General features: G+C 60.3%; 104 protein-coding genes, 5 tRNA genes and 1 pseudogene (2 of these 110 only partly in view). 54 read left to right on the top strand and 56 right to left on the bottom strand.

All coding sequences use genetic code 11. The features are described 5' to 3' along the window. Together oqxA and oqxB are read left to right on the top strand one after the other, a co-directional pair. On the top strand, positions 1-786 hold the 3' portion of the coding sequence (gene oqxA / locus ACLEXF_RS18135; RefSeq protein ID WP_049115824.1) for a multidrug efflux RND transporter periplasmic adaptor subunit OqxA. The gene continues 390 nt to the left of window position 1, outside the view; only the last 786 of its 1,176 coding nucleotides appear in the window; its start codon lies off the left edge, out of view; its stop codon occupies positions 784-786. A 23-nt stretch (positions 787-809) separates the two neighbouring features. Further along, positions 810-3,962, top strand: a complete 3,153-nt coding sequence (oqxB, locus tag ACLEXF_RS18130) for a multidrug efflux RND transporter permease subunit OqxB (RefSeq protein WP_023318951.1) — start codon at positions 810-812, stop codon at positions 3,960-3,962. Between the two features lie 68 nt (positions 3,963-4,030). On the opposite strand, the gene ACLEXF_RS18125 is transcribed toward oqxB, so the two are convergent. The 4 genes from ACLEXF_RS18125 to ACLEXF_RS18110 all read right to left on the bottom strand — a co-directional run bounded on the left by ACLEXF_RS18125 (position 4,031) and on the right by ACLEXF_RS18110 (position 6,996). Further along, on the bottom strand, positions 4,031-4,510 hold the full coding sequence (locus ACLEXF_RS18125; protein ID WP_004205761.1) for an RrF2 family transcriptional regulator: 480 nt from the start codon (positions 4,508-4,510) through the stop codon (positions 4,031-4,033). 274 nt (positions 4,511-4,784) lie between these two features. Continuing rightward, positions 4,785-5,177 carry a C-glycoside deglycosidase beta subunit domain-containing protein gene (locus tag ACLEXF_RS18120; RefSeq protein ID WP_048325404.1) on the bottom strand — a complete coding sequence of 131 codons (393 nt, stop codon included), beginning with the start codon at positions 5,175-5,177 and terminating at the stop codon, positions 4,785-4,787. 11 nt (positions 5,178-5,188) lie between these two features. Then, a complete protein-coding gene (locus tag ACLEXF_RS18115) occupies positions 5,189-6,202 on the bottom strand; it encodes a sugar phosphate isomerase/epimerase family protein (protein WP_023290705.1) in 1,014 nt (337 codons plus the stop codon). 20 nt (positions 6,203-6,222) lie between these two features. Continuing rightward, positions 6,223-6,996, bottom strand: a complete 774-nt coding sequence (locus ACLEXF_RS18110; RefSeq protein ID WP_064150726.1) for a TIM barrel protein — start codon at positions 6,994-6,996, stop codon at positions 6,223-6,225. Between the two features lie 220 nt (positions 6,997-7,216). On the opposite strand from ACLEXF_RS18110, the gene ACLEXF_RS18105 reads away from it, so the two are divergent. The 3 genes from ACLEXF_RS18105 to ACLEXF_RS18095 all read left to right on the top strand — a co-directional run bounded on the left by ACLEXF_RS18105 (position 7,217) and on the right by ACLEXF_RS18095 (position 11,818). Continuing rightward, on the top strand, positions 7,217-8,674 hold the full coding sequence (locus tag ACLEXF_RS18105; RefSeq protein ID WP_407259625.1) for an MFS transporter: 1,458 nt from the start codon (positions 7,217-7,219) through the stop codon (positions 8,672-8,674). Between the two features lie 127 nt (positions 8,675-8,801). Then, positions 8,802-10,301, top strand: a complete 1,500-nt coding sequence (locus ACLEXF_RS18100) for a GMC oxidoreductase (protein WP_407259624.1) — start codon at positions 8,802-8,804, stop codon at positions 10,299-10,301. 269 nt (positions 10,302-10,570) lie between these two features. Further along, positions 10,571-11,818 carry an MFS transporter gene (locus tag ACLEXF_RS18095; protein ID WP_043521380.1) on the top strand — a complete coding sequence of 416 codons (1,248 nt, stop codon included), beginning with the start codon at positions 10,571-10,573 and terminating at the stop codon, positions 11,816-11,818. Positions 11,819-11,829: 11 nt separating this feature from the next. Here ACLEXF_RS18095 and ACLEXF_RS18090 read toward each other — a convergent pair whose 3' ends face one another. Beyond that, the gene (locus ACLEXF_RS18090; RefSeq protein ID WP_048325409.1) at positions 11,830-12,474 is read right to left on the bottom strand and encodes a TetR/AcrR family transcriptional regulator; all 645 of its coding nucleotides are present in this window, start codon (positions 12,472-12,474) and stop codon (positions 11,830-11,832) included. Between the two features lie 202 nt (positions 12,475-12,676). Here ACLEXF_RS18090 and ACLEXF_RS18085 point away from each other — a divergent pair, with 202 nt between their 5' ends. From ACLEXF_RS18085 to ACLEXF_RS18075, 3 genes are read left to right on the top strand one after another with little or no spacing between them, the layout of a single operon-like run. Then, positions 12,677-13,771: an LLM class flavin-dependent oxidoreductase gene (locus tag ACLEXF_RS18085; protein ID WP_048325410.1), complete on the top strand. Its 1,095-nt coding sequence runs from the start codon at positions 12,677-12,679 to the stop codon at positions 13,769-13,771. A gap of 20 nt (positions 13,772-13,791) precedes the next feature. Continuing rightward, complete coding sequence (locus ACLEXF_RS18080) at positions 13,792-14,415, top strand: NADPH-dependent FMN reductase (protein WP_064178276.1); 624 nt, start codon at positions 13,792-13,794, stop codon at positions 14,413-14,415. Continuing rightward, positions 14,390-16,834 (top strand): glycoside hydrolase family 3 C-terminal domain-containing protein, encoded by a 2,445-nt coding sequence (locus tag ACLEXF_RS18075; RefSeq protein WP_423265800.1) that lies wholly within the window; start codon positions 14,390-14,392, stop codon positions 16,832-16,834. Before ACLEXF_RS18080 ends, ACLEXF_RS18075 begins: the two co-directional genes overlap by 26 nt. A gap of 135 nt (positions 16,835-16,969) precedes the next feature. Here the strand turns inward: ACLEXF_RS18075 and ACLEXF_RS18070 are convergent, their stop codons facing one another. The 8 genes from ACLEXF_RS18070 to ACLEXF_RS18035 form a co-directional block, all read right to left on the bottom strand. Then, on the bottom strand, positions 16,970-18,280 hold the full coding sequence (locus ACLEXF_RS18070; RefSeq protein ID WP_043521376.1) for a carbohydrate porin: 1,311 nt from the start codon (positions 18,278-18,280) through the stop codon (positions 16,970-16,972). 197 nt (positions 18,281-18,477) lie between these two features. Continuing rightward, the gene (locus ACLEXF_RS18065; RefSeq protein WP_407259622.1) at positions 18,478-19,680 is read right to left on the bottom strand and encodes an MFS transporter; all 1,203 of its coding nucleotides are present in this window, start codon (positions 19,678-19,680) and stop codon (positions 18,478-18,480) included. A 228-nt stretch (positions 19,681-19,908) separates the two neighbouring features. Beyond that, a complete protein-coding gene (locus ACLEXF_RS18060) occupies positions 19,909-20,700 on the bottom strand; it encodes a cyclase family protein (RefSeq protein ID WP_043521374.1) in 792 nt (263 codons plus the stop codon). Between the two features lie 3 nt (positions 20,701-20,703). After that, the gene (locus ACLEXF_RS18055) at positions 20,704-21,687 is read right to left on the bottom strand and encodes a fumarylacetoacetate hydrolase family protein (protein ID WP_048325418.1); all 984 of its coding nucleotides are present in this window, start codon (positions 21,685-21,687) and stop codon (positions 20,704-20,706) included. Further along, on the bottom strand, positions 21,665-22,024 hold the full coding sequence (locus ACLEXF_RS18050; RefSeq protein WP_407259621.1) for a Rieske (2Fe-2S) protein: 360 nt from the start codon (positions 22,022-22,024) through the stop codon (positions 21,665-21,667). The genes ACLEXF_RS18055 and ACLEXF_RS18050 overlap by 23 nt, the downstream gene beginning before the upstream one ends. Continuing rightward, complete coding sequence (locus ACLEXF_RS18045) at positions 22,024-22,944, bottom strand: VOC family protein (RefSeq protein WP_043521370.1); 921 nt, start codon at positions 22,942-22,944, stop codon at positions 22,024-22,026. Before ACLEXF_RS18045 ends, ACLEXF_RS18050 begins: the two co-directional genes overlap by 1 nt. Before the next feature lie 22 nt (positions 22,945-22,966). Further along, a complete protein-coding gene (locus tag ACLEXF_RS18040; protein ID WP_048295393.1) occupies positions 22,967-24,124 on the bottom strand; it encodes an alpha/beta hydrolase family protein in 1,158 nt (385 codons plus the stop codon). Positions 24,125-24,244: 120 nt separating this feature from the next. Continuing rightward, complete coding sequence (locus ACLEXF_RS18035) at positions 24,245-25,144, bottom strand: LysR family transcriptional regulator (RefSeq protein ID WP_423265796.1); 900 nt, start codon at positions 25,142-25,144, stop codon at positions 24,245-24,247. 185 nt (positions 25,145-25,329) lie between these two features. Here ACLEXF_RS18035 and ACLEXF_RS18030 point away from each other — a divergent pair, with 185 nt between their 5' ends. Next, entirely contained in the window at positions 25,330-26,451 is a 1,122-nt protein-coding gene (locus tag ACLEXF_RS18030; protein WP_203559160.1) for an FAD-dependent oxidoreductase, read from the top strand. Positions 26,452-26,772: 321 nt separating this feature from the next. Here the strand turns inward: ACLEXF_RS18030 and ACLEXF_RS18025 are convergent, their stop codons facing one another. After that, positions 26,773-27,684, bottom strand: a complete 912-nt coding sequence (locus ACLEXF_RS18025) for a LysR family transcriptional regulator (RefSeq protein ID WP_004205760.1) — start codon at positions 27,682-27,684, stop codon at positions 26,773-26,775. A gap of 115 nt (positions 27,685-27,799) precedes the next feature. On the opposite strand from ACLEXF_RS18025, the gene speB reads away from it, so the two are divergent. The 9 genes from speB (at position 27,800) to ACLEXF_RS17980 (ending at position 36,361) form a co-directional block, all read left to right on the top strand. After that, on the top strand, positions 27,800-28,750 hold the full coding sequence (gene speB / locus ACLEXF_RS18020) for an agmatinase (protein ID WP_053810043.1): 951 nt from the start codon (positions 27,800-27,802) through the stop codon (positions 28,748-28,750). Between the two features lie 10 nt (positions 28,751-28,760). After that, positions 28,761-29,624, top strand: a complete 864-nt coding sequence (locus tag ACLEXF_RS18015; protein ID WP_407259619.1) for a sugar phosphate isomerase/epimerase family protein — start codon at positions 28,761-28,763, stop codon at positions 29,622-29,624. Further along, positions 29,621-30,709 carry an isopenicillin N synthase family dioxygenase gene (locus ACLEXF_RS18010; protein ID WP_407259618.1) on the top strand — a complete coding sequence of 363 codons (1,089 nt, stop codon included), beginning with the start codon at positions 29,621-29,623 and terminating at the stop codon, positions 30,707-30,709. The genes ACLEXF_RS18015 and ACLEXF_RS18010 overlap by 4 nt, the downstream gene beginning before the upstream one ends. Then, positions 30,709-31,512: an ABC transporter substrate-binding protein gene (locus ACLEXF_RS18005; protein ID WP_186921289.1), complete on the top strand. Its 804-nt coding sequence runs from the start codon at positions 30,709-30,711 to the stop codon at positions 31,510-31,512. Before ACLEXF_RS18010 ends, ACLEXF_RS18005 begins: the two co-directional genes overlap by 1 nt. Positions 31,513-31,542: 30 nt before the next feature. After that, positions 31,543-33,063, top strand: coding sequence for an amino acid ABC transporter permease/ATP-binding protein (locus tag ACLEXF_RS18000; RefSeq protein WP_023318955.1), 1,521 nt, complete (start codon positions 31,543-31,545; stop codon positions 33,061-33,063). Further along, a complete protein-coding gene (locus tag ACLEXF_RS17995; RefSeq protein ID WP_004899997.1) occupies positions 33,064-33,792 on the top strand; it encodes a class II aldolase/adducin family protein in 729 nt (242 codons plus the stop codon). A 5-nt stretch (positions 33,793-33,797) separates the two neighbouring features. After that, on the top strand, positions 33,798-34,730 hold the full coding sequence (locus ACLEXF_RS17990) for a 2-hydroxyacid dehydrogenase (protein ID WP_064795142.1): 933 nt from the start codon (positions 33,798-33,800) through the stop codon (positions 34,728-34,730). A 60-nt stretch (positions 34,731-34,790) separates the two neighbouring features. Further along, positions 34,791-35,585, top strand: a complete 795-nt coding sequence (locus ACLEXF_RS17985) for an SDR family NAD(P)-dependent oxidoreductase (protein WP_043521343.1) — start codon at positions 34,791-34,793, stop codon at positions 35,583-35,585. A 155-nt stretch (positions 35,586-35,740) separates the two neighbouring features. Then, entirely contained in the window at positions 35,741-36,361 is a 621-nt protein-coding gene (locus ACLEXF_RS17980; protein ID WP_004205741.1) for a hypothetical protein, read from the top strand. A 54-nt stretch (positions 36,362-36,415) separates the two neighbouring features. Here the strand turns inward: ACLEXF_RS17980 and ACLEXF_RS17975 are convergent, their stop codons facing one another. Continuing rightward, positions 36,416-37,177 carry a transporter substrate-binding domain-containing protein gene (locus tag ACLEXF_RS17975; protein WP_048295410.1) on the bottom strand — a complete coding sequence of 254 codons (762 nt, stop codon included), beginning with the start codon at positions 37,175-37,177 and terminating at the stop codon, positions 36,416-36,418. 551 nt (positions 37,178-37,728) lie between these two features. Here ACLEXF_RS17975 and ACLEXF_RS17970 point away from each other — a divergent pair. Together ACLEXF_RS17970 and ACLEXF_RS17965 are read left to right on the top strand one after the other, a co-directional pair. Then, entirely contained in the window at positions 37,729-38,280 is a 552-nt protein-coding gene (locus ACLEXF_RS17970) for a fimbrial protein (protein ID WP_017900630.1), read from the top strand. A 42-nt stretch (positions 38,281-38,322) separates the two neighbouring features. After that, the gene (locus ACLEXF_RS17965) at positions 38,323-39,012 is read left to right on the top strand and encodes a fimbrial biogenesis chaperone (RefSeq protein ID WP_180242164.1); all 690 of its coding nucleotides are present in this window, start codon (positions 38,323-38,325) and stop codon (positions 39,010-39,012) included. Here the strand turns inward: ACLEXF_RS17965 and ACLEXF_RS17960 are convergent. The 5 genes from ACLEXF_RS17960 to exaC form a co-directional block, all read right to left on the bottom strand. Beyond that, positions 39,009-40,103 (bottom strand): fimbrial protein, encoded by a 1,095-nt coding sequence (locus ACLEXF_RS17960; RefSeq protein ID WP_048325436.1) that lies wholly within the window; start codon positions 40,101-40,103, stop codon positions 39,009-39,011. The two genes, ACLEXF_RS17965 and ACLEXF_RS17960, sit on opposite strands and share 4 nt — an antisense overlap. A 7-nt stretch (positions 40,104-40,110) precedes the next feature. Further along, on the bottom strand, positions 40,111-42,666 hold the full coding sequence (locus ACLEXF_RS17955; protein ID WP_407259617.1) for a fimbria/pilus outer membrane usher protein: 2,556 nt from the start codon (positions 42,664-42,666) through the stop codon (positions 40,111-40,113). 36 nt (positions 42,667-42,702) lie between these two features. Beyond that, positions 42,703-43,365, bottom strand: a complete 663-nt coding sequence (locus ACLEXF_RS17950) for a fimbrial biogenesis chaperone (RefSeq protein ID WP_032426129.1) — start codon at positions 43,363-43,365, stop codon at positions 42,703-42,705. 194 nt (positions 43,366-43,559) lie between these two features. Beyond that, entirely contained in the window at positions 43,560-44,141 is a 582-nt protein-coding gene (locus ACLEXF_RS17945; RefSeq protein ID WP_064150752.1) for a fimbrial protein, read from the bottom strand. Positions 44,142-44,840: 699 nt separating this feature from the next. Beyond that, positions 44,841-46,361 (bottom strand): acetaldehyde dehydrogenase ExaC, encoded by a 1,521-nt coding sequence (gene exaC, locus ACLEXF_RS17940; RefSeq protein ID WP_004205728.1) that lies wholly within the window; start codon positions 46,359-46,361, stop codon positions 44,841-44,843. Between the two features lie 264 nt (positions 46,362-46,625). Here exaC and ACLEXF_RS17935 point away from each other — a divergent pair, with 264 nt between their 5' ends. After that, positions 46,626-48,413 (top strand): sigma-54-dependent Fis family transcriptional regulator, encoded by a 1,788-nt coding sequence (locus ACLEXF_RS17935; protein ID WP_004205727.1) that lies wholly within the window; start codon positions 46,626-46,628, stop codon positions 48,411-48,413. A gap of 2 nt (positions 48,414-48,415) precedes the next feature. Here ACLEXF_RS17935 and ACLEXF_RS17930 read toward each other — a convergent pair whose 3' ends face one another. Together ACLEXF_RS17930 and ACLEXF_RS17925 are read right to left on the bottom strand one after the other, a co-directional pair. After that, positions 48,416-49,012, bottom strand: a complete 597-nt coding sequence (locus ACLEXF_RS17930) for an undecaprenyl-diphosphatase (protein WP_004205726.1) — start codon at positions 49,010-49,012, stop codon at positions 48,416-48,418. 59 nt (positions 49,013-49,071) lie between these two features. Next, complete coding sequence (locus tag ACLEXF_RS17925) at positions 49,072-49,989, bottom strand: LysR family transcriptional regulator (RefSeq protein ID WP_032456493.1); 918 nt, start codon at positions 49,987-49,989, stop codon at positions 49,072-49,074. A 103-nt stretch (positions 49,990-50,092) separates the two neighbouring features. Here ACLEXF_RS17925 and ACLEXF_RS17920 point away from each other — a divergent pair, with 103 nt between their 5' ends. The 3 genes and pseudogenes from ACLEXF_RS17920 (at position 50,093) to ACLEXF_RS17910 (ending at position 51,626) form a co-directional block, all read left to right on the top strand. Next, positions 50,093-50,698, top strand: coding sequence for an FMN-dependent NADH-azoreductase (locus ACLEXF_RS17920; protein ID WP_004205724.1), 606 nt, complete (start codon positions 50,093-50,095; stop codon positions 50,696-50,698). Positions 50,699-50,772: 74 nt separating this feature from the next. Beyond that, positions 50,773-51,072, top strand: coding sequence for an ArsR/SmtB family transcription factor (locus ACLEXF_RS17915; RefSeq protein ID WP_048295417.1), 300 nt, complete (start codon positions 50,773-50,775; stop codon positions 51,070-51,072). A gap of 7 nt (positions 51,073-51,079) precedes the next feature. After that, a pseudogene (locus tag ACLEXF_RS17910) lies at positions 51,080-51,626 on the top strand (rhodanese family protein). Here ACLEXF_RS17910 and lpxO read toward each other — a convergent pair. Next, positions 51,607-52,509 carry a lipid A hydroxylase LpxO gene (lpxO, locus tag ACLEXF_RS17905; RefSeq protein ID WP_004205722.1) on the bottom strand — a complete coding sequence of 301 codons (903 nt, stop codon included), beginning with the start codon at positions 52,507-52,509 and terminating at the stop codon, positions 51,607-51,609. The pseudogene ACLEXF_RS17910 and the gene lpxO overlap by 20 nt on opposite strands. 205 nt (positions 52,510-52,714) lie before the next feature. Here lpxO and ACLEXF_RS17900 point away from each other — a divergent pair, with 205 nt between their 5' ends. Further along, a complete protein-coding gene (locus tag ACLEXF_RS17900; protein ID WP_004205721.1) occupies positions 52,715-52,894 on the top strand; it encodes a hypothetical protein in 180 nt (59 codons plus the stop codon). 77 nt (positions 52,895-52,971) lie between these two features. On the opposite strand, the gene stpA is transcribed toward ACLEXF_RS17900, so the two are convergent. Continuing rightward, the gene (gene stpA / locus ACLEXF_RS17895) at positions 52,972-53,373 is read right to left on the bottom strand and encodes a DNA-binding protein StpA (protein ID WP_004205720.1); all 402 of its coding nucleotides are present in this window, start codon (positions 53,371-53,373) and stop codon (positions 52,972-52,974) included. 728 nt (positions 53,374-54,101) lie between these two features. Between stpA and alaE the strand changes: the two genes are divergently transcribed. Continuing rightward, the gene (gene alaE / locus ACLEXF_RS17890) at positions 54,102-54,551 is read left to right on the top strand and encodes an L-alanine exporter AlaE (RefSeq protein ID WP_004205719.1); all 450 of its coding nucleotides are present in this window, start codon (positions 54,102-54,104) and stop codon (positions 54,549-54,551) included. Positions 54,552-54,629: 78 nt separating this feature from the next. On the opposite strand, the gene ACLEXF_RS17885 is transcribed toward alaE, so the two are convergent. Further along, the gene (locus tag ACLEXF_RS17885; RefSeq protein WP_004205718.1) at positions 54,630-54,992 is read right to left on the bottom strand and encodes a DUF2002 family protein; all 363 of its coding nucleotides are present in this window, start codon (positions 54,990-54,992) and stop codon (positions 54,630-54,632) included. Between the two features lie 149 nt (positions 54,993-55,141). Here ACLEXF_RS17885 and ACLEXF_RS17880 point away from each other — a divergent pair, with 149 nt between their 5' ends. Continuing rightward, entirely contained in the window at positions 55,142-55,489 is a 348-nt protein-coding gene (locus ACLEXF_RS17880) for a DUF883 family protein (protein WP_004205716.1), read from the top strand. Positions 55,490-55,608: 119 nt separating this feature from the next. Here ACLEXF_RS17880 and ACLEXF_RS17875 read toward each other — a convergent pair whose 3' ends face one another. Next, entirely contained in the window at positions 55,609-56,985 is a 1,377-nt protein-coding gene (locus ACLEXF_RS17875) for a PLP-dependent aminotransferase family protein (RefSeq protein WP_407259616.1), read from the bottom strand. A gap of 88 nt (positions 56,986-57,073) precedes the next feature. Here ACLEXF_RS17875 and ACLEXF_RS17870 point away from each other — a divergent pair, with 88 nt between their 5' ends. The 14 genes from ACLEXF_RS17870 (at position 57,074) to leuA (ending at position 71,664) form a co-directional block, all read left to right on the top strand. Next, positions 57,074-57,505: a carboxymuconolactone decarboxylase family protein gene (locus ACLEXF_RS17870; protein ID WP_004205714.1), complete on the top strand. Its 432-nt coding sequence runs from the start codon at positions 57,074-57,076 to the stop codon at positions 57,503-57,505. A gap of 183 nt (positions 57,506-57,688) precedes the next feature. After that, positions 57,689-57,934, top strand: a complete 246-nt coding sequence (gene nrdH / locus ACLEXF_RS17865) for a glutaredoxin-like protein NrdH (protein ID WP_004205709.1) — start codon at positions 57,689-57,691, stop codon at positions 57,932-57,934. Continuing rightward, positions 57,931-58,341 carry a class Ib ribonucleoside-diphosphate reductase assembly flavoprotein NrdI gene (gene nrdI / locus ACLEXF_RS17860; protein ID WP_004205706.1) on the top strand — a complete coding sequence of 137 codons (411 nt, stop codon included), beginning with the start codon at positions 57,931-57,933 and terminating at the stop codon, positions 58,339-58,341. The genes nrdH and nrdI overlap by 4 nt, the downstream gene beginning before the upstream one ends. Beyond that, the gene (gene nrdE, locus ACLEXF_RS17855) at positions 58,314-60,455 is read left to right on the top strand and encodes a class 1b ribonucleoside-diphosphate reductase subunit alpha (protein WP_048295421.1); all 2,142 of its coding nucleotides are present in this window, start codon (positions 58,314-58,316) and stop codon (positions 60,453-60,455) included. The genes nrdI and nrdE overlap by 28 nt, the downstream gene beginning before the upstream one ends. A 10-nt stretch (positions 60,456-60,465) precedes the next feature. Then, complete coding sequence (gene nrdF, locus ACLEXF_RS17850) at positions 60,466-61,428, top strand: class 1b ribonucleoside-diphosphate reductase subunit beta (RefSeq protein ID WP_004205704.1); 963 nt, start codon at positions 60,466-60,468, stop codon at positions 61,426-61,428. A gap of 357 nt (positions 61,429-61,785) precedes the next feature. Continuing rightward, entirely contained in the window at positions 61,786-62,988 is a 1,203-nt protein-coding gene (gene proV, locus ACLEXF_RS17845; RefSeq protein WP_002914328.1) for a glycine betaine/L-proline ABC transporter ATP-binding protein ProV, read from the top strand. Beyond that, positions 62,981-64,048 carry a glycine betaine/L-proline ABC transporter permease ProW gene (proW, locus tag ACLEXF_RS17840; RefSeq protein WP_048295423.1) on the top strand — a complete coding sequence of 356 codons (1,068 nt, stop codon included), beginning with the start codon at positions 62,981-62,983 and terminating at the stop codon, positions 64,046-64,048. Before proV ends, proW begins: the two co-directional genes overlap by 8 nt. Before the next feature lie 78 nt (positions 64,049-64,126). Further along, entirely contained in the window at positions 64,127-65,125 is a 999-nt protein-coding gene (gene proX, locus ACLEXF_RS17835; protein WP_017900617.1) for a glycine betaine/L-proline ABC transporter substrate-binding protein ProX, read from the top strand. A gap of 181 nt (positions 65,126-65,306) precedes the next feature. After that, on the top strand, positions 65,307-66,053 hold the full coding sequence (locus ACLEXF_RS17830) for an AzlC family ABC transporter permease (RefSeq protein ID WP_004205700.1): 747 nt from the start codon (positions 65,307-65,309) through the stop codon (positions 66,051-66,053). Further along, a complete protein-coding gene (ygaH, locus tag ACLEXF_RS17825; protein ID WP_004205699.1) occupies positions 66,043-66,378 on the top strand; it encodes an L-valine transporter subunit YgaH in 336 nt (111 codons plus the stop codon). Before ACLEXF_RS17830 ends, ygaH begins: the two co-directional genes overlap by 11 nt. Before the next feature lie 90 nt (positions 66,379-66,468). Further along, complete coding sequence (gene mprA, locus ACLEXF_RS17820; RefSeq protein WP_002914337.1) at positions 66,469-66,999, top strand: transcriptional repressor MprA; 531 nt, start codon at positions 66,469-66,471, stop codon at positions 66,997-66,999. Positions 67,000-67,124: 125 nt separating this feature from the next. Further along, positions 67,125-68,297 carry a multidrug efflux MFS transporter periplasmic adaptor subunit EmrA gene (gene emrA, locus ACLEXF_RS17815; RefSeq protein WP_004205697.1) on the top strand — a complete coding sequence of 391 codons (1,173 nt, stop codon included), beginning with the start codon at positions 67,125-67,127 and terminating at the stop codon, positions 68,295-68,297. 15 nt (positions 68,298-68,312) lie between these two features. Continuing rightward, a complete protein-coding gene (gene emrB, locus ACLEXF_RS17810; protein ID WP_002914342.1) occupies positions 68,313-69,851 on the top strand; it encodes a multidrug efflux MFS transporter permease subunit EmrB in 1,539 nt (512 codons plus the stop codon). Between the two features lie 136 nt (positions 69,852-69,987). Next, positions 69,988-71,664 (top strand): 2-isopropylmalate synthase, encoded by a 1,677-nt coding sequence (gene leuA / locus ACLEXF_RS17805; RefSeq protein WP_017901451.1) that lies wholly within the window; start codon positions 69,988-69,990, stop codon positions 71,662-71,664. Here leuA and ACLEXF_RS17800 read toward each other — a convergent pair. From ACLEXF_RS17800 to mltB, 20 genes are all read right to left on the bottom strand, one after another. Next, positions 71,643-72,410, bottom strand: coding sequence for an AraC family transcriptional regulator (locus ACLEXF_RS17800; protein ID WP_032456498.1), 768 nt, complete (start codon positions 72,408-72,410; stop codon positions 71,643-71,645). The two genes, leuA and ACLEXF_RS17800, sit on opposite strands and share 22 nt — an antisense overlap. A 52-nt stretch (positions 72,411-72,462) precedes the next feature. Further along, positions 72,463-72,978 carry an S-ribosylhomocysteine lyase gene (luxS, locus tag ACLEXF_RS17795; protein WP_004205694.1) on the bottom strand — a complete coding sequence of 172 codons (516 nt, stop codon included), beginning with the start codon at positions 72,976-72,978 and terminating at the stop codon, positions 72,463-72,465. A gap of 165 nt (positions 72,979-73,143) precedes the next feature. Continuing rightward, positions 73,144-74,700 (bottom strand): glutamate--cysteine ligase, encoded by a 1,557-nt coding sequence (gene gshA / locus ACLEXF_RS17790; RefSeq protein ID WP_004205693.1) that lies wholly within the window; start codon positions 74,698-74,700, stop codon positions 73,144-73,146. Between the two features lie 66 nt (positions 74,701-74,766). Next, complete coding sequence (locus ACLEXF_RS17785; RefSeq protein WP_004205691.1) at positions 74,767-75,195, bottom strand: YqaA family protein; 429 nt, start codon at positions 75,193-75,195, stop codon at positions 74,767-74,769. Further along, a complete protein-coding gene (gene yqaB / locus ACLEXF_RS17780) occupies positions 75,192-75,758 on the bottom strand; it encodes a fructose-1-phosphate/6-phosphogluconate phosphatase (RefSeq protein WP_004205690.1) in 567 nt (188 codons plus the stop codon). The genes ACLEXF_RS17785 and yqaB overlap by 4 nt, the downstream gene beginning before the upstream one ends. 125 nt (positions 75,759-75,883) lie before the next feature. Continuing rightward, the gene (locus ACLEXF_RS17775; RefSeq protein WP_004205689.1) at positions 75,884-76,198 is read right to left on the bottom strand and encodes a BON domain-containing protein; all 315 of its coding nucleotides are present in this window, start codon (positions 76,196-76,198) and stop codon (positions 75,884-75,886) included. Positions 76,199-76,553: 355 nt separating this feature from the next. Next, a tRNA-Arg gene (locus ACLEXF_RS17770) sits at positions 76,554-76,630 on the bottom strand. Between the two features lie 96 nt (positions 76,631-76,726). Next, positions 76,727-76,803: transfer RNA gene (locus tag ACLEXF_RS17765), tRNA-Arg, on the bottom strand. Between the two features lie 61 nt (positions 76,804-76,864). Next, a tRNA-Arg gene (locus tag ACLEXF_RS17760) sits at positions 76,865-76,941 on the bottom strand. Between the two features lie 150 nt (positions 76,942-77,091). Then, positions 77,092-77,168, bottom strand: a tRNA-Arg gene (locus tag ACLEXF_RS17755). Between the two features lie 4 nt (positions 77,169-77,172). Then, a tRNA-Ser gene (locus ACLEXF_RS17750) sits at positions 77,173-77,265 on the bottom strand. Between the two features lie 322 nt (positions 77,266-77,587). Further along, positions 77,588-77,773, bottom strand: coding sequence for a carbon storage regulator CsrA (gene csrA, locus ACLEXF_RS17745; RefSeq protein WP_000906486.1), 186 nt, complete (start codon positions 77,771-77,773; stop codon positions 77,588-77,590). A gap of 363 nt (positions 77,774-78,136) precedes the next feature. Further along, positions 78,137-80,764, bottom strand: coding sequence for an alanine--tRNA ligase (gene alaS / locus ACLEXF_RS17740; RefSeq protein ID WP_048295425.1), 2,628 nt, complete (start codon positions 80,762-80,764; stop codon positions 78,137-78,139). A gap of 250 nt (positions 80,765-81,014) precedes the next feature. Then, positions 81,015-81,515, bottom strand: a complete 501-nt coding sequence (gene recX / locus ACLEXF_RS17735) for a recombination regulator RecX (protein ID WP_004205687.1) — start codon at positions 81,513-81,515, stop codon at positions 81,015-81,017. 70 nt (positions 81,516-81,585) lie between these two features. Further along, positions 81,586-82,644: a recombinase RecA gene (gene recA, locus ACLEXF_RS17730; protein ID WP_004205686.1), complete on the bottom strand. Its 1,059-nt coding sequence runs from the start codon at positions 82,642-82,644 to the stop codon at positions 81,586-81,588. 90 nt (positions 82,645-82,734) lie between these two features. After that, on the bottom strand, positions 82,735-83,232 hold the full coding sequence (gene pncC, locus ACLEXF_RS17725; RefSeq protein WP_004205685.1) for a nicotinamide-nucleotide amidase: 498 nt from the start codon (positions 83,230-83,232) through the stop codon (positions 82,735-82,737). A 138-nt stretch (positions 83,233-83,370) separates the two neighbouring features. Further along, a complete protein-coding gene (locus tag ACLEXF_RS17720) occupies positions 83,371-84,249 on the bottom strand; it encodes a metal ABC transporter substrate-binding protein (protein WP_004205683.1) in 879 nt (292 codons plus the stop codon). 7 nt (positions 84,250-84,256) lie between these two features. Further along, on the bottom strand, positions 84,257-85,120 hold the full coding sequence (locus tag ACLEXF_RS17715) for a metal ABC transporter permease (protein ID WP_004205682.1): 864 nt from the start codon (positions 85,118-85,120) through the stop codon (positions 84,257-84,259). Beyond that, on the bottom strand, positions 85,117-85,827 hold the full coding sequence (locus ACLEXF_RS17710) for a metal ABC transporter ATP-binding protein (RefSeq protein ID WP_072140381.1): 711 nt from the start codon (positions 85,825-85,827) through the stop codon (positions 85,117-85,119). Before ACLEXF_RS17710 ends, ACLEXF_RS17715 begins: the two co-directional genes overlap by 4 nt. 339 nt (positions 85,828-86,166) lie before the next feature. After that, positions 86,167-87,246 carry a lytic murein transglycosylase B gene (gene mltB, locus ACLEXF_RS17705; RefSeq protein WP_043521292.1) on the bottom strand — a complete coding sequence of 360 codons (1,080 nt, stop codon included), beginning with the start codon at positions 87,244-87,246 and terminating at the stop codon, positions 86,167-86,169. Between the two features lie 277 nt (positions 87,247-87,523). Here mltB and srlA point away from each other — a divergent pair, with 277 nt between their 5' ends. From srlA to gutQ, 7 genes are all read left to right on the top strand, one after another. Continuing rightward, entirely contained in the window at positions 87,524-88,087 is a 564-nt protein-coding gene (gene srlA, locus ACLEXF_RS17700) for a PTS glucitol/sorbitol transporter subunit IIC (protein ID WP_004205677.1), read from the top strand. After that, complete coding sequence (gene srlE / locus ACLEXF_RS17695; protein ID WP_004205675.1) at positions 88,084-89,064, top strand: PTS glucitol/sorbitol transporter subunit IIB; 981 nt, start codon at positions 88,084-88,086, stop codon at positions 89,062-89,064. The genes srlA and srlE overlap by 4 nt, the downstream gene beginning before the upstream one ends. 13 nt (positions 89,065-89,077) lie before the next feature. Then, positions 89,078-89,440: a PTS glucitol/sorbitol transporter subunit IIA gene (srlB, locus tag ACLEXF_RS17690; protein ID WP_004205674.1), complete on the top strand. Its 363-nt coding sequence runs from the start codon at positions 89,078-89,080 to the stop codon at positions 89,438-89,440. Between the two features lie 12 nt (positions 89,441-89,452). Beyond that, positions 89,453-90,232, top strand: a complete 780-nt coding sequence (gene srlD / locus ACLEXF_RS17685) for a sorbitol-6-phosphate dehydrogenase (protein ID WP_002914815.1) — start codon at positions 89,453-89,455, stop codon at positions 90,230-90,232. A 154-nt stretch (positions 90,233-90,386) separates the two neighbouring features. Further along, positions 90,387-90,746 (top strand): transcriptional regulator GutM, encoded by a 360-nt coding sequence (gene gutM / locus ACLEXF_RS17680; protein ID WP_049004300.1) that lies wholly within the window; start codon positions 90,387-90,389, stop codon positions 90,744-90,746. Between the two features lie 66 nt (positions 90,747-90,812). Further along, complete coding sequence (srlR, locus tag ACLEXF_RS17675; RefSeq protein ID WP_004205671.1) at positions 90,813-91,586, top strand: glucitol operon DNA-binding transcriptional repressor SrlR; 774 nt, start codon at positions 90,813-90,815, stop codon at positions 91,584-91,586. Next, positions 91,579-92,544, top strand: a complete 966-nt coding sequence (gene gutQ / locus ACLEXF_RS17670) for an arabinose-5-phosphate isomerase GutQ (protein ID WP_004205670.1) — start codon at positions 91,579-91,581, stop codon at positions 92,542-92,544. The genes srlR and gutQ overlap by 8 nt, the downstream gene beginning before the upstream one ends. Here the strand turns inward: gutQ and norR are convergent. Continuing rightward, positions 92,507-94,057: a nitric oxide reductase transcriptional regulator NorR gene (gene norR, locus ACLEXF_RS17665; protein WP_043521289.1), complete on the bottom strand. Its 1,551-nt coding sequence runs from the start codon at positions 94,055-94,057 to the stop codon at positions 92,507-92,509. The two genes, gutQ and norR, sit on opposite strands and share 38 nt — an antisense overlap. Before the next feature lie 187 nt (positions 94,058-94,244). Here norR and norV point away from each other — a divergent pair, with 187 nt between their 5' ends. Next, positions 94,245-95,693 carry an anaerobic nitric oxide reductase flavorubredoxin gene (gene norV / locus ACLEXF_RS17660; RefSeq protein WP_017901376.1) on the top strand — a complete coding sequence of 483 codons (1,449 nt, stop codon included), beginning with the start codon at positions 94,245-94,247 and terminating at the stop codon, positions 95,691-95,693. After that, a complete protein-coding gene (gene norW, locus ACLEXF_RS17655; protein WP_064189546.1) occupies positions 95,690-96,823 on the top strand; it encodes an NADH:flavorubredoxin reductase NorW in 1,134 nt (377 codons plus the stop codon). Before norV ends, norW begins: the two co-directional genes overlap by 4 nt. A gap of 842 nt (positions 96,824-97,665) precedes the next feature. Here norW and ACLEXF_RS17650 read toward each other — a convergent pair. Further along, the gene (locus tag ACLEXF_RS17650; protein WP_004205666.1) at positions 97,666-98,613 is read right to left on the bottom strand and encodes a hydroxyacid dehydrogenase; all 948 of its coding nucleotides are present in this window, start codon (positions 98,611-98,613) and stop codon (positions 97,666-97,668) included. Further along, on the bottom strand, positions 98,610-99,305 hold the full coding sequence (locus tag ACLEXF_RS17645; RefSeq protein WP_004205665.1) for a hypothetical protein: 696 nt from the start codon (positions 99,303-99,305) through the stop codon (positions 98,610-98,612). Before ACLEXF_RS17645 ends, ACLEXF_RS17650 begins: the two co-directional genes overlap by 4 nt. A 166-nt stretch (positions 99,306-99,471) precedes the next feature. Between ACLEXF_RS17645 and ACLEXF_RS17640 the strand changes: the two genes are divergently transcribed. Beyond that, complete coding sequence (locus ACLEXF_RS17640) at positions 99,472-100,188, top strand: IclR family transcriptional regulator (protein ID WP_048325482.1); 717 nt, start codon at positions 99,472-99,474, stop codon at positions 100,186-100,188. 38 nt (positions 100,189-100,226) lie between these two features. Here the strand turns inward: ACLEXF_RS17640 and ACLEXF_RS17635 are convergent, their stop codons facing one another. The 7 genes from ACLEXF_RS17635 to ACLEXF_RS17605 all read right to left on the bottom strand — a co-directional run bounded on the left by ACLEXF_RS17635 (position 100,227) and on the right by ACLEXF_RS17605 (position 109,181). Next, positions 100,227-101,561 carry an MFS transporter gene (locus tag ACLEXF_RS17635; RefSeq protein ID WP_064187473.1) on the bottom strand — a complete coding sequence of 445 codons (1,335 nt, stop codon included), beginning with the start codon at positions 101,559-101,561 and terminating at the stop codon, positions 100,227-100,229. A 58-nt stretch (positions 101,562-101,619) separates the two neighbouring features. After that, complete coding sequence (locus tag ACLEXF_RS17630; RefSeq protein ID WP_407259615.1) at positions 101,620-102,888, bottom strand: MFS transporter; 1,269 nt, start codon at positions 102,886-102,888, stop codon at positions 101,620-101,622. Next, positions 102,878-103,933, bottom strand: coding sequence for an amidohydrolase family protein (locus ACLEXF_RS17625; protein WP_053810030.1), 1,056 nt, complete (start codon positions 103,931-103,933; stop codon positions 102,878-102,880). The genes ACLEXF_RS17630 and ACLEXF_RS17625 overlap by 11 nt, the downstream gene beginning before the upstream one ends. A gap of 318 nt (positions 103,934-104,251) precedes the next feature. Beyond that, positions 104,252-105,265 (bottom strand): HoxN/HupN/NixA family nickel/cobalt transporter, encoded by a 1,014-nt coding sequence (locus ACLEXF_RS17620; RefSeq protein ID WP_017899641.1) that lies wholly within the window; start codon positions 105,263-105,265, stop codon positions 104,252-104,254. After that, positions 105,262-107,496, bottom strand: a complete 2,235-nt coding sequence (gene hypF / locus ACLEXF_RS17615) for a carbamoyltransferase HypF (RefSeq protein WP_101865468.1) — start codon at positions 107,494-107,496, stop codon at positions 105,262-105,264. Before hypF ends, ACLEXF_RS17620 begins: the two co-directional genes overlap by 4 nt. 8 nt (positions 107,497-107,504) lie before the next feature. Beyond that, a complete protein-coding gene (gene hydN / locus ACLEXF_RS17610) occupies positions 107,505-108,032 on the bottom strand; it encodes an electron transport protein HydN (RefSeq protein WP_043520696.1) in 528 nt (175 codons plus the stop codon). A 135-nt stretch (positions 108,033-108,167) separates the two neighbouring features. Further along, complete coding sequence (locus ACLEXF_RS17605) at positions 108,168-109,181, bottom strand: LacI family DNA-binding transcriptional regulator (protein WP_017899639.1); 1,014 nt, start codon at positions 109,179-109,181, stop codon at positions 108,168-108,170. Between the two features lie 248 nt (positions 109,182-109,429). Here ACLEXF_RS17605 and ascF point away from each other — a divergent pair, with 248 nt between their 5' ends. The 3 genes from ascF to ACLEXF_RS17590 all read left to right on the top strand — a co-directional run. Beyond that, a complete protein-coding gene (gene ascF / locus ACLEXF_RS17600) occupies positions 109,430-110,872 on the top strand; it encodes a PTS cellobiose/arbutin/salicin transporter subunit IIBC (protein WP_048295440.1) in 1,443 nt (480 codons plus the stop codon). Positions 110,873-110,898: 26 nt separating this feature from the next. Next, positions 110,899-112,323 (top strand): 6-phospho-beta-glucosidase, encoded by a 1,425-nt coding sequence (locus ACLEXF_RS17595; protein ID WP_023318986.1) that lies wholly within the window; start codon positions 110,899-110,901, stop codon positions 112,321-112,323. Between the two features lie 188 nt (positions 112,324-112,511). Then, positions 112,512-112,690: the 5' portion of a SymE family type I addiction module toxin gene (locus tag ACLEXF_RS17590; protein WP_043520702.1), read on the top strand. The gene runs 115 nt beyond the window's last position; only the first 179 of its 294 coding nucleotides appear in the window; the start codon lies at positions 112,512-112,514; the stop codon falls past the right edge of the window.

The raw sequence follows: 112,690 nt of genomic DNA, 5'->3' as shown, positions 1-112,690 counted from the left end.
ACCGATAAATTAGTGCATACCAACCTCGTCTCCCGTGAAGAGTGGGAGCAGCGCCGGTCAGCCGCGGTTCAGGCGCAGGCCGATATTCGCGCCGCGCAGGCGGCGGTGGATGCCGCGCAGCTTAACCTCGACTTCACCAAAGTGACTGCCCCTATCGACGGCCGCGCCAGCCGCGCGCTGATCACCAGCGGCAACCTTGTCACGGCGGGCGACACCGCCAGCGTGCTCACCACCCTGGTCTCGCAGAAGACGGTGTACGTCTACTTTGACGTCGACGAGTCAACCTACCTGCACTATCAGAATCTCGCCCGCCGCGGGCAAGGCGCCTCCAGCGATAATCAGGCGCTTCCGGTGGAGATTGGTCTGGTTGGCGAGGAGGGCTACCCCCATCAGGGCAAAGTGGATTTTCTCGATAATCAGTTAACGCCGAGCACCGGCACCATCCGCATGCGCGCCCTGCTGGATAACTCGCAGCGGCTGTTCACGCCGGGGCTGTTTGCCCGTGTGCGTCTGCCGGGCAGCGCGGCGTTCCAGGCTACGCTTATCGACGACAAAGCGGTGCTCACCGATCAGGACCGCAAATATGTCTATATCGTTGATAAAGATGGCAAAGCGCAGCGACGTGATATCACGCCGGGGCGGCTGGTCGACGGTTTACGCATCGTGAAGCAGGGTCTGAAGCCTGGGGATAGCGTCATCGTCGACGGCTTACAAAAAGTGTTTATGCCGGGTATGCCGGTTAACGCCAAAACCGTTGCCATGACCCCCAGCGCCGCCCTCAACTGATCCCTTATCAGAGAATCCAAGACATGGACTTTTCCCGCTTTTTTATCGACAGGCCCATTTTCGCCGCGGTGCTGTCGATTTTAATTTTTATCACCGGGTTAATCGCCATCCCGCTGCTGCCGGTGAGCGAATATCCTGACGTCGTGCCGCCCAGCGTGCAGGTGCGTGCGGAGTATCCCGGCGCCAACCCGAAAGTGATCGCCGAGACCGTGGCGACGCCGCTGGAGGAAGCGATCAACGGCGTTGAAAACATGATGTACATGAAATCGGTCGCCGGCTCCGACGGCGTTCTGGTGACCACCGTGACCTTCCGCCCGGGTACCGACCCGGATCAGGCGCAGGTTCAGGTGCAGAACCGGGTCGCGCAGGCTGAGGCGCGTCTGCCGGAGGACGTACGCCGTCTGGGGATCACCACCCAGAAACAGTCCCCGACGCTGACCCTGGTGGTGCATCTGTTTTCGCCAAACGGTAAGTACGACTCGCTGTATATGCGCAACTACGCCACGCTGAAGGTGAAGGATGAGCTGGCGCGCCTGCCCGGCGTCGGCCAGATCCAGATATTTGGCTCCGGCGAATACGCGATGCGCGTCTGGCTGGATCCCAACAAGGTGGCCGCCCGCGGTCTGACGGCCTCGGATGTGGTGACGGCGATGCAGGAGCAGAACGTCCAGGTCTCCGCCGGTCAGCTTGGCGCCGAGCCGCTGCCGCAGGAGAGCGACTTCCTGATCTCGATTAACGCCCAGGGCCGTCTGCATACCGAAGAAGAGTTTGGCAATATCATTTTGAAAACGGCGCAGGACGGCTCGCTGGTCCGCCTGCGCGACGTGGCGCGCATCGAGATGGGTTCCGGTAGCTATGCGCTGCGCTCCCAGCTCAACAATAAGGATGCGGTCGGGATCGGTATCTTCCAGTCCCCGGGGGCTAACGCCATCGATTTGTCGAACGCCGTGCGTGCCAAAATGGCCGAGCTGGCCACCCGCTTCCCGGAAGATATGAAATGGGCGGCGCCGTACGACCCGACGGTTTTCGTCCGCGACTCCATCCGCGCGGTGGTGCAGACGCTGCTGGAGGCGGTCGTGCTGGTGGTGCTGGTGGTGATCCTGTTCCTGCAGACCTGGCGCGCATCGATTATCCCGCTGATCGCGGTGCCGGTATCGGTGGTCGGTACCTTCAGCATTCTCTATCTGCTGGGTTTCTCGCTGAATACCCTGAGCCTGTTCGGGCTGGTACTGGCGATTGGTATCGTGGTGGATGACGCCATCGTGGTGGTGGAAAACGTCGAGCGCAATATCGAAGAGGGGCTTGCGCCGCTTGCCGCGGCGCATCAGGCGATGCGAGAGGTCTCCGGGCCGATTATCGCTATTGCGCTGGTACTGTGCGCGGTGTTCGTGCCAATGGCTTTTCTCTCAGGCGTTACCGGTCAGTTCTACAAGCAGTTTGCGGTGACCATCGCCATCTCCACGGTGATCTCGGCCATCAACTCGCTGACGCTCTCCCCGGCATTGGCGGCCCTGCTGTTAAAGCCGCACGGCGCGAAAAAAGATCTCCCTACCCGGCTGATCGATCGCCTGTTTGGCTGGATTTTCCGTCCGTTTAACCGCTTTTTCCTGCGCAGCTCAAACGGCTATCAGGGGCTGGTGAGCAAAACCCTCGGCCGCCGTGGCGCGGTGTTTGTGGTGTACCTGCTGCTGCTCTGCGCCGCAGGGGTGATGTTTAAAGTCGTCCCCGGCGGATTTATTCCCACCCAGGACAAACTGTACCTGATTGGCGGCGTGAAGATGCCGGAAGGTTCGTCGCTGGCGCGCACCGATGCGGTGATCCGCAAAATGAGCGAGATCGGGATGAATACCGAAGGGGTCGATTATGCGGTCGCCTTCCCCGGTCTTAACGCGCTGCAGTTCACCAACACGCCGAATACCGGGACGGTCTTTTTTGGCCTGAAACCGTTCGACCAGCGCAAACACTCGGCGGCGGAAATCAATGCGGAAATCAACGCTAAAATCGCGCAAATCCAGCAGGGCTTTGGCTTCTCCATCCTGCCGCCGCCGATTTTAGGACTGGGTCAGGGCTCTGGCTATTCCCTTTATATCCAGGATCGCGGTGGGCTGGGCTATGGCGCGCTGCAAAGCGCGGTGAATGCGATGTCCGGGACGATTATGCAGACGCCGGGGATGCACTTCCCGATCTCGACCTACCAGGCTAACGTGCCGCAGCTGGACGTGCAGGTCGATCGCGATAAGGCGAAAGCGCAGGGGGTATCGCTGACCGATCTGTTCGGCACGCTGCAGACCTATCTCGGCTCGTCTTATGTCAATGACTTTAACCAGTTCGGGCGTACCTGGCGCGTGATGGCCCAGGCTGACGGACCATACCGCGAGAGCGTGGAAGATATCGCCAATCTGCGCACCCGCAATAATCAGGGCGAAATGGTGCCGATCGGCAGTATGGTGAATATCAGTACCACCTACGGGCCGGATCCGGTGATCCGCTACAACGGTTATCCGGCGGCGGACCTGATTGGCGATGCCGATCCGCGCGTTCTCTCCTCCTCGCAGGCGATGACGCTGCTGGACGCCATGTCTAAACAGGTGCTGCCGAATGGGATGAATATTGAATGGACGGATCTCAGCTTCCAGCAGGCCACCCAGGGCAACACGGCGCTGATCGTCTTCCCGGTGGCGGTGCTGCTGGCGTTCCTCGTGCTGGCGGCGCTGTATGAAAGCTGGACCCTGCCGCTGGCGGTGATCCTTATCGTGCCGATGACGATGCTCTCCGCGCTATTTGGCGTCTGGTTGACCGGGGGCGATAACAACGTCTTCGTGCAGGTGGGGCTGGTGGTCCTGATGGGCCTGGCCTGTAAAAACGCCATTCTGATCGTCGAGTTTGCCCGTGAGCTGGAGATGCAGGGCAAAGGCATCATGGAGGCCGCGCTGGAGGCGTGCCGCCTGCGTCTGCGCCCGATTGTGATGACCTCCATCGCCTTTATCGCCGGAACCATTCCGCTGATCCTCGGCCACGGCGCAGGAGCGGAAGTTCGCGGCGTCACCGGGATCACGGTGTTCTCCGGGATGCTGGGGGTGACGCTGTTCGGTCTGTTCCTGACACCGGTGTTTTACGTGACGCTACGGAAACTGGTGACCCGCAGTAAGCCGGTCCAGGAGGATCTGCCCGCCTAGCCTGCAGCAGATAACAAAAAACCGCCTTCACAATTTGAAGGCGGTTTTTTTTCGTCACCAGAAAATGATTAATGCGCTTTTTTAAAGCGGGCGATCATTTCCGGTACCGGGTCGCAGCCGCTGGTATCGGCGTTTTTGAGCGCCTCCAGCGCGCTGGCCACGGTATGGCGAGCGAGGACGTTCAGCGAAGCCTGCTCCGCTTCGTCAGCGACCGATTTGAAGTACCAGCAGGCGTTGGCGCTGACCACGCAGCGGGCCGGGACCTCAGGACGCGACGCCCACAGTTTTTTATCTTCGATAACGGAAAGGTAGATATCACGCAGAGTGATTTTGTCCGCCGGGCGGCCAAGATGAATAGAGCCGTTGCGGCCAAGCGTGGAGACAATGATGCCGTCACGGGTGAGCGGAACCATTAATTTGCGGATAAAGCTCGGGTTGGCTTCCAGGCCGTAGGCCAGAATCGCACTCGTTGAACGTTCACCCATCTGCTCCGCCATTGCTACGCTGAGAACCATCTGCAAAGCTGTCGGGAAGCGGTAATCTAACATGGTTTTGTCCTGGGTTGCGGTGAATCTTGTTCTTTTTGGCACCGCAGAGGTGAGTAATCAATGAACAACAATATAACAAATACGGGAATTTTTTTGAAGCAATCTGCGGTTAGCCTGCGAAGTAAATTTTCTGATTTCGTCCGCAAAGACGGGCTGAGAAACCGCGCTCTTCCGTACCGGTTTTACTGAACGGCAATCTCCTCGCCGTTTCCCAGTGACTGCCCCCTGCGTTAAAGAAATCCGCTGCCAGAACGGCAGCGGATCCTGCAGGGTGTTATGCCGTTAATTCCAGCTCGGTTTCAAAGGTGGTCACCGGCACAAACGGCAGATAGGAGATCCGCAGCCTCTCGGCCACCTTCAGGCGATGCCAGCCGGCCGGCAGGCCACCGGGTTTGAGCACCGTGATGGTCGCCTTTTCACCGAAGTTCCACCGGTCGTCGTAGACGCTCTCCAGCTCGTCGAGCGTCCACTCCCGGCCGCGCAGCGCCAGGCGGATCGCCTGCCGCGGGATGGCTTCGCCGTTGAGGGTCACGGCGATATCTTCCACCATCGACAGACCCAGACCGCGGTAGTAAGGCAGACGGGCCAAAAAGCGCACGCCGATAACTTCTCCGTCGCGGGTGACGTTACTGAAACCTTCGCGGCAGATAATATGCTGATCAAACATGATAATGCTCCTTACTGGCCCAGCAGCGCCGGGGGTGGGGTTTCATCTAACAGGCGACAGAACATCAGTTGCTGGCGGCGGACCTGCTCCAGGCTGTCCACCTCCTGCGCGTCTTCCACCCAGCGGTTGCCTTCATACTCGGAGCACACATACCCCTCATAGCCGCCCTTCTGCAGCACGCGGAAGATCTCATCGTAGGGAATCGACCACTCGCTTATCTCATCGGTCATCTCATAGAATTTGGCATGAATGTTGTGGATCCGCGGCATAAAATCGAGCATCCGCTTCGGCTCGAACGCCGCGTTGTGGCGCAGCGTTTCCGCCATCGCCAGCTGCGGGCCTGGTCCCCATTTTTGCATCACATCCAGGATCACGTATTCGCTGAGCGTCCGCTCCTCATAGGCTTTCTCGATAAAATCCGCTGCCGCCTGTGGGCAACCGTTACGAATAAAGCGCTCTTTCCACACCCGCGGGAAGCGGGCTAAAAACATTCCCATATCCGGCAGGAAGCCCAGCGCCCGGGTATTGGCTTTTTCATAGGCTTCGGCATGACGAATAATCCACGGATGATCGAAATGCAGCGGGGCGTGCACTTCCAGCAGAATGGTGATCCCTTTGTCTTCCGCATACGGCGCCGCCGCCACCAGCACCTCCGGCGCCACGGAAACCAGAGAGCGGATAAAGCGCATGCCCAGCCGGGCGGCAAAATCGATGTCGTTTTGCACGCTGCGCACCTGCTCGTCAAACGGCATCGGCCGGTCTTTATAACGCTTATAGTCGAGCATAAAGTCATGGCACACCGGCACCGTGTCATGGCGCTGCATCAGACGGTGCCAGTCGGCGATCGCCGCCTCCGGCATGCCGCACTCCGGCCAGCCGGCGAAGGTCTGTTCGCCGACGACTTCAATGCCGCGGGCGCCGAACGCCGCGCAGTGACCGATCGCCTGATCGAGGGACATCTTGCCGAGATAGGTCTCATTCTGAAAACTGTACAGACTGACGCCGCGTTTTATTTTCTGAGTCATAAAAGTACCAGGTAAGTTGGTTAACAGGATAAGCCGGTCGCTTCGCGTGCGCGGGCCACCGAGGCCGCTGCGGGCAGCGACGGTTTATACTCCAGGCCAATGGCCCCGTTGTAGCCCAGGCGTTGCAGCCGGGCGATCACGTCGGGCCACTCGCCGCTGCGCGGATCCGGTTCGTTACGATCCGGCGCCTGCGCTATCTGCACGTGCCCCACCCGATGCATTCTGCCGCCGAGCACCTCCTCCATCTCCTCTTCCATCACCATCGAGTGATAGACGTCAAACAGCAGCTGCAGCCGCGGGCTGTCGACCGCCTCGATAATGTCCAGCGCCAGCCGGGTGTTGTTTAAGAACATCCCCGGATGATCGATGCGGGTGTTGAGCGGCTCCAGCAGCAGAGTGACCCCGGCGGCTTCCGCCAGCGTCGCCGCCTGGCGCAGGATGTGGATCGCCTGCGCCTGCTGTTCGGCGATAGCCACCCCTTCGCGGCTGAAGCCGGAGGCCACCACCAGCGGCGGCGACCCCAGCTGGCGCGAGACCGCCAGGCTGTCGCTCACTGCCGCCAGAAACTGCTCATGCTCCGCCGGATCCACCAGGCTGCGCCGGGGCTCCACCACGAAGCTCGACAGCCTCACGCCGGTCTCCTCCAGCGCCTGCGCCAGCGCCGCCAGCGGTTTATCACGCCAGAGATGAAACTCAACATGGCTGAATCCCTGCGCTTTCGCTGCCCGGACCCGATCGCTGAAATCGGGATACTCTTCACGAAACAGCCATTCAATACATGCGGACAAATACATCCGACCCCCTTCTCTACTTGCCAGAACAAAACAAACAAAATTAGAATAAGAATTCTTATTCTGTTTCGGAGCGGCAGTGTGACGCCTTCCCTTCTGGCTTCGCGGTCAACAGCAGGATCTGACGCGGCATAACCAGAATGAGTGCTCTAATTCTAATCTCTGGTTGCTATAAATTGTCAACATCATTTAACAAGTTTTTAACCAAATCTGAAGGTACATCATGCTCAATAACGCTTCGGCGGCCACGGTTCAGGCGCCTCCCTATACCAGCGAGCGGCAGCGCACGCTGGCCACGCTGGTGGTTTCGATAGCGCTGGTGCTGGAGATCATCGACGTCTCGATCATTAATGTCGCCATCCCGGTGGTACAGCGGGATCTGCTCGCCAGCCCGCGGCAAATTGAATGGGTGGTCACCGGCTACCTGTTCTTTTTCTCCATTCTGCTGCTCACCGGCGGTCGGCTCGGCGATCTGTATGGCTACCGGCGGCTGTTTATCAGCGGCCTGCTGGCGTTTGGTGCCGCATCGGCCGGCTGCGGACTGGCCGCCAGCCCGGAGATGCTGGTGGCGATGCGTATTGCGCAGGGGGCCAGCGGGGCAATGATGGGCCCGCAAATTCTCTCCCTGATGCAGGTGCTGTATCGCCCGCACGAGCGTTTCCGGGTGATGAGTATTTTCGGCCTGCTCGGCGGCGCCGCCGGGATCCTCGGCCCGGTGCTCGGCGGGATCATCATCGAAAGCAATCTGTTCGGCCTCAGCTGGCGGCCGATCTTTTTGATCAACGTGCCGGTGATCGTTATCGCCGTCGCTCTCGCCTGGCGGGCGCTGCCGGCGGTGCGCAGCCCGGAGGCCAAAGGTATCGATCCGCTGGGAACCCTGCTGGCGGTGGTGGGCGGCGGCGCGCTGCTGCTCACCCTGATCGAAGGCCCCGCCCTGCGCTGGCCGCTATGGATGGCGCTGCCGCCGCTGCTGTCGCTCATCACGGTGTCACTCCTCTGGCGTCATCTGCTGGGCCGTGAACGCCGGGGCGGCACGCTGCTGTTTCCCCCCGCGGTGCTTCGCGACCGCTTCTTTCGCGCCGGGATCGTCATCACCCTGCTCTATCAGCTGACCACCGCCTCGCTGCTGCTGGCCACCGCGCTGGTGCTGCAGAGCGGACTGGGCTTCAGCCCGTTCCATACCGCCCTGCTGCACATCCCCTTCGCCCTTGGGGCGATGTTTTCCATCGCCATCGCCGGCCGCCGGCTATCGCCTCGTCTTGGGCGTAACGTGACGCTGGTCGGGGTGGCCGTGCAGATGAGCGGCCTGCTGCTGATGGGCTACGGGATCGCCACGGTGCCGGGGACGCTGGCGCTGACCGCGCTGGGTCTAGGGTTCGGCCTGTGCGGCTGTGGGATGGGGCTTATCTCCGCCCCGCTGCCGGCCTTTGCCATGGCGGCGATCCCGGTGGCCCACGCCGGCGCGGCGTCGGGATTATTTCGCACCGGCCAGCAGTTTGGCGCCGCCCTCGGCATGGCGACCCTCGGCGGCTTCTATCTGGCGCAAAGCGCCTCCGCGCCGGACGCCTGCCGCGGGGCCTTTATCACTCTGCTGACCCTTGGCGCCCTGATCCTGCTGGCGATTGCCGCCCTCAGCCGCCTGCTGCCCGTCTCGGTGCTTCCCCCGGCGGGTAAGGCATGACCTATCGCGTCCGGCAATGGCTGCTATCATGAGGAACCATTTATCAGGACGCACAAAGCTGTAGTACCTATTTTCTGTACACCTGCAACGGGCATGCGCCCGGAGAACAACAAAGGCATGGACTGATATGGATGAAAACATCGATGTACTGATTATTGGCAGCGGCCCGGTGGGCGCCACTTTCGCGCGGCGGATTGCCGATCGCCGCGCCGCGCGGATCCTGGTGGTGGAAGCCGGCGAAGCGCTGACGTCCGCGACCGGGGTTAATATCCGCAACCTGGCGCCAGCGCAGCGGGAAACGGCCTACGACCGCGTCCGGGCGTTTCCGCTGGCCGCCCTGCCGGAGAACCTGCCGGCAGACGCCCTGCAGGCACGGCCCGGCACCCACCTTCTCGACCCGGCGGCGCCCCACAGCGGCATGCCGGCCGCCGCGCTCTCCACTAACCTCGGCGGCATGGGCGTCCACTGGACCTGCGCCTGTCCGCGACCGGGCGGCAGCGAAGTCATTCCCTTCCTCGAGCCGCGGGAGATGGCCGACGCCTGGGAGTCGGCTGAGCATTATCTGCAGGTGACCCGCGAAGGATTTCCGGCCACCGCCATCGGCCGGCAAATCGTCGATGCCCTTAATCAGCACTTCGCCAGCGACCGTCCGCCGGCGCGGCTGGCGCAGCCTATGCCGCTGGCCTGCGCCGCGACGCCGGAGGGCAAGCCGCGCTGGTCCGGCGTCGACGTGGTGCTTGGCGAGCTGGCGGAGGAAGAGACCCGCCGCCAGCGCGGGGTGGAGATCCGTACCGCCACCCTGTGCACCCGGATCCTCAGTGAAGACGGCGTCGCCTGCGGGGCAGAGCTGCGCGATCTGCGTACCGGCGAGCAGTACGTGGTGACGGCCAAAGCGGTAGTGGTCGCCGCCGATGCGCTGCGTACCCCTCAGCTGCTGTACGCCTCGGGCATCCGCCCGCGGGCGCTGGGGCGCTGGCTCAACGACCAGCCGCAGGTGATCGCCCTGATTGAAGTGGACGCCCCGCCGGCCGCCGCCACGCCGACCTCCCCGCTGCGCGACGGACGGGACAATGTCTCCGGCGTCACCTGGCTGCCGTTCCATGAGCCTGATTTCCCGTTCCACGGTCAGCTGATGCAGATGGATACTTCGCCGATCGCCTTTACCCAGCCGCCGGGGACTGCGACGAAGCCGGTGGTGGGCTTGGGGCTGTTTCTCGCCAAGGAGCTGCGCGAGGAGGATCGAATCGTCTTCAGTGATGACACCGACGCCGTAGGGCTGCCGAAAATGCAGCTTAACTATCAGTTAACCGACGGCGATCGCCGGCGTTTACAGCAGGCGGTGGCGGTGACCGAACGCGTCGGCGCCGCGCTGGGCCGCGTCGCGCCTGGCGGTGAGGCCATTATCCTGCCGGCGGGCACCTCGCTGCATTACCAGGGAACTTGTCGCCTGGGAGAAGCGAACGACGGCACCAGCGTGGCCGACCGCCGCTCGCGGGTGTGGGGTTTTCACAATCTGTACGTCGGCGGCAACGGCGTGATCCCCACCTCAACCGCCTGCAACCCGACGCTGACCAGCGTCGCGCTGGCGATCCTCGCCGCTGACGATATCGTGGCGCGCCTGCTGTAGCGCCTCTGGCTTACCGGGGCAAAAGCGGCCCCGGCTCCTCGCGAAAGGCGACATCGGTCGCCTTTTTATTGCCGCAAAATCCACATAAAACCCATGGTATTTTTGTTTGTGATGGATCACATACGTAATCACAATTTTTCCCCGCGCCGTTCCTGCTCCTACTCTTAAATCCGCGGCTATTCCCGCCGCCACCTGTATCCCTGACCTGCATACTAAAAAACCGCGCCGCCGCCAACGACAGGCGACCCGCGCGATAAAAGGAGAACGTCGTGAGCCATAGCCTGAATCCGCCCCACGCGCCACAAGCCGGCGCGATCCAGGGCATCATCATCGCCCTGACCGCCTTTCTGCCCATCCTGGCGATCGTTTCCCTGGCGCCGGCGGTCCCGACGCTGATCCAGCACTTTGCCGGGGTGCCTTATGTCGAAACCCTGGTGCCGCTGATGCTGACCGCGCCCGGACTGGTGATCGCCATCGCCGGGCCGTGCACCGGCTGGCTGGCGGATAAATTTGGCCGCCGTAAACTGCTGCTCAGCGCCACGCTGTTGTATGGCATCTGCGGCACTATGCCGCTGTACATCACCTCCCTGACCGGCATCTTTTGCAGCCGCCTCGGCGTCGGGCTGGCGGAGGCGGTGGTGTTGACCATCGCTAACACCATGCTGATCGATTACTTCGACGACAAACAGCGCCGCTTCTGGCTGACGGTGCAGGGGGTGATTGGCCCGGCGCTGGCGGTGCTGGTGCTGGCCAGCTCCGGCTATCTGACCGCCCTGCGCTGGAACGGCGCCTTTATGATCTACTTTGTCGCCATCCTGCTGTTCCTGGCGATGTACTTCTGGATGTTCGAACCGGCTCAGGCGGCCCGTCCGCAGCACGCCGCCCAGGCGGCGCAGCATAATCCGTTTCCGTGGCCGCGAGTGATCGCCCTCAGCGTGCTGACCTTTGTCTGCGCCATCATTTATTACGTGTACACCATCAATGGCGCCAACGCCTTTCATACCCTGCAAAACGCCAGTCCGCAGCGTATTGGCCTGATTATGTCGCTGGTCAGCCTCGCCGTGCCGGTCGGTTCGCTGCTGTTCGGTCTGGTCTCCCGCCGCTATACGCCGGAGCGCGTGCTCGCCATCATGCTCTGCCTGATGGGGATCGGGATGCTGGTGGTGGGTGAATCACGGACGGCGATCGCCATGGGGATCGGCTCCGCCATCCAGCAGCTGGGAGCCGGCATGGCGATTAACGCAATGATTTACTGGGTAGGGTCGCTGATTCCGCCCGCCTACTGCGGCCGGGCGATGGGCGCCTGGTCCGGGGCCTTCTTCGCGGGCATGTTTGTCAGCCCGATCATCGTTGGCGCGATCCGCCTGCGGGCCGGGAACGATGTGCTGAGCGCCTTCCTGACGCTCGGCATCGCGGCGCTGGTGCTGGCCGCCGCGATATTTCTTTATACTTTCTCCCGCCATAGCCAGCGCCTGCGTCAGCACAAGCAGGCCAGCGCCTGGCAGTTAGCGAAGTAAAATCCCGCGGCTTAGCCGGCCTCGACGGGGGTAATCAGATAGCTCAGACACATCATGCCCAGATGGCGTTTGAGCTGTTCCCAGTCGCCCTCACCGGCGGCTTCCGCCGCCGATCCCAGGCCGAGGAAGCGCGCCAGCGCGGCATACGAAACCGTAAAGCAGAAGCGGGCGGCCTGCTCTGGCTCCGGGTGGCGGATCTCCGCCGCGGCATCGAGCAGCTGGTCGATAAAGGTCTGCTCGTTTTTCTGGTAAGCGGCTTTCCCAATTCCCGCCACGCGCTCATCATCCGCCCGCGCCATAAACGGCCGCAGGATCCCGGCATGGCGACGCAAATACTCCGCCTGGACATCCATCAGCGCCGGAAGCCGCTGGCGCAGCGGCAGATTGCGCGCGTGCAGCTGCTGGATCAGCTGCTGCCATTCGGCGTCCAGCTCCTGCATCACCTCCATCATGACGGCGATAAACAGATCTTCTTTGCCGCCGAAGCGGGCATAGATCGAGCCGACAGAAACGCCCGAGCGTTTACTGATTTCAGCAATGGTCAGCAGCTCAAAGGTGCCTTCATGCAGGATTTCACGGCTGGCGGCCATCAGCCGCTCCAGCGCCACCCGGCTCCGGTCCTGTTTCGGCTGGCGCATCGCGGGAAGATCGGTCATCGCAGTTCTCACCTCTTTATACATAGAAAACCCCCGCAGTGTATTGCAGTTAGCGACCGCGCTGCAAATTGCCCACCCGACTCCCCCGTCGGCGAGGTGACAAAAGTGTGATGGCGGTCATTTTCATTCTTTGATAAACAACTAGAATCATAATTCTAGTTCTATTTAATAATAACAACCACCACACAACCCAGGAGTTGCTATGCGTTTCTCTGTTTTCCTCGTCGGCCGTTCCACCGCCCCCGAGCAGGATCGTTTTGTCATGCAGTCGCTGATCGAACATGCGCGCCAGGCTGAAGATCGCGGCTTCGATGCGGTCTTTATGCCAGACCATCACTTCACCGGCTATGCGCCGATGTCCAGCGATCCGTTTGTCTTCGCCGCCTACCTGGCCGGCCAGCTGAAAAAGATCCATTTCGGCATGTCGGTGACTACCGTCCCGCTGCACCACCCGGTGCGCTTCGCCGAGCGCGTTAACCTGCTGGATCAACTCACCGAAGGCCGCCTGCTGGTGGGCATCGGCAGCGGCACCACGCCGGAAGAGATGATCGGCTTTGGCGTGAACTACAAGGACGCCTCCAGCCTGCTGCAGGAGAACCTCGATCTGGTCCAGCGGCTGTGGGAGAAAAATATTGAAGACGATCCGATCATCTTCGAAACCGGCCACTATAAGGGCGCGGTGGTCCAGCGCATCGTTCCTGCCCCCTGGCAAAAACCCTTCAACCGCATTATGCCGGTGGCGCTGCGTGAAACCAGCATGCAGCGCGCCGCCGACAACGGCTGGCCGGCCTTTATTCCCGCGTTTACGCCGCCGATCCCGGCCAGCAACGATCCGTTTGGCCAGCTGACCCACTATTTCACCCGCTACCGCGATGCCCTGCTCAACGCCGGCCATAGCGACGAGGTGGTGAACCACTGCCTCTCGTGGACCACCCACACCTGGCAGTGCGTCCATATCGCCCCCACCGACGAGCAGGCCCGCGAGGAGATGCTGCAGATCATGGGCTGGTACCAGCAGGCCATCGACCGGGAATATGAGTACAACAAGCGGGCGGAAGAGTTTAGCGGCGTTACGCTGCACCGCCATCCGGACTGTTTCAGCGAAGAGTGGATCAAAACCTGGTGCCTGTACGGCAGCCCGGAGACCGTCGCCGAGGAACTGGAACGCCATCAGCGGCTGGGCATCGGCAACGTGCTGCTCGGCTTCACCAACGGCCCGCTGACCGAGGAGCGCCTGCGCCTGAGCCAGCAGTCGATCTCGTTGTTCGCGGACCAGATCCTGCCGCGCTTTCGCTAATCCAACCGGGAGATCCTGCTATGAATAAGCCTGCTTTCTCACGCCCGCCGCTGCTGATCGGCATCGGCGGCACCACCCGCCCGGGCTCCAGCACCGAGCGCGCCCTCGCCGCCGCGCTGGCCCACGCCCGCACGCTCGGCGCGCAGACCCAGCTGTTCGGCGGCGCTGAACTGGCGGCCCTGCCGCCGTTTAATCCGGAAGTGACCACCCGCACGCCGCAGGAGACGGCATTTGTGGAAGCCGTGCGCCAGGCCGACGGCATTCTGCTGGCCTCGCCGGGCTACCACGGCGGGGTGTCTGGCCTGGTGAAGAACGCCATCGACCTGCTGGAAGATTTGCGCGGCGACAGCCGGGTCTATCTTGATGGCCGGGCGGTGGGCTGCATCGTCACCGCCGCCGGCTGGCAGGGTTGCAACACCACCCTCGGCGCCATGCGCGGGATCGTTCATGCCCTGCGCGGCTGGCCGACCCCGCTGGGGGTCACTCTCAACACCGCCGGCGTGTCGCTGTTCGACAGTGAGGGCCGCTGCACTGACGACACGGTCCAGCGCGCGCTGGCCACCGTAGCCGAACAGGCGCTGGCCTTCGCCCCCGCCGCCCCCTTACGGAGACAAGCCGATGCCTGCGCTCAGTCTGTCGCTTAGCGTTGCCGAAAAAGCGCGGCTCACCGCCGGGATGGGGATGTGGTCCACCCACCCTATCCCCCGCTCCACGCTGGGTTCAGTCACCCTGTCCGATGGCCCGATGGGGATCACCGGCGGCCGGGTGGACGAGCGAGATATTGCCCTGCTCAGCCCCTGCGGACTGGCGCTTGGCGCCAGCTGGGACCGCCAGCTGGTCAGCCGGGTTGGCGGCGTCATCGGCGAGGAGGCGCTGCGCACCGGAACGCAGGCGCTGCTGGCGCCTAACCTGAACCTGTTGCGCAGCCCCCTTGCCGGCCGCGCGTTTGAGCTTTTCGGCGAAGACCCGCGGCATATCGCCGAGCTGGGCGCAGCGTGGATCGACGGCGTCCAGCGCCAGGGGGTGGGTTGCATCGTCAAACATATGGTCTGTAACGATTCAGAAACCGATCGGCGGACCATGAACGTGGTCGTCGATGAAGCCACCCTGCGCGAAGTCTATTTCTGGCCGTTCGAAGTGGCGGCCAGCCGCGGCGTCTGGGGCATGCTGACCGCCTATAACCGGGTGAACGGGATCTATTGCGCCGAGCAGCATCAGGCCATCAGCCAGTGGCTGAAGCGCGATCTCGGCTGGGACGGGCTGGTGATGTCCGACTGGTTCGGCACCCAGAACGGCCCGGCCAGCTTCCGCGCCGGGCTGGATCTGGAGATGCCGGGCCCGGCCCGCCATATGGGCGAGCGCCTGCTGCCCGCGCTGATGGATACCGACAGCGACGCCCGGCGTCTTGACGATGCCGCCGCCCGGCTGGCGCGGCTGGCCGAACGGGTCAGCCATCCTCTGCCCTGGGATGGCTCTGCCGCCGCCCAGGCGCAGCGGCGTCACACCCTCGAAGAGGCGGCGGCGGCAGGCTTTGTCCTGCTGCACAATCGCCAGCGGCTGCTGCCCCTCGCCGCGCAGTCGGGACAGCGGCTGGCGGTGATTGGCCCCAACGCCACGACGCCCTGCTTCCAGGGCGGGACCTTTGCCAGAGTGGCGCTGATGCCGGGTCTGATCTCTCCTCTGGAGGCCATTCGCCAGCGCTTTTCCGCCGCTGGGGTCGAAATAAGCTATGCCCAGGGGGTGGAGAGCGATTACCGCATCCCACCTCTGCATCATTTGCCGCTGCGCACCGCCGCCGGCGAGCGCGGTCTGGACGTTGCCTACGCCACCGCTGACGGGGGCGTGGTTCATCAGGAGGTGCGCGACGCCTCCTCGCTGATCTGGTTCCGCGATATGCCGGGCGTCGGCGACATGCTGCGCCTGACCGAACGCGCCACCGTGACGGTAAGCTGCCAGTTCACCGCGCCGGTGAGCGGCCGCTACGGCTTCTGGATCGGCGGCACCGGGGAGATCGCCCTCCAATTGAACGGCGAGCGCGTGGCGACCTTCAACGGCGAGGCGCTGGAGGGGGATATCATGGGCAAGCTGATGCAAGCCCCGCATACCCGTCTTGAATTTCCGCTGCAGGCGGGGGAAAACCTGACCTTCCGGGCCGAGATGGCGCTGGGCAGCAGTATCGCCCACGGCATCTGGTTCGGCTGCCAGCCCCCTCAAACCATCGACCTGCTGCAGCAGGCGGTCGACCATGCCCGGGCGGCCGACAGCGTGGTGCTGGTGATAGGCGAAACGGCCGATGCCGGTCTGGAGAGCATCGACCGGGACGCTACCGCGCTGCCGGCGCATCAGGTTGCCCTGATCCGCGCCGTCTGCGCGGCGAACCCACGGACGGTGGTGGTACTGAATGTCGCCCATCCGGTGGATACCGGGTGTCTGGCTGACGCGGCGGCGGTGATGGTCGTCTGGTATCCTGGCCAGGAGTTTGGCCCGGCGCTGGCCTCGGTGCTGGCCGGGGATCGTGAGCCTGGCGGTCGCCTGCCGGTCACCTTCGCCCAGCGCCTGGACGACTATCCGGTACGCAGTCTGACGCCGGACGCCGCGGGGGATCTCTGGTATCACGAGCGCCAGCAGGTAGGCTATCGCTGGTTTAACGCCCGCGAACGCCCCGCCGCCTGGGCCTTCGGCCACGGTCTGGGGTATGCTGATATCACCCTGATCGCCGCTGCACTGACAGGCGACGAGGTGGACGCTCTGCAGCTGCGCTGCCGGTTGGAAAACCGCGCCGCCCGCGCCGGGAAAGCAGTGGTCCAGCTCTACCTGCGGGGGCCGGAGACGGCCTGGTCGGCGCTGGCGGAGTTTGCGGCAGTCAGCGTCCCGGCGCACGACGAGGCCGCCCTGACCCTTGTCCTGCCGCCTCACGCGCTGCAGCGCTGGCAGGTGCCTGCCCAGGAATGGCACCTGGCCAGCGGCCCCTGGCAGCTGGCGGTGGGTTTCGCCAGCGACGATATCCGGGCAACCTTCGATTTCGTGCTGACTCCCGACGGGAAAATCAGCCACCGGGGCTAAGCCCGGATCGATGGCAAAGAGGGTCGGCAACGTGCCGGCCCTCTTTTTTTATTCCTGCGCCAGCCGATTCGCGAAAAAAAACCGCCCGGCGGCAGCGTACCGGCGGGCGGGGTTAAAAGCCTGAGGCGATCGGTGTCAGAAGTTCCAGTACATCGAGGACTGCCAGAGGACCGCCGACTCATGCTTCGGCACCAGCGTCGGGTTATCCTGCCAGGTGATACCGTTGATCCAGTAAATCCCTTTCGTCACGCGCAGGGCGTGCGACAGGGAGATGGCGTTGATGCTCTGTGGCGCCTCCATTCCCGCCTCGCCGACATAATCGCGGAACTTCTTACTGATAAAGGAGCGGGTGTAGCCCAGCGAGGTCATATCCTGCTCGCGGCCGGGAAACAGGCCGATGTCAAAGAAGGTCACCTGGAAGTCGCTGGTGTAAGCATTGCGATCGTCCGGCGCGTAGTCCGCTTTCACATCGAGATACAGCCCCAGCGGAAGCCCTTTTTTCGGCTGGGTCAGCTGCATGGTGTTGGCGACGTAGAACGCATAGTTACTACTGCTGTCGCCGGGCTGGTCAAAATACTGGTAGTGCGAGGTGTTATAGATAGCCCCGGCGCGGAACCACAGCGATCGCTGCGACTCGCCCGCCGCCTGCTTAAAGCCAAACTCATTCACCAGGATCGGGTTGGCGCCATCGACGTGCCATTTCAGCCCCGAGGGGTTCTGCTCCACGTCGTCGAGGTGTCCGGCAGGCGACATACTGCGGCTGACGGCAAAGTTGTTATAGAATTTCTTATCGCTGTCGCGGACGATGGCGGTGAAGGTCGGCGTCGGCGCATTGAGGCTGATCCCCACCTGCACCGGTATCACGCTGGTCGGCCCCAGCGCGGCTGAGGAGGAGTTGCCCCCCAGCACCATGCCGTAAAACTGACGAATTAACGGATAAAAACCATACTGCAGCTCCAGCTGGCCGTTTAATAAGGGCTGGTTCACCGCCAGCACCGCAATATTATGCAGTTCCGGATAGCTGTCATGATAATTCGAGGTCGCCCACTGGGGAGAAAAAGTAAATTGCGCGTCTTTGCTAAAACCAATTCGACTTAAATCATAGGTGACGTTCAGCGACATATTTTGTGACCAGGTAAAATTCTGCCCGGCATATTGTTGCGGGTCGGCGGACTGGCCTTTCAGATCGTACATCACCATCGGGTTCCAGCTTAACTGGACACCCCAGCCACGGTCGGCCAGCGCGCTGCGAAAGCCGCCAATATCGCCGATGAGCGATTCGCAGGTCGACGGAGGGCTGACGACCTGCGCTGAGCGGGTATTCAGTTTATCCAGTTGCTCACAGGTCCAGGTATCGGCCAGCGCGGTGCTGGAGAATATCGCCAGCGTCAGCGCCGAAAGTGGAAAAACTATTTTCTTACTTACGTCGGTACAGCAGAGACTCATAATAAACCCTCATTTTTATTTTTTGCAGGTAAGATGCGCCATATCGTGAAAAATAAATTGGTCACAATATGTTTATTAACAGGGATTAATTAGGCTGAAAGTTAACGCTAAATAAGGTGTACACTTTTTCTAAATAATGGCCTCCCCTTCCCGCCGGAAGACCGGCGGGCGTGTGGTAATGATGTCGTCAGGTGAAATTAACGAGCCAGCGCGCGGCGGCCCCCCATCCGGGCGCTGGCGATACCCGTCGCGCCGGCGATAGCCAGCGTCAGCAGCGCAAACAGCAGCAGGCTGTCCTGCATGCTGCCGGTCATGCCGTTCAGCAAGGTCATCAGAACCGGGCTGATGAACATGCCGAGGAAAAAGAAGGTGTGCCAGATGCCGATCCCCGTCGCCCGGTGCGGCGCCGGCAAGGCTTTCATCATCCAGGCCAGCATCAGAGGGATCAGCATTCCGTTACCGACCTGCGCGACGAACGCTGCCGCCACGCCGGCCAGCGGATTGTGGGCCACGGCGATAAACAGCAGCCCGAGGCCAAAAATGGCGTAAAAAAGGAAAAACTGCCTGTCGACGCGCTGCCTGGCGTTGCGGCCATACAGCCAGGCGCCCAGCGGCACGCCAATGCCGGCAACGGCGGTAGCGATGCCAATCTGGCTGCTGGAGGTCAGCCCGAGCTGACTGAACACCTGGCTTATCTGCAGCGGTTCGAGAAAATAGAGGATCGCGCTGGCGAGGGTAATCAGGCCGATCGCCGCCATTTTGCGCCGTGGAAAAGCGACAGCCTCCTCGCCAGCGACACTGTCCACGCGACGGCGCGTCGCTGGCTCTGCGGTGAACAGACACAGGCCGATAAAGACCGGGATCGCCAGAGCATACAGGTAGATCGGACCATACCAGCCCAGGGTTCCCAGCAGGCCAGCCCCCAGCACGATCAGCGTCGACAGTATCGACCCTATGCCGCTCTGCACCGCCAGCCATTTGCTACGCGCCTCACCGGTAAAGTAGTCGCCAATCAGCGCATTGGCGGTGGTAAGAATAAAGGCGTCGGCAATACCCATCACCAGCCGCGCCAGCAAAATGGCATACAGATCGTCGAGCATCACCGGCAGCAGGCCAAACCCTGCGTACAGAGCGGTGGCAGCAATCAGCAGGCGGCGACGGCTCAGGCGATCGCCTACCATCCCCGCCAGCGGAGCCAGCAGCGCCATGCTCGCCGCCGGTATGGTGATGATCATCGGCACCAGCAGCTGGGCGTGCGGCTGCGCGGCAAAATGACTGAACAGGAGCGGCATCACCGGCAGCATGGTCAAGGTCCCCATGATCGGCAACAGTGCCGCCAACATCAGTAACATCGTCTGTACGGCCCCCGCCTCGCGCGGGGTTGCTGAAACTTTGTGCATCACCATCTTCCGCTCTCCGTCACTGCTCTTTATTTAGAATATGAATTACAGTTCTATTTTTTATCGGTAAAGAAAGGCGTTTTACGCCCCGGCTTAATGGCTGTAAACGCATCAGCGAACTCAGCACATATACCGTTCTACCCTACCGGATGCAGGTGGCATGGACTGCGATTGCTATCACAATTAATACAATGCATTCACATTAAATTAACATAATCATCGACGCCTTCAGGCGTCGACAATCGCCACCGCGCGAATAAACCCGGCCGAGCCGCGGCGGATCTTGTAGGGAAAACAGCTCACCCAGAAGCCGTGGTCGGGAAGCTGCTCCAGGTTACTCAGCTTCTCCATTTGCCCATAGGCGATCTCCCTGCCGGCTTTATGCCCCTCCCAGATCAGCCCGGCGTCGCCGCTGGCCTGAAAGCGTTCGCGGGTAAAGTGGAAGGGTGCATCCCAGCTCCAGGCGTCGGTGCCAACCACCCGTACCCCCTGCTCCAGCAGCCACAGCGTCGCCGCCCGGCCAATGCCGCAGCCGCGCTGCAGGTAATCCGGCTGGCCGTAGCGGGCGCCGGCCGCGGTATTGATCAACACAATATCCAGCGGCGACAGGCAATAGTCTATTCGCGCCAGCTCGCGCTGCAGATCCTCCGGCTGCAGGATCGCCCCGTCGGCGACATGGCGAAAATCCAACCGGACGCCGGGGCGCAGGCACCACTCCAGCGGCAGCTCATCGATGCCAAACGCCGGTTCGCCGCCGTTGGTGGTCGAGCTGTAGTGCCAGGGGGCATCCATATGGGTGCCATTGTGCGGCGTCACGGTCAGGCGCTCCGAGGCCCAGGCCTCCTCTCCCGGCATCTGCGCTTTTTCCAGCCCCGGGAACATCGCCGCCATTTCCGGCCATCCCTGCTGATGATCCTGATACTCAATGCTCGGCAGCAGCGGCGGCGGATCGGTCCAGGGATTGTTGTCCAGGGTGACGGAGAGGTCGACCAGCCGACGCCCCTGTAAAAGATTGATCATGGTTTACTCCGTTAACATCACAACATGTTGATCCAGTACGCCAAACAGCGGCCGGCCATCGGGGGCGTGGGCTTCCATCGTCACCCGCTCCCCCGGGGATAAAAACGGCGTGCGCGGCTCGCCGAAGGCCAGCATCTCTATGGCCCGCACCTCGGCGATACAGCTGGCGCCGCGGCTGGCGTCCGGCCCGGACACCGTGCCGGAACCCACCACCGTCCCGGCGCGCAGACGGCGGGTCTGCGCCGCATGGGCAATCAGTTCGCCAAAATGGAAATGCATCTCGCTACCCGACTGGCAGCCAAACGGCTTGCCATTGCGGGTCACCTGCAGCGTCAGCGCCGCCCGCCCGTGCTGCCAGGCCTGCCCCAGTTCATCCGGGGTAAGGGCCACCGGTGCAAAGGCCGAGGCGGGTTTGGCGTGAATAAAACCAAACCCGGTCTGCATCTCGCGCGGCGCCAGCGCCCGCAGACTGATATCGTTAAGCAAGACGATCAGGCGGATACAGCTCAGCGCCTGTTGCGGCGAGCAGCCCTGCGGCACCTCGTCGACGACTACCGCGAACTCGCCCTCAAAGTCGAGGCCATCCTCGACCCGGCGGCAGACTATCCCGGCGTGGGGGGCAAGAAAGTCGTCCCCGCTGCCCTGATACATCAGCGGCGTCTGGTCGGCGCCGGCAATCGGCGGCAGGTGAAAGGCCCGCTGCATGCGCTCGCCATGGCTCAGGAAGGCCGAACCGTCCAGCCACTGCCACGCCCGGGGCAGCGGCGCCAGCAGGCGCCGGGGATCATAGGGCTGCGCCGCCGGATAGCGGCGCGCATTGAGCGCCTGATAGCGCGCCTGCAGCGCAGGCCACACCCGCGCGGCCTGCTCCAGCGCCAGCTGAAGCGTCGGAGCGATGTCCGCCGCATCGGCCATCAGCGTCAAATCGCCCGAGACCACCACCAGGCAGCCGTCGCGTTCACCGTTATCTCGTGTTGCCAGTTTCATGACCTGCCTCCTCCAGCAGACATAGCCAGCCGTCGGCGTCCACGTCGCCAGCCAGCGGACTCAGACGTTGGCCAGTGCAGGCGCCCTGCACGCAGAGGCCGCTGTCCGGCATAAAAATCGCCCCGTGGGCGAAGCAGACCAGCCGGTCGCCCCGGGCGTTGAGAAAAGCGTCCTGCCGCCAGTTCATCGGGGTATCGAGATGCGGACAGCGGTTGCGCCACAGATAGAGCGTTCCCTGATAGCGGCAGGCAATCACCGTCGCCTGCCCGCTGCCCGTGGGGTCAAATCCCCGCGCCTGGCCCTCAGCCAGGCTGTCGGCACGGCACAGGCGAACCATCAGCGGGCGTTATCCGGACCGGGAGCCCACTTCTCGCGATACCCCAGCAGGAAATATTGCGAGTTATCGGCCCCCGGCAGCGCTTCGCGCGGCTGCCAGTGGTCATCGTGCTGATCCATATCGGCGTCGTATTCGATATGACACCCGAGCGGGCTGTTGAAGTACCAGAACCAGTTCGATCCCAGCTGATGGCGCCCCGGTCCCCAGAAGGTCTGATACCCCTTCTGCTGAAAGCGGCTGCCGGCCATCATCAACTCGGTGGGCCCGCCGAGGTGGAAGGTAAAGTGTTCAATGCCGGTCATAAACGGCGGGGCCTGGATCAGAAACAGGGTATGGTGATCCTGGGTGCCGGCGGGTCGCAGGAAGGGGCCGACGTGGGTGAAGCGATCGGTACAGACAAAGCCCAGCCGTTGATAAAAAGCTTCCGCGCGCGCGGCGTCCGGCACAAAATAGACCACATGGGAGAGCGAACGCGGCTCCGCCGCCATGTCGGCGCTGGCCCCGGTCTGATTGACCGGCCGCCCGGCGCGATCCCCCGGAGCGTTGATTTTCTCACCTTCCCGCTGCAGCGGCTGGCGCTGGCTGACGCGAAACCCGAGGGCAAAGCCGGCATCATCGACGCAGCGCAGCACGCCGTCGGCGCCAAGTTTCACCTCGCGATCGCGGCGCAGCGTCTCGGCAATAGCCTCAAGCGTGGCGCTATCCGCCACGCCATAGACGGTTTCCCGCAGCTGGCTGCCGCTGGGCAGCGCCGCGGGCAGCGACGGATCGTCACGTCCCCGCAGCAGCACCCCGGTGCCATCCAGCGCGCTAAAGAAACCGTTCTCCTGCTCGCGTAAACCGTAGTCGATAAGAAACTGTCGACAGCCCGCCAGGTCATCGACGCCAAATACCAGATAATCCGGACCAAGAATATTCATCGCGGTTGTTCCTTATGCGTGTTCAGGCCACCCGGCCGCCGAGGGCTTCCGCCACCCAGTCAGCGATGTAGTGCCCGGCGTTAATTGAGTTGTCGAAGCTGGAGTGCTGCACACCGCCCTCGCGGTCAGTGAAAATTTTCAGCTCGCGGCGCGGGCTGTTCACCAGCTGGTCGTAGGTGCGCTGCGCCCATTTCACCGGGATCTGCGAGTCCTTTTCACCATGGGTGACGAGAAAAGGCACCCGTATACGGTCAAGAATGCCGTCGAGATGGACGTTCTCCGCGATGCGCATAAAAGCGTCGATATCCTCGCCGCCCCACACCCAGCGCACGTGCTGCCAGTAGTGTGGTACCGGAAAATCCCCTTCGCGTTCGCGGCGGCGCTGCTGCACCTCTCGCCAGTCGTGATTGGCGCCCCATACCACGCCGCAGGCGAAGCGCGGCTCAAACGCCACCGCCCGCGGGCAGTAATAGCCGCCCAGCGAGACCCCTTCCATGCCGATGCGCCCGGCATCCACCTCCGGGTGCTGTTCCAGCCAGTCAACGATGCGGCTGGCCCAGTGCTCGCTGTCATAGCGGGCCTGCATGTCGTGAAGACGTAGCGCTTCGCCGGTTCCCGGCTGGTCGACCACCAGCGAGGAGACGCCGCGCCGCGCCAGCCACTGCGGCAGCCCAACCAGATATTTCATCTCTTTGGTGGAGTCGAGACCGTTGACCTGCACCAGCAGCGGCGCGCGGCCGGTCATCCCTTCGGCGCGGACATAAAGCGCCGACAGGGTTTTGCCCTCGTAGGGGATAGTCACCCGCTGACAGTTAGCATGGGTATGGTGCAGCCCGGCGGCAAAGACATCGAGAAAGCGGCGGTACAGCGCCTCGCGGTCCGGCGCGCCATGCGCCTGCAGGCGCTCGCAGGTCAGGTAATAGTTGGCCGCCCGAAGATACTTCTCGCCTGCCGACAACCGCCGTCCCCGCGCTTCATCTTCGCCCGCCAGCGCGCATAATTTATCGGCCATGCGGGACCAGGTTTCCCGGAATGCGCGGGTGCCTTCGGCGTCGGGATGCTCGGACGCGGCCAATAGCGGCGCGCACATCTCTTCGATCTCACCGATGCGGGCGCCCATCTCGATGGAGAGATCCACCGACAGGTTCCAGACATAGTTTTTAGGGAAATAGCGAAACATAGGGTCATCCTTCAACATTCAGTCGCAATCGCTGTAGCGCAGGCACTGTCACATAAAGCACCTGCGGGCGACCAATCATGTCTCAGGATGTCAGGTATCGACGGGAGCAATACCAGTGGGTTAGCGTGCGCTGGCGACGATTTTCGCTTTCAGCCAGCCGAAGATAGGATCATTATCCAGCGAGCGGTGCCAGCCGATAAATTCGCGCATCACCGGCAGCGTCATCGGGACCGGGAAAAGACGCAGCGGCAGCATCGCCGCGTACTGCTCCGCCAGCCGCCGGTGCAGCGTGGCGATCCGCGAGGTGCCGATCAGCAGCTGCGGAACGCAGTGGTAGCTGTGGGTCACCACCTCGATACGGCGGCTCAGCCCCGACCCGGCAAACAAATTGCCCTCCAGCCCCGGCTGCCGCTCGCGGCCAAAGACCACCGACACGTGCCCCAGCTGTTGCCAGGCTTCAAGGGTCAGCGCCTCGCCGGTGTGGGGATTATCCGCCCAGGCCAGGCAGACAAACTCTTCGTCAAACAGCGCTTCGGCGGGATGATCGGCGGCCATAAAACGCTCCGGCGCCACGATGATATCCAGCTCGCCGCGGTTGAGCATGCCGGTGGACTGGGCGTCCGGCGAGAAAAACTCAAAGGTCATATTCGGCGCCTGCAGGTGCACCGTTTGCAGCGCATCCTTCAGCATCACGTTGATCACGTAATCCGAGGCCATAATGCGGAAATGGCGCTTGCTGGTTGCCGGCTCATCCACCGGCCGGCGGGCAATGGAGGTCTGAATTTTCATCAGCACGTCGCGGACCGGCTCCCGCAGCTCTTCCGCCAGCGGCGTGGGCCGCATCTTTCTGCCCACCTGGGTGAGCAGATCGTCCTCAAAGTAGGTGCGTAGCCGGTTGAGCACCCCGCTGGTGGCAGACTGGGTCATATGCAACCGGCCCGCGGCGCGGGTGATGTTCTGTTCATCGAGTAACACATCCAGTGCCACCAGTAAGTTCAGATCAAGATGTTGGTAACGCATGGGTCCCCCGGCGAGAAATGGCGTGCTTATCCTGTGGCTGAATTTAACTTTTCTGCAACTTTTTGTTTTCAATTTCCACGGCGATATCGTTTTTTGCGATAGCGATCATTCTTTATCGCGATTAGTCAGCGCGCCGCTGGCCTGGTTAACGTCCTCTACTCTGTACCCTGGAGAAAACAGCTACGATGAACATCAATAACGTATTAATCGTTGGCGGCGGCATCGGCGGTCTGTGTACCGCCATCGCCCTCCGCCAGGCCGGCGTCGCCGTCGATGTCGTAGAGATCCAGCCGCAGTGGCGGGTCTACGGCGTCGGTATCATTCAGCAGAACAATGTCGTGCGCGAAATGCAGCGGCTTGGGGTGCTGGAACGCTATCTGGACGCCGCCTGGCCGTTTGACAGCGTCTCGGTGCACACCCTGAGCGGCCAGCAGCTAGCCAGCTTTCCCGGCCAGCGGCTGGCCGGTGAACAGTTCCCGGCCAACGTCGGCATCTCCCGCCTGGCCCTGCACAACGTACTCTGTTCCACCGCCCGGGAGTTAGGGGTCCGACTGACCACCGGCGAGAGCATTGACGCCTTCCGTCAGGTTGACGATGCGGTTGAGGTGAGCTTCAGCCGTGGCGGTCAGGGGCGCTACGATCTGCTGGTGGGCGCCGATGGGATCTACTCCCGGGTGCGCGGCATGCTGTACGGCGAGCGCTATCGCCCCCGCTTTACCGGTCAGGGCGTATGGCGCTACAACTTTCCGCGACCGCCGGAGGTGGACCATCTGATGTGCTTTATGGGCGAGAGCTGCAACTGCGGGCTGGTGCCGCTGGCGGACGATCTGATGTATCTGTTTATCACCTCCCACGAAGCGGATAACCCCCGCTACGCCCGCGATCAGCTGGCGGCGGAGATGCGCCGCCGTCTGCCGCCCGGCGCGGGGTTGCCGGGCAGCCTGCACGAGCATATCGTTAACAACGACGAGGTCGTCTATAAGCCGCTGGAAGAGCTGTTCGTCGACGATCCCTGGTATCAGGGACGCATCGTGCTGGTGGGCGACGCGGTTCACGCTACCACTCCGCATCTCGGTCAGGGGGCGGGCATGGCGATTGAGGATGCCATCGTGCTGCGCGAAGCGCTGCAGCAGACCGACAGCGTCGCGGCCGCGCTGGCGCACTTTGACGCCCGCCGCCGGCCGCGCTGTCAGCAGATCTGGGCCGCCTCGCTGCAGGTGGGCGAGAGCGAGATCCACCGCGATCGCCATTTTGACCGCCAGCGGGCGATCGGCGATATGATGACCCTGACGGCGAAGCCGATATAAGCCCTGCCCGGCGCCCTCCGCCGGCCACGCTGGCGGATTATTCCCCGGTTCATTGGCCGGCACGATCGCCATCGCATCCCCCTTTCACCAGGCGCTGATCTGCCTGCACAAACTCTCCACCATCACGATTGCGGAAAAAACCATTAAAGCGAATCGCTAACGACCGCGCCGCCCGGCGAGCTGTCCACACCTGCGGCGCCTAACCCTGTGGATAACCTGGAGGCAGTTGTCCGGCAGCCCCAGCACAAGCGGGCTACAGGCTGCCGTTCGTTTTTTGAACAGGAAAACCGCCGCCACGGCGGAGGGAAGCGCCCGCCCCGCTTAATAATTCCACTTCGGCCGCGCCACCGTGTTCTTCTTCAGCAGATCGCGGAACGCTTTCAGATAGGGTTCATTGCTGCGCCCGCGCTTACAGATAGCCGAGAACGGCGACTGAAAGCCAAACTCGTTGGGCAGCAGCACCCGCAGGCGGTTCTCTTTGATCCACGGCCAGGCGTAATGCTCCGGCAGATAGCCAATATATTTTCCCGAGAGGATCAGCAGCAGCTGGGCGTCGACGGTCTCAACGGTGGCGCTGCCTTTGCTGAAGCCCCGGCGACGGAGATCGCTGGTGTTCCAGTAGCTGCGGGTCACCAGCGGGCACTGGCTGATCTGCTCTTTATCGAGCTGGCGGCTGAAGAACATCGGGTGCAGATCGCTGCAGTAGAGCCAGTGCTGCTCGCGGTACAGCGGCTCGCTGATGATGTTATGCACCTGCGAGTTGTAGCTGCCGATGGCCAGGTCGATATGGTTGTTCAGCACCCCGTTCAGTTGCTCCGCCGGGGTGCGAATAATCAGTTTGATATGCACATGGGGAAATTTGTCGCTGAAGCTGCGCAGAACCACCGGCAGCGAGAGCGCCGTTTCGGTCTCGATGGAGTCGAGCGTCGAGATGCACAGGGTGCCGCTGTGCTCCCCTTTAAGCAGGGCCGACTGCCGCTCCAGCTCATTGAGTTCGCTCAGCACGCGGATCGCCTGCTGTAAAAACTGCTGACCTTTCTCGGTCAGGGAAAAGCCGCCGCGCCCGCGCTGACAGAGGGTGAAGCCGAGCTGTCCCTCCAGTTGCGACATCGCATTGCTGATGGCGGAGACCGAAATGCCCAGCTCCTGCTGGGCCCGGCTGTAGCTCTCCAGGCGGGCCACCGCCTCGAAAACCTGCAGCTGGCGAATATTGAGGCTGGCGTCATTATGCATCGTATTTAGTTCACCAATAAATGAACTGAGTATTTACGCCAGACGATGTAAAGTCCAGCGCGGGTTGCGCACTATCTCTCCTGTTACGTTTCATCCGTCAGATTCAGGAGCAGACATGGATAACCTCTTTCACCAACCGCAGGGTGGCAATGAGATGCCACGCTTCGCCGGCCGCGCCACGATGATGCGCCTGCCGTTTATCGAAGATTTACAGGGACTTGATGCGGCGTTTGTCGGCATTCCGCTGGATATCGGCACCTCGCAGCGCTCAGGTACGCGCTACGGACCACGCTATATTCGCGCCGAATCGGTGATGATCCGTCCGTACAATATGGCGACCGGCGCCGCGCCGTTCGACTCGCTGTCGGTGGCCGATATCGGCGATGTGCCGATCAATACCTACAGTTTGCTCAAATCGGTGCAAATTATCGAAGATTACTACACCGGTTTGAATAGTTATCCGCTGATCCCCCTCACCCTCGGCGGGGACCATACCATTACCCTGCCGATCCTGCGGGCGCTGACCAAAAAACATGGGCCGGTGGGGCTCATCCATGTCGACGCCCATACCGACACCAATGATGAGATGTTCGGTGAGAAAATCGCCCACGGCACCACCTTCCGCCGCGCCGTTGAGGAGGGACTGCTCGACCTCAAACGGGTGGTGCAGATTGGCCAGCGCGCCCAGGGCTACGCCGCCGGCGACTTCCAGTGGGGCGTTGACCAGGGCTTTCGCCTGGTGCAGGCGGAGCAGTGCTGGCATACCTCGCTGACGCCGCTGATGGCCGAAGTCCGCCAGCAGATGGGCGACGGGCCGGTGTATCTCAGCTTTGATATCGACAGCCTCGATCCTATCTGGGCTCCGGGAACCGGGACGCCGGAAGTTGGCGGTCTGACCTCCATTCAGGCGCTGGAGATCGTCCGCGGCTGCCGCGGCCTGAACCTGATCGGCGCCGATCTGGTGGAGGTCTCGCCCCCCTACGACGTGAGCGGTAATACCTCCCAGCTGGCGGCCAACCTGCTGTACGAGATGCTCTGCGTCCTGCCCGGCGTGAAGTACGCCTGAGGAAGCCGCCATGGAGCTGAAATGCTTTCGCACCCTCTGGGGAGTGACGACCCCCTGGCCGCAAACGCTGGATGAACTGCAGCGCGTCGGCTGCTGCGGTATCGAAGCCCGCGTCCCGTTGACGGCGGAGGAGCGGCGGCAGCTCGCCGACCGCCTGCAGGCGTCGGGGCTGGAGTATATCGCCATCCTCTTCAGCGGCGGTGGGGTGCTCCCCGCCCAGCATGAAACGCCGGAGCAGCATCTGGCGCGCCTGCAGACCCGCTTCGCCGAGGCCAGCAGCCTCAACCCGCGCTTTGTCAATCTGCTGGCGGGCAACGATCGCTGGCCGCTGGCGCAGCAGGTCGATTTTCTCGGCAAGGCGCACGAGCTGGCCGCCGGGTTTGGGTTGACCTGCAGCTTTGAAACCCATCGCGCCACCTCGCTGTACAGCCCGTGGCTCACCCTGGAGATCGTTCAGCAACTCCCCCAGTTGCGCATTACCGCCGACATCAGCCACTGGGTGGTGGTCAGCGAGCGCTTGCTGGATGACCCCTGCGATGACTTCAGCGCCTTTATCGACCGCGTGCATCACGTGCAGGCCCGGGTGGGCTACGACCAGGGGCCGCAGGTGCCGCACCCGGCGGCGCCGGAGTATCAGCCGGCGCTGGCCTTTGCCGAGCGCTTCTGGGAGCAAATCTGGCATTCACAGCGCCGGCGCGGCTATCAGCAAACTACCCTGACGCCGGAGTTTGGCGCCGACGGCTATCTGCACCACCTGCCGTTCACCAACGTTCCGGTGGCCGATCTCTGGTCGCTCAACGCCTGGATGGCCGCGCGCCAGCAGGCCCACTTTCAGCAGTTTTTAACGCTCACTGAACAGGAACCGCAGCCATGACCGCCGTGAAGCACGCTTTTACTGAACTCCCGACCATCGATATCCGCGATCTGGCCGGCGACGATCTCGCCAGGCGCCAGGCGGTGGCCGACGCCATCGGCCGCGCGGCGCGCGAGGTGGGCTTTTTCTACATCACCGGCCACGGCATCGACCCGGCGCTGATCACCGGCGTCCGCGCGGCGGCGAAGCAGATCTTCGCCCTGCCGATGGAGGAGAAGATGAACTACTACATCGGCCGCTCCAAAAGCCATAAGGGCTACGTCCCGGAAGGAGAAGAGATCTACGGCGCCGGCAAGCCGGACCATAAAGAGGCGTTCGATATCGGCTTCCAGGCGGCGGACGACCATCCGCTGGTGCTCGCCGGTACGCCGCTGATCGGCGCCAACGAGTGGCCCGATCTGCCGGATTTCCGCGCGCGGGTGCTGGCCTACTACGATGCAGTCTTCGCCCTCGGCCACCGCCTGTTCGACGCTTTCGCCCTCGCGCTCGGCCTGCCGGAAGGGTATTTCAAACCGATGGTGACCTGCCCGCCGGCTAAGCTGCGGCTAATCCATTACCCGTTCGACGCCAGCGTCGAAGATGTTCCCGGAATTGGTGCACACACCGACTATGAGTGCTTCACCCTGCTGCTCGCCGACCAGCCCGGGCTTGAAGTCCTCAATGAAGAAAGCGTGTGGATCGACGCGCCTCCCGTCACGAACGCCGCCGGAGAAGAGGCGTTCGTGATCAATATCGGCGACATGCTGGAAGTGCTCAGCGCTGGCACATTTGTTGCTACAGCCCACCGGGTGCGCAAAGTGCCGCAGGAGCGGTACTCCTTCCCGCTGTTTTTCGCCTGCGATTACCACACGCTGATCCGCCCGCTACCGACCTTTCTGGCCGCCGGCGAAGCCAGCGAATATCAGGAGCTGAGCATCGGAGAGCATATGTGGAGCCAGGCGCTGCAAACCTATCGCTATCTGCGCGAGAAGGTCAATCGCGGCGAGCTCCAGCTGCCGGAGCGCGCGCGCGGCACCAATACCTTTGGCCATTTGAAAAAACAGGCACAGCAAAAAAACCCCCTAACCCCCCGTGAGGAACCATGATGACTAGCACCCTGAAAAAAATCTCGCGCCGCGTCGCGCTTACCCTCGCCGTCAGCGCCTGTTTCTCCTCTGTCACCCAGGCGGCGGAACTGCTGACCGAGGGCGTCTTTAAGGTGGGGATGGAGGTTACCTACCCGCCGTTTGAGTCCTATGACAGCAATAACAACATCGTCGGTCTCGACCCGGAGTTCGCGACGCTGATCGCCGAGCATCTGCAGGCCAAACCGCAGCTGATCGACACCAAGTTCACCAGCCTGATCCTCGGCATCGGCAAGAAATATGACGCGGTGATCTCCGGGATGTACGTGACGCCGGAACGCCAGAAGCAGGCCGACGCCATCCCTTACGCCCTCTCCGGCGCGTCGATCATCGCCCTGAAGGGCGGCGCGGTGCAGCCGAAAACCGAAGATGAGCTGTGCGGCGTGAAGGTCGGTCTGCAGGCAGGCACCACCTGGGTGACCAGCCTGAAAAAACACTCCGATGAGTGGTGCCTGAAAAACGGTAAACCGGCCATCACCATTCAGGAGTTCCCGACGGCGCCGGAAGCCTCCCAGGCGCTGCTGTCGAAGAATATCGACGCCCAGCTCGAGATTGCCCCGGCGGCGCAGATTATCGTCGATAAGAGCCGCGGTCGCCTGGCGATAAGCTCGACGCGCCTGGTCTACCCGCTGCCGCTGGGGATCTACGTCGCCAAAGGCAACACGGAGCTGGCGGAGGCGATTAAGGCCACCCTCGCCACGCTGAAAGCCAACGGCCAATATGCCGCGCTGATCAAAAAATACAACTTAGAAAGCATCGATTAAGACAATAAGCACTGCGCAACAGGAGTCGGTATGGCGTTCGATTGGGGATACTTTTTTTCATTGTTTAGCATTGGGGCATTCTGGCAGGCGTGCGTGACCGTGATCGTGGTCAGCACCTTGTCCTGGGGGATCGGCCTGGTGGTCGGTTTTCTGCTAGCCTGCGCGAAGCTCTCGGCGCCGCGCTGGATCAAGATCCCCGTCGAACTCTATATTTGGTTTTTCCGCAGCGTGCCGCTGATGGTGCTGCTGGTGTTTGTCTACAACCTGCCGCAGCTGTTTCCGGTGACCCAGCCGCTGCTCGGGGTGCCGTTTATCGCCGGGCTGGTGTCGATGACCGTCACCGAAGCGGCCTATATGGCGGAGATCCACCGCGGCGGGCTGTTGTCGGTGGCCAAAGGGCAAAGCGAGGCGGGCCATGCGCTGAGCTTCAGCTTTATCGGCATCCAGCGGCTAATTATTATTCCTCAGGCGTTTCGCATCTCGCTGCCGACGCTGATCAATGAATACATCACCATCATTAAGCTGAGCTCGATTCTGTCGGTGGTCTCCTTACCCGAGCTGCTGCTCACCGGCCAGCGCTTGTACGCGCAAAATTTCCTCGTGATGGAGACGCTGCTGGCGGTGGCGGTGTACTACGTCATGGTGGTTACCGTCTTCACCTGGCTGTTCCGGGGGCTGGAGAATAGCCTCGATATTCAGCGCAAGCGTCCGCAAACCCTCAGCGAGGCGGAATGCCAGGCGCTGCGCCAGAGCCTGCCGGCGCTGACGGAGGAGATCAAAACTCCGGCCGTCAACGGCGCGCCGCCGGCGCTGGATCTGCGGGGCATCCGCAAATCCTGGGGTCAGCATGAGGTGCTGAAAGGCATCGATCTGCAGGTGGAGAACGGGGAGGTGATCAGCATCATCGGCCCGTCCGGCTCAGGCAAAACGACCCTGATCCGCACCATCAACGCCCTCGAAAGTATTGATGGCGGGGAGATCATTCTCTACGGCGAGGACTACCTGAAAGGCGGAGCCATCGTCGATAAACGCCAGATGCGCGCCGGGGTGCGGCGTATCGGCATGGTCTTCCAGAGCTTCAACCTGTTCCCCCACCGCACGGTGCTCGACAACGTGATGCTGGCTCCGCGCTACCACCAGCTGCTGGATCAGCCGGTCGCCCGCGAGCAGGCCCTGGCGCTGCTCGACCGCGTCGGTCTGCTGGCCCACGCCCACAAATACCCCGGCCAGCTCTCCGGCGGCCAGCAGCAGCGCGTGGCGATCGCCCGGGCGCTGGCGCTGAAGCCGGACATCATGCTGTTTGACGAACCGACCTCAGCGCTGGATCCCGAGCTGGTGGGCGAGGTGCTGAAGGTCATTCAGTCGCTGGCCCGCGAAGGCATGACCATGCTGATTGTCACCCACGAGATGGATTTTGCCCTGTCGATTTCCGACCGCGTGGTGCTGATGGAGAACGGCGTGGTGCAGGCCGACATCGCCCCGCAGGTGATCCGCAGCCCGCTGGAGGCCCCTTCTCTGCAACGAATCCGTGAATTTATGGGAGTACGCTAAATGGCAACTGAGCAACACCTGCGCCAGCAGTTGGCCGCCGCCTACCGGCTGGCGGCGCTGTTCGGCTGGGAGGATACCCTCTACACCCACTTCTCCGTGCGCCTGCCCGGCGATGGCGAGCCGCGTTTTTTAATTAACCCCTTCGGCATGATGTTTGACGAAGTCACCGCCAGCAACCTGATCGTGGTGGATATGCAGGGCAAGGTCGTCGAGGGCGACGCGCCAGCTAACTCGGCGGGCTTTACCATCCACAGCGCGGTGCATATGGCCCGGGAAGACGCCCACTGCGTGATCCACACCCATACGCTGCCGGGAATGGCGGTGGCCGCCTGCGAGGACGGCCTGCTGCAGCTTAACCAGATCAGCACCGAGTTTTACCAGCGCGTCGGCTACCATCCCTATGAAGGGGTGGCCTTTGACCTCGACGAACGGGCGCGCATCCAGCGCTCGCTGGGGAATAATATCGCCATGATCCTGCAGAGCCACGGCCTGCTGTCGGTGGGCCGCACCGTGGCCGATGCGTTTTACATCATGTACTACCTGAACCGCGCCTGCGAGATCCAGATGGCCACCGCCCAGCTGGCGGCCCTCAGCCCGATCCACACCATCGCTCCGCACCTCAGCCAGCACGCCTGCGAGCAGCTGATGGGCGTGGAGCATGAACGTCAACAGGTCTGGCAGGCGTGGCTGCGCCGTCTTGACCGTCTCGATACCTCTTACAAAGACTAACGCCTATGTCTGATATCACTATCGTTGTGGATTGTAACGACGCGGATTTCGCCCGCGATATTTGCGCCGCCCTGCAGCAGTTTCCCGACGTCACGGCGCTTCTGCCCCATCACCAGGCGGCACGCGACGCCCAGTACGCCAGCTGCTGGTTCCCGGACCCGCAGCTGCTGAGCCGCTCGCCGGGGCTGAAGCTGATCCAGGCCGCGTCCGCCGGGGTCGATCATCTGCCGCCCGCGCTGTTCGCCAGCGAGATCCCGCTGTGCCGGGTGATCGATGAAGATTTTCGCCACGGCATGTTCGAATATGCTCTGTGGAGCGTCCTGTGGTTTCAGCGCCATTTCGACCGGGCGCTGGCCCACCAGCGGACCCAAACCTGGAAGCTCTATCCCCAGCGCGCCGCCGCCGACTTCCATATCGGCATTATGGGGCTCGGCGAAATTGGCGGCTATATCGCCGACCAGCTGGCCCGCCTTGGCTATCGGGTCTCTGGCTGGTCGCGCAGTGAAAAGCAGCTGGCTGGCGTCACCTGCTATCGCGGCGCGGAGGCGCTCGACAGCTTCCTCGGGTCGCTTGACGGACTGATTAACCTCCTGCCGCTCACCGCTCAGACCCGGGGTATCCTCGCCGCGCCGCTGTTCAGCCGGCTTCCCGCCGGAGCGGTATTAATCAACTGCGGGCGCGGAGAGCATATGGTCAATGAGGATGTACTGGCGGCGCTGGAGAGCGGCCAGCTCGCCGGCGCAGTGCTCGACGTCTTCCCGCAGGAGCCACTGCCGGCTGACGATCCGCTGTGGCGCCATCCGCAGGTGGTGATCACCCCGCATATGGCCTCTGCTGCCCCTGCCGAGGTGATCGCCCGCCAGCTGCTGGAGAACATTCAGCGCCAGCGTCGCGGGCTGCCGCTCAAAAACCTGGTCAATAAGCACGCCGGTTACTGATCCCCACCGATACCGTCGCTGCTACGCTTAATGGGTGATTCACAACCAGAAGGCAGGAACATGAAGATTGATTTATCGGGGAAAGTCGCGCTGGTCACCGCCTCCACGGCGGGTATTGGCTTTGCTATCGCCAAAGGCCTGGCGGAGAGCGGCGCAGAGATCATCATTAACGGGCGCAGCGAGCAGAGCGTGAACGCCGCCATCGCTCGTCTGCAAAATGAGGTGTCGGGCGCGAAGGTGCGACCCGCCATCGCCGACCTCAGCGGCGCCGACGGCGCAGCCCAGCTGCTGCGGGCGGTGACCGGCGTCGATATCCTGGTCAATAACGCCGGGATCTATGGTCCGCAGGATTTCTACGCCACCGACGACGCGACATGGGACAACTACTGGCAGACCAACGTCATGTCCGGCGTACGCCTGTCGCGGGGGCTGCTGCCGGCGATGGTCAGCAAAGGCTGGGGACGGGTGGTGTTTATCTCCTCGGAATCGGCGCGCAATATCCCGGCGGATATGATCCACTATGGCGTCACCAAGACCGCCCAGTTGTCGCTGGCCCGCGGCCTGGCGAAATATGTCGCCGGCAGTGGAGTGACCGTTAACAGCGTTCTGCCGGGGCCGACGATTTCTGACGGCTTTGCCGAAATGCTGAAAGACGAAGTGGCGAGAACCGGCCAGTCGCTGGAGGAACTGGCGAAAGCGTTCGTCATGACCCACCGTCCGAGTTCGGTGATCCAGCGGGCGGCCTCGGTGGAAGAGGTCGCCAATATGGTGGTCTACGTCTGCTCGCCGCAGGCGTCGGCCACCTCCGGCGCCGCGCTGCGCGTCGACGGCGGCGTGGTGGATGATATTCTCTGACGCCTCTCATTCAGGGGAGTCCCCCTCCCCTGTCGCCTTTCCCGGCGCTAAAAAGCGCAAAATGTTAAAAAACAGCCGCAAAGTCGCACAAAGTGAACAGGAACATGTATTCCCAAAACTTATGATATTTGTTTTAACTATAAGTTGTGGTGTTAATGTCTCTGTTACGAAGCTTGCTTTTCTTTCTCGGCGCGGCGGTCGCAGCCGCTCTCGCGGTACTCTGCCTGTGGGTGGATATTCGGGTATTTGGCAACGACATCCCGGAGGTGTCGCTGACTGAAGTGGTGCAGGAGAGCGTGCTGGCCGTCATCGTACTGGTTCACTTCCTGCTGGCGCGCAACTACCCCCACTTACGCTACAGCAATATCCTCATCGGCGGCTTCTTCCTCGCCATGCTGATCCGTGAGCTGGATGGCCTGTTTGATTTACTTTCCCATGGCAGCTGGGTGTGGTTTGCCCTGCTGGCCACCGCGGGGTCGCTGCTGGCGCCGCTGCGCCATCTGCGTCAGACCCTGTCGCAGCTGGCGGCTTATACCCGCACGCCCTATTACGGCATGATGATCAGCGGCCTGCTGGCGATTCTGGTCTTCTCGCGGCTGTTCGGCATGCACGGCCTGTGGTACGCCGTACTGAATGAGAACTTCGCCCGGGTGGTGAAAAATACGGTGGAGGAAGGCAGCGAGTCGTTTGGCTATATGCTGTGCCTGACCGCCACCCTCGGCTACGCCTGCTACTTCCGCGGTCTGGCGCGACAGGCGCTGTCGCCGCAGGGCTGACTGCGGCCGATAACCACCGCCGGACGCGCCCGCCGGCGGTGACGCGCCGCCGCGTTAACCGCGAATTTTCCACTTCCGTTTGAGAACCTCTTTGTCCTGGCTATCCAGCCACTGGTTCACTTTCTCCAGCAGCGCCGGATTATCTTTACTCATCATATACACCTTATCGCTGGCGGTGCCGGCGAACGGCGTCTCGTTGGCGACGCAGAACACACCGGGTTCTTTGCTCTGGTAATAGTCGCCTTCGATCAGATCGGTCACCATCATATCGGCCGTTTTCTGCCGCAGCGCCTCCAGATTATCGACGTTGTTCTGTACGCGAATAATCTGCGCCTGCTTAATATGCTCATCGACAAAGCTCTGGTTTGTGCCGCCAGGGTTGACGACCACCTTCACCTCCGGACGGTCAATCTTCTCCAGCGATCCAAGCCGTGGCGCAGCCTGACAGTTGGCTAAGGCGATTTTACCGTTCGCCACCACCGGGTGGCTGAGGGCGAAGTCCTTCGCCCGCGCCGGCGTCTGCGTCACGCCGCCCATCGCAATATCGAATTTGTCCGCCTGCAGATCGGCGGCGAGCGCGGGCCAGCTGGTGTAGACGAAGCTCACCTTCAGCCGCAGCGTGCGCCCGAGATCGCGGGCCATGTCGACGTCATAGCCCTGCAGCTCGCCGGCGGCATTGCGAAACGCCAGCGGGGCGTAGTCGCCCGGCACGCCGACCTTCAGTTCACCGCTGCGCTCGATGGTTTGCATATCGCGCGCCTGGGCGCCGCAGGTCATTATCGCCAGCGTCAGCGCCAGCCCCACCGTCAGTTTCATCTCGCCATCCTTATTGTTATCGGGTTTGCGCGCCGGGGTGGCGGGCCGCTTCTCAGTCAGCACCCTCCGCCGCGCGTAACAGGGAATTCATCCTATTTTTAAATTCCGGGACATACAACCCGGCGTGGCGGTTGCCGATCGCAAATCTGACAACGAAACAGGGCTACGCCCGGTGAATGATTTCTCATCCGCCGGGCGTAGCCTTACGCCAGCGATCGTATTTTCCAGCCTGACGTGATGTCGAAATTAGGTTCAAAAACAGCAGCAGGAAAAATCTAACTCATTGTATTAAAATAAAAAAACATTTTATCTCGCGATATTCCCCCTTCCACTCTGGTCATTGTCCGTCTTATTTACTCCGCTATTTCCCCACGCTAATATCCCGGTAAAGCGATAATAAATAACACGCGCAGATTATTTCCAGACGTAAATAAATTGGTAAGTTAAATAAACTAATTAAAAACATATCCAGTGCAAATAATTCCCCCCCCTGACGCGGCAGAATTCATGCTCTGGCGATCTGTTTTATCGGCAATACAGAAGGAAAGAAAATGAAATTAATCTCGCTGTGTCTGGCGACATTGGTTGCCGGACTGGTTGCCGGCCCGGTTGGCGCGGCAGACGGCACGCTGAACTTTATCGGTAAGGTTGTGAACGGGGCATGCAAGCTTGAGGGAGCGGGCGACAACGGGGTCATCAACGTCAGCATGGGCGACATACCGCTGTCGCGGCTGAAAAACAGTCAGTCTGGCACCGGGCCGGCGGTAGGTGTCGATATTCGCGTCAAAGATTGCGAGAAAGGCACCTACTATATTGTGGTGGATGGCCCCACCCCCGCCGGCATGCCTGAACATCGCGTACTGGCCCTCGACGGCCGCGGCAAGCCGGCCGGCAACGTAGGAATTCTGCTCACCGACCGTACAGGCACTCCGCTCAGCCTCGATGAACGCATCGATCCGCAACACGATCCCCGCATTGAGATCCCGGTGGACGGCGGCTCCGGCACCTTCAGGCTCAAAGCTTTCTACTACACCTGGGATAAAGCCCACATGGATCCTGGCGACGGCAACGCGACGGCCCGGTTTACCATTATGCAGGAATAGCTTTCCGGTCAGGGATGCAACGTCGACGTAAAGGAAGCGATCATGAAAACTCAGGTGGCTGTTTTGCTCAGCGCATTGGCCTTTCAGGCCTGCGCCGGGATAACCATTAATGCCTCACGGGTGATCTATTCAGGAAAAGACAAAGTCGCCAGCCTGAATATCAATAACCGCAGCAGCACCCCCTATAAAGTGCAGATCTGGCTGGACGCCGGGCTCAATGCCTCGCGCGTCGGCCTGCCGATGGTGGCGACGCCGCCGCTGGTCTATTTATCGCCGCAGCAATCCGCCCAACTGCGCTTTATCTATCTCGGCAGCGGGCTGCCCGACGATCGGGAAAGCCTGTTCTGGGTCAATATCCAGGAGACGCCGCCGACCGCCGGCGACAATCATACGCTGCAATTTGTCGTCCGCACCCGTCTGAAGCTGTTTTATCGTCCACTCGCCATCGCCACCACCCTCGTCAAAGAGGTGCAAAAGCTGCAGTGGCAGCAGAGCGGCAATAACCTGCGCTTGACGAACTCAGGCCCTCTGCATATCACCCTGGTCAACGGGGCGCTGATCGATAATAAAGGCCACCTCTCGCCGATGAGAAACGTGATGCTCCGGCCCTACAGCAGCCATACCGTAATGACCACCGACAGCGCTCGCCTGTACCAGTTGAACTATATCGACGACTACGGCGCGGTAGTGCCGATCCCGCTGCAGGGCAGTCTGCCCCCGGGGCCAGGCTAGTTATACTCCAGGGCGAAGGTCACCATGCTGTTGGCCGTGCCCGCCGCCACGGTGGCGTCGGTTTGCACATACTGCGCGTTAAAATTGATAGCCTCGGCGGTCCCGGCGCTGGCGCCGGTTACCCTTTTCAGGATCGGAAGATTGCTGGCCTCATTGATCTTAACGCTGGTGCCGTCGGGCACCGCCGCGCCGGGGTTATTGCCGTAGGTCAACTTCACGCCGACGCCGCTGGCGCTGTTGCTGACTTGGCTCAGCGCCAGGGTATCGCTCTCCACGCTCACGCCGAAAAAGCCGATGCGCACGTCGGTCGGCGTCGGACAGAACACCGGGATCGAAAAGCGCTTCGCCTGGCCGCCGGTGCTCCCTTTACCGTGAAACTCCGCCCGGTTTACCGTGCCCAGAGAGACCTGGATCGAGGACGTCGTCACCTGACAGCTACCGCTGCTGCCGATGTCCACGTTCAGGGCAGCCATATCGATACTGACCGGCGCGCTGGCGACATAGCTGGCGCTGCCGCTGGCCTGCTGCTCAATGGTCATCTCCCCCACCTGCGGCAGCGACGGCGAGTTGGTATGCGTCCCGTCCGCCAGCTGCACCGTCCCGGTTTTATAGAAGGTCACCGCGATCCTGACCGTGGTTTGCTGCTGCGTCATCAGCGCCGGGAGCATCGCGCTGTCGCACACCACCACCGACTCGCCGCCCGCGGAGTGGCTGCCGTCGATAGCGCGCATCGGGCCGCCCGCGCACTGAAAGCTGAGCGAGTACCCGATGCCGTCGATGGCGCTGGGGTAGACGTGCTGTCCGTTAATCACCACCGGCGCGCCGCCGGTTTTCAGCTGCTTATAGACGATGCGTTTGGCGCTCGCCGTCGGCAGCTGCAGGTCGCAGGAAAAAGGGATCCCACTGCCGTTATCCGCCATCGCGCTGGTCATCTGGGTATTGATCGGCAGCGTGGGTAAATACTTGATATTGGGAATATTGACCGTGGTCTGACCGATATTCGCGCGGCAGGTTTCCGCCCGCACACCGGGAAGATAACCGCTCAGCGTCAGCAGAAAGAGGAAAGGAAGTAGACGAAAAACAGATTTCATAGCCGCCTCAGCGTGTCTGGCACAGTCCGGAGACGGTTTTCACCGTGTTCAGACTCTGCTGTGGGTTATCCGGAAGATGAAAATGCAGCCTGCAGCTCTGCGACTGGTTGTTCACGACCCAGCTCACCGCCAGGGTCCCCTCCTGCGGTACGCCGCTGAGGTACACCTGGCCGCCGTCAGCCACCATGCCGCCCGGCGCATTGCCGCTCTCCTCCGCCGTGACCAATTGCGCGCTGGCGCCAAACGGTAACGGCCCGTGGGCATTGCGGAGGGTAAACAGCACCCGGTTGCCAATGTGGGTCCGGTAGTTGGCCATCACCACCGCGCCGCCGCTGGGGATCACCGTCTGCCCCTGCTGGTCGACGTCGGTATCATCCGCCATCGACTCCGTGTCGAGGGTAATGACATTTTTCCGATAGGCGGTGAGGGACGGCACCACGGCATAGCCGCGCCAGTCGGTGTGCACATTGTTGCCGTTTTGTACCGCCACCCCGGCGGCCCCCGGCGCGCGGACGATGGCGAAGCTCTCACCCACCGTCTGGCCGAAAGTGACCCCGTGCGGATGCGCGACCACCGAGCCGGCGCCTCCCCAGGTCAGCTGGTTGCTGGCGGCGTCATGGCGATAGCCAAGCTGGGCGTTGCCGAAGCCGCCGTGGTAGTCGAGAGCAGCGCTGCTATTGCTGCCTCGTCCCTGATTGCCATAGCCCTGCTGAACCGAGTAGAACAGGTTCGGCCGCGACGGCACCGCGCCATACAGCGACACCTGCTGCGAGGTATAGCCATTGCTGTCCGAGGTGGTGTTGTAGCTCACCGCGCTGTCGGACAGCGGACCACCCAGCGGAATATTGATATTGAAAGACCAGGAGCGATCATTTTTTTGCTGACCGCTGGCGCGGGTGTAGTAATAGCCCCCCCCCCAGGAGATCCCTTTCCAGGCGCTGTAGAACCCGAGATGTACCGTCTCATCCCGGCTCTGCCGGTGCCAGTATTCCTGCGACCAGGCGGAAACCGCCAGACTCCCCAGATCGCCAAGGCTTTGCGACACCGAGATCTCTTCCCGTCGGCGCCGGTTGTCCAGCTGCCCCTGCGCGCTTTCCAGGGCGCTGGCTTCGGCAAAATCGTAATAGCCGCTGGAGGAGTAGCGATAGCTGGCGAGGCTGAATGCGGTGCCCGAGCTGACAAAATTTTTCTGATACTGAGCGCGCAGCGAATGGCCCGCATAGCGCTTACCCGACGGGGTACGGGTGACGGCCTGGGTGACGTCGCCTCCCAGCGATCCGAATTCGCCGAAGCCGCGGCCCAGGCCCAGCGCCCATGACTGATAGTCCTGGGCCAGCTGCGTGCCGCCGTAGAGGGTAAATCCCGCCGACAAACCATAGAACAGGGTGCCCTGCAGGAATTCCGGCGAGCGCACCGAATCCGCCCCGGAGTGGTAGCGGCCGGCGCTGAGGCTGAATTTGCCTCGCCCTTCGCGCAGCATATACGGCACGGCGGAATAGGGTTGGGAAAAGGTGCGCACCGAACCATTGCTCTCGGTCACCTTCACCTCCAGATCGCCGCTCTGCGAGGTGGGGTAAAGATCGCTGATGGCGAACGCCCCCGGCGACACAAAGGTTTCGTAAATCACATATCCGTGCTGGGAGACGGTCACTTTGGCATTGCTGTGCGCCACGCCGCGAATGGTGGGGGCAAAGCCACGCTGGCTGTCCGGGAGCATCTCATCGTCAGACATCAGCTGTACGCCGCGAAACGGGATACTGTCAAACACGTCGCCGGTGGTGTAAGTATCGCCGATCCGCAGCAGACTCTTCAGCGAGCGGACGTCGCGCTGCAGCCAGGTGCTCTGTGAATCCCAGTGTCGGCGCTGCTGGTCGTACTGCATTGAGGAGACGTTGCGCAGCCGCCAGGCGCCCAGGTTCACGCCGCTGCGTAAATTGAGATAGTTTGAGCGGCTGCTCTCCCCGTCATCGGCGTTCTTGATTTGCGCGCCGGAAAAGTAGTAATCGACAAACGCGGCCGGCACGCCATCGTCCCAACGCGAGGGATCGACATAGCCGCGGCTTTGCACGTTCATCGCCGCCTGGGGAATACTCAGCGTCAGGCGCTGGTTAGCGAAGGTGAAGCGGCTGCTGGCGTCGGGAATAAACTTCTCGATCCGGGTGAAGGTCTCACCCTCATGCAGCGTTTGAAAAGCCGGAAACGCGCTAACGTTAACCCCATACTCCGCCAGCTGCCCGGGCGTCAGCACCGGCTGCAGCTTCCCGCCATCGTCAACAAACGTAATATCGGCCTGGCCCAGCTCCTGGTCGTTAACCACCACGGTGACAGGGTAAGTCCCCGGCTGCTGTCCGCCGGGTTTGGCGAAGTAGTGCAGATCGGAGGTTTGCTGCTGCGGGTCGGCAAACTCCAGCGCCGCCGGGTCAAAATAGTCGTCAGCCAGCGCCCGGCTCAGCGGGCTGAGACAACAGATCATCGTCGGCAGCGTCGCCAGCGCCAGCGCCCGTCCGGCGGTGACGGGCAACGCGGCATACTCCCGCACCCTGGCTGTTGTTATTCTTTTCATGCTGGCGCCGTCCGGTAAGCTCATTACAAAGGGGAATTACTGCTGGGCGAAATCGCTGACGCCGCCGTAGTCGTTAATCGCCCGCCATTTGACGGTGCCGTGCCCGCTCACCGACCACGTTTTCTGACCGAAGGGGGCCACCATGCCAGGGTCGTCAATTGCCTGTCCGCCCACCGCGACGGAATAAAAAGAGACAAAATAGGGAGTGGGGTTTGCCACCGTCAGATGACCGCCGGACTGGCTAAACTTCAGCTGCTGCCAGGCTTTCGCCGGGTCGCCCGCCAGGCCGTTGGGGCGATAGAAGATTTTGAATTTCGACTTAATATTGACCTGCAGCTTGTTCACCTCGCCCTGGGGCGTCGGGGCGATACTTTTGACGTTCAGCCAGTAGACCGATTCACGGTCGCTGGGCAACGAGGCGCCAATAAAGTTAATGCGCAGGACGTTATTTTGCTCCGGATCGAGACGGAACAAGGGCGGTGTGACAATGAAGGGCACCCTGGCCTTATCGTTTTCCGCGTAATTTTCCACCCATGACTGCACCAGATAGGGCGTATGGGTATCGGCATTAGTGACTGAAATAGCAGCTTCACGCTTCCCTTCCTGATAAATCACACGGGTTCCACCCATGACAATACCGGCCTGCGCTGCCGTGGAGCACAGCAGAAAGGCCGCAACGGCAATTATTTTCTTCATCATGACTTACCATCAGGCAAAGGTTGAACAGACAATAAAATAAAGCAGTAAATAACAGAGCCAGTACCCGTCGGGATAATTAGCAAAAACAACTATAGCGTCACGAATATATTTCATGACTTCATGACAATTATCTCTTTAGCTATCTGCAATTAATCAGGACGCAATGAACTGACTCTGAATAACGTGCAATATGATTAGTTATAAATCATATTGAAATTAGCCGTACCGTCGGCTTTACCTGCCGTCACGGTCGCCGCGGTGGAGACATAGTCGGCGTAAAACTCGAGGTCGGCAGTGCCGGTGCCGCCGCTGGAACCCGGAGTGACCGTTTGTTTTGCGGTCGTTTTACCGAGGCTGACCGCCGTCGTCTGATCGTGCTCATACAGCTTAATGGCTACGCCTTTGGCGCCGCCGTTGATGGCCAGCAGGGAGGTATCCGTCTGTTCACGCGCGCCGTCAAACAGCACGGCGACGGTAGTCACGCTGGCCGGGCAATCTTTCACTTTGATATGGAAAGGAGTTTTCGTGGTTTCGGCGCCGGTGCCGGTAAAATAGTTGCTGGCCCATTTGCCCAGATCCACAGGCTGGCCGGAAGAATTACTATCAACGTTGCAAGAGCTGTCGGTGATCGACCCATTGAAGGTGATCTGCCCGCCGGCGCCTTGCGCACTGGTGCCCGAGTTTGGATTAATGGTATTGGCCGCAGTAGCCTGGAAGGCGACGCCAGAAAGCAGCGCCCCTATGAGGATGGTGATAAAGCGAGGTTGTTTTTTCATTATTTATCTCATCGTTAACGAATATATTTTCCATCATCGCTAATAGCTCCATAGCTATCGCGAAACGGCTCGTCAGCTCCTCCCTGTAAATGTTCATTGCGTTCCTTCCGCAGGATAGTAGGCACACGTTCTCTCCACTCTGCTTTATTTCGCCAACAGATGGCCATGAATGACAAGCAGAAGAAAAAAGAGTTATTTTGATGTGCGAAATAAATATATTACCCGAAGTATCAAAAGGCAACCTGAGTAAATGTTAATTGTAGGTTAACAACTGTATTCGCCATAAACTTAATTTTTGAAATGGCTTTTCAATGTTAATTTACATATCTATACAAAAGAAATTAAAATACCTTTAAACAACAACAGATCAATTCCATTAACAAATTTAAAGATAAGTGTTCAAAAAGTCGTCTTGTTTTATTGTGCGCTTGCCGGGCAGCACCAAAAAATTAGGAATTTTCCTGGTATTAATATTCATCATTTCTACACAAACGACGCTAAGACAGTCAGCCCCATCCGATAATTTCTTGTTCTGGAAGTGTTTTTATTTTCAAGTGAAAGTAGTTATATCAGTGATGTGAATATATCGCCGTTGCCGCCGATACTAACCCATCGTTTGCATGGGGTTATTTTGAAGTAAAAAAAATCCGCAACCCGAACGGATTGCGGACTGAGGATCACTCAGTAATGAGATGGGCTTCAGAACAGGCCCAGCGGCGCGGTGCCGTAGCTCACCAGCAGGTTTTTGGTTTGCTGGTAGGCATCCAGCGCCATCTTGTGCGTTTCCCGGCCGACGCCGGACTGTTTATAGCCGCCGAACGCCGCATGCGCCGGATAGACATGATAGCAGTTGGTCCATACGCGACCCGCTTTTATGCCGCGGCCCATGCGATAGGCGAGGTTGGTATCGCGCGTCCACACCCCAGCGCCGAGGCCAAACTGGGTCTCATTGGCGATAGCCAGCGCTTCCGCTTCGTCCTTAAAGGTGGTCACCCCGATCACCGGCCCAAAGATCTCCTCCTGGAAGGAGCGCATATCGTTGCGGCCTTTAATTAGCGTGGGCTGAATATAAAAACCATTATCCAGCGCCGGCGCGATAGCCGCCCGCTCGCCGCCGGTCAGGATTTGGCCGCCCTCTTCCCGGGCAATCTGAATATAGGAGAGGATCTTGTCGAACTGCTGGCGGGAAGCCTGGGCGCCGATCATGGTGTCGGTATCTAACGGATCGCCGCGGCGGATCTGCGCCACCTTCTCCATGACCCGCGCCATAAAGGGCTCATAGATGGATTCATGGATCAGCGCCCGCGACGGGCAGGTACAGACCTCACCCTGGTTGAAGAAGCCGAGCACCAGCCCCTCCACCGCCTTCTCAATAAACTCCTCTTCTCCCTCCATCACGTCGGCGAAGTAGATATTGGGCGATTTGCCCCCCAGCTCGACGGTGCAGGGGATAATATTCTCCGCCGCGCAGGCGAGAATATGCCGCCCGACCGGCGTGGAGCCAGTAAATGCCAGCTTGGCGATACGTTTGCTGGTGGCCAGCGCCTCGCCCGCCTCTTTGCCGAAACCCTGCACCACGTTCAGCACCCCGGCCGGGAACAGATCGCCGATCAGCTCCAGCAGCAGAGTAATACTCAGCGGCGTCTGTTCCGCCGGCTTGAGCACCACGCAGTTCCCCGCCGCCAGGGCCGGGGCCAGCTTCCACGCGGCCATCAGCAGCGGGAAGTTCCACGGGATAATCTGACCGACAACCCCCAGCGGTTCATGGAAATGGTAAGCCACCGTGGTTTCATCAATCTCGGCGGTACTCCCCTCCTGGGCGCGCAGGCAGCCGGCGAAGTAGCGAAAATGATCCACCGCCAGCGGCAGGTCGGCGTTCAGCGTTTCGCGGATCGGTTTCCCGTTGTCCCAGCTCTCCGCCACCGCCAGATATTCCAGATGCTGTTCAATACGATCGGCGACCTGCAGCAGCAGCCGGGAGCGCTGCTGCACTGAGGTTTTGCCCCACGCCGGCGCCGCACGGTGGGCGGCGTCGAGGGCGAAGTCAATGTCTCTGGCATCCGACCGGGGAAACTGCGCAATGTTGCTGCCGTCTACCGGGGAGGTATTCATAAAGAATTCACCGCTCAGCGGCTCGACAAATTTACCGTCAATAAAGTTGCCGTAAGCGGATTTAAATGAAACCAGGGCGCCGGGCTGGCCAGGGTGTGCATAACGCATCGCAAATCTCCTTCTGTAGGGTTGAGACGCAGCGGCATATTGATTTTTTAAACTTGCCGCCGAACGCTTCTCACTTTGCAGGGGTTATGCCAGTTTTTTATTTACTTTAAATCTTTTTTATTTATTAATAGGTTGCCTTCACTAACTGGGCAGATGGTCAGCCACTGTTGCACGGGTTTCCACTTATGTGTTGCAAATCGCAACACCAAATAAACCAAATAGCTACAATATTGCAACACAGCAACATCGACCCAGAGGTGCCCTGTGCCAGGCAATCCCTTTCTTCTCGCACCAGAGGTTAACGCCAATCCCCTGCTGAGCGATTCATGGTCTCGCTGCCAGCGCTACGGTCTGGATCCCGCTACCGAGGATTTTCCCCGCCTCGACGCCGGCGAGCTGGCGGATCGACTCGCCAGCCACCGCAGCCTGCAGCAGTTGGCGCAGCCGGTGGTGGAAGCCCTGTCGCGCCAGGTGGCGGACCTGCAGTCGGTGGTGATCCTCTCCGACCCCGGCGGTCTGGTGCTGCACACCGTTGGCGATACCCAGGCGATGCAAAAGGCGCAGCGCGTGGCGCTGGCGCCCGGCAATCTGTGGAGCGAAAGCGGGCGTGGGACCAACGCCATCGGCACCGCGCTGGCGATTGACGACGGCTGCGAAATCGATGGCCGTCAGCACTTTCTCACCCGCAACCAGAATCTGTACTGCGCGGCGATGCCGCTCCAGCGGCCGGACGGAAGTATCGCCGGCGTGCTGGATATCTCCGGCCCGGCGGATTTTCCCCACCAGCACACCTTTGGCTGGGTGAAAGCAGCGGCAAAGCAGATTGAGTATCTGTGGGTGAAGCAGAGCCTGCATCCTGAGCAGTGGCTGATGAGCCTGCACCGGCAGGTGGACAAGCTCGACAGCGTCGAGGAGCTGCTGCTGGTCTTTTCCGATAACGTCCTCACCGCCGGCAACCGGCTGGCGATGCGCGAGTTCGGCCTGAGCGCGGCGCAGTTTGGCCAGCTCACCTTTGCGTCGCTCTTTCCGACGCTGACGCAAACGGCGGTCAGCGTTCCCCTGCCGCTGACCACCCCGCAGGGTCGCTATCACTATCGCCTGCGCGAGCCCACCCGCCGCCGGGTGGCGGTGAGCGCCCCGCCGGCCATGCAGCTCCCCTTCACCAGCCCGCGGGAAGGCGAAAAGCTGCTCCGGCTGCTTAACGCCGGCATCGCGCTCTGTATTGAGGGGGAAACCGGCAGCGGCAAAGAGTATGTCAGCCGCACGCTGCACCAGCACAGCCGCTGGCGCAGCGGTAAATTCGTCGCCATTAACTGCGCCGCCATTCCGGAATCGCTGATCGAGTCCGAGCTTTTCGGCTACCAGCCGGGGGCGTTTACCGGCGCCAGTAAAAATGGCTATATCGGCAAAATCCGCGAAGCCGAGGGCGGGGTGCTGTTTCTTGATGAGATCGGCGATATGCCGCTGGCGCTGCAGACCCGCCTTCTGCGGGTACTGCAGGAGAAAGAGGTGGCCCCGCTGGGCGCCAGCCGCAGCGTGCCGGTGAACTTCGCCTTGATCTGCGCCACGCACCGCAACCTGACCCAGCGGGTCAGCGCCGGCGAATTCCGCGAAGATCTACTGTGGCGCCTGCGGGAGTATGCCCTGGCGCTGCCTCCGCTGCGCGAGTGGCCAGCGCTGGAAACCTTTATCGCCACCCTGTGGCGCGACCTGGGCGGCGCTTCGCGCCGGGTGACGCTGTCCACCGCGCTGCTGACCCACCTCAGCCAGCTGCCGTGGCCGGGAAACGTACGCCAGCTGCAGAGCGTCCTGAAGGTGATGCTGGCCCTCGCCGATGAGGGCGACACATTAACGCCCGATGCGCTGCCGGAGACTTATCGCACCGCGCCTGCGCCGCTGCCGCGCGGGGGATTGCAGGCCCATGACGAGCAGTTGATTGTCGATACCCTCGCCAGAGTCAACGGCAACGTCAGCCGGGCGGCGCAGATGTTGGGCATCGCCCGCAGCACGTTATACCGTCGCGCCGCCCGTGCCGGACGGCCACGCCGCTGAGACTATGGCGTAAAGCGCGCCGGCAGCCAGGAGAACATCCGCCGGCTGACGGCCTCGCACAGCAGAACCAGTCGTGGGCCGACCGCCTGCCAGACTCGCTTCGCCACGATGACCCCACCGACGGCGACCAGGGCCGCGCCCACCATATCCAGCGGAAAATGCACCCCAAGATAGATCCGCGACCAGGCCACCGGCAGCGCGGCCAGCAGCATCAGCAGGCCAAGCGCCCGCAGGCGCAGCGACAGCAGCGCAAACGCAGCACTGAACATCACCGTACCGTGATCGCTGGGAAAGCTGTTATCCGCCGGATGGCTTATCCAGGTATGGCCGAGGGGGATCATAAACGGCCGCGGATGGAACCAGAGCGTCCCGCACACCATCCCCAGCCCGAGGGAAATGATCACGGCCAGGGTCATAAACAGCGCCTGACGATGTCCCTCACGGCCACCGAGAAACCACAGGCCGAGCGCGATCGTCGGCATCATAAACACAATGCCATTGGCGCAAAAACTGGCCAGCGACAGCAGGCCATCCGCGGCGCCAGGCTGCGCGTTAAGCGCGAAAAAAACAGATTGATTCAGGGTTTCCAGGGCGTTCATGGCGATAGCTCTCAGTCGTCATCTTTCTGTCATTATCGCCCGGATGCCTTAAGATACCCTTAACCGCTGGGCGGTGTGCTTTTAGCAAGGCGCAGTCCTTCCCGCAGGGCATCGATCGCCACCCGCGTTTTTTGCGGCAGCCACGGCCCTTCCGGCCACACCGCGTGGATAGCGAAACGCACACGGCCGCTGGGCGCCAGAACCTGCTGCAGCGTCCCGTCGGCGAGCGCCTGCGCCACCAGCCAGTCCGGCAGCCAGGCGATGCCCATCCCCTGCTGCGCCGCGGCGGCGATGGCGGCAAAGTCATCCTGCACCAGCCACGCCTCCGGGGTGAAGCGCACTTCGCCCTGCTGCGGGTCGTAAAGTTGCCATTTTTGCAGCTGACCGTTATGCAGATAGCCGAGGGTGCGGTGCTCGCTCAGCCCGGCGATGGTCTGCGGCGCCGGCTGGCGGCGCAGGTACTCCGCCGCCGCGCACAGCACCATGCCATGCTCCCCCAGCGCCCGCGCCCGTAGCGACCCGGTATCGGCCAGGCTCCCGATACGCACCGCGAGATCAAACCCCTCTTCCAGCAAATTGACCTGCCGGTCGCTGTAGTGGAGCTCGAGCTTCAGCAGTGGATAGCGCTGACTCAGGCGGAACAGCAGCGGCGCCACGCAGCGCTGGCCAAACAGCACCGGCAGCGAAATCCGCAGCCGTCCCTGCACCTCGCCTTTGCCGCGCTGCAGCGCTTCTTCGGCCTCGCGAATGCGACCCAGCGCCTCCCGACACTGGTGATAAAATTGCTCTCCCTCTTCCGTCAGCAGTTGCCTGCGGGTGGTGCGCTGGAATAGCGCCACGCCGAGACGCGCCTCCAGCCGGGCAATGGTTTTCCCCACCGCCGATCGCGTGACGTGGAGGATCGTCGCCGCGCTGGCAAAGTTACCGCTCTCGACCACAGTGACAAACACCGGGATCGCGTTCAGATCGTCGCGCACAGATTGGTTCCTTACGGGATACAATAGCGGAAAATAATGTCACTCCAGAGAGAAAAAAGACAGTGTTAGTCTCTGCCTCTACCCTTTACCTGAGGCACTTATCATGGCTAACGTTCTGGTATTAAAATCCAGCATTAATGGCGAAACATCCCTGACCAATCAGCTGATTAACGAATTTCTCGCGGCGCGCCAGGCGGCGGGTCACCCCGATCGGATCCGCGAACACGATCTCAGCGCCATGGCGCTGCCGACGCTGGATGGCGCGCTGTTCGCCGCCCTGCGCGGGGCGGCGGATCCGCAGCCGGCCATCCGCGCGGCGGTTGCGCTCTCTGACCAGCTTATCGCCGAGTTAAAAGCCAGCGACCTGCTGGTGATCGGCGCCCCGATGTATAACCTCAACGTCCCGACCGACCTGAAGAAATGGTTCGACCTCGTGGCGCGGGCGCGGGAAACCTTTCGCTACACCGACAGCTGGCCGCAGGGGCTGGTCGAGGGCGTCCGGGCGGTGGTCGTCAGCAGCCGCGGCGGTATTCACCAGGGCGAAAGCACCGACGCCGTCACCCCCTATCTGCGCGCAGTGCTGGGGCTGATGGGGATCCATGAGGTGGAGTTTATCTATGCCGAAGGGCTGGATAACCGCCCGCACGGTCGCGACGCCGGGATCGCCAGCGCCCGTGCGCAGATAGCCGATCTCGCCGTTCCGGCCTGAGTCACGGGAAAATGTGCTGGCGCTGGCGGTCTTTTTATTTTAGAGTTATCTAAATTTAGAAAAAGCTAAAATACATGACTACACCTGAAGATCTGCAGGCCCGCGCCGGAGAAGCCGCCACGCTAATGAAAGCGATGAGCAATCCTCACCGATTGCTGATCCTGTGCATGCTGTGCGACGCGCCGCGGGCCAGCGCCGGTGAACTCGCCCGCGCCACCGGCCTGAGCCCTTCCGCCACCTCGCAGCATCTCGCGCGGATGCGTGACGAGGGGCTGCTCGACAGCGAACGCGACGCTCAGCGTATTCACTATTTCATCACCCATCCTGCAGTACAGCAGGTGATCAACACGCTGAAAACGCTCTATTGCCCGTGAGGAGCCTATGACCATCGCCACCTTAACCCCTGCCGAAGCCCGGGCGCAGATTGCCCAAGGCGCGAGACTGATAGATATCCGCGATGCGGATGAATACGCGCGCGAACATATTCCCGATGCCGAGCTGGTGCCACTCGCCACCCTGAACGGCGGCGCGACCCTAAACGCCCGGGCCGGCGAGCGCGTGATCTTCCACTGCCAGGCCGGCTCCCGGACGCAGAATAACGCCATTCGTCTGGCCGCCGCTGCCGCGCCGGCGCAGGTCAGCCTGCTGGCGGGTGGGATTCAGGCGTGGAAAGCCGCGGGGCTCCCGGTTGAGGAAGATAAATCGCAACCGCTGCCGCTGATGCGTCAGGTGCAAATTGCCGCTGGCGTTCTGATTTTACTGGGGGTGCTGCTGGGCTATACCGTGAACGGCGGCTTTTTCCTGCTCAGCGGCGCGGTCGGCGCCGGGCTCACTTTCGCCGGGGTGACCGGCTTTTGCGGCATGGCGCGCCTGCTGGCGATCATGCCGTGGAACCGGCGCCAGGGGAGTTAAAACGCACTCCAGATAAGCCAGGCAATGCCGCCGAAAAGCAGCCATTTGACGATGTAATAGACCGTCTTATTCCATTTTTTCAGCCGCTTGCCGACAATACGGATCTGGTAGATATAGCGAAATGCCCGGTTAATTCCGCCGGTGCGATCGCTGGCGTCGTTGGGCGCCGAGGCGGCGCTCATCAGATAGCGCCCCAGCCAGTGGTTGACCTTCTGCGCCCAGCGGTAGCGCATCGGCCGTTCAATATCGCAGAACAGAATCAGTCGATTCTCACCGCTGGTATTTTCTGCATAGTGGATATAGGTCTCGTCAAACAGCACGCCTTCCCCGTCGCGCCAGCTGTAGCGCTGACCATCCACCTCGATAAAGCAGCGGTCATCGTTCGGCGTCGCCAGGCCAAGATGAAAGCGCAGGGAACCGGCGTAGGGGTCGCGATGGCGCGGCAGACGGCTGCCGTCAGGCAGGGTGGCGAACATGGCCGCTTTTACCGACGGGATATCCCGCAGCAGCGCGGTAGTTTGCGGACAAAGCTGGCTGGCGGAAGGATGGGCATCCTCATACCATTTCAGATAAAAGCGTTTCCAGCCGGTTTTAAAAAATGAGTTAAATCCGGCGTCATTATATTTATCGGCCGCTTTAATCTGCTCCAGTTGCTGGAGGCGGATCCCTTCTTCGCGAATAACCAGCCAGTTCTGCTGCAATATCGCCAGCTCGGGAAACATCTCCGGGCGCAGATAAGGCGTATTCGGTACGCGGGAAAATAAATACATAAATCCATTCAGCGGCGCGGTAAATGTGGAATGGTCGGAGAGCTGTCGCCAGAAACGATAGCGCACCCGTCCGCGGTAATGGACATACAGTACAGCAATAACAATGATCAACAGAATGATATACTTCATGGTGTCTTTCCTGACCTGATTGGTGGTAACCCTACCCTCGCCGTCCCCCCTTCTCAGCAGCGGTATGGCGCCAGCAAAACATTAACAACTCTAATACATATACCTCCAAATTGTTTTAACAAAAAAGAGCACACCCGGTGTTCAGTGAACGGGCGTTGAGCTATGGTTTAGGTTCATACGTAGTATTAACAGTGAGGAGTGAATGATGTTTTCTGTCGGCGATCTGGTGCAACCGCGTGCGGGCGGGCCAAAACTGAAAGTGATCGAAGTGCAGGGCGAGGATCTGGTGGTGGTTCAGGCCGCTCAGGAGCAGGGAGAACGCTATACGCTGAAGTCAGACGAGGTGACGCGATATCAGGAAGAGGGAGACTTCGGCGTCTGCTGAAGCTCCCTCGCTGCAGGTCATAAGGCCAGGCCGGGCGGTGGGTCTTCCCCGCCGTCGTGGCGCTGGCCGAATCGGTTTTAAATTAAAAAGCTGTCCAGCGATTTCCCCTCGGCGACCGCCAGGGCAATCGGCTTCGGCATTCTTCCCTGGCCGGTCCAGGTTTTCTCGGCGCCGGTATGATCGGTATAACGATATTTCGCCGGGCGCGGTTTCCGCTTTTTACCGCCCGCCATCGGCGGCTGAATATCGGCCACCAGCTCGTCAGGAGAAATACCGTCGGCGCGCATCAGCTCAAGCCAGGTATTCACTTTTTCCTGATATTCCGCTTGCTGCTGTGCCGCCAGCTGCTGTTGCGTACGTATTTCTTCAGTGACGATCCTGAGCTTTTCCAGCATCTCTTCAAGCACGTCAATGGAGAATTCACGGGACAGCGCGCGCAGTGAACGGATATTATTCAGTTTGTGTAACATTGAAGACATAAAATTAAAAAATTCCAAATAGCAAATTAAAAGACACAACGCGGCAAGTGTAATAGAAACGTTTATTTATTTCCAGCCTGCGGTTGTCCAGATAAATATATTATGCAGAGAGTAAATCTCTTCCGCCTGCCCTATATCGGAAAATCCCCGATTCTTTTTCGCCAGCGCGGGCCAACGAGACCATGAATAAATAAAAGCGGCGGATAGTGAGATAGGAAAATATATTCAGCAGGCGATATTACCTTTATGGTCAGCGGCTTATCCTCTTATCGTCGGCGGATGCGCAGGCCTTCTCAGCCCAACCTAATGAATAGTTACTCGGCCATTCAGAATAAAACGCCACTCGGCATTTTAGAATTTTCCACCACAAAAACCGGCATAATGGCATAAAAACATCTAAACGAGACACTCATCACAGGCTAACGCGATTTTGCGCCACGGCGAGTGCTCAGACGCCGAATCGTGGGTCAAACATCACGGCAAAAAACAACATAACCATATGAAATAAAACACATTTAACAAAATAAGCAATAAAAGTAGCGTAACGGGCAGAAAACCAACCGTCGCAGAGTATTTTATCGACAAAAAGGCAATAAATAAAAATTTATAGCTAGTTGCCACTTTTAATGCAGAGATATACTCTACGCACATCAAAACAGGCAGCCCAAAAACGCTATACTAACGCGCATTTTTCGGCGTTTTTGACTTCATTTTCGAGGAGCACTCCGATGTTCTCTGCGCACTCCCGCTTGCGGCATGCGGTTGCAGACACCTTTGCGATGGTGGTTTACTGCACCGTCGTCAACATGATGATCGAAATTTTTCTCTCTGGTATGACGTTTGAGCAGTCGTTATCGTCGCGCCTGGTGGCGATCCCGGTCAACATTATTATTGCTGTTCCTTACGGGATTTATCGCGATTTCGCCATGCGTCAGGCCCGGCGCATCACTCCGGCCGGCTGGATGAAAAATATGGCCGACGTGCTGGCCTACGTGACCTTTCAGTCGCCGGTATATGTCGCCATTCTGTGGAGCGTGGGTGCGGACTGGCACCAGATTGTCGCTGCGGTGAGCTCGAACCTGGCGGTATCGATGATGATGGGCGCCGCTTACGGCTACTTCCTCGACTATTGCCGCCGCCTGTTCCGCGTGGCTCCCTACCAGCAGGCAAAAGCCTGACCGACCCGTTAACAGCGACTGGCTCTGCCAGTCGCTTCCTCCCGCCAGCCGACTTCGCCCGGGCCTTTATCCAGCGAATTAATTCGTCGACATGGCCGGCTTAGCTTCGCCAAATAGCCCATTCAGAAAACGCTCAAGCGCCATGCGTGAGCTAAATCCGTGCGGAATTCCATAATGCTGCTGCGCATCCCCGGCTAAATACAGCGGAAACTGTTCATAATGGTCGCAGGTTTTGATATCTGAAGCCGGTTCAGCCAGCATATTGCTGCGCTCTTTTAACGCCGGATGAATAACTAACGCTGTTCGCCCCATGCGCGCTTCGCGGTTCACATAAACATAATTATCGCCGCGGCGATAGCCGTACGCTTTTTGCGTCACAACATCCATGGTGAAGCCGGCTTTTTCAAGAACACGCGCCACCTCATCGGGTCTTAAATACATACTGATTCCTCGTTATCTTTTACCGCACATTGACCTTACCTTATTCATTAAGGGCAGTGCTTTCGGAATATTCCAGAAACCACAGCAGTAAGCATAATTCAAAATCTTGTCCTACACTTACTCACTCGATGGAATTAAGGGAGATAACGATGGCTAACCATGTGAACCGCAACAATTTTGACGATAACGCCGAAGATATTCATAACGATGTCAGCCAATTAGCGGACACGCTGGAAGAGGTGCTGAAATCGTGGGGCAGTGACGCGAAAGAGGAAGCGGAAGCGGCGCGTGCCAAAGCGCAATCGCTGTTAAAAGAGACCCGCGCTCGCATTAATGGTCACAACCGGGTGCAGCAGGCGGCGCTGGATGCGCGCCAGGCAGCATGTGATGCGCTGGGCTGCGCCGATACCTACGTGCGCAATAAACCGTGGCACAGCGTGGGCGCCGCCGCCGCCGTCGGGGTATTTATTGGCGTATTGCTCAATTTACGTCGATAATAGCTATAGCGTTTGCTGCCGCCGCGCGATAAGCGTGCGGAAGCCCGCCTGCTTCACGGAAAGCAATGAAGATAACAAATACGCGTCAGCCCCTGCGCGCCTCTGGCCGCAGGGGTTTTTTACGCACCATCGGGGGGGACGCCGCCGACGCCGATCGCCTCCCCCAGCCGCCGGGCCAGCGCGCCAGCCATTGCCGGCGAGCGAATATTGGTAAAACTCATCAGTAATCCCCCCTCGCCGGTATGGCGCATCCGCCAGTCGCTCAACGCCTGTACCGCCAGCCCGGCCGCCACCGCCCGTTGGGCCAACAGGCGATCGTCGCCGCTAACCGGCATGACCAGCTGAATCCCCCCTTGCTGCGGCGTAACCTGAAAGCCCTGCGCCTGCAGAGCAGACTCCAGCCACTGCCTGCGCTGGCTGTAGCTGGCGCGCATTTTTTTCAGATGACGCCAGAAATGGCCCTGCTGGATAAAATCCGCCAGCGTCTGCTGCCACAGGGTGGGAACCGTACAGGGCTGGCGCTCCACGGTCTGCTGAAAGCGCGCCGCCAGCGCGCTCGGCACCACCAGCCAGGCGGTGCGCAGCGCCGGAAACATCGACTTGCTGAAGGTGCCCGCGTAGATGACCCGCTGGGGCGCATCAAGGCTTTTCAGCGGCGGCAGCGGTTTGCCGCGATAGCGAAACTCGCTATCGTAATCGTCCTCAATGATCCATACGTCACGCTCCGCGGCCCATGCCAACAGCTGGCGACGCCGGGGCAGCGACAGCGCCACGCCCAGCGGACTCTGATGCGCCGGGGTGAGCAGGGCAAACCGCGCCTGCGGATGATGGCGCTGGCCCCAGGCGATATCCATCCCCTCGTCGTCCACCGGGATCGCATCCACCACCAGTTGCCCGGCCTCGACCACCGGGCGGATAAAGGGATATCCCGGATCTTCCATCCACATATGCTGCCCCGGCTGTGCCAGAGTACGCAGGATCAGGTTCATAGCGGTGGCATAGTTGCCGGCGATCAGCACCTGCTCCGGCTGACAGTCGATACTGCGCGACAGGCGCAGATAGTCGACGATCGCCTGACGCAGAAGCGGGTCGCCGCCGGGATCGCCGGGCGCCAGATCGAACCGCGACTGCGTGCGCAGCCGGCGCCCCATCACCCGCGCCCAAAGCCCGCGTGGAAAGAGATCCAGCGCCGGGAGCCCCATCTGAAACGGCAACGGCTCCGCCGGCGCAGCAGGTTGCGCTGGCATTACCGGCGCCAGCTGGCGCGGACTGAGCCGTTCGCTGACAAAGGTTCCCGCCTGCCCACGTCGCTCGAGCCAGCCCTGAGCGACCAGTTCGCCCCAGGCGTTTTCGATGGTTGCCCGGGAGACGCCCTGCTCCTGGGCAAACACCCGGCTGGCGGGCAGACGGCTGCCAGGAGCCAGTTCGCCCCGTTCAATGGCGGATTTCAGCTGGCGGGCAATACGCTGATAGAGAGGGAGGTGGCTGGCTTCCATTATGGTCTGCTTTTTTCATCACAATATGGCTATCTTTTGCAGTCCATTATAGTGCTATTTTGGCTGCCGTCTTAGAGAGGAGAACACCATGAGCCAATTACGTCAGCCATTCAGTGAACTAAGCCCGGAAGTCTATAAAGGGCTGGTGCAGGCCAGCCTCGCGCTGGAGAAAAGCGAACTGGGCAGCGCCCTGGTGGAGCTGGTCTATTTACGCGTGTCGCAGATCAACGGCTGCGCCTTCTGCCTTGAGAAGCACAGCCAGGCGCTGCGCAAGGGCGGCATGGCGCAGAGCAAACTGGATGCCCTGGCCGGCTGGCGGGTGAGCGACCATTTTACCCCTGCCGAACGCGCGGCACTGGCGTGGGCCGAGTCGGTCACCGACATCGCCGCCAGCCATGCGGAAGATGAGGTTTACCTGCCGCTGCGCGAACATTTTACCCCGCGTCAGATAAGCGATCTCACCTTCGCTATCAGCCTGATGAACGCCTTTAACCGCCTCGCCGTCGCCATGCGTCTGTAGTTTCGCGCAACCTTCCCCCTCCTCCGCCTGGCCATCCCGGAGGGGGAATCCTTTGCTAAAAACGCTATATATTGAGTGGTTGAAGTTTTAAATAACTACATCTAGTATTTCCTTATTGAATGGCCCACAACGTTCGACGCTACGTTTAGCGCCGTGCTGTTATCTTAAATGGAAATACGAATCATGCGCATTATTATTTACACTCGAAATGACTGCGTGCAGTGCCATGCCACCCGGCGAGCCATGGAGAGCCGGGGACTGGCCTTTGAAATGGTCAACGTCGACCAACAGCCGGATGCCGCCGACATCCTGCGCGAGCAGGGATTTCGCCAGCTGCCGGTGGTGATCGCCGGCGACCTGCGCTGGAGCGGCTTCCGCCCGGATATGATCAATCGCCTGCGTCCCTCCGTCGCGGCGGCCAGCGCATGAGCCTCATCGTCTACTTCTCCAGCCGTTCGGAGAACACCCATCGCTTTGTGCAGCGCCTGGGGCTGCCGGCGGTGCGCATCCCGCTGAACGAGCGTGAACATCTGCAGGTAGACGAGCCCTACATTCTCATCGTTCCCAGCTATGGCGGCGGCGGCACCGCCGGCGCCGTGCCGCGTCAGGCGATCCGCTTTTTAAACGACGTACATAACCGTCGACTGATCCGCGGGGTGATTGCCGCCGGCAATCGCAACTTTGGCGACGCCTGGGGGCGCGCCGGGGATGTCATCGCGCAGAAGTGCGCCGTGCCCTATCTCTACCGCTTCGAGCTGATGGGAACCCCCGACGATATCGATAACGTACGCAAAGGAGTCAGCGAATTTTGGCAACGACAACCTCAGAACGTATAACCGCCGCCGTGGATTTTCACGCCCTCAATGCGATGCTGAACTTATACGACAGCGAGGGCCGCATCCCGTTTGAGAAAGATCGCCAGGCGGTTGAGGCCTTTATGGCGACCCAGGTTCAGCCCAACACCCTCGCCTTTGCCAGCCAGGAGGATAAACTCAGCTGGCTCGTCCGCGAGGGCTATTACGATCCGCAGGTGCTGGCCGGCTATGACCGCGGGTTTGTGTTGGCGTTGTTCGACCATGCCCGGCGCGCCGCGTTTCGTTTCCAGACCTTCCTCGGGGCCTGGAAGTTCTACACCAGCTACGCGCTGAAGAGCTTTGATGGCAAACATTACCTCGAGGATTTCGCCGAACGCAGCGTAATGGTGGCCCTGACGCTGGCCCGGGGCGATGAACAGCAGGCGCGGCAGCTGACGGAGGAGATACTCAGCGGCCGCTTCCAGCCGGCTACCCCCACCTTCCTCAACGCCGGCAAACAGCAGCGCGGAGAGCTGATCTCCTGCTTCCTGCTGCGCATTGAGGATAATATGGAGTCCATCGGCCGGGCGGTGAACTCGGCGCTGCAGCTGTCGAAGCGCGGCGGCGGCGTGGCCTTTTTACTCTCTAACCTGCGCGAGGCCGGGGCGCCGATCAAGCGCATCGAAAACCAGTCCTCCGGCGTGGTGCCGGTGATGAAGATGCTGGAGGATGCCTTCTCCTATGCCAACCAGCTCGGTGCCCGCCAGGGGGCGGGGGCGGTCTGGCTGCACGCGCACCATCCGGATATTTTGCGCTTCCTTGATACCCGGCGTGAAAATGCCGATGAGAAAATCCGCATCAAAACCTTGTCGCTGGGGGTGGTGATCCCTGATATCACTTTCCAGCTGGCGAAAGAAGACGCGCAGATGGCGCTGTTCTCGCCGTATGATGTCGAACGGCTGTACGGCAAACCCTTCGCCGACTGCGCCATCGGCGACCTCTATCCGCAGCTGGTGGCCGACGAGCGGGTGGGCAAACGCTGGATCCGCGCCCGCGACCTGTTCCAGCGCCTGGCGGAGATCCAGTTTGAATCCGGCTACCCGTACATCATGTTTGAAGACACCGTGAACCGCGCCAGTCCAGTGGCCGGGCGGGTCACCATGAGCAATCTGTGTTCCGAGATCCTGCAGGTCAGTACGCCGTCCGCCTATAATGAAGACCTCAGCTATGCCCATATCGGGGAAGATATCTCCTGCAACCTCGGCTCGCTGAACATCGCCCATACCATGGACTCGCCGGATTTCGGCCGCACAATCGCCACCGCGGTGCGCGCCCTGACCGCCGTGTCCGACATGAGCCACATTCAGTCGGTCCCTTCTGTGGCGGCCGGCAACGCGGCCTCCCACGCCATCGGCCTGGGGCAGATGAATCTGCACGGTTACCTGGCGCGGGAAGGCATTGCCTACGGCAGCCCGGAGGGGCTGGACTTCACCAATATCTACTTTTACACCGTGACCTGGCACGCGCTGCACACCTCGATGCTGTTGGCTCGCGAGCGCGGTCAGCGCTTCGCCGGCTTCGAGCAGTCGCGCTACGCCAGCGGGGAGTACTTCGACAAATATCTGCATGAGGAGTGGCAGCCGAAAACCGCACGGGTCCGCGCGCTGTTCGCCCGCGCCGGCATCTCCCTGCCCGACCGGGAAAGCTGGCGCCAGCTGCGCGACGACGTCATGCGCTATGGCATTTACAACCGCTATCTGCAGGCGGTGCCGCCCACCGGCTCGATCTCGTACATCAACCATGCCACCTCCAGCATTCACCCGATCGTCTCGAAGATTGAGATCCGCAAAGAGGGGAAAACCGGACGGGTGTACTACCCCGCGCCGTTTATGAATAACGACAATCTGGCCCTCTATCAGGATGCCTACGAGATAGGGCCCCAGAAAATCATCGACACCTACGCCGAGGCGACGCGCCACGTCGATCAGGGGCTGTCGCTGACCCTGTTCTTCCCCGATACCGCCACCACCCGCGATATCAACAAGGCGCAGATCTACGCCTGGAAGAAAGGCATTAAGACGCTCTACTACATCCGACTGCGCCAGCTGGCGCTGGAAGGCACTGAAATTGAAGGCTGCGTGTCCTGCGCGCTGTAAGGAGATCAGGATGACCCATTTAACGCGCGTCAGCGCGATCAACTGGAACCGCATCGATGACGATAAAGATCTGGAGGTGTGGAACCGTCTCACCAGCAACTTCTGGCTGCCGGAGAAAGTGCCGCTGTCGAACGACATTCCCGCCTGGCAAACCCTCAGCGCGGCGGAGCAGCAGTTGACCATTCGCGTTTTTACCGGGCTGACCCTGCTCGACACCATTCAGAACACCATCGGCGCGCCGGCGCTGATGGCGGACGCCCTGACCCCGCATGAGGAGGCGGTGCTGTCGAACATCAGCTTTATGGAAGCGGTTCATGCTCGCTCTTACAGCTCCATCTTTTCCACGCTGTGCCACAGCAAGGAGGTGGATGCCGCCTTCGCCTGGAGCGAAAGCTGTGAGCCCCTGCAGCGCAAGGCGCAGCTGATGCTGGGCTACTATCAGGCCGACGAGCCGCTGAAGAAAAAAATCGCCAGCGTGTTCCTCGAATCCTTTCTCTTCTACTCCGGCTTCTGGCTGCCGATGTACTTCTCCAGCCGGGGAAAACTGACCAACACCGCGGATCTGATCCGCCTGATCATTCGCGATGAAGCGGTGCATGGCTATTACATCGGCTACAAATATCAGAAAGGACTGGAGATCGTCAGCCCCGGCAAGCGCGAAGAACTGAAAAATTTCGCCCTCGATCTGCTGATGGATCTTTACGACAACGAGCTGGCCTACAGCCGGGAACTGTACGGCGAGAGCGGCTGGTTCGACGACGTTAGCGCTTTCCTGTGCTACAACGCCAACAAAGCGCTGATGAACCTCGGCTACGAGGCGCTGTTCCCGGCGGAGATGGCGGCGGTTAATCCAGCGATCCTCGCGGCGCTGTCGCCCAACGCCGATGAAAACCACGACTTTTTCTCCGGTTCTGGCTCCTCCTACGTGATAGGAAAAATGGAAGAGACCGCCGACGACGACTGGGACTTTTAACCGTACTTTCACCAGGAATATCGCGACCGAATTCCTGGTGATCTATTTCGCAGAAAAGTGGGTTCATCTGTCAAATATTCTCTCCATGGCCTAACCGTCATCATCCCGTCATATTTAGCAGAAAACTGGTCTATTTCAGTCGAATTATCCAGAGATAATCAAAAAATATTACCCACAACAAATTACCGCTCAGCCCTTATATCACGGGGGCTGCGCCGCCATGTCCCTCACTCCATTTTGCCGAGAGTTTGTCATTAAGGGTTGTCACAGAATCTGAGTATGTTAGGGTGTAAAAAGATCATAATCACCATTGGGTACCGTATCGCAATAAACAAATAACAGGAACTTCTCTATTGCATGGCAATTAAATTAGAAATTAAAAATCTTTATAAGATATTTGGCGAGCACCCTCACCGTGCTTTCAAATATATTGAGAAAGGACTCAACAAAGCGCAAATACTGGAAAAAACGGGACTGTCGCTTGGCGTCAAAGACGCCAGTCTGGCCATTGAAGAAGGCGAGATATTCGTCATCATGGGGCTCTCCGGTTCGGGGAAATCCACCATGGTTCGCCTTCTCAATCGCCTGATTGAACCCACCCGCGGCCAGGTGCTGATTGACGGGGTCGATATCGCGAAAATGTCGGACGCCGAGCTGCGCGAGGTGCGTCGTAAAAAAATTGCGATGGTTTTTCAATCCTTTGCACTGATGCCGCACATGAGCGTGCTCGACAACACGGCGTTTGGCATGGCGCTTGCCGGCGTCCCGGCCGCTGAGCGAGAGCAAAAAGCGCGGGAAGCGCTGCGGCAGGTGGGGCTGGAGAATTATGCCCACGCCTGGCCGGATGAACTCTCTGGCGGGATGCGTCAGCGCGTCGGTTTAGCCCGCGCCCTGGCGATTAATCCCGATATTCTGTTAATGGATGAAGCCTTCTCCGCGCTCGATCCGCTCATTCGCACCGAAATGCAGGATGAGCTGATCAAATTACAGGCTAAGCATCAGCGTACCATTGTCTTTATTTCCCATGACCTTGATGAAGCCATGCGAATTGGCGATCGTATCGCCATTATGCAAAATGGCGAAGTGGTTCAGGTCGGCACTCCGGATGAAATATTGAATAATCCGGCCAATGATTATGTCCGCACCTTCTTCCGCGGCGTCGATATTAGCCAGGTCTTCAGCGCCAAAGATATTGCCCGTCGTAGTCCGGTCGGCCTGATTCGTAAAACGCCAGGTTTTGGCCCCCGCTCAGCGCTGAAATTATTACAGGATGAAGACCGGGAATATGGCTATGTCATCGAGCGTGGTAATCGCTTTGTCGGGATTGTGTCGATCGATTCTCTGAAAACCGCGCTCAGCGCCGGCCAGGGGATCGAGGCGGCGCTGATTGACGCCCCGCTGGCGGTGGAGGCGCAAACGCCGCTCAGCGATCTGCTCTCCCACGTCGGCCACGCCCCGTGCGCCGTCCCGGTGGTGGATGAAGAACAACAATATATTGGCATCATTTCCAAACGAATGTTGCTCCAGGCTTTAGATCGCGAGGGGGTGAATCATGGCTGATCAAACCAATCCGTGGGACAGCGCCCCGACAACCGACAGCGCCGCCCAGGCTGCAGACGCCTGGGGTGGCGCTTCTACTGCCGCGCCGACCAATGGCGGCGGCGCCGACTGGCTGCACAGCGCCCCGGCGCCGCAGCCGGAACAGTTCAATATCATGGATCCGTTCCATAAGACCCTGATCCCGCTCGACAGCTGGGTGACCCACGCCATCGACTGGATCGTGCTGCACTTCCGCCCGCTGTTCCAGGGGATCCGCGTGCCGATCGACTACATTCTCAGCGCCTTTCAGCAGCTGCTGTTGGGAATGCCGGCGCCAGTGGCGATTATCGTCTTCGCGCTGATCGCCTGGCAGATCTCCAGCCTCGGCATGGGGGTCGCCACCCTGGTATCGCTGATTGCCATTGGCGCCATCGGCGCGTGGTCGCAGGCGATGGTCACCCTGGCGCTGGTCCTCACCGCCCTGCTGTTCTGCATGATCATCGGCCTGCCGCTGGGGATCTGGCTGGCGCGCAGTCCGCGGGCGGCGAAAATTATCCGCCCACTGCTGGATGCCATGCAGACCACGCCGGCCTTCGTCTACCTGGTGCCGATCGTAATGCTGTTCGGCATCGGCAACGTGCCCGGCGTGGTGGTGACGATTATCTTCGCCCTGCCGCCCATCGTCCGTCTGACCATCCTCGGGATAAACCAGGTGCCTGCGGATCTGATCGAAGCGTCGCGCTCATTTGGCGCCAGCCCGCGCCAGCTGCTGTTTAAAGTTCAGCTGCCGCTGGCGATGCCCACCATTATGGCCGGGGTTAACCAGACGCTGATGCTGGCCCTGTCGATGGTGGTGATCGCCTCGATGATCGCCGTCGGCGGTCTTGGCCAGATGGTGCTGCGCGGCATTGGTCGCCTGGATATGGGCCTGGCCACCGTCGGCGGCGTGGGGATCGTGATCCTGGCGATTATTCTTGACCGCCTTACCCAGGCCGTCGGCCGCGACGCCCGCAGTCGCGGCAACCGCCGCTGGTACACCACCGGCCCGCTGGGGCTTCTCACTCGCCCTTTCTGTCGATAAGTCGATAACAGCGCCGCTCCCCGGCACCAGCCGATGCCGGGGGGCCGCCCTTCCCGTTAAACAATAAGAGGAACCACCATGCGACATAGCACGATGATGGCCACCGCCGCCTTTGCCACCCTGATCGCCACTAGCGCCTTCGCCGCCGACCTGCCGGGCAAAGGCATTACCGTCAAGCCGGCCCAGAGCACCATCTCCGAAGAGAGCTTCCAGACCCTGCTGGTCAGCCGCGCGCTGGAGAAGCTTGGCTACACCGTCGAGAAACCGAGCGAAGTGGACTATAACGTTGCCTATACCTCGATTGCCGCTGGGGATACCACCTTCATCGCCACCAACTGGCAGCCGCTGCACGATGACATGTACGCCGCGGCGGGCGGTGATAACAAATTTTACCGCAAGGGGGTATACGTCTCAGGCGCCGCCCAGGGCTATCTGATCGACAAAAAAACCGCCGAGCAGTACCACATCACCTCCATCGATCAGCTCAAAGATCCGCAGATCGCCAAACTGTTTGATACCAACAACGACGGCAAAGCGGACCTCACCGGCTGCACCCCTGGCTGGGGCTGCGAAGCGGTGATTAACCACCAGATTGACGCCTATGGCCTGAGCAAAACCGTCACCCATAACCAGGGCAACTACGCGGCGATGATGGCCGACACCATCGCCCGTTATAAAGAGGGTAAACCGGTGCTCTACTACACCTGGACGCCGTACTGGGTTAGCGACGTGCTGAAGCCTGGCAAAGATGTCGTCTGGCTGCAGGTGCCGTTCTCCTCCCTGCCGGGCGAGCAGAAAAACATCGATACCAAACTAGCCAATGGCGCCAACTATGGATTCCCGGTCAACACCATGCACATTGTCGCCAACAAAGCCTGGGCGGAGAAAAACCCGGCCGCCGCCACTCTGTTTAGCGTCATGAAGCTGCCGATCGCCGACATCAATGCCGAGAATGCGATGATGCACGACGGCCATGCTTCTGAAGCCGACATTAACGGTCATGTTGATGGCTGGATCAAGGCCCACCAGCCGCTGTTCGACAGCTGGGTGAAAGCCGCCCTCGCCGCGCAGCAGTAACCCGCTCCCGGATAAGGCCCGACGCCTTATCCGGGCCCCCTTCCCCGCCTTTCATCCCGTCTGGGTCAGGGAAAAGCGGATTGCGGGCATTTTCATAGTGTTAAGGCGCGTCGCGCTCTGTTAAGGTGGGGACATCGGTCAATTTGCCACCTTCACATGGATCCAGCGATAAGTTATTCATATGGAAAACCCCGCGCCCTTAACCTGTGCCTTATCTGAACGTGTCGCCACCGTCGGCGAAGGCATTAAAGACAGTCTCCCCATCGTCATCAGCTACCTTCCGGTGGCATTCGCCTTCGGACTCAATGCCACCCGGCTGGGTTTCACCCCGCTGGAAAGCCTGTTTTTCTCCTGCATCATTTACGCCGGCGCCAGCCAGTTTGTGATCACCGCCATGCTGGCCGCCGGCAGTTCGCTGTGGGTCGCCGCCCTGACGGTGATGGCGATGGACGTACGCCACGTGCTGTATGGACCCTCGCTGCGCAGCCGCATTCATACCGCGCTGAACAAAAAGAAAACCGCCCTCTGGGCCTTCGGCCTGACCGATGAGGTTTTCGCCGCCGCCACCGCCAGGCTGGTTCGCGACAACCGCCGCTGGAGCGAAAACTGGATGCTCGGTCTCGCGTTCACCTCGTGGGCATCGTGGGTGTGCGGCACGCTGGCCGGCGCCTGGTCCGGCAACGGCCTGCTGGTGGATTATCCGGCGGTGGAAGCCGCGCTCGGCTTTATGCTGCCGGCGCTGTTTATGAGCTTCCTGCTGGCCTCTTTCCAGCGCCAGCAATCCCTGTGCGTCACCGCGGCGCTGGCGGGCGCCCTGGGTGGCATTCTGTTATTTTCCATTCCGGCGGCGATCCTTGCCGGGATTGTTTGCGGGTGTCTGACGGCGCTGGTCCAGGCCATGCTGAAGGGGATGCCGGATGAACAGTGAGGTCCTTCTGCTCGGGGTGATTGTCGGCGGCGTGAACTATCTGTTTCGCTATCTTCCCCTGCGTCTGCGCGCGGGCCATGCCCGGCCTGCCCGCCGTGGCCCGGTCAGCGTGCTGCTGGATACCATCGGCATCGCCTCGATTTGCGCGCTGCTGGTGGTCTCCAGCGTGCCGGAGATCCTCGCCGATGCCCATCGTCTGGCGCCGACGCTGATCGGCTTCCTGGTGCTGGGGGGCGCCTTCTGGAAAACCCGCAGCATTATTATCCCGACCCTCCTGTCGGCGTTGGCCTACGGTCTGGCCTGGAAAATCGCCAGCGGGCTCTAAGCTTTACGTATCAATTTTGGTCAATAATTCATTTGATTTATTTGTCACAATAGTTATTATATCGGCTGTAATTAATGAGGTCATACCCAAATGGATAGTTCGTTTACTCCCATTGAGCAAATGCTCAAGTTCCGCGCCAGCCGCCATGAAGATTTCCCGTTCCAGGAGATTCTGTTAACTCGTCTTTGCATGCATATGCAAGGTAAGCTGCTGGAAAATCGCAATAAAATGCTCAAAGCGCAGGGAATTAACGAGACATTATTTATGGCGCTGATTACGCTGGAGTCGCAGGAAAACCACAGCATTCAGCCGTCCGAGCTGAGCTGTGCGCTGGGCTCGTCGCGTACCAACGCCACCCGTATCGCTGATGAACTGGAAAAACGCGGCTGGATTGAACGCCGCGAGAGCGATAACGATCGTCGCTGTCTGCATCTGCAGCTGACCGAAAAGGGCCATCAGTTTCTGCGTGAAGTCCTGCCGCCGCAGCATAACTGCCTGCATCAGCTGTGGTCTTCACTCAGCACCAGCGAAAAAGATCAGCTCGAACATATTACCCGCAAACTCCTGAGCCGCCTTGACCAGATGGAAGAAGAAGGCGTGCTGGCGGACTCTCTACGCTAAGGGCGGCGTCGCTCAGCCCATTTTTACGTTGCAAGGAAAACAGCCAGGCCAGCAGATCTCTGCTGGCCTTTCTGATAAACAGGTCGGCTCAGCCGATGTGAAATAATAAGATCGTGGAGAATAACATGAGCGCAAATGCGGAGAGCCAAACCCCGCAGCAACCAGGCAGCAAAAAAGGGAAGCGTAAAGGCGCCCTTCTGTTGCTGACATTGCTCTTCATTATTATTGCCGTGGCATATGGGATTTACTGGTTTCTGGTACTGCGTCACTACGAAGAGACCGACGATGCCTACGTGGCAGGGAACCAGGTACAAATTATGGCCCAGGTCTCGGGCAGCGTGACCAAAGTCTGGGCTGACAACACGGACTACGTGCAGAAAGGCGATCCGCTGGTCACCCTCGATCAGACCGATGCCCAACAGGCGTTTGAGAAAGCCAAGACGCAGCTGGCCGCCAGCGTGCGTCAAACCCGTCAGCAGATGATCAACAGCAAGCAGCTGCAGGCGAATATTGACGTCAAAAAGACCGCCCTCGCCCAGGCGCAGGCTGACCTGAACCGCCGCATCCCGCTGGGCGCGGCGAACCTCATCGGCCGCGAAGAGCTGCAGCACGCCCGCGACACCGTCGCCAGCGCGCAGGCCGAGCTTGACGTGGCCATCCAGCAGTACAACGCCAACCAGGCGATCGTGCTGGGTACCAAACTCGAACAGCAGCCGGCGGTGCTGCAGGCGGCGACCGAAGTGCGTAACGCCTGGCTGGCCCTGCAGCGTACGCAGATCGTCAGCCCGATTAGCGGCTACGTTTCCCGTCGCTCGGTACAGCCTGGCGCGCAGATCGGCACCACCACGCCGCTGATGGCGGTGGTTCCGGCAACTAACCTGTGGATCGACGCTAACTTTAAAGAGACCCAGCTGGCGCATATGCGCATTGGCCAGCCGGCCACGGTGATCAGCGACATCTATGGCGATGACGTGAAATACACCGGCAAGGTGGTTGGTCTGGATATGGGGACCGGGAGCGCCTTCTCCCTGCTGCCGGCGCAGAACGCCACCGGTAACTGGATCAAAGTGGTACAGCGTCTGCCGGTCCGCATCGAACTGGATGAAAAACAGCTGGCGGAACACCCGCTGCGCATCGGCCTCTCGACGTTGGTAGAAGTTAACACCACCGATCGCGATGGCGAAATGCTGGCAAGCCAGGTGCGGAGCTCCCCGGTCTACGAGAGCAACGCCCGCGAAATCGCTCTCGATCCGGTCAATAAGCTGATAGACGAGATCATTCAGGCCAACGCCGGATAATTCGGGGTGAGTGTAATGCAACAGCAAAAACCGCTGGAAGGCGCGCAGCTGGTCATCATGACCATTGCGCTGTCGCTCGCGACGTTCATGCAGGTGCTGGATTCCACTATCGCCAACGTGGCGATCCCGACCATCGCCGGTAACCTTGGCTCATCGCTGAGCCAGGGGACCTGGGTCATCACTTCGTTCGGGGTCGCTAACGCCATCTCCATTCCGATCACCGGATGGCTGGCCAAGCGCGTGGGCGAGGTGAAGCTGTTCCTGTGGTCCACCACCGCTTTCGCCATCGCCTCCTGGGCCTGCGGCGTCTCCAACAGCCTGACGATGCTGATCTTCTTCCGCGTCATTCAGGGGATTGTTGCCGGGCCGCTGATCCCGCTGTCGCAAAGTCTGTTGCTCAGCAACTATCCGCCGGCGAAACGCTCTATCGCCCTGGCGCTGTGGTCGATGACGGTGATCGTCGCTCCCATCTGCGGCCCGATCCTCGGCGGCTATATCAGCGATAACTACCACTGGGGATGGATCTTCTTTATCAACGTGCCCATTGGCGTGGCGGTGGTGCTGATGACCCTGCAGACCCTGCGCAACCGGGAAACCAAAACCGAACAGCGGCGTATCGACGGCGTCGGCCTGGCGCTGCTGATCATCGGTATCGGTAGTCTGCAGGTGATGCTGGACCGGGGCAAAGAGCTGGACTGGTTCTCCTCCAATGAAATTATCATTCTGACCATCGTGGCGGTGGTGGCGATAAGCTTCCTGATCGTCTGGGAGCTGACCGACGATAACCCGATTGTCGATCTGTCGCTGTTTAAGTCGCGCAACTTCACCATCGGCTGCCTCTGCATCAGCCTGGCCTACATGCTCTACTTCGGGGCCATCGTGCTGCTGCCGCAGCTGTTGCAGGAGGTCTACGGCTACACTGCGACCTGGGCCGGCCTGGCGTCAGCGCCGGTGGGGGTGATCCCGGTCATTCTGTCGCCGATTATCGGCCGCTTTGCGCATAAGCTCGATATGCGGCGGCTGGTTACCTTCAGCTTTATCATGTACGCCGTCTGCTTCTACTGGCGCGCCTGGACCTTCGAACCGGGGATGGACTTTGGCGCCTCGGCGTGGCCGCAGTTTATCCAGGGCTTCGCGGTGGCCTGCTTCTTCATGCCGTTGACCACCATCACCCTTTCCGGCCTGCCGCCGGAGCGGCTGGCGGCGGCGTCGAGCTTGTCGAACTTCACCCGTACCCTTGCTGGCTCCATCGGGACCTCGATCACCACCACCCTGTGGACCAACCGCGAGGCGCTGCACCATGCGCAGCTCACCGAATCGGTGACGCCGTTCAACCCCAACGCGCAGCAGATCTACGATCAGCTGCAGGGGATGGGAATGACGCAGCAACAGGCGTCCGGCTGGATAGCACAGCAGATAACCAACCAGGGGCTGATTATCTCCGCCAACGAAATCTTCTGGATCTCAGCGGCCATTTTCATCCTGCTGTTGGGACTGGTATGGTTCGCCAGACCCCCGTTCAGCGCCGGCGGCGGCGGCGGCGGCGCGCACTAAGCCTCACATTAAGGGACCTGCGGGTCCCTTTTTTACGCCTTCAGGTTGTCCAGTTCTCGCTAGTTTCTGTCTCGTTTGCGAAAGCCCGCCCGCCGGCGCTCGGGCAGGATAAAGGCAGACCATTAAGGAGAACACTATGCTGAGCCATCCTGCTGAAAAGTACCGTCCCTATCCGCCGATCGCCCTTCCCGACCGCCGCTGGCCTGACCGGCAAATCAGCCACGCCCCACGCTGGCTGTCGACTGACCTGCGCGACGGCAACCAGGCGCTGGCCGAGCCCATGGACAGCGCCCGCAAACTGCAGTTCTGGGATCTGCTGCTGGAGTGCGGCTTTAAAGAGATTGAGGTCGCCTTCCCTTCCGCTTCACAAACCGACTTCAACTTTGTCCGCCAGCTGATTGACGAACAGCGCATCCCGGAGGATGTCACTATCCAGGTGCTGACCCAGGCGCGAGACCCGCTGATCCTGCGCACCTTTGAGGCGCTGCGCGGCGCCCGCCGGGCCACCGTCCACCTCTACAATGCCACCGCGCCGCTGTTCCGCGAGCTGGTTTTCGGCATGGACAAGGCCGAGGTGATCGCCCTCGCGACCCGCGCCACCCGGCTTATCCGTCAGCAGTGCGAACAGCAGCCGGAGACCCGCTGGCAATATGAATATTCGCCTGAAACCTTCTGCTTCACCGAGCCCGAGTTTGCGCTTGAGATTTGCGAAGCGGTGGCGGATGTCTGGCAGCCCTGCGCCGAGCGACCGATGATCGTCAATCTGCCGGCGACGGTGGAAGTCAACACCCCGAATGTCTATGCCGATCAGATCGAATATTTTTGCCGCCACTTCTCCCGCCGCGGCGAAGTCTGCATCAGCGTGCATCCGCACAATGACCGCGGCACCGGCGTCGCCAGCGCCGAGCTGGCGGTGATGGCCGGTGCCGACCGGGTGGAAGGCTGCCTGTTTGGCAACGGCGAACGCACCGGCAATGTCTGTCTGGTGACGCTGGCGATGAATCTCTACAGCCAGGGCATCGACCCTGAGCTTCGCTTCGAGCAGATGAACCGGGTGGTGGAAGTGGTGGAAAACTGCAATCAGATCCCCGTTCACCCGCGCCACCCGTGGGCGGGAAGTCTGGCTTACACCGCCTTCTCCGGCTCTCATCAGGATGCGATCAAAAAAGGATTTGATGCCCGTCAGCCTGGCGACCCGTGGCGGATGCCCTATCTGCCGATTGACCCGCAGGATATTGGCTGCAGCTATGAGGCGGTGATCCGCGTCAACAGCCAGTCGGGGAAAAGCGGCAGCGCCTGGCTTATCGAACAAAATCATGGCCTGAAGCTGCCCCGCGGGCTGCAGCAGGACTTCAGCCAGCACGTTCAGCAGGTCACCGATAGCGACGGCAAAGAGATGACCCACCATGCGCTGTGGCAGCTGTTCCGCACGCGCTACGGGCTGCAGACGCAGTCTGCGCTGACGCTGGTCGATTATCAGAGCGCCAGCCAGCAGGATGGCCAGCTTTCCCTGCAGGCAACGCTGCGTCACCACGGCGAAACCCGACGCCTGCAGGGCCAGGGCAACGGCCTGCTCTCCGCCGCAGCCAGCGGCCTCAGCGCGCTGTTTCGGCAACCGTTTATGATCAAGGACTATCATGAGCATACCCTCGGCGCGCGCAGCGACAGCCGGTCGGTGGCCTATATCCGCTGCGTTTTTCCGCAAGGAGAAAGCTACTGGGGCGTGGGTATCGATAATGACGTGGCGCGCGCCTCGCTGCAGGCGCTGTGCAATGCGCTCAGCGCCGCCGATCAGGCCGGGGGACGAAAATAGTCGCTGGGGGCGACGCCCATCACCCGACGAAACATGGCGCTGAAGGCGCTGTGGCTGCCGTAGCCCAGCTCCAGCGCCACCCGCAGCACGGAGTGGCCCTGCGCCAGGCGAATCAGCGCTTCCATTAGCTTCGCCCGGCGCACCCACTCGCGCCACGTCAGGCTAGTCTGCTGCTGAAAATGGCGGTTCAGGGTTCGCTCGCTCATGCTGCACGCCTTCGCCGCCTGGCTGCTGCTCCAGACGTCGCCCGGCGCCTCGCGCACCTGCTGGCACAGCCGGCGCAGCGTTTCGCTTTGCGGCTCCGGCAGGCCAAACGGCAGGATCGCCATCCCGCGGATCTCATCGAGGATCAGCTCATAAATCCGTTCGTCGCGGCTGGCGGGGGCATAACGCTCGGCCAGCGCCAGGGAGGAGACAATCAGTTCCCGCAGCAGGGGCGTGATCTGTACGATCTGGCAGCCCGCCGGAAGATCGGCGCGCGCCAGCGGATCGATAAACAGCGTTCGCGCCGCCACGTTGCCGGTCATGCGCAGCGCGTGCGGCGTTCCCGCCGGCAGCCAGACGCCGCGTCCGGGCGGCACCACCCAGTAGCCTGCCGGCGTCGCCACCCGCACCACGCCGCTTAAAATATGCAGCAGCTGGGCGCAGTCATGCTGATGCCAGTCTTCCTGGTCACCGTGAGCATAATCATGGGCAAAGGGCACCAGCGGGCGGTGCTGAAAGGAGAAGGTGGTGGTCGTCGTCATGGCGGCGTCGGGAAAGCGGCCCGGCGACAGGCGTCGGGCCGCGGCGGAAGCACTAGATGTGCAGTTCCTGCAGTTTTTCTTTCGGCAACGCCAGTTCGTCGTTGCTGTTGATGCGCACATCGCGCTCGATGATATGACGAGCGATCTCCTGCGCCTCTTCCAGCGAGTGCATGGTGTAGGTCCCGCACTGGTAGACGTTCAGCTCCGGGATCTGGTTCTGATCTTTCACCTTCAGCACGTCGGCCATCGCCGCTTTCCAGGCGTCGGCGACGCGCTGCTCGTCCGGCGTACCAATCAGGCTCATATAGAACCCGGTGCGGCAGCCCATCGGCGAAATGTCGATAATTTCCACGCCATTCCCGTTCAGGTGATCGCGCATAAAGCCGGCGAACAGGTGCTCGAGGGTGTGGATACCGCGCTCCGGCATCACTTCCTGGTTCGGCACGCAGAAGCGCAGATCGAATACGGTGATTTCATCGCCATGCGGCGTGTTCATTTTCTTCGCGACACGCACCGCTGGGGCTTCCATTCGGGTATGGTCGACTGTGAAACTATCTAACAACGGCATTCGTCACCTCCGGGAGTGAATTTTTTTAAAATAAAATGAACTCTTTGTTCAGCCGCGAGTCTCAGTATATGAAAGACGCGCATTTATTATCATCATCATCCCTGAATCAGAGATGAAAGTTTGGCCACAGTGATGTGGCCTTTTTCTTTTCCAGCGCTTCGACCGCTACGCGTGCCGCGCCAACAGCGCCTCAAACGGCTCGCTGTCTTCCGCTTCTATTTTCTTCTGTCGCGCCACCGACGCGTCACGCTCGGCGATGAAATCTTCTTCGCTCAGGATCTCCAGCGGCTCTTCACGCAGCTGGGTCCGGTAACGATCGGCCAGCGCACGGCCGGTTCCACCAATCCCTTCTTCAATCATAGAACGCAGAATGCGGGCTGAGAAGGTTAATTCCGGATCGTCAAAACAGGCCAGCAGCTCATCGCAGACCTGTTGATAGGCCTCGCCGCCGTGAATGCTGTCCAGCGTCTGCGCTACACGGCGTAAATCGCGGAACAGATCTTTACCCACCTGCGCCAGCGGGAACTGCGCGCTTTCGCAGCCGATGCCCAACGTTAAGCCCGGCTTACGCCCTTCCAGAATCACCCGATTCCAGTTGGTGCGGGTGCACAGCAGCTCATCGCTGCTCATCTCCGGCGCGTCGGCCAGCGCGCACCAAACCATAAACAGGTCGAGGAAACGCACCTGCTGGGCGTCAACGCCGATCGGCGAGAACGGATTGATATCCAGCGAACGCACTTCGATATACTCAATACCACCGCGCAACAGCGCATCGGACGGGGTTTCGCCCCGACGGGTGACGCGTTTCGGGCGGATCGGCGCATAGAGTTCGTTTTCAATCTGCAGGATATTGCTGTTGATCTGCAGATACTTACCGTCTTTTTCCAGCCCGATTTTGGCGTACTCTTCCGACGGCGTTTTAATCGCGCGCTTCAATCCTGCCACATACTCGTGCAGATCGTTAAACGTAATTCCGAGATTGCTTTGCGACTTATTGGTATAACCAAGGTCGCTGAGGCGCAGCGAGGTGGCGTACGGCAAGTAATACATGCCGTTGCCCGTCTCCTCAAAGGGCAGCGTCGTCGGCTTTCCTTGCAGGAACGAAGCGCAAATCGCCGGCGAGGCGCCGAACAGATAGGGGATCACCCAGCCAAAGCGATAGTAGTTACGAATTGAGCGGAAATAGCCCGCCGAAATGGCCTCTTTACCACTCTCAGCGTCTTCCACACCACATTTAGCCTGCCAGAAGGCCATCGGTAGGGAGAAGTTATAGTGCACGCCGGAGATAGTCTGCATCAGCGCGCCATAGCGGTTCTTCAGCCCCTCGCGATATAGCGTTTTCAGGCGCCCCACGTTAGAGGTGCCGTACTGCGCCAGCTCAATATCCTGACCGGGGGCGATATAGCATGGCATACTCAGCGGCCACATCCGCTCGTCGCCAAGCTGACGCGCGGTATAGCGATGGACATCGCGCATAAAGGTCAGCATATGCTCAATATCGCCGTCCACCGGCGTAATAAACTCGAGTAAAGCTTCGGCAAAATCGGTGGTAATCCATTTATGCGTCAGCGCTGAGCCTAACGCCGGAGGGTGACCGGTCGTTGCAAGGGTGCCGTCTGCGTTCACGCGCAGCGTCTCCCGCTCCAGACCACGTTGAATACCCTGCAGGGCCTGCGGATGTTTTTCCAGCCAGGCCAGCGCCTGTGATACGTCCGGGATCAATTTGACCTCCCGCCTGTCGAAATCGTTTGAATAAGCATAATTGTAATGGATGAACTATCAGTCCAATTAGTGCCACCACGTCATGCCCTGAAGCGTCGCTGCTGCAATGACGATATAGCGCAGCGCCTTTCCAAGGCATAAGAAAAAGAGTACCGGTCCCCAGGAAATGCGCATCCATCCCGCCAGCAAACACAGTAAATCGCCGACAACCGGCGCCCAGCTCAGCAACAGCGTAACCGCGCCGTAGCGCTTAAGCCAGCCGGCCGCCCGCTCCTGCCAGCGCGAGGTTTTGCGCAGCGGAAACAGGCGCCCCAGAATAACGTTAGTTACCCCTCCAAGGCTATTGCCGATTGTTGCTATTAATACTAACCACCACGGATGACTGACCCCCGCAAGTAGCATAGCCACCAGCACAACCTCCGAATTGCCGGGAAGTAGCGTGGCGCTTAAAAAGCTACTGGCAAACAGCGAGAGGAGTGACAGCGCATCGCTCACAGCAAACGCACGTCTACAGCGTCCATTCCCGCGCGCTTCGCCGCCTGCAGACCAAAGTCGGCATCTTCGAAGACCACGCATTTTTCCGGCGCGACGCCCATGCGCTCGGCGCACAGCAGGAAGGTATCGGGCGCGGGTTTATGGTTGACCACATGATCGGCCGCCACCACCGCGGAGAAGTAATGACGCAGGCCCAGGTGCGCCAGCAGCGCTTCGGCGACGGCGCTTTCGCTACCGGTGCCGACCGACATCGGGCGACGGCCGTGCCACGCCTTGACCACCTCGATCAGCGGCAATGGACGTACGCTGTCCAGCAGCATCGCCTTAACGGCCAGGGTTTTTTCCTGCGCCAGGCGATGTGGATCGAGATCCGCCTGGTTGAGTTCAATAATCGCCTGGGCAATCCGCCAGGTCGGTGAGCCATTGAGGGCAACCATCGCCTGTTCGTCGAAACGCATACCGTAGCGGCCCAGCACCTCATTCCATGCCTGACGATGGGTCGGCTCGGTATCGAGGATAGTGCCATCCATATCAAAGATCAGTCCTGCGTAACCTTCGTACATCGTCTTCTCACCAACCGGTTAATGAATGGTTACTGTAACGCAAAAGCCGGTCGTTGTCGCGGCCAGCGGCGCAGACGACAAAGGCGCCCACAGGCGCCTTCAGGCATCAGACCGGATAGGCGGCCTTATTTAATTCGCAGATCGTTTTCGACCATTCGCACGCCCTGCACCCGACGGGTGACTTCCACCGCCCGTTTAGCGCTTTCCGCGGAGGAGACAAATCCGCTCAGTTGGACGCGGCCTTTAAAGGTCTGGACGCTGATTTCAGAGGACTTGATGTCTTTATCGTTAAAGAGCGCCGTTTTCACCTTGGTGGTCACCACGGTATCGTCAATATAGCCGCCCGTACTCTCCTTTGTAGCCGATCCCGCACAGCCAGCGAGGGCAGTCGCCACCAGCAGCGTTGCGCAAAAAGCAGGTATTGCTTTGAACCATTTCATGGATTTCTCTCCTTGCATTTATCTCAGCCTGATAACGCTGATATACAAGGATAAATTATAGTGGAAAGCGCGGCTTGCCAATAAAAAAGTCAGGATGAAACTGGCGATGGAAAACGCGGTTATCGGGATGGTGAGAGAAGAGTGAAGATGATGCATTCAGAACGGGTGCTGCGATAATTTCGCAGCCTATGTAACAACATCGTCGTTGTTACTGAGGAGAATATGGTACATCCGGGAGGATGATTCGGCTTCGCCTCACCCTTCGGGCCGTTGCTTACGCAACGTTATCCTCCCTGGTGCTGGCGATGATTTCGCAGACCATAAAACAACATCGTCGCTGTTATTAAGGAGAATATGGTGCATCCGGGAGGATTCGAACCTCCGACCGCTCGGTTCGTAGCCGAGTACTCTATCCAGCTGAGCTACGGATGCATCGGGAAAGCTATTTTACTGCGGGGTTACTCTCCTGGCACTTACGATGGTTTCGCAAACCAGATAACAACAATGTTGCTGTTACTAAGGAGAATATGGTGCATCCGGGAGGATTCGAACCTCCGACCGCTCGGTTCGTAGCCGAGTACTCTATCCAGCTGAGCTACGGATGCATCGGGATTACTGCTGTAATTCTGATATCAAATTTCGCGATTTGCCATTCTTATTAAAGAATGGTGCATCCGGGAGGATTCGAACCTCCGACCGCTCGGTTCGTAGCCGAGTACTCTATCCAGCTGAGCTACGGATGCATCGGGAAACTTGCTTTACTACGCGTCAGTGTCACAACTAACACATGCCACACTGAGTATGACGGCCTAATCGGTAGAGTGACTCGATTATGCCTCGCACTGCGGGCCGCTGCTTTCACAGCGCTCTTCTCTCTTAATTCAGAAAGAAGATGGTGCATCCGGGAGGATTCGAACCTCCGACCGCTCGGTTCGTAGCCGAGTACTCTATCCAGCTGAGCTACGGATGCAAAATGGCGGTGAGGCGGGGATTCGAACCCCGGATGCAGCTTTTGACCGCATACTCCCTTAGCAGGGGAGCGCCTTCAGCCTCTCGGCCACCTCACCACACACGCCTCTTTCGAGTGCTTCGAAGAACTTGCTTCTGCTCTTCGTCGCTGCGATGGCGCACATATTACTTTCTGGTACTTATAAGTCAAACACTTTTTCGAGACCTTTTTTCGTTTGCACACTTCGCACGCAATTCGCGTGCAAAAACGGCAAAAAGGGCAATTTATCAACAGGAAATCAGCCCTGACGCTGGCATAATGTCAAACAACCAAAGCGGCAAAGGGTAATGAAAAGCGGTATGGTGCAGGGGGAAGAAACAGAAAAAGGGAAAAAGCGGCGATAAGTGATGCGCCTCACTGAACAGCGAGGCGCGGAAACCTTAGTAACTGGACTGCTGGGATTTTTCAGCCTGAATACGCTGGTAGATCTCTTCACGGTGTACAGATACTTCTTTAGGGGCGTTTACGCCAATACGAACCTGGTTACCCTTCACCCCTAAAACTGTCACAGTGACCTCATCTCCAATCATGAGGGTCTCACCAACTCGACGAGTCAGAATCAGCATTCTTTGCTCCTTGAAAGATTAAAAGAGTCGGGTCTCTCGTATCCCGGCATTATCCATCATATAACGCCAAAAAGTAAGCAATGACAAATACCTTACGGTATAAGCAGTCATGGCATCACATTCTGTTAAACCTAAGTTTAGCCGATATACACAATTTCAACCCGACTTTATCGTTATCGGTGTTTCTCGCGCAAGGTGCCATTTCCTTGAGGTTACGGCACCTAAACCCGCCATACTTCAAGTTGCATGTGTGTTGGTTTTCCTCGCTCACCCCAGTCACTTACTTGAGTAAGCTCCTGGGGATTCGCTGTGTCGCCGCCTTCCTGCAACTCGAATTATTTAGGGTATATGCGTTTATAGTTATTACAGTTTTGCGCTGACCCAGCCTTTCACACTGGCTAACGCTGCAGGGAGAGCAGACGCATCGGTACCACCGGCCTGCGCCATATCCGGACGACCGCCCCCTTTACCGCCCACCTGCTGAGCGACCATACCAACCAGCTCCCCAGCCTTGACGCGATCTGTCACATCCTTAGACACACCGGCAATCAGGGAAACTTTACCGTCTGCGACCGTAGCCAACACCACAACCGTCGAACCCAGCTGGTTCTTCAGATCGTCAACCATGGTGCGCAGCATCTTCGGCTCCACGCCGGCCAGCTCGCTGACCAGCAGCTTAACGCCGTTAATCTCTTCCGCTTTGCTGGAGAGGTTTGCGCTCTCCTGCGCCGCAGCCTGCTCTTTCAGCTGCTGCAGCTCTTTTTCCAGCTGACGGGTACGCTCCAGCGCGGCGCGAACTTTCTCGCCGAGATTGTGGCTGTCGCCCTTCAGCAGCTGTGCGATATCGCTGAGCTGATCGCTCTGCGCGTGCAGCATGGCCATCGCGCCCTCACCGGTCACCGCTTCGATACGGCGCACGCCAGCGGCGGTACCGGACTCAGACGTGATACGGAACAGGCCGATATCACCGGTACGCGCCGCGTGAGTCCCGCCGCACAGTTCGGTGGAGAAGTCGCCCATCCGCAGCACGCGGACGCGGTCATCGTATTTCTCGCCGAACAGCGCCATGGCGCCGGATGCGCGCGCGGCATCGATATCCATAATGTTGGTTTCGATAGCCAGGTTACGACGGATCTGCGCGTTGACCAGATCTTCCACTGCACGAATCTCTTCCGGCTTCATCGCTTCGAAATGCGAGAAGTCAAAGCGCAGCGCTTTATCGTTGACCAGCGAGCCTTTCTGCGCCACATGTGTGCCGAGCACCTGGCGCAGCGCCGCGTGCATCAGGTGCGTCGCGGAGTGGTTCAGGCGGATACGCTGACGGCGAGCCTCGTCCACATCGGCCTGCACCGCGTCGCCCACTTTCAGGGAGCCGCTGGCGACTTTACCGATATGACCAATGGCCTGGCCGTACTTCTGCGTGTCGCTGACCGCGAAGGAGAAGCCCGTGCCTTTCAGTTCGCCTTTATCGCCCACCTGGCCGCCGGACTCCGCATAGAACGGGGTCTGGTCGAGGATCACTACCGCTTCCTGACCCGCGCTGACGCTATCCACCGCTTTGCCATCGATGAACAGCGCAGTCACTTTGCCGTTCAGCTCCAGATGATCGTAACCTTTAAATTCAGAGGCGCCGTCAACGCGGATCATCGCGTTATAGTCAGCGCCGAAACCGCTGGACTCGCGCGCGCGACGGCGCTGCTCTTCCATGGCGGCCTCAAAGCCGGCTTCGTCAACCTTGATGTTGCGCTCGCGGCAGACGTCCGCGGTCAGGTCGACCGGGAAGCCGTAGGTGTCGTACAGACGGAAGGCGGTTTCGCCATCCAGGGTGTCGCCTTTCAGCTTCGACAGCTCTTCATCCAGCAGCGCCAGTCCGCGCTCCAGAGTACGGGCGAACTGCTCTTCTTCGGTTTTCAGCACCTGCTCAACCTGAGCCTGCTGCTGCTTCAGTTCTTCGCCGGCGGAGCCCATCACGGCGATCAGCGGGGCAACCAGTTTCCAGAAGAAGGTATCCTTCGCGCCCAGCATGTTGCCGTGACGGATCGCGCGGCGAATGATGCGGCGCAGCACGTAGCCGCGGTTTTCATTCGACGGGATTACGCCGTCAGCGATCAGGAAGGCGCAGGAGCGAATGTGGTCGGCAATAACGCGCAGCGACTTGTTCGTCAGATCGGTGGCGCCGGTGACTTTCGCCACGCTGGCGATCAGATCGCGGAACAGGTCGATGTCATAGTTTGAGTTAACGTGCTGCAGCACCGCGGCAATACGCTCCAGGCCCATACCGGTGTCGACGGACGGCTTCGGCAGCGGCTCCATGGTACCGTCAGCCTGACGGTTGAACTGCATGAAGACGATGTTCCAGATCTCAATGTAGCGGTCGCCGTCTTCTTCCGGGCTTCCCGGAGGGCCGCCCCAGATGTGATCGCCATGGTCGAAGAAAATCTCGGTGCACGGACCGCACGGACCGGTGTCGCCCATCTGCCAGAAGTTGTCTGAAGCAAACGGCGCGCCTTTGTTGTCGCCGATGCGGATGATTCGCTCGCGCGGGACGCCTACTTCATTGGCCCAGATGTCGTATGCTTCGTCATCGGTCTCGTAAACGGTGACCCACAGCTTCTCTTTCGGCAGCGCGAACCAGTTCTCACCGGTCAGCAGCTCCCACGCGTATTTGATGGCATCCTGCTTGAAGTAGTCGCCGAAGCTAAAGTTGCCCAGCATTTCAAAGAAGGTGTGGTGACGCGCGGTGTAACCGACGTTTTCCAGATCGTTGTGTTTACCACCCGCACGCACGCAACGCTGCGCGGTGGTCGCACGCGAATAATTACGTTTGTCGAGACCAAGGAAGACATCCTTGAACTGGTTCATCCCTGCGTTGGTAAACAGCAGGGTCGGATCGTTGTGCGGCACCAGGGAGCTGCTGGCAACTACCTGATGTCCCTTGCTATGGAAAAAGTCGAGAAACGCCTGACGGATCTCAGCGGTGCTCTTGCTCATAATTATCCTGAAATCAAGCTACACGTCATCCTTCAAGTCGCCTCTGTCCTGGCTGCGCTTGCTCTTCCGGCACCGAACTGACGTGCGTTGCGGAAGATAGTCTCTCTTGCCGCCCTGATGCAGCTTGAATGATTTTGTGTAAAGGAATAATCGCCCAGGACGCTGCCTGCACTGTCACAACCAGCGGCCCGACGGAATAAAGTGGGAATAAGATAAGTTTTCTTTACGGCGAAGTAAAATCCCGGATGGGTCAATCTGCAAAATTTCGCCAGATTTCCTGGATATCTTCCATCAGGTAGCCACGGTACAGCAGGAATCTCTGGATTTTCACTTTCTCAGCAAAGGCGGAGGGTAACGGTTCACCGTATTTACGCTGCGCCTGCGCCCTGGCAAGGCTCACCCAGTCGATGTCGCATTCGCGCATCGCCTGTTCCACGGCCTGGCGCGCAATGCCTTTCTGGCTGAGCTCCTGACGAATGCGCGCGGGGCCATAGCCTTTGCGGCTCCGGCTGGCGATGAACTGGCCGACAAAACGATTATCGTCGAGATAACGGTTTTCGATACACCAGGCAACCACCTGCTCCAGCTCTTCAGGGGTGACGTCCAGCGCCTCGGGGCCGTTTTTGCTCATTACCGGAGCAGCCAGTTTGCGCCGCAGCTCCTGTTCGCTGTGGTCGCGCATCGCCAGAATGCGGATAGCGCGGTCCAGCAGGCGGGCGTAGCCGGAGCGGCGTGATGAAGGTTCAGTCACAGGCACCTCAATAATCTAAGAAAAGCAAAAGGGCCGCATAAGCAGCCCTTTATCACTCTGTTAGACGATATCAGAAATCTTGTTCCGTTTCTTCTGCATCGTTGCCGTCAACGGCGAAGTCCGGCGTAGAGTCCTGGTTGTTGAGCAGCAGTTCGCGCACTTTCTTCTCAATCTCTTTCGCCGCCGCCGGGTTCTCTTTCAGCCAGGTGATAGCGTTCGCTTTGCCCTGACCAATTTTGTCGCCGTTGTAGCTGTACCAGGCGCCCGCTTTCTCAATCAGCTTCTCTTTCACGCCGAGGTCAACCAGCTCGCCGAAGAAGTTGATGCCTTCGCCGTAGAGGATCTGGAATTCAGCCTGTTTGAACGGCGCCGCAATCTTGTTCTTCACCACTTTGACGCGGGTTTCGCTACCGACGACGTTGTCGCCCTCTTTCACCGCGCCGATGCGACGGATATCCAGACGCACGGAGGCGTAGAACTTCAGCGCATTACCGCCGGTGGTGGTTTCCGGGTTACCGAACATCACGCCGATTTTCATACGGATCTGGTTGATAAAGATCAGCAGCGTGTTGGACTGCTTCAGGTTACCCGCCAGTTTACGCATCGCCTGGCTCATCATACGCGCCGCGAGGCCCATGTGAGAGTCGCCGATTTCGCCTTCGATTTCCGCTTTCGGCGTCAGCGCCGCGACGGAGTCGACGACGATAACGTCAACCGCGCCGGAGCGCGCCAGCGCGTCACAGATTTCCAGCGCCTGCTCGCCGGTATCCGGCTGAGAACACAGCAGGTTGTCGATATCCACGCCCAGCTTGCGCGCATAGACCGGATCCAGCGCGTGTTCCGCATCGATGAACGCACAGGTTTTACCTTCGCGCTGCGCTGCGGCGATAACCTGCAGCGTCAGGGTGGTTTTACCGGAGGATTCCGGCCCGTAGATCTCGACGATACGGCCCATTGGCAGACCGCCGGCGCCCAGCGCGATATCCAGAGAAAGCGAGCCGGTGGAGATGGTTTCTACGTCCATAGAACGGTCTTCACCCAGGCGCATGATGGAGCCTTTACCGAATTGCTTTTCGATCTGGCCCAGTGCAGCCGCCAACGCTTTCTGTTTGTTTTCGTCGATCGCCATTGTTACTCCTAATCATGCAGGGTGAAGCGTGTTCGCTTCGCCGTTAATATTTGTTCAGTTGAGGCAATTATACTGTATAGTCATACAGTATCAAGTCTTTTGTAGAAATTGTTGCCAGAGCAGATTGAGCGCGTAGGCCGTCGCCTGACGACGTACCGCTTCGCGGTCTCCGGCAAAGCATTCCCGCCGCGTCACCCCTTGTCCGCTAACGCTGGCGACGCCAAACCACACCGTCCCGACCGGCTTTTCGTCGCTGCCGCCATCCGGCCCGGCGACGCCGCTAACCGAGATGGCATAGTCCGCCCGCGCGGCGCGCAACGCGCCGATCGCCATCTCCACCACCACCGGTTCGCTCACCGCGCCGTTGTCCCGCAGCGTCGCTTCGCTGACGCCGATCATTTGCGATTTGGCCTCGTTGCTGTAAGTCACAAAACCGCGTTCAAACCACGCTGAGCTGCCGGCAATATCGGTGATGGCTTTCGCTATCCAGCCACCGGTGCAGGATTCCGCCGTGGTCACCGTCGCGCCCTGCGCCTGCAGCGCCCGGCCGACCTTCTCGCTTAGCTGCATTAATTCTGAATCGGTCATTATCGCCCCGCTTTACTCCGGATAAAGAGGCCATCAAAGATAGCACTTTCCACAGAGATATGGGGACGAGGTGCGGAATTTACGAGGGGACATCCAAAATGAATCATCCCGGCGGCGCCGGGATGAGAAATCGCACGCTTACTTCATGCTGGCGGCGATCAGCGCCACGTTATGACGCATCATTTTGACATAGCTATCCGCGACGCCCCCCGGGGCGGAGAGCGCCTCAGGATAGAGTTCTCCGCCGGGCTGCGCGCCGGTGGCGCTGGCAATCTGCTTCACCAGCCGCGGGTCAAGCTGGTTCTCCATAAACCAGGTATGGACGCCGTCCGCGTTGATTTGCTTAATCAGCGCCGCCACCTGCGCCGCGCTGGCCTCGCTCTCTGAAGAGAGCCCCTGCGGCGCGAGGAAGGTTACGTGATAAGCGCGGCCAAAATAGCCGAAAGCGTCATGGCTGGTCAGGACCTTGCGCTTGGCCAGCGGAATGGCGCTGAACTGCCCTTTCGCCCAGCCGTCGAGGGCCGTCAGCTGGTCGATATAGCGCTTGCCGCTGCTGGTCAACGCCGCTTTATCTTCCGGGTCGGCTTTCACCAGACCATCGAGGATATTCTGCGCATACAATGCGCCGTTCGCTGCGCTGTTCCAGGCGTGGGGATCGGTCACCGTTTTGCCGTCTTCATCGAGGGTATGGGTCTTGACGCCCTTCGACGCCACCACCAGCTCGCCCTTAAAACCAGAGGCCTTAATCAGGCGATCCAGCCAGCCTTCCAGTCCCAGGCCGTTAACCACCACCACGTCGGCCTTGCTGAGCAGCGCGCTATCCTTCGGCGACGGCTCGAAGGTGTGCGGATCGCCATCCGGGCCGACCAGGGTATCCACATGGACATGCTCCCCGCCAACCTGCTGCACCATATCACCCAGCACTGAAAAACTGCTTACCACATTCAGCGTTTTCGCCATCGCCCCCTGCGCCATCAGGCCGAAGGCCAGCGCGACCACTATTGCACTACGTTTCATCATTTCCTTACCCCATCAATTTGCGCCAGCCGACCAGCAGTCGGCTGCGCGTGCCAAAAAACAGCGAAATAAAAAACAGCGCGCTGGCGGTCAGCACTATGGCGGGCCCGGCGGGAAGACTGGCCGCCCAGGAGAGACTCAAACCCAGCCAGGCGCAGAGCGCGCCGGAGAGCGCCGCCAGCAGCAGGATGCCCGGCAGCGTTCGCGCCCAGCAGCGCGCGGCAACCGCCGGAAGCATCATCACCCCTACCGCCATCAGCGTGCCGAGCACCTGAAATCCCGCCACCAGGTTAAGCACCAGCAGCGCCAGAAAAAGCCCATGCAGCACCGCGGGCAGCCGGCGGTTATTCACCTGCAGCCAGGCACTGTCGAACGCCTCGCTGACCAGACCGCGGTAGCACAGCGCGATGCACAACAGCGTCAGGCTGGCGACGCCGCTGACAAACAGCGCCGCGTCACGATCCACCGCCAGAATGGAGCCAAACAGCAGATGCAGCAGGTCGACGCTGGAGCCGCGCAGCGACACCAGAGTGACGCCCAGCGCCAGCGATCCCAGATAAAATCCAGCAAAGCTGGCGTCCTCTTTTAACGGCGTCCGCCGGCTCACCCATCCCGCCACCAGCGCGACCGCGATGCCGGCGACAAAGCCGCCCACGGTCATGGCCAGCAGCGACATGCCGCTCAGCAGATAGCCCACCGCCACGCCGGGGAGAATGGCGTGCGACAGCGCGTCTCCCATCAAGCTCATGCGCCGCAGCAACAGGAAGACGCCCAGCATGGTGGTGCTTAGCGACAGCGCCAGGCAGACCACCAGCGCCCGGCGCATAAAGCCGAATTCAATAAAAGGTTGAAAGAAGGTGTGCCAGATCATGCTGACCTCGCCTGGCTGAAGGCCGGGAGAACCGCCCGGGTGGCACCCCAGCAGGCGCGCTGGCGGGTTAAAAGCAGCGTCTCCGGAAAAAAGTCGGCTACCCGCTGGTTATCATGCAGCACCGCCAGGATGGTTTGCCCCTGCCGGTGCATGTCGAGGATCAGCTCCATCAGTTCGCGACTGGTTGCTTCATCGATACCCGTGAAGGGCTCGTCGAGCATCACCAGCGGCGCCCGCTGCACCATCACCCGGGCAAACAGCATGCGCTGAAACTGGCCGCCGGAGAGCGCTTCGATCGGGGTTTTCGCCAGGCTCGCCAACCCGACCCGCTCCAGCACCGCGCCGATGCGTCGCCGGGTATCGCCGCTCAGACCGCGCAGCAGCGACACGCCGGGCCATGCGCCCTGACTCACCACATCCTGCACGTTGAGAGGAAACTGTGACTCGAGGGCATGGCGCTGTGCCAGCCAGCCAATCACCGGCCGCTTTCCCTGCCAGCGCAGGCGGCCGCTGACCGGCGGAAGAAACCCGGCGAGGGTTTTCAGCAGGGTCGATTTTCCGCAGCCATTGAGACCGACGATTGCCGTCAGGCTGCCGGGACATATCATCCCGCTCAGCGGAGGGGTGATCGCCGCCCCGCCATAGCCGGTTACCAGTTGTTCCAGTTCAATCATGGCAGCGTCACCGCCCACCAGGTCGCCAGCCATAGCGCCGCCAGCAGCGTTCCAGCGATGGCCAGGCGCGCCGCGCCGGATGCCATAAAAACCGATGCGAACATATCCTTACCCCTTTTATTAAATGTTATAACATAACAATACAGAGGCGAAATTAGATTGTAAATCAGAGCCGGTGAGCGTAAATGTAACAAAGGTAGACAGGAAGCATGCCGACGGGAAGAAACAGCAGGATAAGCGCGGCCTTTCCGGGAAATCCCCCGGTCGCGCTGCGCTTACGGGGCCACCAACCAGATAACAGACCGTCGCCCGGATAAGGCGCTACGCGCCGTTATCCGGGGAGGCTCGGATACTGTCAGCCGGATGACAGTATTAATAACCGCCGCGGGCCTGCGAAACCGCCAGGCCAAGCTGCCAGACGGCCATCGCGTAGTGGGTGCTGTGGTTATAGCGGGTGATGGTGTAGAAGTTCGGCAGCCCGTACCAGTACTCATAGCCGGTCCCGACGTCCAGGCGCAGCAGACTGGCCTGCTGATGGTTACCCAGCGGCTGGGTTGGGGTTAGCCCCGCCGCCGCCAGCTGCGACACGCTGTATTTGGTTTTGAAACCATTCTCCAGCCCCGGTGCCTGGCCCAGCGCCTGCACCGCCACCAGATCGCCGCTCACCCAGCCGTGCTGTTTGAAGTAGTTGGCCACGCTGCCGATAGCATCCACCGGGTCCCACAGGTTGATATGGCCGTCGCCGTTAAAGTCCACCGCGTATTGCTTATAGGACGACGGCATAAACTGGCCGTACCCCATCGCCCCGGCGAAAGAGCCTTTCAGATCCAGCGGGTCGTCGCTTTCGCTGCGCGCCATCAGCAGGAAGGTTTCCAGCTCGGAGGAGAAGTATTCGGCGCGGCGCGGATAGCTAAACGACAGGGTCGCCAGCGCGTCGAGGATGCGGGTTTTGCCCATCACCCGTCCCCAACGGGTCTCCACGCCGATAATACCGACAATGATTTCCGGCGGCACGCCGTAGACCTGATAAGCGCGGTTGAGCGCGTCCTGATATTGATTCCAGAACACCACGCCGTTCTGCACGTTATCCGGGGTAATAAACTGTTTCTTGTAGCGCAGCCAGGCGCCGGTTGGCCCGGTCGGCGGCAAGCCGGTCGGCGCCTGACGATCCATCAGCCGCAGAACGTAGTCCAGACGCTTCGCCTGCGACAGGATCTCCTGCAGCTGCTGCCTGTCGAAGCCGTGCTTCGCCACCATCTTATCGATGAACTGCGCCGCCGCCGGGTTGTTGGCGAAGTCGCCGCCCATCTGCATCACGTTATGCTGCGGTTCCAGCAAAAAGCCGCCGGTTCCACTCGCCATCTCCGTTTCCGCGGGAGTCTTGGGTTTGCTGCTGCAGGCAGCGAGGAGCACACAAAGGGGAAGTAAAGCCAGAGAGCGACGCTTCAACATGGGAATTCCGTTTAACAAATTCAGCAAGGGATAATTATGGTAAAGCATGCGACGACCAACAAGAAAGCGACAATCCGTTTGTAGACAAAATAGTCCTTCACCGCCCCCTCCCCTGCATGCTGTCATGCCCCTCGTTATTTCATCCTCTCAGCGCCAATCTTTCAAAATAAAATATTTATCTTTCATTTTGCGATCCATTTAACACTTTAAAACCTTTCAAAATGATTAAAATCAGTCTGCAGTTAGCAAGAAAAATAACATGCTGAAGGAGAGAACAATGATTGACGTCGTGACCCACGGCGCGGAGTGGTTTATCGGCCTGTTTCAGAAAGGCGGCGAGGTGTTTACCGGCATGGTGACCGGGATCCTCCCCTTGCTGATCAGTCTGCTGGTGATCATGAACGCGCTGATCAACTTTATTGGCCAGCAGCGGATCGAAAAACTGGCGCAGCGCTGCGCCGGGAACCCGATCTCCCGCTACCTGCTGTTGCCCTGCATCGGTACCTTTGTGTTTTGTAACCCGATGACCCTGAGCCTGGGCCGCTTTATGCCAGAGAAGTACAAGCCCAGCTATTACGCGGCGGCGTCCTATAGCTGCCACTCAATGAACGGTCTGTTTCCGCATATCAACCCCGGCGAACTGTTCGTCTATCTCGGCATCGCCAACGGCCTCACCACCCTCGGCCTGCCGCTCGGTCCGCTGGCGGTGAGCTATCTGCTGGTCGGGCTGGTGACCAACTTCTTCCGCGGCTGGGTTACCGACCTGACCACCTCGATTTTCGAGCGAAAAATGGCGATTCAGCTGGCTCAGAAAGTGCATCTGTCAGGAGCGACATCATGACCCGGATTCGTATTGAGAAAGGCACCGGCGGCTGGGGCGGCCCCCTTGAGCTCGACGTCGTCGAGGGCAAAAAGATCGTCTATATCACCGCCGGCACCCGCCCGGCGATCGTTGACCGTATCGCCAGCCTGACCGGCTGGCAGGCGGTGGACGGTTTTAAAGAGGGCGAACCGGCGGAAAGCGACATCGGCGTGGCGATTATCGACTGCGGAGGCACCCTGCGCTGCGGGCTCTATCCCAAGCGCCGCATCCCGACGGTGAATATCCATGCCACCGGCAAATCGGGGCCGCTGGCCCAGTACATCACAGAAGATATCTACGTCTCCGGCGTCAAGGAGGAGAACATTCAGCGCATCGCGACCGGCGGCACGATAGCTCCCGAGCCACCGGCGGAGAACAACCGCGCGGGTCGCGACTACGACGCCAGCAAAAAGATCACTGAACAGAGCGATGGCCTACTGGCGAAGGTCGGGATGGGGATGGGCTCGGTGGTGGCGGTGCTGTTCCAGGCCGGACGCGACACCATCGATACGGTGCTGAAGACGATCCTGCCGTTTATGGCCTTCGTCTCGGCGCTGATCGGCATCATCATGGCCTCCGGCATCGGCGATTGGATCGCCCATGGCCTGGCGCCGCTCGCCAGCCATCCGCTGGGTCTGGTGACCCTGGCGCTGATCTGCTCCTTCCCGCTGCTGTCGCCGTTTCTCGGCCCCGGCGCGGTTATCGCCCAGGTGATTGGCGTACTGATCGGCGTGCAGATCGGCCTCGGCAATATTCCGCCGCACCTCGCCCTGCCGGCGCTGTTCGCCATTAACGCCCAGGCCGCCTGCGATTTTATCCCGGTTGGCCTGTCGCTGGCCGAAGCTCGCCAGGATACCGTGCGCGTCGGCGTGCCGTCAGTGCTGGTCAGCCGCTTTTTGACCGGCGCGCCAACGGTGCTGATCGCGTGGTTCGTTTCCGGATTTATTTACCAGTAAGAGGGGCCAGAACATGACCGTGATTTACCAGACCACCATTACGCACATCGGCGCCTGCGCGGCGATGGCGCTGGAAGAGCAAATGCTGATCACCTTCCGCGAGGGCGCCCCGGCGGATATCGAAGCATATTGCTTTATTCACAACCACGGCGAGCTTGCCGGTTCGCTGCAGCCGGGTGCAGAGCTGCAGCTTGGCGAGCTGCGCTACCCGGTGACCGCCGTCGGCGACGTTGCCGAGCAAAATCTGCGCGAGCTGGGCCATATCACCCTGCGCTTTGACGGCCATCGCGACGCGGAGTTTCCGGGGACCGTCCACGTGGCGGGCCCGGTGCCGGACGCCATTGCGCCCGGCTGCGTACTGAAATTTGTTGCTTAACAGGAGAGAAAGATGAATCAGGTTGCTGTTGTCATTGGCGGTGGACAAACCTTAGGAGAGTTTCTGTGCCGCGGGCTGGCCGCCGAGGGCTACCGCGTGGCGGTGGTCGATATTCAGAGCGAAAAAGCCAGCCGCGTCGCCCAGGAGATTAACGCTGAATATGGCGAAGGCATGGCGTATGGCTTCGGCGCCGACGCCACCAGCGAGGCCAGCGTCACCGCGCTGGCCCATGGGGTGGATGAGATTTTCTCGCGCGTCGACTTGCTGGTGTACAGCGCCGGCATCGCCAAAGCGGCGTTTATTAGCGACTTTGCGCTGGGGGATTTCGACCGCTCGCTACAGGTCAATCTGGTGGGCTACTTCCTCTGCGCCCGCGAATTCTCCCGGCTGATGATCCGCGACGGCATTAAGGGACGCATCATTCAGATCAACTCGAAATCCGGCAAAGTCGGCAGCAAGCACAACTCCGGCTACAGCGCGGCGAAGTTCGGCGGCGTCGGACTGACCCAGTCGCTGGCGCTGGATCTGGCGGAATACGGCATTACCGTACACTCACTGATGCTCGGCAATCTGCTGAAGTCGCCGATGTTCCAGTCGCTGCTGCCGCAGTACGCCACCAAGCTCGGTATCGATGAGAGCGAGGTCGAGCAGTACTACATCGACAAGGTGCCGCTGAAGCGCGGTTGCGAATATCAGGATGTGCTGAACGTATTAATGTTTTACGCCAGCCCGCAGGCGTCGTACTGCACCGGGCAGTCAATCAACGTTACCGGCGGTCAGGTGATGTTTTAAAGGGATCCCGGATGGCGCCGCGCTTATCCGGGCTACAAAACTGTAGGTCGGGTAAGGCGTTAGCCGCTACCCGACGAAAAGGCACCGCGGATCGCTCGGGTTAGGCGCTGGCGCCACGACCCGGGTTGTTCCCGCCCCCCTTAAGGAGATACCTATGGTTAGCGCATTAATCACCGTCGCCGCCATCGCCTGGCTTACCCAAATGGCCTTTGGCGGCTGGCAGATCCGCCGTTTCAATCGCGCTTTCGACAGCCTGTGCCAGCAGGGTCGGGTGGGGGTCGGCCGCTCCGCCGGACGCTTTCAACCGCGCGCCATCGTCGCTATCGCCGTTGATGATGACAACCGCATTTGCGACACGCTGCTGATGAAAGGCTTCACCATTTTCGCCCGTCCGCAAAAAATCCCCGCGCTGGACGGCAAACATATCGCGGAATTGCAGCCTGATGTGATCTTTCCCCATGATCCGCGCTGTCAGAATGCACTATCATTAGCGCTTAATCCGAAACATGGATAATTTCGTTGTAAAAGTAAATATCTTGCGAAATTATCACTTCGAAACTTAAACGCAGGATAGACGCCTATGAAACCACGTCAGCGCCAGGCAGCCATTCTCGAGTTCCTGCAGTCGCAGGGAAAATGCTCGGTCGAAGAGCTGGCGCAACATTTCGATACGACCGGCACCACCATCCGTAAGGATCTGGTCACGCTGGAAAACGCCGGCACCGTCATTCGCACCTACGGTGGCGTGGTACTCAACAAGGATGAAGCCGATCCGCCGATCGATCATAAGACGTTGATCAACACCCATAAGAAAGCGCGCATCGCCGAAGCGGCGGTGCGTTTTATTCATGATGGCGACTCCCTCATCCTCGATGCCGGCAGCACGGTGCTGCAGATGGTCCCGCTGCTCAGCCGCTTCAATAACATCACGGTGATGACCAACAGCCTGCATATCGTCAATGCCCTTGCCGAACTGGATAATGAACAGACTATCCTGATGCCCGGCGGCACCTTCCGCAAAAAATCGGCCTCCTTTCACGGCCAGCTGGCGGAAAACGCTTTCGAACAGTTCAGTTTCGACAAGCTGTTTATGGGCACCGACGGCATCGATCTGAACGCCGGCGTCACCACCTTCAATGAGGTGTATACCGTCAGCAAGGCGATGTGCAACGCCGCCCGCGAAGTGATCCTGATGGCCGACTCGTCAAAGTTTGGCCGTAAAAGCCCCAATATTGTCTGCGGCCTGGAGCGCGTGGATAAACTGATTACCGATGCCGATATTGACCCTGCATTCCAGCGGGCGCTGGAAGCCAAAGGCATAGAAGTCATCATTACTGGAGAACATCATGAGTAACTTTTTATTAGAGGCCGGACGCCAGACCCTGATGCTGGAGCTACAGGAGGCGAGCCGCCTGCCGGAACGCCTGGGCGATGACTTCATCCGCGCGGCGGAGACCATCATCCACTGCGAGGGCAAACTGATTGTCTCCGGTATCGGGAAATCCGGTCATATCGGCAAAAAGCTGGCGGCGACCTTCGCCAGCACCGGCACTCCGGCCTTTTTCGTCCACCCGGCGGAAGCCCTGCACGGCGATCTCGGCATGCTCGACGGTCGCGATGTGATGCTGTTTATCTCCTACTCCGGCAGCGCGAAAGAGCTGGATCTGATCGTGCCGCGGCTGGAGGAAAAAGGGATACCCCTGCTGGCGATGACCGGCAAATCCACCTCGCCGCTGGCGCTGGCGGCGAAAGCAGTGCTGGATATCGCCGTGGAGCGCGAAGCCTGTCCGATGCATCTGGCGCCGACCTCCAGCACCGTCAACACCCTGATGCTCGGCGACGCGCTGGCGATGGCGGTGATGCAAGCCCGCGGCTTCAGTGAAGAGGATTTCGCTCGCTCCCATCCGGCGGGGGCGCTCGGCGCGCGTCTGCTGAACAAAGTGCATCATCTGATGCGCCGCGACGACGAAGTGCCGCGCGTCGGTACAGACGCCAACGTCATGGACGCGATGCTCGAGCTGAGCCGCACCGGGCTCGGCCTGGTGGCGGTCTGCGATGAGGCCAACCGCGTGCAGGGCGTCTTCACCGACGGCGACCTGCGCCGCTGGCTGGTGGGCGGCGGCACCTTAAACGACGGCGTCACGCAGGCGATGACCCGCAACGGCGTGACGCTGCAGGCGGAGAGCCGCGCGGTGGAAGCCAAAGAGCGGCTGATGAAACATAAAATCAGCGCCGCGCCGGTAGTGGATGAAAACGGCCTGCTGGTCGGCGCCATCAACCTGCAGAACTTTTACCAGGCCGGGATCCTTTAAGCCCCAGACGTTTCGCCAGCCGGTGCAGGTTGGCGACGTCCAGTTCCAGCGCGCGGGCGGTCGCCGCCCAGTTGCCCTGATGCGCCGCCAGCGTGCGGGAAATCGCCTCGCGCTGGAAGTTATCCGTGGCTTCGCGCAGATTGACGTTGCCCATCGCCGGCGCCGCTGCCATCTCCTCGGTCGGCAACGTCGGCGCAGCCGCTGTAAACTGGAAATGCTGCGGCTCCAGTACTACGTCATCGCCAGCCTGGGTAGCCCGCGCCAGCACCACCGCCCGGTGAATGGCATGCTCCAGTTCGCGCACGTTGCCCGGCCACGACCACTGCTGCAGCCTGTTACGCGTTGCCTCACTTAAAATTACCCGCGCCAGCCCCATCCGCAGGCGGCACTGCTCGCAAAAATAGCCTGCCAGCAGCACCACGTCATTTTCCCGCTCGCGCAGCGCCGGAACCGACAGCGGGAAAACGCTCAGCCGGTGATAGAGATCGGCGCGAAAGCGCCCTTCCACCACCTCCTGGCGCAGATCGCGGTTGGTCGCCGCCAGCACCCGCACATCGACCCGCAGGCTGCGGTCATCGCCGACACGCTGAATATCGCCATACTGCAGGACGCGCAGCAGCTTCGCCTGCAGCGCCAGCGACAGTTCGCCGATTTCGTCGAGGAACAGCGTGCCGTTATCGGCCATCTCAAATTTGCCGCTGCGGTTGCTGATAGCCCCGGTAAATGCCCCTTTCACGTGACCGAACAGCTCGCTCTCCGCCACGCTCTCCGGCAGCGCCGCGCAGTTGAGGTACACCAGCGGGTTAGCCGCCCGCGGCGAACCCTGATGCACCGCCTTCGCCACCAGCTCTTTGCCGGTCCCCGTTTCGCCGCTGATCAGCACGTTTAAATCCGAGGCAGCGACAATCTCGATCTCTTTTTTCAGCTGCAGCATCGGCGCCGACAGGCCGATGAGCTCCTGGCGCTCCGGCTGCGGGTAATTCACCACCTGCGGCGGCAGGACGTTTTGCGCTTCAAGGCGGGCGATAAGCAGCGCGTTATTCAGCGCCCCGGCCACCAGGGCGGCGATCAGCCGCAGCTCTTCATCGCTGAAGCTGTCGAAGCGGTCGGCATCCATACCGTCAAGGGTCAGTGCGCCGATCAGCGTTTGCCCGGCAAACAGCGGCAGCCCCACGCAGGCGTGAACCTTGAGGCTCTCCTGGCCGGGGATCAGGCCGTCATAGGGGTCCGGCAGGTCGCTGTCCGCCGGGAAGCGCACCACATCGCCGGCGCGGGCGATCGCCTCCAGCCGCGGATGCCCATCCAGCGCAAAGCGCCGGCCAAGCACATCCTGCGCCAGGCCATCGATCGCCAGCGGCACAAACTGATGGGCCTCATAGCGCAGCAGCGCCGAGGCGTCGCAGCCCAGGATCTGCCGCAGGGTGGCGATCAGGCGCGAAAAGCGGTCGACGTGACCGATATCGCTTTGTAAATCAATGGCGATTCTCGCCAGCGCCTCAACGGAAAAACTCATCATCGCTCCATTGTCATTTTGACAACCTTAATAGTCATATCGACTATTTTAATCATTGTCATTTTGACAGCAACGAAAATCATGAAAATTTAAAAATTCTTTTTATTCAATACTTTAAAAAACTGGCACGCAACTTGTAATACGCCAGGCAACTGAGTTTAAACACACTGTATTGATTGAGGTTGCTATGTCTATTGTGGTGAAAAATAACATTCTTTGGGTTGGCCAACGTGACTGGGAAGTGCGTGATTTCCACGGCACCGAATATAAAACGCTGCGCGGCAGCAGCTATAACAGCTATCTCATCCGCGAAGAGAAAAACGTGCTGATCGATACCGTCGATCATAAATTCAGCCGCGAGTTCGTGCAGAACCTGCGCCGCGAAATCGACCTCGCCGACCTCGACTACATCGTTATTAACCACGCCGAAGAGGACCACGCCGGCGCGTTGACTGAGCTGATGATGCAGATCCCGGATACGCCGATCTACTGCACCGCCAATGCCATCGACTCCATCAACGGTCATCACCACCATCCGGAGTGGAACTTCCACGTGGTGAAAACTGGCGACACTCTCGATATCGGCAACGGTAAGCAGCTGATCTTCGTCGAAACGCCAATGCTGCACTGGCCGGACAGCATGATGACCTACCTGACCGGCGACGCGGTGCTGTTCAGCAATGACGCCTTCGGGCAGCACTACTGCGACGAACATCTGTTCAACGATGAAGTGGACCAGAGTGAACTGTACGAACAGTGCCAGCGCTACTACGCCAACATCCTGACGCCCTTCAGCCGCCTGGTGACGCCGAAAATTAACGAAATCCTCGGCTTCAATCTGCCGGTAGCGATGATTGCCACCTCCCACGGCGTGGTCTGGCGCGATAACCCGACGCAAATCGTCGAGAAATACCTCGAATGGGCGGCGGATTATCAGGAAGATCGCATCACGATTTTCTACGACACCATGTCCAACAACACCCGCATGATGGCGGACGCCATTGCCCAGGGGATCACTGAGGTCGACCCACGGGTGGCGGTGAAAATCTTTAACGTCGCCCGCAGCGACAAAAACGACATCCTCACCAATGTTTTCCGCTCAAAAGGCGTGCTGGTGGGCACCTCCACCATGAACAACGTGATGATGCCGAAAATCGCCGGGCTGGTGGAAGAGATGACCGGGCTGCGTTTTCGCAACAAACGCGCCAGCGCCTTTGGCTCCCACGGCTGGAGCGGCGGCGCGGTAGACCGCCTGTCCACCCGCCTGCAGGATGCCGGCTTTGAGATGTCCCTGAGCCTGAAAGCCAAATGGCGCCCGGATATCGACGCGCTCGAACTGTGCCGCCAACACGGTCGCGACATCGCCCGCCAGTGGGCCCTCTCCCCGCTGCCGGTCGCTGAAGCGACAGTCACGCCGGAACAACAGGACTGCGCCTGTGCCGCCGCCACGGCCGCCGATCTCGGTCCCATGATGCAGTGCAGCGTCTGCCAGTGGGTGTATGACCCGGCGAAAGGCGAACCTAACCAGGATGTCCAGCCGGGTACGCCCTGGAGTGAAGTGCCGGACAATTTCCTTTGTCCTGAGTGTTCTCTTGGCAAAGATGTCTTTGACGTCCTGGCGATGGAGGCAAAATGAGTGATGGTATCGTCATCATCGGCTCGGGCTTCGCGGCCCGCCAGCTGGTGAAAAATATTCGTAAGCAGGATGCCGGAATCCCGCTGACCCTCATCGCCGCCGATAGCATGGATGAGTACAACAAGCCCGATCTCAGCCACGTCATCAGCCGCGGACAGCACGCCGACGATCTCACCCTGCAAAGCGCCGGCGAGTTCGCCGAGCAGTACAATCTGCGCCTGTTTCCCCATACCTGGGTGAACGATATCGACGCTGAAAACCATCGGGTGAAAAGCCTGGATAAGCAGTGGCGCTACGACAAACTGGTGCTGGCCACCGGCGCCACGCCGTTTATCCCCCCGGTGCCGGGCCGCGAGCTGATGCTGACGCTGAACAGCCAGCGCGAATATGGCGCCGCGCAGAGCCAGCTCCGCGACGCCAGGCGGGTGCTGATCGTCGGCGGCGGCCTGATTGGCTGCGAGCTGGCGATGGATTTCTGTCGCGCCGGTAAAGCGGTGACGGTGGTTGATAACGCCGCCAGCGTACTGGCGGCGCTGATGCCGCCGGAGGTCAGCAGCCGTCTGCAGCATCGCCTCACCGGGATGGGCGTCCATCTGATGTTAAAAACGCAGCTGGAAGGGCTTGAGCATACCGCCGACGGCATCCGCGTTAGCCTCGATCGCCAGCGCGTGATAACCGTCGATGCAGTGGTGGCCGCCGCCGGCCTGCGCCCGGAAACCTCGCTGGCGCGCCACGCCGGATTGCAGATTAACCGCGGCGTGGTGGTCAATAGCCAGCTGCAAACCAGCGACCCGGCGATTTACGCCCTCGGCGACTGTGCGGAAATCAACGGTACGGTAATGCCGTTCCTGCAGCCGATTTTACTCAGCGCCATGTGCCTGAGTAAAAACCTGCTGGCGCAGACGGGAGAACTGAAACTGCCGCCGATGCTGGTGAAGGTGAAGACCCCGGATCTGCCGCTGCATCTGGCCGGCGATACCCGTCGCGAGGATCTGACGTGGAACATCGTGGCCGCCAAAGAGGGGCTGGTGGCGAAAGGGCTGGATGGTGAGAAGCAGCTGCGCGCCTTTGTGGTCAGCGAAGACAAGATGAAAGACGCCTTTGCCCTGCTCAAACAGCTGGTGAGTTGATGACCTTCCAGGCAGCCCTGTTGCGCCGTTAGTTTGCCGGGTGGCGCTACGCTTACCCGGCCTACAGGATCCACTCACAGGCTCACACCCCGTAGGCCCGTGCAAGCGCAGCGCCGCCGGGCAAGATATCAGGCACGGTATCCTTGATTTCGCCGGGTGGCGGCTGCACCTTACCCGGCCTACAGCCCCAAATCACCGCTGGCGCTGGGGTCGCTGAAACTGCCGGTGCTGACGGCCTCAAAATCGCTGAGACGTTCCCGGAAGGCCGGGGCAGCCCGCATGGATGCGGGCTGAGGGCCGTGTTTTGCACGGACGCTGCCTCGGCCCGACCCGAAGCCTGCAGGGATAAGTCGAAGGGACCGCGCAGCGGCGATTTTGCTGGCCGGAGCCCGGGGGTACAGGGGGCGGCGGCGACTGGCCACCCCCTGTGCGCTCCCTGCGCCATGAAAGACATAACGCAGAAGATTAACCGGGAGCGCAATGTACGCTGAAGTTACAGGCGACAGACGCTGTTGCCGGAGTGACAAAGTGGCATTCCGATAACCGTATCTGCAATACACGCAGCGCCGCCGGGCAAGCATTGATTACCTCCCACGCAGCCCTGTTGCGCGGTTATTTTGCCGGGTGGCGCTACGCTTACCCGGCCTACGGATGTAACCCGTAAGCTCAAACATTGTAGGCCCGCGCAAGCGCAGCGCCGCCGGGCAAGCGTTGATTACCTCCCACGCAGCCTGTTGCGCGTTAATTTCGCCGGCTGGCGCTACGCTTACCCGGCCTGCGGACGCCGCCCGTAAGTGCATAAGGGCAGAATAATTAACCGGGAGCGCAGGTTCGGTTAACACTTAATACGTTGTTTCTGTCTGAGCCAACTCCTGCAGCACCTGCAGAATGTTGGCCGCGGCGGCGGTCCCCATTTTCACGTAAGAGGCATCGCTAACGCCGCCCACATGCGGAGAGAGAATGACATTATCGATCGCCTGCCAGATATGCGGCGTGGTTAATGGTTCACTATTAAAACTGTCAAGCGCCGCCCAGCGCAAGGTCCCCGCTTTTAATGCCGCGGCCAGCGCCGCATCGTCAATCAACCCGCCGCGCGCGGTATTCACCAGGATGGCGCCCGGCTTACACTGCGCCAGCGTGGCGGCATTGATCATTCCCCTGTTTTGTTGCGTCAAAGGGCAATGAAGCGACAGCACATCGGCCTGCATGAGCAGCTCGCTAAGTTCAGCAACACGTTCACATTCCGGCGGAACCGCTTTCGCATAGGGATCGTAAGCCAGAACCTTCATGCCAAAGGCACAGGCAATCTTCGCCACCCGGCTGCCAATGGCGCCGAGGCCGATGAGTCCCAGCGTTCTGCCCTCAAGCTCAAGCGATTTATGCGTTGATTTATCCCAATGCCCTTCGCGCAGGCGGCGATCAAGCGGAATGACCGACTTAGCACAGGCCAGAATTAACGCCCAGGTGTGTTCGGAAACCGCGGCGGCATTCGCCCCGGTCGCCGCGCGAACCAGAATGCCGCGTGCGGCAGCCGCCTCAACGTCAATGACATCGATGCCGCTGCCATGTTTGGCAATCACCTTCAATGCAGGGGCGGCATCCATAACGGCGGCAGTGATGTGGCCATAGCGCACCAGGATGGCGACGGGATTGTGCTGCTGGCACAGCGCGATCAGCTGGGCCTCTGTAGGCTGGCGGCCGGCAAAGACAAGTTCGTAATCTTCCAGCATCCCCAGCGCCGCGTCAGCCAAATCGCTGCCGGTAATCAGTATGACATTTTTAGCGCTCATGGCAGTGTCTCCCCTTCGCTCAGCATCCCCGCCTGACGCAGAGCGCTCTCCAGCCAGTGCGGACGAAGGTCGCCGTCGCGGATAGCAACCAGACGTTTTGATTCCATTTCCAGTTTACCTTTCGCCAGCTCGATGATAGTGCGGACTTCATCGCGCGGGATAACAACCACGCCGTCAATATCCCCTACCACTAAGTCACCTGCCTGCACCGCGGCGCCACCGACCGAAATGGCATGATTGACCCGGCCAGGAATGAACTTGGTGGGGCCGCACGGATTCAGGCCGGCTGCGAAAACCGGAAAGCGTTGTTTACTTAAGGTTTCCGCATCACGAACAGCGCCATCGATGACGATCCCGGCGATACCGCTGGCCTGCGCCTGCGTTGCCATGATCTCTCCCAGCAGCGCGCAGGAGAGATCGCCCTTCCCGTCGATGACCAGCACGTCGCCAGGTTTGGCGACGGCCATTGCGGCGTGAATAGCCAGATTATCCCCTGGGCGTACCTCTACGGTAATCGCCGGCCCGGCAACCGTCATATGCGGCGCCAGCGGCTTGATGCGGCCATGTAATGTGCCACGGCGTCCGGCTACGTCAGCCAGGATGGCGGCCTGAAATTCGGCAGCCTGACGGACCTCTTCCGCGTCAACACGCGCAATATCAAGATTGATGAGTTTCTGTTGTGAAGCAGGCATGGTGACTCTCCATTTGTTTTACCACGTACAACTTGTGTGTACTATATAAAACAACTATACGAGCATTGCGTCGCTTTTCGCCAGTGTTGCGAAGTTGTTTGTGATGTAAACACGAAGTTACTCACAAAATTCAGGTACAATTTTGGTCGGCAAAAAGGAGAACATGATGGGGAATGAAGGCGTAATTGCCGTTGAAAAGGCGCTGGCTTTACTTGACTGCTTCCGTCCCGGTAATGACAGTCTGACGTTAACCGAGCTGGCCCAGCTTTCGGGATATCACAAAACAACCGTTTATCGCCTGATGAATTCGCTTGAGCGAATGAACTACATCATCCGGCACGACGATGGCACCTATACGCTCGGCCACCGTTTGCTCTATCTCGGCAAGCTCTATGAGCAATCATTTGAACTTGCCAGAGTCGTACAGCCGGAATTGCAGGCGCTGTCGCAGGCCTCCAGCGAAAGCGCAAGCTGGTATGTGATTGAGGGTGGGCAACGCCTGTGCCTGTTCCGCGCCGAAGCCTCCCAGGGATTACGCCACAGCAACCTGCCCGGCAGCCAATTCCCGCTGGATGGTTCCGCTATCAGCAAGGTTTTACGCCACTGGGGATTGGGTGAATCGTTGCCGGAAGACGAGTCGACGCTGCCGTTCTATACCTCCGGCGCGCGCGACCCGCACACTGCGGCCTTCGCAATGCCTGTTTTTGGCGTCCACGATAAACTGATCGCGGCGCTGGCCCTGACCGGGCCGGCATCGCGTCTGACGGAAGATCGTAAAACGAGCGGCATCAGCCAGCTCATGCAGGAGACGGCCAACCGCCTGTCGCTCAAGCTAGGGGCCAGCAAGCCTTTCTGCGAAACGTTTTACGGTGTGAAAGAGTAGCTTTGCTGAGAAGGCGGGAAAAATCCCGCCTTTGCTTATTAATGGGTCACCTGTTTTTCCTGCCTGGCAGACTGCGAGTAACGGCGCCCCATCGCCAGCACCGCAATGCCGCCTGCCAGACACAAGGCGGCCAGCGGCAGCATCGCCAGCGTATAGCTTCCTGTCCGTTCGCTAATAATGCCATAGGCATTCACCATCACCGCGCCGCCAATCAGGTTGGCGATCGCGCCGATGGCCGCCAGCCCGGCGGCAGCTGACGTGCTGCTCATCCAGCCCGATGCCAGCGCCCAGAAGGGGCCCTTCGCCGCATATGCGCCAATCAGTATGGTACTGAGGATCATAATGGTGGCCGGCAGCGATAGATTGATAAATGCCGCGAACACGCCAGCCGCAATCATAAAGAGGGCAAGGGCCGTGTGCCAGCGGCGTTCATTATTCCGGTCCGAACTGCGTCCCCATACAATCATCAGCACCGAGGCCAGGCCATAGGGGATGGCATTCAGCAGCCCGGTGGTCAGGTTATCAAGATGGAACGACTTCAGCAGCTGTGGAGACCAGACGCTTAGCGTGGTGCCGGCAGAAGAAGCGCCAGCGTAAATCAGCGCCATAAGCCAGATCTGGCGATGCTTCAACAGTTGCCATGTCGTGGTGTGGCCGATCTGTGTCTGCTGTTGCCGCTCCGCCTGAAGGGTGTTTTCCAGCCACGCTTTTTGCCGCTCGGTTAACCAGCCGGCCTGATGCGGGCGGTCGCGCAGAATAAAAAACGCGGCTATTCCCAGCAGTACCGCCGGCAGCCCTTCAATAATAAATAACAGATGCCAGCCACGCAGCCCTAACCAGCCATCCAGGGTCAGGATCAACCCTGAAAGCGGTGAACCGATAAAGTTAGCCAGCGGAATGGCCACCATAAAAGAGGCAATGATGCGCGCACGGTAGCGCGACGGGATCCACCAGGTAAGATAAAGCACCACGCCCGGAAAGAAGCCCGCTTCGGCGGCGCCCAGCAAAAAACGGACGATATACAGTGAGGTCGTATTTTGCACCAGCGCCATACACATCGATACCACGCCCCAGCTAATCATAATGCGCGGCAGCCACAAGCGTGCGCCCACCTTCTGCATCGCCAGATTGCTGGGTACTTCAAAAATAAAGTAGGCGACAAAATACAAACTGCTGGCGAAACCAAAAGCCGCCTTACTTAGCCCCAGATCCTCATTCATCTGCAGCGCAGCCATACCTATATTGCCCCGGTCAATAATCGACACCAGGTAGCTCACCACCAGGAAAGGCAGGATGCGCCAGATAACCCGTCGCATGGTCTCTTTTTCCAGCGCGTCGTTATCGGTCGCGCGGTTCGGTAATTGATCGGTCATGGTTTCCTCGCAGGGTTTCATTATGTTTATCAGGAAAACGATGTAGAGATGAAATACGTTACTTCAGCTTGATGCCTCTGGTTTCCGGCGCTCGCCACACCACCAGCATCGCCGCAAGGACAGCAACCACGGTCGTCGCCAGTCCCGCGGTGAAACCGCCGGCATTGGCGACAGCGCCAATCAGTAGCGGCGCAATAAATCCGCCCAGACGGCCTCCGTTATAGGCGAGCCCCATCAGGAAGCCCCGGGAAGAGGTGTCCCCGATGATTTCCGCCAGGAAGGGTCCGGAGCCCGCAAAAATACCGTTAACCCCGAAACCGGCCATGAAAATCGCCACCATCAGAATGATGGGTTGAGTGGTCACAAGGTAAAGCGCGACGGCAATCGCGCCCGTTAACAGATAAATCAGGAACATTGGACGGCGTCCCCACTTATCCGCCAGCACCGAAAACACCAGAAACCCCGCGATGGCCCCAGCCTGCAGCGCAAGTACAAATTTCAGACTGTGCAGAAAATCCAGGTGTTTGACTTCTCGCAGATAGGTGGGTGTCCAGGTAAATACGCCCCAGAACAGGTACTGAATAAAAAAGATAAAGACAAAGGCCAGCAGCAGACCTCGCAGATTGTGTTTCCCCAGCTTCGCGGCAGGTTGACTACTCGTCGCCTTCGCCTGTTGACGAGCAAGCCAAACCTGCGATTCCGGTGTGAACCAGGCCACCATGCTCATAATGAACACCGGCAGCGCGCCGATCATAAACAGATAGCGCCATGCCCCCTGCTCCAGGCCGCCATTAACCGAGCTGACGATTGCCGTCAGGCTGATGGCCAGAATCGCGCCAACGGGCAACCCCATTTGCATCAGCGCGCCGCCGCGCGCGCGCCGCTCTGGCCGCCAGGTTTCCGCAATCAGCGCCGCGCCCGATGTCCACATTCCGCCCATACCCAGCGCGCCGCAAAAACGTAACAGCGCGAAATGTTGTTGATCGTGCGTAAAGGCTAACAGGCCGGAAAAGAGTGAATAGATGGCGATACAGGTCAGCGCCGTTTTTACACGGCCAATTTTGTCGGCGATAAAACCAAACAGGATCCCGCCAATAATCTGCCCCCCGGCCGTGACGCTGATAAACAGCCCAAGCTCGGTTTTATTAATACCGAACACCACGCCCAGTACTGGCAACAGCAATGAAAGCAGAAAGGAGTCATAGCTTTCAAATGTCCAGCCAAGGCCGCCCAGCGCCAGCGTCCGCCTCTCAGCAACGCGCTGTGGCAATGTGTCAGGCGTCGCTTTAGTCGCAGTAAATTGATTCAGCTCGCTTTTACTGGTCATTGATCTTCTCCACAGAGGTTAACCGATAACAGGTTGCGGCAGTGCGCCAGAACAACTGCGCCTGTTCGCCAGGGGACATCTGTTGCGCCAGGCGTTTGCAGGCGTTCCAGAAAACGCCGTAGCTGAACATGCCTTTATCGACCGGAAAGTTGCTGGCGAACATGCAGCGTTCCGCACCGAAAAGCGAAACGATGGTCTCAAACCACGGTTGCCAGGCCTGTGCCAGCATTTGCGAATCCGGCGGTGTTTCTGCCGCTGCGAAGGGAAATCCCCTGACCGTCATACCAAATCCGCTAATTTTTACGCATACGTTCGGCAGTTCCGCCAGATGTCGCATACTGTTTCGCCACTGCTGAAACATGTCTGGATCCCGTTCTGAATAGGGTCCAACGCCGACTGGCCCGCCACAGTGATCGAGCACAATCTGAAGCGTTGGTATGTGCCGCGCCAGCTCGGCAATTTCATCCAGTTGCGTGTGGTAAACCCACACATCAAGCGACAATCCATTTTTCGCAAGGCAGAGAGCGCCCCGATGGAACGGATCGCTCAGCGCCAGTCCTGGCGGTGGCGTAACCGGGCTGGACGTGACCCGCGGATCGGGATGCCAGGCCAACGGATTGCGCATCCCACGCAGCCGCCCGCCGGATAACGCTATCGCGCTCTCGATGGCAGGCTGCATCGCATCGCCCGCCAGCAAGCTAAGGCCGCCGATGACGGCTTCGCATCCGAGCGCGTTTGCATAATGTCCGCTGGCGAACATCGCGGCGATACCGCTGGCAAACTCGATTTCACCAAGCGGTTTAAGCGTCTCCGGCCCGTCGCGACGCAACATGGAGCGGCATTGCACGTAGACCGATGAGACAACGCGATGCCCTGAGGTCTGGATATCGTCGCTGAACTCATGGGTGAGATAGCGGCCGGTTTGCCGATCCCAAAGATGATGATGCGCATCAATGATGGGCAGCTCGGGTTGTAATGGCGCTTCACGATGTAACGCAAGCCACTCGTTTCTGACCGCAAGGTGCGGCGCGGTAACGATCTCCATGAATACCTCGTTTTGTTTTACCCTGTACAACAGTGTTTTATTTTACAAAACTACTATAACGAGGCTGCCGTGTTTTTATCCAGTTAACGAATGGTTTAAATGATGTAAATAAGAGGTGAATCACAGATGCTGCGGGTCGTTAAAACGAAGAGAAATGAAGATTTGATAAAAATAATAATTTTTCAATGAGTTAAATAAGTGAGCTGATTAACGTAGAGCGATGGTTCGTGACGACCGGTGGGAACCTGCGCAGAGAAGCGCCGCCAGAGAGTGATGATCGCCCGGCTTAGCGCAGCGCAAGCCGGGAAAATGCTGAACCTAACGCGCCAGATTATCGTAGCCGCGCCAGCGATAATTGAGCACCGACAGCGCCCAACAGGCGACAAACAGCCCGACCACCACAAACCCGGCGTCGCCGAGGTTGTCGTTTAACGCCCCTACCCAGCGCCATATTCCGCCGCTGAGCGCAAACTTATCCATCAGCAGACCCAGCGCTTCCAGGCCGCCGATAAACAGCGCCACCACCACCGAAGTGCCGGTGATGGTCATGTTGTAGTAAAGCTTGCGCTGCGGCTTGCTGAACGCCCAGCCGTAGGCGCCGACCATCAGCACGTTATCGAGGGTGTCCACCAGCGCCATGCCGCTGGCGAACAGCGCCGGGAAGACCATAATCGACCAGACGGAAATCCCGCTCGACGCGCCGGCGGCGGAGATGCCCAGCACGCCGATTTCGGTGGCGGTATCAAACCCGAGGCCGAACAGGAAACCGACCAGGTACATCTGCCAGCTACGGCTGACCAGACGAAAGGTTTTGCCAAACAGCCAGCTCATCACCCCGCCGCCGCTGACGATCTCGTCGCTCAACGGCTCACCCCGCTTCCACGCCCGAAAGCTACGCCAGACGCTGCGCAATATCACCAGGTTGATAAAGGCCATCGCCAGCAGAAACAGCGCCGACACAGCGGTGCCGATGACGCTACCGGTGTCGTGCAGCCAGTTCATCTGCGCGCTGAAGGCCGTGGCGGTAGCGGCAATCGCTGCCGAGGCCAGCACCACAATCGACGAGTGGCCCAGCGAGAACCAGGCCCCGACGGCGAAGGGCCGCCGCCCCTGCTGCATCATCTTGCGGGTGACGTTATCAATCGCCGCGATATGATCGGCGTCCACTGCGTGGCGCAGGCCGTAGCCCCAGGCCAGCAGGCTGGCGGCCATTAGCGCGCCGCTGTCGCCAAAGGCCTGCAGCGCCCAGCACCAGGCCAGTAAGTTCGCCGCGATCAACCCCAACACCAGGCCCGCGGCGCGCGGCTGCTGGCGTAAAACTGTCATTATCATTGTTGTGTTCCTTGAGCCTGAACGCGAGCGGCGGCGATCACCGCCTGACCATAGGCGATTGCGCCGTCGCCGGCCGGCAACTGCTGCGCAAACAGCAGAGTAAAATCCGCCAGATAAAAGGTCAATCGCGCCGCCAGCAGACGGTTATGCAGCACCCCACCGCTGCAGACAATCGTGTCGATGCCGCGGGCAGTCGCACAGTCGCGGGCCATCGCCGCCAGTCCGCTGGCCAGGGCGTCATGAAATGCCCAGGCTTTTTGCGCCGGGCTCGCCTGCCAGCGCAGCCACTGTCGCCAGAAGGTGGCCAGGTCCAGCGCATTGCCGCGCCACGGCAGCGTGACCGGATGGCTGACGCCGGGGCAGCTGGCGGCCAGCGCCTCCAGCCGACAGGCCGCCTCCCCCTCATAGCTCAGGCTCTCCGGGGCGCAGTCCAGCGCGCAGGCGACGGCATCAAACAGCCGTCCGCAGGACGAGGCGCGCGGCGCGTTAATACCGCGGTCGATGGCCTGCGCCAGCAGCGGCCAGTTGCGCTGGCGCAGCGTACCGGTCTGCGGGTAATCCTGCCAGTCAGGGACAAAAGCCAGGCACTGAGCCAGCAGATTACGCCACGGCTGACGCGCCGCCAGGTCGCCGCCCGGCAGGGCGACAGCCGGCAGCCCGCCGAGATGTTCGCACTGGCGATAGTTAACCCGCAGGCACTCCCCTCCCCATAGCGCGCCGTTCTCCCCCATGCCGATTCCGTCGAGGATCAGGGCGATAACGTCTCCGCCGTCGAGCGGCCAGCGGTGCTCTGCCAGGCACGCCGCAGCGTGAGCATGGTGATGCAGCACGGTCTCCACCGGCAGCGGCAGAGCCGCTCCCCACTGCGTCGATCGATAGCCAGGATGGGCGTCAACCACCACCCGCTGCGGCGCAAAGGCGAAGATGTTCTGCATCAGCTGCAGCGCGCTGCGCCACTGCTGCTCGACGCCCTCCTCGCCAAGATCGCCGAAGTGCTGGCTGAGAACCGCTTCGCCCCCGCGCGCCAGGCAGAAGGTGTTTTTCATGTCCGCGCCCAGCGCCAGCAGCGGCGGCACCTTGTCCAGACCCGGCGGCAGCGGCAGCGCATCCGGGACATAGCCCCGGGCGCGGCGCAGCATTTCTCCGCTCGAGCGCACCAGAGAATCATCCAGCCGCTGCACGATGTCGCGGTTATGGAGCAAAAAGCCGTCGGCGATGTCGGCTAAGTCGTTGAGTGCTTCAGTATTACTTAACGCCGGCGGGCGGCCGCTAAGGTTGCCGGAGGTCATCACGATAGGGCGCGCCAGCGCCTGCAGAAGCAAATGCTGCAGCGGATTAGACGGCAGCATCACCCCAACTTCCGCAAGCCCTGGCGCAATCTCGTCGCACAGGCCGGAGACCTGCGCTTTGCTAATAAGTACGATGGGCGCCGCCGGGGAGTCCATCAGCGCCACGGCGTCGGCAGGTAACCCCGCCGCAGAGGGCAGCATCACCGCCAGCGGTTTCGCCGGACGGTGTTTCCTCGCCCGCAGCGTGGCAACAGCAGCGGGGTTGCCGGCGTCGCAGGCCAGATGAAAGCCGCCGACGCCTTTTATCGCCACGATGTCGCCCGCCGCCAGCCGGGCGATAGCCGCCTGCAGCGCCGCCTCACCGCGCCGCACTTCACCCTGGGCCCGCCACTCCAGCCGCGGCCCGCAGTCGGGGCAGGCCACCGGCTGGGCGTGAAAGCGGCGATCGGCGGGATCGCGGTATTCCGCCTCGCAGGGCGGACAGAGCGGAAACGGCGCCATCGCGGTAAGAGGCCGGTCGTAAGGCATGGCACGAATGATGGTCAACCGCGGCCCGCAGTGGGTGCAGTTGATAAAGGGGTAGCGATAGCGGCGCGCCCGGGGATTATTCATCTCCGCGAGGCACGCCGGGCAGGTCGCGGCATCGGGCACGATCTGGGTGCGCATCCGCCCCGCCCCGCTCTCACGGATGGTGAAGCCCTGCGGCGGAGCCGCCCAGCGATAAGGGGCGCAGTCGGCGCTGTCGACCCGCGCCAGCGGCGGGCAGTGGGCAGCGAGGGCGGCAGTAAAACCGTCATCGCCCCCGGCCAGCCGCACCAGAACGCCCTCGCCGTCGTTACAGACATCGCCGCAGCGAGCCTGCCTCTGAGCCAGCTGCCAGACAAAGGGGCGGAACCCCACCCCCTGCACCTTACCGCGAATGCGGATTTGCACCCCGTTCATGCCAGAGGTTACCAGGCCAGCGCCGTGCGGCGACGTTTCTCTTGGTTCATCCGCTCCAGCTTGTTGCGGTCTACGCAGACCAGGGCGTGCGTCGGGCAGACCTCCATGCAGGCCGGGCCGCTGTCGCGGTGGAAGCAGAGATCGCACTTGTTGGCTTCGGCTTTTTCCGCCACGACGTTCAGTCCGGCGCCGCTATGGCGGATCACCGGCCGCACCACTACCTCCATCGCCCCGTACGGGCAGGCGACGACGCAGGTTTTGCAACCGATGCAGCGCTCCTGCATCACGTGAACAAAGCCTTTATCGCGACTGATAGCGCCGTTCGGGCAGACGTTGGCGCAGGGAGCGTCCTCACACTGACGGCAGGCGGTGGCCGTGGAGACATTGACCCCTTTTATCACATGAATACGCGGCTGAAAGGTGTGCGGCGTCAGGGAGGCGCAGTCCTGATGTTCCTGATGGGACACCACGCAGGCCACTTCGCAAGTGCGACAGCCGATGCATTTGCTCGCATCGGCGATAATGAAACGGTTCATCCATTTCTCCAGCAGTAAGAGGGTTAGGCGCCGGAGTATGCATAATACGTTCCAATTTTTATATTATTGATAATAAATAGATTTTAATCGGTGATGCGCTGTCATCGTCAGTAGTGACGATGACAGCTGACGACGTCAGGCGCAGGGACCCGCCACCAGCGACTCACGCTCGATCAGCGCCCCTGGGAAACTCTGCTGAACATTGAATTCCCCGCCATCGAGCATAAATATCAGGCGATTAATGCTCTCTTTAATCATCTCCGTCACCGGCACCCGGACGCTGGCGAGCGACGGCACCATGTACGGCGCCAGCACAATATCGTCAAACCCCACCACCGAGACCTGCTCCGGCACCTTAATGCCCAGCTGGTGAAGCTGCTTCATCGCCCCGATGGCCATATCGTCATTGCTTGCCACCAGCGCGCTGTAGGTCACCCCGCGCTGACGCAGGCTCTCCACTGCCGCCGCGCCGGTTTCCGGCGTCCAGCGCCCTTCGGCGATGAGCGCCTCGTTCAGGGTAATGCCGTGGCCAGCCAGCGCGTCTTTGTAGCCGGCAAGACGCTCAACGCCGGTGGGCGAGTCAAGGGAGCCGGTAATAAAAGCGATATCGCGGTGGCCCAGGGCAATCAGCCGCTCCACCACCCGCATCGCCGACGCTTTTTGATCGGACCAGACGCAGTGGCTGGCGTGGCGGCGCAGGCGGCGGTTAAGCACCATGATCGGCTGCGAGTGGTTCTCAACGATCTCATCCATCTCGTCGACAGTGAGAAAACGCGGGTAGATGATGATCGCATCGCAGCGCAGATCCAGCAGGTACTGGATCGCCTCCCGCTCCTCTTGCGCGCTGTGCTTGCCATCCGCGAGGATCAGCTGCCGCCCCTTGTCCTCGGTCATCCGCGCCACCTGATACAGCAGCTCGCTGAAATAGACGCCGTGGTACAGGGTATTGGTCACCACCAGGCCGAGGGTTTGCGTGGTTTTGGTCGCCAGGTTGCGCGCCAGCAGATTCGGTCGGTAGCCGCTCTCCGCCACCGCCTTAAACACCCGGTCTTTGGTCTCCTGGCTGACATAGCCGTTGCCCGACAGCACCCGCGACACGGTCGCCTTCGATACCCCCGCGCGCTTAGCGACCTCCAGCATCGTTGCCATGTGATTCTTCCTGTTGCAAAAGTTGCAGGCAGTGTACTGCACGTTTCCCGCTTTTACAGCACTCCCCTGCTCACCGCGACGATTAGCGATCAAAATCACAAAACTGAGATCATATTTTTTTATTTCTTGTGCAATCAAATGAAACTCACCATGATTTTGTGGAACCGGTTTCCTATAAAGCATGGTATCGCCCGGCGATGCGGCGCGGTAACAGATCAGTACCCTATTGATAAACAGGATAAAATCCGATGTCGAAAAATTATGCAGCCCTGGCGCAACAGATAGTCGCGGCATTAGGCGGAGTCGATAACGTCGTCGCCGTGACCCACTGCATGACTCGTCTGCGTTTCGTGGTCAAAGACAACGAACAGGTCGATAGCCCTACACTGAAAGGCCTGACCGGGGTGCTCGGCGTCGTGCGCAGCGATAACCAGTGCCAGGTGATCATCGGCAACACGGTCTCACAGGCCTATCGCGAGGTGGTGAATCTGCTGCCCGGCGACCTGCGCCCGGTCGAGCCGCAGGGCAAAGCGCCGGTCACCCTGAAACGCATCGGCGCCGGGATCCTTGACGCGCTGATCGGCACCATGTCGCCGCTGATCCCGGCGATTATCGGCGGATCGATGGTCAAGCTGCTGGCGATGATCCTTGAGATGAGCGGCGCGTTGCCGAAAGGCTCGCCGACGCTGACCCTCCTGACGCTTATCGGCGACGGCGCATTTTTCTTCCTGCCGCTGATGGTGGCCGCCTCCGCGGCGGTGAAATTCAAAACCAATATGTCGCTGGCCATCGCTATCGCCGGGGTGCTGGTGCATCCCGGGTTTATCGAATTAATGGCCAAAGCCGCTCAGGGCGAACACGTTGAATTTGCCTTTATCCCGGTGACCGCGGTGAAATACACCTACACGGTGATCCCGGCGCTGGTGATGACCTGGTGCCTGTCGTATATCGAACGCTGGGTGGATCGCATTACCCCGGCGGTGACGAAAAACTTCCTTAAGCCGATGCTGATCGTGCTGATCGCCGCCCCGCTGGCGATCCTGCTGATTGGCCCGCTCGGCATCTGGATCGGCAGCGCCATTTCCGCGCTGGTCTATACGATCCACAGCTATCTCGGCTGGCTGTCGGTGGCGATCATGGGCGGGCTGTGGCCGCTGCTGGTGATGACCGGCATGCACCGGGTCTTTACGCCGACCATCATTCAGACCATCGCCGAAACCGGCAAAGAGGGCATGGTAATGCCGTCGGAGATCGGCGCTAACCTGTCGCTCGGCGGCTCTTCGCTGGCGGTGGCGTGGAAAACCAAAAACCCGGAACTGCGCCAGACGGCGCTGGCCGCCGCGGCATCGGCGATTCTGGCCGGGATTTCCGAACCGGCGCTGTACGGCGTGGCGGTGCGCCTGAAACGCCCGCTGATCGCCAGCTTGATCAGCGGCTTTATCTGCGGCGCGGTGGCGGGTATCGCCGGACTGGCCAGCCACTCGATGGCGGCGCCGGGGCTGTTCACCAGCGTGCAGTTTTTCGATCCAGCCAATCCAATGACCATCGTCTGGGTGTTTGGCGTGATGGCGCTGTCGGTAGTGCTGTCGTTTGCCCTGACGCTGATCCTCGGCTTTGAAGATATTCCCGTTGAACAGGCCGCCGCCGACGCCCGAGCGCGCCAGGCCCAGGCCCAGGCAACCCACGCCTGAACACATCATTGATAACGAGGTAACGCATGGCGAGTTTCCCACAGGGATTTTTATGGGGCGGCGCACTGGCCGCCAACCAGTCTGAAGGCGCATGGCGCGAAGGGGGGAAAGGGATGGCCACCGTGGATACCCTCCCCCACGGCGCCCACCGTCTGCCGGTAAAATTAGGCCTGGAGAAGCGCTTCACGCTTCGCGAAGACGAATTCTACCCCAGCCACGAGGCGATCGATTTCTACCACCGCTACAAGGAAGATATCGCCCTGATGGCGGAGATGGGGTTCAGCGTCTTTCGCACCTCCATCGCCTGGAGCCGCCTGTTCCCGCGCGGCGACGAGCAGCAGCCGAATCCGCAGGGCATCGCCTTCTATCGCTCGCTGTTCGAAGAGTGCAAAAAGCACGGTATCGAGCCGCTGGTCACGCTGTGCCATTTTGACGTGCCGATGCACCTGGTAATGGAGTACGGCTCCTGGCGCAACCGCAAAATGGTCGATTTCTTTAGCCACTACGCCCGCACCTGCTTTGAAGCTTTTGACGGTCTGGTGAAATACTGGCTCACCTTCAATGAAATCAACATCATGCTGCACAGCCCCTACTCCGGCGCCGGTCTGGTGTTTGAAGAGGGAGAAAACCAGGAGCAGGTGAAGTATCAGGCCGCGCATCACGAGCTGGTGGCCAGCGCGCTGGCGACAAAAATCGCCCACGAGATAAACCCGCAAAATCAGGTCGGCTGCATGCTGGCGGGCGGTAATTTCTACCCTTACTCCTGCAAGCCGGAAGATGTCTGGATGGCGCTGGAGAAGGACCGCGAAAATCTGTTCTTTATTGACGTCCAGGCGCGCGGCGCCTACCCGGTGTGGGCCGCGCGGGTGTTCCGGGAAAAGGGGGTCACCATTGCGAAGCAGCCGGGCGATGACGAGATCCTCAAAAACACCGTCGATTTCGTCTCCTTTAGCTACTACGCCTCACGCTGCGCCTCGGCGGAGATGAACGCCAGCAACACCAATGCCGCCAATATCGTCAAGTCGCTGAAGAACCCGCACATTCCGGCCAGCGAATGGGGCTGGGGCATCGACCCGCTGGGTCTGCGCATCACCATGAACATGATGTACGACCGCTATCAGAAGCCGCTGTTCCTGGTGGAAAACGGGCTCGGCGCCCGGGACGAGATCGACGCCAGGGGCGAGATCAATGACGATTATCGTATCAGCTACCTGCGCGAGCACATCAAGGCGATGCGCGACGCCATCGGCGACGGTATTCCGGTGCTGGGTTACACCAGCTGGGGCTGTATCGATCTGGTCTCGGCGTCAACCGGCGAGATGAGCAAACGCTACGGCTTTGTCTATGTCGATCGCGACGACGCCGGCAACGGCACGCTGGCGCGCAAGCGTAAAAAGTCGTTCTTCTGGTACCAGAAGGTAATAGCCAGCAACGGCGCCGACCTCGACTAAGCGCGTCTCCGGCGCTCGCCCGTCTCCCTGCGCTGGCCGGGGGCCGGGGGACGGGCGTCTGCTTTCTGTTGCATCCATTACATGTTTTTTTCTCGAGCCTGATTCCAGTTTCTGGTTTGCCTCCCGTTCACAACAACTGGTATTTTATCCAGTATATTTTCAGGGGTATCTTCAGCAAGGAGCAAATCATGAACGCACAGCAGCCCCCCGCAGCCAGAGGGATCGTCAGGGCCATTCGCCAGTTAACCGTGGGTTATGTCAGAAAACGCCATGAGAACCGCAGAACGCGGGAGACGCGGCGCTACACCCGCCACGCGGCCCTGAGCCTGAACGGCGACTGGCTGGAGCAGGCGGGATTTCCGGTCGG

Source organism: Klebsiella pneumoniae complex sp. WS1778 (assembly GCF_049472055.1).
Lineage (GTDB): Bacteria > Pseudomonadota > Gammaproteobacteria > Enterobacterales > Enterobacteriaceae > Klebsiella > Klebsiella quasipneumoniae.
Note: the sequence above shows the minus strand (reverse complement) of the source record. Positions and strands in the feature narration are given on the sequence as shown.

What these genes read in the sequence shown, in the direction of transcription:
- ACLEXF_RS17990 (WP_064795142.1), top strand. Translation starts at nt 33,798, where the DNA reads ATGTCTGATATCACTATCGTTGTGGATTGTAACGACGCGGATTTCGCC.
- emrB (WP_002914342.1), top strand. Translation starts at nt 68,313, where the DNA reads ATGCAACAGCAAAAACCGCTGGAAGGCGCGCAGCTGGTCATCATGACC.
- mltB (WP_043521292.1), bottom strand. Translation starts at nt 87,246, where the DNA reads ATGTTGAAGCGTCGCTCTCTGGCTTTACTTCCCCTTTGTGTGCTCCTC.
- ACLEXF_RS17965 (WP_180242164.1), top strand. Translation starts at nt 38,323, where the DNA reads ATGAAAACTCAGGTGGCTGTTTTGCTCAGCGCATTGGCCTTTCAGGCC.
- speB (WP_053810043.1), top strand. Translation starts at nt 27,800, where the DNA reads ATGGATAACCTCTTTCACCAACCGCAGGGTGGCAATGAGATGCCACGC.
- ygaH (WP_004205699.1), top strand. Translation starts at nt 66,043, where the DNA reads ATGAACAGTGAGGTCCTTCTGCTCGGGGTGATTGTCGGCGGCGTGAAC.
- ACLEXF_RS17975 (WP_048295410.1), bottom strand. Translation starts at nt 37,177, where the DNA reads ATGAAACTGACGGTGGGGCTGGCGCTGACGCTGGCGATAATGACCTGC.
- ACLEXF_RS17870 (WP_004205714.1), top strand. Translation starts at nt 57,074, where the DNA reads ATGAGCCAATTACGTCAGCCATTCAGTGAACTAAGCCCGGAAGTCTAT.
- ACLEXF_RS18075 (WP_423265800.1), top strand. Translation starts at nt 14,390, where the DNA reads ATGCCTGCGCTCAGTCTGTCGCTTAGCGTTGCCGAAAAAGCGCGGCTC.
- ACLEXF_RS17625 (WP_053810030.1), bottom strand. Translation starts at nt 103,933, where the DNA reads ATGGAGATCGTTACCGCGCCGCACCTTGCGGTCAGAAACGAGTGGCTT.
- exaC (WP_004205728.1), bottom strand. Translation starts at nt 46,361, where the DNA reads ATGCGTTATGCACACCCTGGCCAGCCCGGCGCCCTGGTTTCATTTAAA.
- ACLEXF_RS17710 (WP_072140381.1), bottom strand. Translation starts at nt 85,827, where the DNA reads ATGGCTGGCGACCTGGTGGGCGGTGACGCTGCCATGATTGAACTGGAA.
- ACLEXF_RS17715 (WP_004205682.1), bottom strand. Translation starts at nt 85,120, where the DNA reads ATGATCTGGCACACCTTCTTTCAACCTTTTATTGAATTCGGCTTTATG.
- ascF (WP_048295440.1), top strand. Translation starts at nt 109,430, where the DNA reads ATGTCGAAAAATTATGCAGCCCTGGCGCAACAGATAGTCGCGGCATTA.
- ACLEXF_RS17980 (WP_004205741.1), top strand. Translation starts at nt 35,741, where the DNA reads ATGTCTCTGTTACGAAGCTTGCTTTTCTTTCTCGGCGCGGCGGTCGCA.
- norV (WP_017901376.1), top strand. Translation starts at nt 94,245, where the DNA reads ATGTCTATTGTGGTGAAAAATAACATTCTTTGGGTTGGCCAACGTGAC.
- ACLEXF_RS17605 (WP_017899639.1), bottom strand. Translation starts at nt 109,181, where the DNA reads ATGGCAACGATGCTGGAGGTCGCTAAGCGCGCGGGGGTATCGAAGGCG.
- ACLEXF_RS17640 (WP_048325482.1), top strand. Translation starts at nt 99,472, where the DNA reads ATGGGGAATGAAGGCGTAATTGCCGTTGAAAAGGCGCTGGCTTTACTT.
- ACLEXF_RS18115 (WP_023290705.1), bottom strand. Translation starts at nt 6,202, where the DNA reads ATGACTCAGAAAATAAAACGCGGCGTCAGTCTGTACAGTTTTCAGAAT.
- ACLEXF_RS18025 (WP_004205760.1), bottom strand. Translation starts at nt 27,684, where the DNA reads ATGCATAATGACGCCAGCCTCAATATTCGCCAGCTGCAGGTTTTCGAG.
- ACLEXF_RS17900 (WP_004205721.1), top strand. Translation starts at nt 52,715, where the DNA reads ATGTTTTCTGTCGGCGATCTGGTGCAACCGCGTGCGGGCGGGCCAAAA.
- ACLEXF_RS17595 (WP_023318986.1), top strand. Translation starts at nt 110,899, where the DNA reads ATGGCGAGTTTCCCACAGGGATTTTTATGGGGCGGCGCACTGGCCGCC.
- ACLEXF_RS18070 (WP_043521376.1), bottom strand. Translation starts at nt 18,280, where the DNA reads ATGAGTCTCTGCTGTACCGACGTAAGTAAGAAAATAGTTTTTCCACTT.
- ACLEXF_RS17950 (WP_032426129.1), bottom strand. Translation starts at nt 43,365, where the DNA reads ATGATGAAGAAAATAATTGCCGTTGCGGCCTTTCTGCTGTGCTCCACG.
- ACLEXF_RS17930 (WP_004205726.1), bottom strand. Translation starts at nt 49,012, where the DNA reads ATGAACGCCCTGGAAACCCTGAATCAATCTGTTTTTTTCGCGCTTAAC.
- srlB (WP_004205674.1), top strand. Translation starts at nt 89,078, where the DNA reads ATGACCGTGATTTACCAGACCACCATTACGCACATCGGCGCCTGCGCG.
- ACLEXF_RS18040 (WP_048295393.1), bottom strand. Translation starts at nt 24,124, where the DNA reads ATGTTTCGCTATTTCCCTAAAAACTATGTCTGGAACCTGTCGGTGGAT.
- ACLEXF_RS18045 (WP_043521370.1), bottom strand. Translation starts at nt 22,944, where the DNA reads ATGAATATTCTTGGTCCGGATTATCTGGTATTTGGCGTCGATGACCTG.
- nrdI (WP_004205706.1), top strand. Translation starts at nt 57,931, where the DNA reads ATGAGCCTCATCGTCTACTTCTCCAGCCGTTCGGAGAACACCCATCGC.
- ACLEXF_RS18030 (WP_203559160.1), top strand. Translation starts at nt 25,330, where the DNA reads ATGAACATCAATAACGTATTAATCGTTGGCGGCGGCATCGGCGGTCTG.
- gutQ (WP_004205670.1), top strand. Translation starts at nt 91,579, where the DNA reads ATGAGTAACTTTTTATTAGAGGCCGGACGCCAGACCCTGATGCTGGAG.
- emrA (WP_004205697.1), top strand. Translation starts at nt 67,125, where the DNA reads ATGAGCGCAAATGCGGAGAGCCAAACCCCGCAGCAACCAGGCAGCAAA.
- ACLEXF_RS17630 (WP_407259615.1), bottom strand. Translation starts at nt 102,888, where the DNA reads ATGACCAGTAAAAGCGAGCTGAATCAATTTACTGCGACTAAAGCGACG.
- ACLEXF_RS18090 (WP_048325409.1), bottom strand. Translation starts at nt 12,474, where the DNA reads ATGACCGATCTTCCCGCGATGCGCCAGCCGAAACAGGACCGGAGCCGG.
- ACLEXF_RS17995 (WP_004899997.1), top strand. Translation starts at nt 33,064, where the DNA reads ATGGCAACTGAGCAACACCTGCGCCAGCAGTTGGCCGCCGCCTACCGG.
- ACLEXF_RS18065 (WP_407259622.1), bottom strand. Translation starts at nt 19,680, where the DNA reads ATGCACAAAGTTTCAGCAACCCCGCGCGAGGCGGGGGCCGTACAGACG.
- ACLEXF_RS18010 (WP_407259618.1), top strand. Translation starts at nt 29,621, where the DNA reads ATGACCGCCGTGAAGCACGCTTTTACTGAACTCCCGACCATCGATATC.
- ACLEXF_RS18125 (WP_004205761.1), bottom strand. Translation starts at nt 4,510, where the DNA reads ATGTTAGATTACCGCTTCCCGACAGCTTTGCAGATGGTTCTCAGCGTA.
- ACLEXF_RS17720 (WP_004205683.1), bottom strand. Translation starts at nt 84,249, where the DNA reads ATGAAACGTAGTGCAATAGTGGTCGCGCTGGCCTTCGGCCTGATGGCG.
- ACLEXF_RS18080 (WP_064178276.1), top strand. Translation starts at nt 13,792, where the DNA reads ATGAATAAGCCTGCTTTCTCACGCCCGCCGCTGCTGATCGGCATCGGC.
- ACLEXF_RS18050 (WP_407259621.1), bottom strand. Translation starts at nt 22,024, where the DNA reads ATGGTTCGCCTGTGCCGTGCCGACAGCCTGGCTGAGGGCCAGGCGCGG.
- srlA (WP_004205677.1), top strand. Translation starts at nt 87,524, where the DNA reads ATGATTGACGTCGTGACCCACGGCGCGGAGTGGTTTATCGGCCTGTTT.
- hypF (WP_101865468.1), bottom strand. Translation starts at nt 107,496, where the DNA reads ATGAACGGGGTGCAAATCCGCATTCGCGGTAAGGTGCAGGGGGTGGGG.
- recA (WP_004205686.1), bottom strand. Translation starts at nt 82,644, where the DNA reads ATGGCGATCGACGAAAACAAACAGAAAGCGTTGGCGGCTGCACTGGGC.
- alaE (WP_004205719.1), top strand. Translation starts at nt 54,102, where the DNA reads ATGTTCTCTGCGCACTCCCGCTTGCGGCATGCGGTTGCAGACACCTTT.
- ACLEXF_RS18105 (WP_407259625.1), top strand. Translation starts at nt 7,217, where the DNA reads ATGCTCAATAACGCTTCGGCGGCCACGGTTCAGGCGCCTCCCTATACC.
- ACLEXF_RS17915 (WP_048295417.1), top strand. Translation starts at nt 50,773, where the DNA reads ATGACTACACCTGAAGATCTGCAGGCCCGCGCCGGAGAAGCCGCCACG.
- stpA (WP_004205720.1), bottom strand. Translation starts at nt 53,373, where the DNA reads ATGTCTTCAATGTTACACAAACTGAATAATATCCGTTCACTGCGCGCG.
- ACLEXF_RS17880 (WP_004205716.1), top strand. Translation starts at nt 55,142, where the DNA reads ATGGCTAACCATGTGAACCGCAACAATTTTGACGATAACGCCGAAGAT.
- srlE (WP_004205675.1), top strand. Translation starts at nt 88,084, where the DNA reads ATGACCCGGATTCGTATTGAGAAAGGCACCGGCGGCTGGGGCGGCCCC.
- ACLEXF_RS18000 (WP_023318955.1), top strand. Translation starts at nt 31,543, where the DNA reads ATGGCGTTCGATTGGGGATACTTTTTTTCATTGTTTAGCATTGGGGCA.
- ACLEXF_RS17985 (WP_043521343.1), top strand. Translation starts at nt 34,791, where the DNA reads ATGAAGATTGATTTATCGGGGAAAGTCGCGCTGGTCACCGCCTCCACG.
- ACLEXF_RS18015 (WP_407259619.1), top strand. Translation starts at nt 28,761, where the DNA reads ATGGAGCTGAAATGCTTTCGCACCCTCTGGGGAGTGACGACCCCCTGG.
- proW (WP_048295423.1), top strand. Translation starts at nt 62,981, where the DNA reads ATGGCTGATCAAACCAATCCGTGGGACAGCGCCCCGACAACCGACAGC.
- ACLEXF_RS18035 (WP_423265796.1), bottom strand. Translation starts at nt 25,144, where the DNA reads ATGCGTTACCAACATCTTGATCTGAACTTACTGGTGGCACTGGATGTG.
- mprA (WP_002914337.1), top strand. Translation starts at nt 66,469, where the DNA reads ATGGATAGTTCGTTTACTCCCATTGAGCAAATGCTCAAGTTCCGCGCC.
- norW (WP_064189546.1), top strand. Translation starts at nt 95,690, where the DNA reads ATGAGTGATGGTATCGTCATCATCGGCTCGGGCTTCGCGGCCCGCCAG.
- ACLEXF_RS18110 (WP_064150726.1), bottom strand. Translation starts at nt 6,996, where the DNA reads ATGTATTTGTCCGCATGTATTGAATGGCTGTTTCGTGAAGAGTATCCC.
- ACLEXF_RS17650 (WP_004205666.1), bottom strand. Translation starts at nt 98,613, where the DNA reads ATGAGCGCTAAAAATGTCATACTGATTACCGGCAGCGATTTGGCTGAC.
- ACLEXF_RS17945 (WP_064150752.1), bottom strand. Translation starts at nt 44,141, where the DNA reads ATGAAAAAACAACCTCGCTTTATCACCATCCTCATAGGGGCGCTGCTT.
- nrdF (WP_004205704.1), top strand. Translation starts at nt 60,466, where the DNA reads ATGACCCATTTAACGCGCGTCAGCGCGATCAACTGGAACCGCATCGAT.
- proV (WP_002914328.1), top strand. Translation starts at nt 61,786, where the DNA reads ATGGCAATTAAATTAGAAATTAAAAATCTTTATAAGATATTTGGCGAG.
- alaS (WP_048295425.1), bottom strand. Translation starts at nt 80,764, where the DNA reads ATGAGCAAGAGCACCGCTGAGATCCGTCAGGCGTTTCTCGACTTTTTC.
- ACLEXF_RS17645 (WP_004205665.1), bottom strand. Translation starts at nt 99,305, where the DNA reads ATGCCTGCTTCACAACAGAAACTCATCAATCTTGATATTGCGCGTGTT.
- ACLEXF_RS17955 (WP_407259617.1), bottom strand. Translation starts at nt 42,666, where the DNA reads ATGAAAAGAATAACAACAGCCAGGGTGCGGGAGTATGCCGCGTTGCCC.
- ACLEXF_RS17885 (WP_004205718.1), bottom strand. Translation starts at nt 54,992, where the DNA reads ATGTATTTAAGACCCGATGAGGTGGCGCGTGTTCTTGAAAAAGCCGGC.
- hydN (WP_043520696.1), bottom strand. Translation starts at nt 108,032, where the DNA reads ATGAACCGTTTCATTATCGCCGATGCGAGCAAATGCATCGGCTGTCGC.
- nrdH (WP_004205709.1), top strand. Translation starts at nt 57,689, where the DNA reads ATGCGCATTATTATTTACACTCGAAATGACTGCGTGCAGTGCCATGCC.
- ACLEXF_RS18055 (WP_048325418.1), bottom strand. Translation starts at nt 21,687, where the DNA reads ATGAAACTGGCAACACGAGATAACGGTGAACGCGACGGCTGCCTGGTG.
- norR (WP_043521289.1), bottom strand. Translation starts at nt 94,057, where the DNA reads ATGAGTTTTTCCGTTGAGGCGCTGGCGAGAATCGCCATTGATTTACAA.
- oqxB (WP_023318951.1), top strand. Translation starts at nt 810, where the DNA reads ATGGACTTTTCCCGCTTTTTTATCGACAGGCCCATTTTCGCCGCGGTG.
- pncC (WP_004205685.1), bottom strand. Translation starts at nt 83,232, where the DNA reads ATGACCGATTCAGAATTAATGCAGCTAAGCGAGAAGGTCGGCCGGGCG.
- lpxO (WP_004205722.1), bottom strand. Translation starts at nt 52,509, where the DNA reads ATGAAGTATATCATTCTGTTGATCATTGTTATTGCTGTACTGTATGTC.
- srlR (WP_004205671.1), top strand. Translation starts at nt 90,813, where the DNA reads ATGAAACCACGTCAGCGCCAGGCAGCCATTCTCGAGTTCCTGCAGTCG.
- ACLEXF_RS17875 (WP_407259616.1), bottom strand. Translation starts at nt 56,985, where the DNA reads ATGGAAGCCAGCCACCTCCCTCTCTATCAGCGTATTGCCCGCCAGCTG.
- ACLEXF_RS17775 (WP_004205689.1), bottom strand. Translation starts at nt 76,198, where the DNA reads ATGAAATGGTTCAAAGCAATACCTGCTTTTTGCGCAACGCTGCTGGTG.
- ACLEXF_RS17635 (WP_064187473.1), bottom strand. Translation starts at nt 101,561, where the DNA reads ATGACCGATCAATTACCGAACCGCGCGACCGATAACGACGCGCTGGAA.
- csrA (WP_000906486.1), bottom strand. Translation starts at nt 77,773, where the DNA reads ATGCTGATTCTGACTCGTCGAGTTGGTGAGACCCTCATGATTGGAGAT.
- leuA (WP_017901451.1), top strand. Translation starts at nt 69,988, where the DNA reads ATGCTGAGCCATCCTGCTGAAAAGTACCGTCCCTATCCGCCGATCGCC.
- ACLEXF_RS17970 (WP_017900630.1), top strand. Translation starts at nt 37,729, where the DNA reads ATGAAATTAATCTCGCTGTGTCTGGCGACATTGGTTGCCGGACTGGTT.
- srlD (WP_002914815.1), top strand. Translation starts at nt 89,453, where the DNA reads ATGAATCAGGTTGCTGTTGTCATTGGCGGTGGACAAACCTTAGGAGAG.
- ACLEXF_RS17830 (WP_004205700.1), top strand. Translation starts at nt 65,307, where the DNA reads ATGGAAAACCCCGCGCCCTTAACCTGTGCCTTATCTGAACGTGTCGCC.
- ACLEXF_RS17960 (WP_048325436.1), bottom strand. Translation starts at nt 40,103, where the DNA reads ATGAAATCTGTTTTTCGTCTACTTCCTTTCCTCTTTCTGCTGACGCTG.
- ACLEXF_RS17800 (WP_032456498.1), bottom strand. Translation starts at nt 72,410, where the DNA reads ATGACGACGACCACCACCTTCTCCTTTCAGCACCGCCCGCTGGTGCCC.
- ACLEXF_RS18100 (WP_407259624.1), top strand. Translation starts at nt 8,802, where the DNA reads ATGGATGAAAACATCGATGTACTGATTATTGGCAGCGGCCCGGTGGGC.
- gutM (WP_049004300.1), top strand. Translation starts at nt 90,387, where the DNA reads ATGGTTAGCGCATTAATCACCGTCGCCGCCATCGCCTGGCTTACCCAA.
- ACLEXF_RS17620 (WP_017899641.1), bottom strand. Translation starts at nt 105,265, where the DNA reads ATGATAATGACAGTTTTACGCCAGCAGCCGCGCGCCGCGGGCCTGGTG.
- proX (WP_017900617.1), top strand. Translation starts at nt 64,127, where the DNA reads ATGCGACATAGCACGATGATGGCCACCGCCGCCTTTGCCACCCTGATC.
- ACLEXF_RS18085 (WP_048325410.1), top strand. Translation starts at nt 12,677, where the DNA reads ATGCGTTTCTCTGTTTTCCTCGTCGGCCGTTCCACCGCCCCCGAGCAG.
- ACLEXF_RS18005 (WP_186921289.1), top strand. Translation starts at nt 30,709, where the DNA reads ATGACTAGCACCCTGAAAAAAATCTCGCGCCGCGTCGCGCTTACCCTC.
- ACLEXF_RS17920 (WP_004205724.1), top strand. Translation starts at nt 50,093, where the DNA reads ATGGCTAACGTTCTGGTATTAAAATCCAGCATTAATGGCGAAACATCC.
- luxS (WP_004205694.1), bottom strand. Translation starts at nt 72,978, where the DNA reads ATGCCGTTGTTAGATAGTTTCACAGTCGACCATACCCGAATGGAAGCC.
- ACLEXF_RS18060 (WP_043521374.1), bottom strand. Translation starts at nt 20,700, where the DNA reads ATGATCAATCTTTTACAGGGGCGTCGGCTGGTCGACCTCTCCGTCACC.
- ACLEXF_RS18120 (WP_048325404.1), bottom strand. Translation starts at nt 5,177, where the DNA reads ATGTTTGATCAGCATATTATCTGCCGCGAAGGTTTCAGTAACGTCACC.
- yqaB (WP_004205690.1), bottom strand. Translation starts at nt 75,758, where the DNA reads ATGTACGAAGGTTACGCAGGACTGATCTTTGATATGGATGGCACTATC.